This is a genomic window from Citrobacter sp. HN-141, from assembly GCF_033341895.1.
Lineage (GTDB): Bacteria > Pseudomonadota > Gammaproteobacteria > Enterobacterales > Enterobacteriaceae > Citrobacter.
On the sequence record NZ_JAWPBF010000013.1, the window covers coordinates 1 to 112,459 of the forward strand.

Genomic DNA, 112,459 nt, shown 5'->3' on the forward strand with positions numbered 1-112,459 from the left:
TCGTCCATGGCGGTGACCTCTGGCGATTAAATACACCATTATCATGCCTTCAGCCACCACAACAAGGGAAGACCCATATAAATACAGTGTAGCGACGGAGGTTATATGGAGTACGAGATAAAGCAGGTCGATAAACGCAGGATTGCCGGTTTTCATATGGTTGGACCGTGGGAGCAAACGGTAAAGCAGGGTTTTGAGCAGTTAGTCATGTGGGTGGATGACAAGCAGATAGTGCCGCTGGAATGGATCGCCGTTTATTACGACAACCCGGATGTTGTGCCTGCTGACAAACTGCGCTGCGATACTGTGGTTTCCGTCGCAGAGAATTTCGAGATCCCAGAGAACAGCGAAGGAGTGATACTGACTGAACTGGCCGGTGGTGAGTATGCTATTGCTGTTGCTCGTGTTGAAAATCATGACTTTGCGACGCCATGGTATCAATTTTTTAATCTTCTGTTACAGGACGCAACATACCAGATAGCAGCCAAACCCTGTTTTGAGATTTATATGAATAATGGCATGGAAGACGGTTACTGGGACATCGAAATGTATGTGCCAGTACAGCCGAAGTAGCTGTTTTTTGCGTAAATCAGGGTGAAAGTCCTGGTGATAACGATGATGTTTTCACTAAAAAAGCAGGTACAATTCTGTTCTTTGCTATTCCCTGACGGAGTGGATGAGTGCGTGCCGATAAGTCGCTGAGTCCTTTTGAAATTCGTTTGTATCGTCATTATCGCGTAGTGCACGGTATTCGCATTGCGCTGGCGTTTCTTCTTACTTTTCTGTTGGTTCGCCTGCTGGATATTCCTGAAGGTACGTGGCCTCTGATCACGCTGGTGGTGATTATGGGGCCCATTTCATTCTGGGGTAACGTCGTCCCAAGAGCGCTTGAACGCATTGGCGGGACGATTCTGGGCTCAGTACTTGGGCTGGTTGCTCTGCGTCTCGAACTCCTGTCACTTCCGCTTATGCTGATATGGTGCGCAGTAGCGATGTTTCTCTGCGGCTGGCTGGCATTAGGTAAAAAACCCTATCAGGCGTTGCTGATTGGCATAACGCTTGCCGTCGTCGTCGGGGCTCCCGCGGGTGACATGAATACAGCGTTGTGGCGCGGTGGCGACGTGATTCTGGGATCGTTACTGGCGATGCTGTTTACCGGTATCTGGCCGCAGCGGGCATTTATTCACTGGCGTATTCAACTGGCGCATTGTGTCACGGGGTATAACCGGGTGTATCAGGCTGCGTTGTCACCTAACTTGCTCGAACAGCCCCGACTGGAGAAGCATTTACAACAACTACTGAGTGACGTTGTCAAAATGCGTGGACTAATTGTTCCTGCCAGTAAAGAGACCCACATCCAAAAATCAATCTTTGAAGCTATTCAGACGGTTAACCGCAATCTGGTGTGCATGCTTGAGCTGCAGATCAACGCGCTGTGGGCGACGCGTACCAGCCACTTTGTGATGCTGAACGCGCATACCCTGCGTGAAACTCAGCTCAGAACGCAACAGGCGCTACTGACGATCACTCATGCGTTATATGAAGGTAATCCACAGCCGATACTCGCCAATACGGAAAAACTCAATGACACCGTGGAAGAGTTGCGCCAACTCATCGCTGAGCATAAGGGCGATAATGTTGCTGAAACACCTATTCACGGCTATGTCTGGTTGAATATGGAGATGGCGCGGCAGCTGGAATTGCTCTCACATTTAATTTGTCGCGCGCTGCGCAAATAAAGAGCAGATGAGGGGATTGGTTCTACTGCTGCTTCGATTCAGCAAAGATTAAGGGTATGATATTGAAAAAGGCTAAAACCATTGGTAACTACAATGGCTTTACCCTCGATAATTCAGGTTTCAGCCAGGCATTATCAATGCAGATGCAACTTGAAGTATGGCGGGCATGAAAGTAATGTTGACCCACTTTAGCCGTTGTTTTAACGAATCCGAATCTCACATTATCAGGGGTGTAAAAATGGAAACTACCAAGCCTTCTTTCCAGGACGTGCTGGAATTTGTTCGTCTGTTCCGTCGTAAAAACAAACTGCAACGTGAAATCCAGGACGTTGAGAAAAAGATCCGTGACAACCAGAAACGCGTCCTGTTGCTGGACAACCTGAGCGACTACATTAAGCCGGGCATGAGCGTTGATGCTATCCAGGGTATCATCGCCAGCATGAAAAGCGACTATGAAGATCGTGTAGATGATTACATCATCAAAAATGCAGAGATCTCTAAAGAACGTCGTGATATCTCTAAAAAGCTGAAAGCCATGGGTGAAGTGAAAAACGGCGAAGCGAAAGCAGAGTAACGTTTTATGGCAGTAGGGGGGCGCTGCTAAGCGGCGGTCCCTACTGTAGTTTTACCCCGCCTGTAACCATCCGCAGTAAATGCTGCTCAGGCCAGTGAGTTGTCAGTTTTTTCTGTGCCAGCATCCATTTGATGTAATCAACATCATGACGTTTTCTGTCCAGCATCAGACCCACCACGCTGCCGCTGTGCGCAACGTTCACCCCGTATAAATCACATTCTTCTACCAGCGCCAATAGCGAATCGAAATCTGGTTTTGGCAACAACATTTGGCTGGCGATTGCGCTAAGCGTGGCTGCCTCTCCCATCCGATAGGGATTTTGACTAATACAGGCTTCCTGTACTTTTTCCCATGCGCGTTTAAGCGCGGGAGCACCTGCCTGTAGCCCGGGCTGGCGCGGAATGCGGTGATAATCTGCGGTACGTAGTGTTTCCGGGCTTTCCAGAACCAACAGGTCAAGCTGGGGCTGCGCTTCACAGGGAATTTGCGTAGAGGCGTCGTTATGATCGAAAAGGGTTAACTGATGGAAAACGGTGCTGTCGGTAGGTTCAAGAGAAACGCAAAGCTGCGCCAGAGTAGGTTCATCTAGCTGATGACCCAGAAAATGAGCGGTGGCTAGCGCGGTGGCGGCAATATCCGCGGTGCTACTGGCCATTCCTTTCGCAATGGGAATCGTTGACTGGATATCTATTCGAATACCCTGACTGATATGCGCCGGGTAGTGCCAGTGCTGCAATAACCGGTCAACCATCGCTCGCGAAAGTGGGCGTTCATCCACTCGTGGTGAACCTGAACTGACCTCGACGGTGCTATACCATTCAACCGGGCAGGAGACCAGTTTCTCACTGCCCAGAATCCAGCCCTGGATAAGTTCTCCGCACGATGCGGGACATTGCGCAACAGCCACGTCTTCACCTTTGTGATCAGCAATCCTCGGCGCATAGTGTCATGGCGATCGCGCTATTACCATGATTTGCCGCAATTTGCGGTGCAGCAGGATTAAGCAGGAATGCCCAATGTCACAGTTTCTGATATCGCTATACGCATAACATCCTGCGCGATCATCAACTCTTCATTGGTATTTATAACGGCCACTTTGACCAGCGCAGTTTCAGTTTGAATGAAGGTTGCGTTGCGCCGATTTTTTTCATCATCAACAGCCAGACCTAAGAAATTCAGATTGTGGCAAATCGCAGCGCGTGCTCGGGCTGAGTTTTCACCAATTCCACCCGTAAATACCAAAGCATCCAGACCGCCCATCTGCATAATATAACTGCCTATAGTGGCGCGAATTCGTTCTGCAAACAGCGTAAGTGCGAGTGCAGCCTGTGAGTTGCCTTCGTCTGCGGCGCGTTCAACGTCACGATAGTCTGATGAGATACCGGAAACCCCAAGTAATCCCGATTCATTGTTGAGGAGTTGGTTAAGTTGCTGCGGTGTTTTGCCTTCGCGCAGGGCAATCCACGGCAAAATAGACGGGTCAATATCTCCGCTGCGCGTACCCATCATCACGCCAGACTGTGGTGTAAAGCCCATCGAGGTATTCACCGATTTTCCGCCCTTGATGGCACAGATGCTGCTGCCATTACCAAGATGACAGCATACGACGCGCAGTGCGCTGAGCGGGACGCCCAGCTTTTCAGCCAACGCGGTACTGACGTATTTGTGGCTGGTACCATGAAAACCGTAACGCCGAATTCCCAGCTCTGAGTAATAGCGCCAGGGCAGAGGATAAACAAAAGACGGCTCAGTCAGCGTTTGATGAAAAGCAGTGTCAAAAACTGCGACGGCAGGTGCCTCGGGTAATAACTGACGAAAAACTGCGATCCCCAGCGCATTAACCGGGTTATGCAGTGGCGCCAGTTCTGCAAGACGCTCGATTTCGGCCAGTGTTTCATCGTTGACGAGGGCGGAGTCTTTAAAAGACTCACCACCATGTGCGACGCGATGACCGACGCCATCGATCTCTTCCAGACTCTTGATGATGTTCAGGCTAAGCAGTTTTTCCAGCAACAGTGTTACTGCTTCACGGTGATCGGCAACGGGTAACGTCTCCTGCCATTTCTGTACGGGTGTTTTAAGCGTGACCTGCGCGTCAGACATCCCGATACGTTCAATCAGTCCCTGGCAGATCATTTCACCCTGCGGCATCGCCAGTAACTGAAACTTAAGTGAAGAGCTACCCGCGTTTATGGCCATTATTTTGTGAGACATGACGGTTCCTTTGCATTCAGAAAAATGAACATCTCATCGACCCCGGTATTCTCCAGCGCGCTGGTGATAAACACGTTCTGCGCTCCTGCCTGCACCAACCAGCTTTCTACGAGTGAAATTCTCTGGGGGTTAGCTAAATCGGCTTTGGTGACGAGGCCGATAACAGGTCTGTTCATTGGGCCAGTAAAGCCGGGGGAAAAAGGTGACCATGGGGCGTCGGCATTCAGTACCAGAGCGATAATGTCAGCTTCACAGGCGCTGGCCAGCAACGCACTGTACAGGCAGCGGTTCTCAAGATATTCACCCGGCGTGTCTATTGTCGTTGGCGACCAGACAATCGCCTGAGTTTTCTGGTAATGAAGTGCTTCTCCACGCAGACATTGTGTGAGTGAGGTTTTACCGCACTGGCTGGGGCCAATTAGCATGATGCGTTTCATGTGGTTACGTCCGGGTAATAGGGCACGCAGTAAAACGCATCATTTCGCCAAGCGTTCTGGTTACCTGTTTCAACGCGTACTCAACGGCTGAAACATCACCCGTCAGTACGACTGCACCGGTAAAACGATCGAGAAAACCAATCTCTACCGCACCAGATTTCGTGGCAATATCACAGGCGATAATCGAGGCTTCACTGGGCGTAATGGTTAAAATACCAATGGCAGAGACAGAATCCTGCAACCCCAGTTTTTTGAATAAATCTTTACCTGGATTAGCAATAAGATGCGCCAGCGTGACCTGCTTGCCGGGTACGTATTCCTGGATCATGCGATCCGTCGGCGGTTGTCTGTCCATTATCCCTCCACTATTTGCCGCCACATGCTTTCATGCGGGCGTGGTATGACGGAGCGATAAACCAGCAGACCTTTTTCCCCGGCGCTTTCGCTGGCGACTGTCACGGCGTTATTGACATCGGAAACATCGCCCGCGACAACCATGTAGCATTTACCACCAATACCGAATGCCATATGTACCCGTACCAGCGTGACATTGGACGCTTTAACTGCACGATCGGCGGCACAGATACAAGCCGCTACGCTCCAGGTTTCAACAATCCCGACGGCCTGATGCTTATCCACACTGTTAAGACCGCTAATTGCCGGGAGAACGCTGGCATGAATGTTTGGGAGCACCAGACTGTCGACGAGCATATCGCCAGCAAGAGACGTCCCTGTTGCAATGGCCTGCTGCACTGCGCCTACGTCACCCCCGAGCATCAGTAAAAACTTTCCAGGGCAGATGGTTTTGCTGACCAGCAAATTCACATTCGCGCTTTTTAGCATCGCATCACCGGCTTCCATCCCTTTGGCGATGCTGGTGAGTTCTAAAATCCCTATAGCCTGAGACATGATTAACCTCTTATTACCGTGATGGATTGCCCGGTTATCTCGCTGACAAGACCGTCAATACTGGCGTGGACAGGTGCGCCTAACGCGCCTTCGGGTACATCAGCAACACATTGTCCACGAACAACACGCTCACCTTTTTGCACGCAGGGGATAGCGCTGGCGCCAATATGCTGGCGTAACAGCAGTGTTGTTTCGTCTGTGGCGTAATCGGCTTCAGACAGGGGCGCGTCGTGGTACCAGTCGCTGAGGCCAAGTTTGGTGATGAGTCGTTTAACCGGAATCAAACGGTACTTCGCCATTTCGTCTTCGGGATTTAGTGGTCCCTCATAACGATGGTTAAGCGCCCGTAGTTCACGTTTGAGCATACGGTTGATGCGCATCGGCGAAATGCCTACCGGACAAGCCACACTTTCACAGACATTGCATTCTGAACAGGTCAGGGCAGTGAGCAGCAGCTGCGGGGTGGCTGCCTGTTGGTAGTTCACTGCGCGAACCAGCAGATGCGGTGATAGTTCATGACCGATTAAGTGTCTTGGGCATAAATCAGTGCACAGACGACATTGCTCGCAAACGGTTTTTGCAACCGCAAGCACGGTGCGTTCGTCCTGCATTCGTCGTTGAATCAGCGCATGGGACTTGGGCAATACCAGTAGCCCCCCGGTGGTCTTGCTCACGGGAGTATCGAGTGAAGTAATCAGGCCACCCATCATCGGACCGCCGTTGATAAAACCAGGATCGTCAACGGTGGCGCCACCCGCCAGTGCCAGGACTTCGCGTAAAGACATCCCGATGGGAACACTCAGCGTTAACGGTCTGGCGACCGCACCGTTGACGGTCAGCGTGCGACGGGTAACGGGGTACTGCTGTTCAACCGCTCTGGCTATATTGAGCACGGTCTGGACGTTATTGACCACCACGCCTACGCTAACGGGCAGCGCGGCTGGAGGAACCCGTCGTCCCGTTGCCATCCAGATGGTCAGCACCTCGTCACCGGCCGGATACACATCGGGTAAAATATGTAACCTGATGTTGGTCGGTAAAAGTGGTGTTAACGCATTGATGGCCTTTTGATATTTTTCTTTGAGGGCAATAATGCCTGTATTGGCCCCTGTTGCTGTCATGGCATACTGAACGCCACGTATCAGCCTCGCCGCTTGCACCGCCATTAATTGTTGATCGACTTTCAGCATTGGCTCGCATTCTGCGGCGTTCACCAGAAACGTATCAACCTGCGCCTGGAGTTTAACGTGTGCAGGAAACCCTGCACCACCGGCCCCAACCACGCCTGCTGCACGCACGCGATCGCGTATCGTTTGTGCGTCATAAAGAACATGTTCTGCCGTCATGGCTGTATTCATAATAATTCCTCAAGCAGTTCCTGAATGGCACTGGCATCGGCTACGCGGGGATTGGTTTGCAACGTGACATCAGCCAGCGCGGCCTGAACCATCGCCGGTATACGTTGCGACCAGGTATGCTTCTCGTCTTTCAGTGCATCAATAAATGCCGGTAATGCGCACTGTTTTTTGAGTTGTTCAATATGATGAATAAGTGCATTGAGTGCCGCCGTATCATTCGCACTATCCGGGCATAAATGGCAGGCTTTCGCAAAACGGGCGTAGCGCTTTGCCGCCCGTGGGTCGCGCGCATTAAACTGAATGACATAAGTGAGTAACAGTGCGTTAGCCAGTCCATGGGGTAAGTGAAACTGACCACCGAGCTGATGGGCAATGGCGTGATTGATACCCAGCCCCGCCTGGCTAAATGCCATCCCTGCCAATGTAGATGCATTGTGCATTTTCCCCCGAGTTGCCAGGCAATCGCCTTTGCTAACCGCAACAGGTAGGTACTGGAAGACAATTTGCGCGGCTTTTTCCGCCAGCGCATCCGTGAAGTCACTGGCTTTTATCGATACATAGGCTTCCAGCGCATGTGTCAGGACATCCATACCGGTATTCGCAGTAATGGCAGGAGGGACGCTGACAACCAGCGTAGGATCAAGAATGGCCATGTCAGGGTAAAGGGCGTTATTAAATAGTGGATATTTAATACCTTTCTCCGGATCGCTGATCACGCAGGCGCTGGTTACTTCCGAGCCTGTACCGCTGGTGGTGGGAATGGCCACACAGGTTTCAATTTCAATACCAAACTGACGGCTGAACCAGACGATAGCTTTGGCGGCGTCAAGTGCGGAGCCACCACCAAAGCCAATCACCACATCCGGTTGCAGGGACTGCATTTGTGCAATCCCCTGGACTACCGTACCAATGGTTGGGTCGGGGGTGATATCACTGAAAATGCTGATGCGATTATCCGCGGGCAGCGTATTTTGCAGCTTTTCAATCAGGGGAGAACGTGCGAGAAAACCGTCGCAAATAATCCAGATATGTTTATTGGAGAAACGCTTAAGCACATCCAGACTTCCCTGGCCGCTGAACAATCGTGTTTGCAGTGAAAAGCTATTCATAACGGCCTCATTAGCGAATAGAAAAACCGTTGGTGAGCACGCAACGACGAGAGCGTGCGAAAGTTCGCGCTGACGTCGTGCCTTCACCAGTAGGGGTAGCGATAGTAAAGGTGGTAAAGCCTTCACCACCGACACCAATACCGGCGTAAGAGGGGCCATTTTTCACAAAGATAGAGGTCTGAAGGGTGCGGGCAGCAAGATTCAGACGTGACACGTTTTGTGAATGCATGATGGCAGTGTGATGCAGTCCCTCTTCAACTTTCAGTGCCAACGCCAGTGCACTGTCAAAATCCTTTACGCTCACGATGGGCAGCATTGGCATCAACTGTTCGCTGGTGACCCATGGATCGTCAGCATTGACGATGCCAATCAACAGGCGAGGTGTTTTTGCCGGAACCGGTATGTCCGCAGCTTCAAGCAGGGCTGCTGGACTCTTTCCAACCAGTTTTTTATTGGCTATGCCTTCAGGCAGACAGGCGGCGCGCAGTTTGTTGATGTCTTCGTTGTGCAGAAGTAACGCGCCAAAAGACTGCATTTGTTGGACCAGTCGTTCAGCAACAGCATCGACAACAATCAGGCTTTTCTCAGCAATACAGGGCAGGTTGTAATCAAACGATGCACCGTTGATGATATCTTCAGCTGCTTTAACCAGGTCAGCAGTTTCATCCACAATACAGGGTGGGTTTCCTGCGCCAGCACCAATAACTTTCTTCCCGCTTTTCATACCCATAGCAACAATGCCAGGGCCGCCGGTAATCGCCAGAACTGCGATTTTAGGGTGAGCCATCATCTGCTGGGTAGCTTCAAAAGTAGGTTCTGTGACCGTGACGACAAGATTCCTAATCCCGCAGCAGCGGAAGGCAATATCTTCAATCATGGCAATCAGTTTCAGTGATACCACTTTTGCGCCAGGGTGCGGGCTGAAGTAAACGCTGTTTCCCGCGGCCAGCATGCTAATGCTGTTATTGATGATGGTTTCCGTGGGGTTCGTACTTGGCGCAACGGAGCCAATCACCCCAAATGGAGAGTACTCAAACAACACCATGCCACCGTCACCGGTAAGTGCAGTGGTGGTGAGGTCTTCGATGCCTGGGGTGTTATCCAGCGCAGCTTTATTTTTAAGGAACTTATCCTCTTTATTGCCCATTCCCGTTTCGGCGGCGCTCTCGGCGGCCAGTGAAGCCAGGTGAGGCGTCAGCTCTTCCCGCAGGGCGTTTATGATGGCACTGCGGGTTTTCAATGGACATTGCTGGTAACGCAAAAAAGCCTGATGAGCGGCATCGATCGCTTCGCCGACGCACGGAAAAATTCCGTTACCCTTAACGTCTGTTTTTGCCGGGGTGAGTTGCTCAGTCAAAATGTTGCGGATAAGGGTTTCAAGTTCTGAAGTATTCATTGATGTGTTCTCACGTTAATCGCCGCAATGGCCGTTTCTGCAATGTCCATATCCTGCTCAACGCTTCCTCCGCTGATGCCAAGACCCCCAAGGAGTAAACCCTCACGCCATAATGCGTAGCCGCCGCCAAAGGTGACGACTTTTCCCTGCATATGGCTTTCCAGACCGTAAAGCGCAGCGCCTGGTTGTACCACCGATGCCAGCTCATGCGTGGCGGTTTTCATCGCCACGGCGGTCCAGGCTTTTTTCGGTGCCAGTTCGCTACTGACGAGTAATGCGTCAGGCATGCGCCAGGTCACCGTTTGGGTCCCGTTCACATCGACAATGCTGATGACGACCGGAACCTGAAGTTCTTCTGCTCTCGTTACCGCAGCGCGAGTGAGTTGATGGAGCTCCTGAAAAGACAGAGACATAGCCGACTCCCTGGTCGTTGAAGTACGGATGACGGAGAGATAGCGCTCCACCACTTTCTGAATAATGTCGTTTTGATGGGCGTCATGATCTTCGGCGCGAGCAAGCGCATATAAGCAGTCGGACAGGCGGTTGATATAACGCATCAACACATGTCGGATGGAGACATTGGCCGAGAGTTCGACCAGCCGCCGTTCTGCGCGACGAGCCAGCGTGCGGGCGAAGTGTAGCCGGCTGGCGGCTTCGCTGCGGCCAGGTAAAATAAAGCTGCGCAGTGGAGGAATTCGCCCCATGGCGGTATCGATGGCGGCTTCCAGAGCCGCAATTTCTTCCGAGCTGATGTATCGCTGATCGGGTGTGGGCTGTTCGCTTTCGCTGGCCAGTTCGGCACTGAACCAAAACAACTGCAGCTGAATATTTTCAAGTAACAGGCGGTGTTGTGGGTTTTTCACTGCACAAACGCACAGGCTCAGCGTCGCATTCAGTTCGTCCAGCGTACCGTAAGCCTCGACGCGCGGGTGCGTTTTGCTCACGCGTTGCCCGGTAAAGAGGGCAGTTGTGCCGGCATCGCCAGTGCGGGTATAAATCGCCATAGTTCCTCCTAACGAGAAAGCGTGTCGACGATGCCGACGATCGCCAAATCGATGGCCTCATTGGGACCGGAAAAAACGTGTCTGGCACTGGAACCACTGCTGAGTAATACCAGTTCGCCGGTTCCTGCGCCGACAGAATCAACGGCAACTTCATCTCCACTTACCGGGGTCGCGGGAAGCTCTCCGTCAGCACTCACCCGACGTACCAGCAACAGTTTTTTCCCCACCAGTGATGGTGACTTTTGCGTAGAAACCACAACGCCTGTAACCCTTGCCAGATACATGGTTCACTCCTGCTTAATTAATTGAACATTTCGCGTACTAACCGCTTCCCGAGCCAGCGCCGTCACGACACAGCGACGACGCAACACCAGGATGCCACCGTTAAGTTGGGCAACATCGGCATAACTTAAGAGCGTTTCAGGATGCAGCATGACGATGTGCCCCAGTTCATTACTGAACTCCAGCGGCAGTCGCGCGAGCTTTTTCACGGGGAGTGCTGGTAGCAGCCGATGCTGTAGAGTGATTTTTACGCGAAGCCCGCATGCCAGCGCCTCGTGGATTGTTACCGCCGCGACACTGGCCGGAATGCAATCCGCAATTTTTTCCAGTAAAGGCAGGTCTGCCTGCAGGAGGTGCAGTGACGAGTACTGACAACATAATGTCCGGGAATCGATTTCCCGTAACTGTGCGACGCTCAGCGTGATGGTACTTTCCGCGCGTTTTTTGAGCCGGGAAACAACTTCCTCAATGATGCGTTGCAGCAGTTCGTTGTTCATCGTGGAGTCACCAATGTGGCAAATGCCTGCGGATTATCAGCGCCTGCGGCATTGGCTTCGTCTGTATCGATATGCATCTCAAGGCGCATATCCGGTGAAACGCGTACGGCGACATTATCGAAAATCAGTCGGCGTTCATCGCCATTGATTGCCACGGAGACTTTATCGCCATGAGATACGCGCAGTATCAGCGCGTCCAACGGCGACATATGGATATGTCGCTGGGCAACAATAACCCCGGAGGGTAACTCCAGTTCAGCAAAGGGGCTGATAAGACGAATGCCAGGCGTTCCCTGAATATTACCTGACATGCGCAGCGGTGCTGCGATGCCTAGTGTGCGGGCGTCGGTACGCGATATCTCCACCTGGCTAGTACTACGCAGTGGACCAAGCAAACGCACATTCTTTAACTGACCTTTCGGTCCGACCAGCGTGACGGTCTGATCTGCGGCATATTGTCCGGGCTGCAACAGGCCCTTTTTCTCGCTAATCGGCTGGTTAGGGAACAGGCGAATGTAGTCCTCGGCGCAGAGGTGGATGTGGCGGTTCGAAATCCCGAGAGGAATAGGGCGTTCACGCATTTCATCCAGTACTTTACTGACCGTTGTTTCCAGTTGCTGTTTATCCATTACGCTTCACCTCGTTTGCCCGAGTGCAGGCAGAGAGCGCGTGGCTCACCTTTCTGGCGAGGGCAAGCAGGGTCAAGACACAGATTACAGCTAATCAACCCAGCCTGTTGCGCAGCTTCAGGTAATGCAATTTCTGTAGCCATCTCTTCTTGCTCTTGCGATACATCAGGTATCGGTTCTGGCGCTGGCTGCACGGGCACACTGTGGGAAAGAATGCCTTCTCCCGGCCTGGAAATGACCCTGTGCGCGACCAGTCCATTTCGCAGCTCTGCTAAATTAACACCGGTGGATATAGCCGCCTGAACGGAGGCCACATCCCCGATGATTTTGATCACCGTCCAGCCTGAGCCGTTGGTTTTTTCGAGGCCCACCAGCGTGATGGAAGCGGCTTTCGCCATGACGTCCGCGCAACTGATGGCTAATGCCAGACCACTAACTTCAAGTAATCCCAGTGATTGCTTCACGCTGTGCTCCTTGTTTACGGCGATTTATGCGGATTTAGGTAAAATGGCTTCAACGTCGCTGTGTGGACGTGGGATAACGTGACAGGATTTCACCTCTCCAACAGCGCTCGCTGCTGCGCTTCCTGCATCTACTGCCGCTTTTACGGCACCGACATCCCCGCGGACCATCACGGTGATAAGTCCTGAGCCGATTTTTTCGTAACCAACCAACTGCACATTTGCGGATTTCACCATGGCATCAGCGGCTTCAATAGCGCCGACAAGCCCTTTTGTTTCAACCAGTCCCAGTGCGTTATTCATACTGCTTTTCTCCTGTGGATTATGAGTGGCAGTCCCGGAAGGGGATGCCTTTTACCAGTCGCGCAGCGTTATTACCGATGCTCCGGCGAGCGTGGCTATTTTGTTGATATGTCAGCGTAAAAAGTGGCGCTGAGGTGGGTAGATTCTTATAGTGCACAACCAGCTTTTCCCGGCTACATCCAATGCCGACCAGCAACGGTGACTGACTGGCGGCCAGCCATGCGTTATGGATAATGTCAGTCGAGTGAGTCTGTTGAATCACGAAGGGGATACCTTCTTCTTCAATGCCCAGCAGAACGTCATTCCAGATGTTTGCGCAGTCACCCATGGCGACTATCACGATAGCGGGTGCAGTGAGGTTACTTTCCATGAGCGAATGCCTTGTACCAGGAGAGAATTAACCCCGTCGCAACCGCGTTGCGCGGGCCTTCCGTGCCCCGAATATTGCCGCGACCCGCAACCAGGCGATAATGAGCCAGTGCATCAGTAACCAGTTGCGGAACTTCGAAGTCCAGCGAGGAACCTCCAACCAGAACGACAAAAGGAATGTCCCGAATATTCCCGGTCGGGCTAACCTGTCGCAACGCTCTCAGCGCGTTGGTAACAAAAACACGCTCTTTAGCGCTGCGGCGAATGGCACGCACTTTTTCCAGCGCCAGATCGCCGGGCAGTGGCACCAGTTCATCCGGTTTTACAACGCATACGCGAGCGAAAACGGCAGGAGGGAGAGGTGTTGGGAAGAACTGGACGCTGCCATCTTCGTGGCGCAGGTGGAATAAACTCTCCACTTTCGCCAGCGGGTACTTCTTGATTTCTTCCGCCAGATAACGGTCATCCAGACCCAGTTCGCGGGCAATAATCATCGTGACCATATCGCCTGCGCCTGCCAGGTGTGTGGCAATAATGTCGCCCTTAGGATTAATGATAGAGGCGTCAGTAGATCCGGCCCCAAGATCCAGAATAGCCAGTGGACGTGTGGTACCCGGTGTGGTTAAGGCGCCCAGAATAGCGGCTTCGGCTTCGGCGCCGCCAACCTGGACGTCAATGTTGAGTTTTTGCGTGATTTCCTGGGCAATCATCGCCATTTGCAGACGATCTGATTTCACCATAGAAGCAATACCAACGGCCTGTTCCAGTGAAAACTCGCCGGCAAGTCCCCCGGTCACGCTGACTGGAACTGAAGTATCAACTGCCAACAGATCCTGAATAAAAATTTCATGACTGGGCTTGTTGGTTAATTCAGCCATTGTCTGGCGAACGTGCTCCAGCATGCCGCCAATATTGGTTCCCGCCTCTCCGGTGACGTTATCCAGTTTCGGGCATTCGCCAACCGCTTTCATAATTGCGTCGGCACCTGCCGCGACGTCGACGCGCACGGTTCGTCCTTGCGATTGCAGTTCGAGGTTTCCGGCTGGTATTGCACGAGCCTTCACATCACCTGACGGCGTTTTCACCACTACCGCAGAACGGTTGCCAATCAGTGCGCGGGCCATGGGGACAATGTTTTTGGTCTCGTCGGCATTAAGGCCAAAGACGGTTGCAATCCCGTAGGGGTTAGAAAGGGTTTCGATAACCTTGCCTGGAACCGCGACCTCAATGGCAGCCAGCATACCCAACGGGATGCGGTCGATATGAAGGACTTCATCGACGATGGGCAGGGGATGAGTCAGACGATTACTGACCAGCACGCCATCGTCCTGCTGCAAAATAACGCCGGTTAACCGGTATCCGGCACGGACGGAGGCATTAATCATCGTAGCGACATCGGCGAAATCAAATGCCGATGATACGACCAGAATATAGGGCGTATCCGCCGGACGACTGAGGAGGTCTTCCGGCGTAATAGTGACGCCCACGCCTAACCCGACGCCGCCCGGCGTTTTAGGGTTATGGCCGATCATGGTGGATTCTGTGATGATGGTTTCGGTTATCGTTTCCATCGCCACGTCACCAATGACCGGAGTGGCTTCGTTAATACGGATGAGCGAAATATCGCTGACATTGATACCGGCGTTTTTTGCCGCCAGCGTAAGTGCCTCCTGAATGCCAAACACATTACGTAATGTGCCTTTAATCCCGGTGGTTTCCGCCAGTGCGCTGCCGGTGATGCTCAGCGCGCCAGTCTCATCCAGGGTTGCCAGTGCGACTTCCGTTGATGAGTTTCCTATATCAATGCCAGCTATATATCGCATCGTTTCACCCTGACGTTAGTCGTCGCCTTTAAGTTTCTTACGCTCTACATACAGCGCTGCTGCTTCACGAACGAACGCGGCACAGATCTTCGCCTGATAGCGACTCTCCAGATCGTCGGCGATGGCCATCAACTCGTCTTTCGTTGAGCGATAAGGCCGTAACGCGTTGTAGATCTCAAGAATGCGGTCGTCAGGTACAGCAGTCAGTTCGGCTGCACGTTCGAAGTTCATCGCCAGTCTGTCACGACCGGCGTCTTTGGCGATGTCCGCCTGAATACGCAGCGTTTCAGGCGTGATACGCATATCCTGCGCGGTCACTTTATTGCTCAGAACATTTTCGAGCGTGAAGTCATCCAACGTTTTGTTGGTCGCGGTTTTGACCCACTCAGGATGCTTATTCGCCAGGGGGTAATCCGTGACTTTTGCGGTATGTGCTGGAGCTGCCGCCGTAACGGGAGAGGTTGTTTCTCCTTGCAGGCTGTTCATCCGGCTCAACACATCCCGAACCATCGATTCAATTGCGTCGGTATTCATGGAGTTATCCTTTATCAAAGCGCCACGCGCAGTTCCTGCGGGTTTTTGCCCGTCACGACGTATTTGGTCTCTTTAATGTGCAAAATGGCTGATTTCGCCTGATACTTCGGACGCGCCATTTGGTCATTCAGCGTCGGGACCGGTTGCGGAGACTCACGCTTGGCGTAACGCGCGGCGTTCTTACCAATCTGACGATAGGTTTCCAGCGTCAGCAGCGGCGCCTGTGGGAACAACTCCAGGTTAGAAAGCGGCGGTAACCCTTGCTGGTGGATAACCGTGGTGCCTTTGGACTGAATGCCAATTGAGATCCCGGAACCACTCAGGCGGTTACCTTCCACAGCCACAAACGCAACATCGGAAGATTTAAAGCAACGGATTACGCGTGCTTTAATTCCCTCTTCTTCAATACCGGCTATCACTTCGCGCAAAATATTTTTGTGCGGAATACCGACGATATTGACGGTTTGTGAGAGTCCAAACGCCGGACCTACGGCAATAATGACTTCGTCCTGCTGCTGACCTTGTTTGGCTTCGCCAATTTCGGTCAGAAAACTGTCACCCTGTACCGTTGCAGCCTGTGGCGCGCTGGTCGCGGCCGATGCGCGAAAAGAAACAGGTTTATCGCTGGTCTGCATTTCAGCCAGCACATCCTCAATTATCTGACGCAGCAGTTTTTCATTGATTTCCATTGTTCACCCCTTAGCCAAGCTCGTTGGGATCAAGTGCGCCAGGGATGTTTTTAATTTCTTCCCAGCGTTCGCCTTGCAGGCGATAACCTGTTGCCGGACCGGCATAATCGTTGACGTCATTCACTGCGGAAAGCACTTGTCCGTCGCCGACGATAATGGCGGAGGTATGCAGATAGTCTCCGGTTAACTTGGCTTTTTGGATGTTGAGCATGTCTTGCGCCACATCGGTAAACCCACCCTGAGCAAGGGCTTTCACCACTTCCAGGCCGTTGCGGTTTTTATTGATGATCTCTTGCGCAAATTTGATGTCTTCAACGATGTTACGCTCTGGCATATCTTTTGAACCGTGGGCGTAGGTCGCGGCCTCGACTTCTTCGTCGGTGATTGGCGGTAATCCCATCCCGGCGAATACGGCCTGCAGTGCGCGAGCTGCTTTATTGCGAATGGCGATAACGTCTTCTTCACGCACCGGACGCAGACCACCGTCGACTTTCAGATCGCGCTGGATGACGTTGTAATCGTCAAAATCTTCGGCATCCTCGTTGGAACCGGCGAACATGTTGTCGTAGTTCGGAACAGCGGAATAACCAGATGAAATGAAATCTGTACCCGGTAAGAATTGCATCAGCAGACGAGCAGTACGACGCATATCGGAGTGGGTAAAGGTCTGGTCATTACTGGAGGCGCACTCCAGATCCAATGACGAGCAGATCAGGTTTTCTGCCAGCACCGCGCGAATACCTGATGGCACGGCTGAAGGTACGCCAATGCAACTTACGGAACCGTTTTGCAAACCCTGAACGCCAGCTGCCTTGGTGATGTAAATGCAGCGCGCTTCCAGATAAAGCATCGATTTGCCTTCGGCGTAGCCCATCTGAACTTCTGAACCGGAACCAGAAGTGAAGCGCATTTTCAGGCCGCGTGAGGCGTAAGAAGAGGCCAGAAAACCTTTTGACCATGGCGTGTCGTCACCGTCGGTAAAGACGGGTTCAGTACCGTAGACGGAGATGGTTTCTGCGTAACAGGTGTGGCCCAACATGCCGAGTTTCAGCTCGGTGGCTTCTTCCAGAGAACACTGAGTTAACACGCCAGGGCGTCCAACCTGCGAACCTACCAGCAGAGCAATCGCGTTAAACGGTGCGTAACGCGCAACAGCAACGGTCGTTTCCTGCTCATCAAATCCACGCCAGGCGCCTTCTGCCGCATCGGCGGCAATCTGTACCGGGTTGTCTTTGACGTTAGTCACGTGTGCTTGTTGAGACGGCGTACGGCGGGCACGCATTTTCTGCATTGCCATCATCATCTCAACGACGTTCATGTGCGAAACCACTTCCACTATTTTAGCTGGCGTCATTGCAGTGGTCAGAGGAACAATGTCCATACGCTTGACGTTGGGGTCGCAAAGCATATTGGCGAGTTTAACCGAGTCCATCGCCATCACCTCTTCAGCGCGAGCCAGGTTAATGCCGTAGCGTGCGATGAAGTGGTCAATCAGATCAAATTCACTGGCGGATTTACCGTCCAGCTCAGTGACCATTCCGTTGACGATTTTAATCGACGGCTTAGGGTCGTTCGGGCTTTCCATCGCAATGAAGCCTTCTTCGATCCACTCCTTAACGAAGCCGTCCTGATTCACAGGGCGTTTCGCCAGTGCTTCAAATCTTTTCGATCTCATGAATCAGCCTCACTGATATCAGATGTAGGACGGGCGGTCGTTTTTGGGTTCTGAGCCGAGGGTCGCCAGCACGGTTTTACCGATCTCACGGGCTGAGATAACGGCCTGACGCACAGCCCCGGAGTCACCGGAAATGACCAGAATGGCTTCGTTGCTGAAACTGGTGCCATGAGCGGGGGAACTGTAGGCCACCACTTCAACATTGGCGGATTTCAGCGCCGTATCGGCCATCAGTACACCAACGGAGGCAGGGGCACCGACGATAACGCCACAGGCACGACCAATTGGCGCACCAAAGGCTTTTTCCAGCGCGTAGCTGGCGCGCGCCGTGTATTGCATTTCGATGTGTCCGGCTTCATTGGCGTAGACATCGCCAAAGGTGCGATCCAGCTCTTTCAGCGCAACTTCAATCCCGCGCTTCACGTCAGAAACGTCGTTACCGCCTAAGATAATCAGCGAGCCGTGACCCGCGCCGCCTTTGGTATCACGAGGAAGCTCAATACTGACGACTTCAGTATTGGTGGCTTTTACCGCTTCATCGGCGGCCATGATGTGTGGGCCTGCGCCTGTGCGTGCGCCGAGGATACCGATGGAGCGATAGCGTTTTTCAAGTTTCATCGCGTCCAGTAAGGCACTGTCTACGTTGGCGATCACCAGACCGACGGTGTCACCAATCGCAGTACCGACAAATTCCGTTAAACTGCAGCTCTTCTCTGCCATAGCCGTTTCTCGTGTTGGGTGAGTATTTTCAGGGATAGCCTGCCGTTCTGGCGTTGCCACACGAGCAATCACCTGTGCCATGATCTGTTCAACCAGCTCATTGCTGCCCATTAGCTAATTCCCTTCGGTAAGATTTTTTCGACATCGGTGTGAGGGCGTGGGATCACATGTACGGCTTTCACTTCTCCCACGTTGCGTGCGGCGGCGGCACCGGCATCTGTTGCTGCTTTAACCGCGCCGACATCCCCGCGAACAATGACTGTTACCAGCCCTGAACCAATTTTTTCGTAGCCGACCAGCATCACATTGGCTGATTTCACCATTGCGTCTGCGGCCTCTATGGCTGCAGTTAAGCCTTTGGTTTCTACCATTCCTAACGCTTCTTGTTGCATAAAGACCTCGCCTGGGTTGTCCCGATTTTCATGACTATAAAAAGAAGCGAGGAAAAAGAATGGCTGACTTGAAAGTGTGAGTGAAAAAATAGTGAGGATAGGGTGATATAAAATTGCTATTATCTACCGTAATGTGTTATTTTTAAAGTGTTTATTAAATGTTGGCAATGTGACAAATTAGTTATGTTAATTCCATATTTACACTTTTGAAGGTGACAATATAAATATCATTTGCTATGCGATGAAAATGAAATTGTGATGGTTGTTTGAAAATTAACATCTGCTATAAGCAATATTTTATTATTTTATAAATATGCTTTTAATAAGGATTTGGCCCATTAGGTGGCGTGTTTTTATAAAAGTGATGACAAGAATTTGCTATCACAACACGATTTTGACGCACATACCGCCCTCAGGTTGCCAACAATTTGCCGACACCGCTTTTTATAGTAAGTCTCGAAGTATTCTACGAGCCAGCAAGGAGACCGCTGGTAAAGACACGAACTCTGCTTAGAAGGTGTCACAATGAACGATTCACTAAAAGCGCAATGCATTGCCGAGTTTTTGGGTACCGGGTTATTTTTGTTTTTTGGCATTGGATGCCTGAGCGCCCTGAAAGTAGCCGGTGCCAGTTTAGGGTTGTGGGAGATCTGCATTATATGGGGACTGGGAATCTCTCTGGTAGTTTATCTGACAGCAGGGATCTCGGGTGCGCATCTCAATCCCGCTATCACTATCGCACTGTGGCTGTTTGCCTGTTTTCCTGGCCGCAAAGTGTTGCCGTACTCCATTGCTCAGGTAGCTGGCGCCTTTGGTGGCGCTCTGCTCGCCTATTTGTTGTATGGCAGTTTGTTTATCGAGTACGAAACCGCCCACCACATGGTGCGGGGCAGCCTCGAAAGTTTGCAGCTTGCCAGCATATTTAGTACTTATCCTGCCGCTGCACTCAGCGTCTGGCAGGCTGCACTGGTGGAAGTTGTGATTACCTCCATTCTGATGGGGATGATCATGGCGCTCACCGATGATGGCAATGGGATTCCCCGGGGGCCGTTAGCACCACTACTGATCGGTATTCTGGTGGCTGTTCTTGGGGCATCGACCGGGCCGCTTACCGGATTCGCCATGAATCCGGCTCGTGATTTTGGGCCAAAATTGTTCGCATGGATGGCGGGCTGGGGCGATGTTGCGATGACCGGGGGGCGTGATATTCCTTACTTTATTGTCCCGATCGTGGCACCTATCATTGGCGCTTGTGCGGGAGCAGCAATTTATCGTTACTTTATTGGCAAAAACTTACCGTGTAATAGCTGTAAGCTGGAGGAAAATGAGCGTTAGCTTCACGGAAAATGTTTATTTTTGAAATGTAAAAACTGTTTTCGTGATCGGGTTTCCTGAACCGCTTAAAAAGTCTCCCAAGAATGGGAGACTTTTGTTATGTTCGAATACGCCTTTTATCATTGCGTTGGATCGCGAGATGAAAAGTATATGTAAATAATATGTTTTATCTATAACAATAAATTAACTGAGAGGTTTTATCATGATTTCTGCGAGTGCCCTGAACTCAGAACTCATTAATAAAATCGCACAGGATTTTGCGCAGGCCACCAGTCTGGCTGTTGTGGTTGTCAATATTCACGGTGATGAAATTTCTGAGCTTTTTAATTTCACCCCTTTTTGCCAGTTGATGCGCCAGCATCCTCAGCATAGTACGCGATGTCGTATGAGCGATCGCTGTGGGGGACTGGAAGCCTCAAAATCCGATCAACCCTGCATTTATCGCTGCCATGCCGGACTTACCGACTTCTCCATTCCGCTGGTCATTGCGGGACATCTGGTTGGGTTTGTCTTATGTGGTCAGGTGCGCCTAAGCAATGACGTGGGGCTGGTGGATATTCTGAACGTGGACGACCGTTGGCAAGCCGATCCCGAACTGGTGAGTGAATTTCGTAATGTACCGGAAATGGACTATTCGCGGGTTATTGCTTCCGCGGATTTGCTAAAGCTCATTGTGGAAAATTGTCTTAAAAAACAACTGAATTTCGTCGTAATCAAAGACAATCCGCAACAGTCAGAGCCGGTGCGGGCTAATCGTAGCCCGAACCCTCATGACAGTAAAATGAAGAAAGCCTTGCGTTATATTGATGCGCATTTATCAGACGAGCTGCGTCTGGAAGATGTTGCCTCTCACGTTTATCTCAGTCCTTACTATTTCAGCAAATTGTTCAAAAAATATCAGGGGATAGGGTTTAACGCATGGGTAAATCAACAGCGAATGGCGAGCGCCAAAGAGTTGCTTTGTCATAGCGACTGGAGCATCGCCAGTATTGCGCGAAATTTAGGCTTTTCACAAACCAGTTATTTTTGCAAAGTTTTCCGTCAAACGTACCAGGTTACGCCGCAGGCTTTCCGGCAGCAAATAAATGTCATCTCATCTGAAGAGACCGCTTAAATAGCAATAATTTGCTATTGCCGATTTTTGATATCGTACGCTATGTCAGTCATTATAAAATGAAAAATAACTACAGCAGTCAATAAATTGTCATAGCGCAACAAAATAATAGTATTTGAGGGATAAACTGCACCAGTTTTTATTTTTGTGATGAGATACAGTGTCTGTGTGAAAGACTTTCTTTATTCTTTAATGACGCTTTCATTCAAAAAATGAACATATGAATAAACGGGTTGAGGCCATAACATTGGTTGAATGTACCCGGCTAGATATTAAATTGAATTATTGTCATGAGGTCGTGAATTTGCCTCAAGACACAGAGCCAAATTAAATCGGCTCTTGAACTGACAGGTTTGCCACATTTGTGGTAGGGAAGGGGGTGAGAATCCCCCGCAGCCCCCGCTGCTGTGATGCTGACGACCCCGTATAGACCACTGATCGCAAGATTGGGAAGGACGGGCGAGGACGACGCTAAGCCAGAAGACCTGCCTGTCGGTGACTACCAACAACTTCGGTGGGAAGTGGGTTGCGCAGATGCATACAGTCGAGAGACTGGGTATCTATACACCCCTACCACCCTGAACAGGATCAGGGTATGGCGGCCAGTTTTCACGCATTTGTTCTTGCAGGTACCGGTAGCGGCTGTGGCAAAACCACGGTGACGCTGGGCTTGTTGAGCCTGATGAAAAAGCGCGGTTTACGCGTCCAGCCATGCAAAGTCGGTCCTGATTACCTTGATACTGGCTGGCACACCGCGGTGTGCGGCACGGCTTCCCGCAATCTTGATAGCTTCATGCTACCCACCTCTACACTGAATGCCTTATTTTGCGAGCAGATGCAGCACGCGGATATTGCCGTTATCGAAGGCGTTATGGGGTTGTATGACGGCTATGGCACAGACCCTGATTACTGCAGTACTGCGGCGATGGCGAAACAGTTGGGTTGCCCGGTCATCTTGCTGGTTGATGGTAAGGCGGTTTCCACTTCGATAGCCGCCACGGTGATGGGATTCCAGCATTTTGATCCGAGTCTGAACATTGCAGGCGTGATTGTTAATCGGGTCAACAGCGAAACACATTACCAGCTACTCAAAGTTGCGATTGAGCGTTACTGCTCCGTACCTGTATTAGGCTACGTTCCCCGCATGGAGGGCGTCGCGCTCCCTGAGCGTCATCTGGGTCTGGTTACCGCTCGTGAGTCAGTTATCAACCAGCAGCCGTGGCAGGATTTTGCCGCGACGCTGGAACAGACGTTGAATATCGACGCGCTGCTGGCCTTAAGCGCGTCAGACAATCTTCCTGTCGGTGAGTGGCCCGCACTGCCTGCTGCAGACGCAGGCGCAGGGTTAACGCTGGCCATTGCTGATGACGAGGCGTTCAACTTTTATTATCCGGATAACATTACGTTACTGGCGCGTACAGGCCTCAACATTGTTCGTTTTAGCCCGCTGCACGATACCTGCTTACCGGACTGCCAGATGATTTGGTTAGGCGGTGGGTATCCGGAACTGCATGCTGCGGCCCTGGCCCGTAATGTCACCATGCTGGAGCAACTGCGAGCGGCGCATCAGCGTGGCGTCGCTATTTATGCAGAGTGCGGAGGGTTGATGTATCTCGGTAGCTCACTGGAGGACAGCAACGGCGAGCGCTGGCTAATGGCGGATATCATTCCTGGACACAGCAAAATGGGCAAACGGCTGACCCGGTTTGGCTACTGCGAGGCACAAGCTACACAGCAAACATTGCTGGCAACGGCTGGTGAAGTCCTGCGCGGACATGAATTCCACTATTCCGATTTTACCCCTGAAATCCCGGCAGTGATGAATTGCCGCAAGGTGCGTGATGGCAAAACGCTGCAGGCCTGGTCAGGTGGATGGCAGGTCGGAAATACCTTCGCCAGTTATCTGCACGTTCATTTTGCCCAGCGTCCCGAAATGCTCAATCACTGGCTGGCCGCTGCGAGGAACGCGCTATGACGATACTCGCATGGTGCGTTGCCTGGCTGCTGGATTTTATCATTGGCGATCCGCAGAACTGGCCTCACCCGGTGCGCTGGATTGGCAACCTTATCTCCGCAGTCCAGCGAGTCATTCGGCGTTATTGCCATAGTGATAGCACGCTGAGAATCGGCGGTGCCGTAATGTGGATCGTGGTGGTCGGTGTGACATGGGGCGTTTCCTGGGGTGTGCTGACGCTGGCGAATTCCATTCACCCGTGGCTGGGATGGGGCGTAGAGGTGTGGATGATCTTTACCGTACTGGCGGGGCGTTGTCTGGCGAATGCTGCGCTGGATGTTGAGCGTCCATTGCGTGCCAATAATCTCGCCGAAAGTCGGGAAAAACTCTCCTGGATTGTGGGACGTGATACCTCACAGCTGCAACCAAAACAGATCAACCGCGCCGTGGTAGAAACCGTGGCGGAAAACACCGTTGACGGCATCATCGCGCCGCTGTTCTTCCTCTTACTGGGCGGTGCGCCGCTGGCGATGGCCTACAAAGCGGTGAATACCCTCGATTCAATGGTGGGGTACAAACATGAAAAATACCGTGCTATCGGCATGGTCAGCGCCCGTCTGGACGATGTCGCTAACTTTATTCCGGCAAGACTGAGCTGGTTGCTGCTGGGTGTGGCGGCGTTTTTATGCCGCCAGGATGGCACACGCGCTTTGCAGATTGGCTGGCGCGATCGTTACAACCATAGCAGCCCAAACTGCGCGTGGTCGGAAGCTGCTGTGGCCGGCGCATTAGGTATTCGCCTAGGGGGACCCAATGACTACTTCGGCGAGCGCGTTGAGAAACCGTGGATTGGCGATCAACAACGAGACATTTCTGTAGACGACATTTCCCAAACGATTCGATTGATGTGGGTAGCATCGACCCTGGCACTGGCGCTTTTTATGGCGCTGCGCTGGCTGTGGTTCGGTGTCGCCTGAGGACAACAAAATGCACTATATCCAGCAACCTCAAGCGATTGAGGCCAAAAGTTTCGACATCATTGGCGAGATTATCAGTGAAACCCGCCCGGATTATCAGTTTGCCAGTCCGTTGCATGAAGCCATCATCAAGCGGGTGATCCACACCACCGCGGATTTCGACTGGCTGGACATTCTGTGGTTTTCCAGTGATGTGCTGGAACAGTTTTGCGCTGCATTGAGTCGCCCGAGCGTGATTTATACCGATACCACGATGGCGCTTTCCGGGATAAACAAAACCCTGTTGGCAAAATTCGGTGGCGAATGCCGCTGTTACATCAGCGACCCACGTGTGGTACGGGCAGCAAAAGAACAGGGGATCACTCGTTCAATGGCTGCAGTCGACATTGCCGTGAAGGAAGAGGGCGAAAAACTGTTTGTCTTTGGCAACGCGCCAACCGCGTTGTTCCGCCTGCTGGAACATGATGCACCTGTCAGCGGTGTGGTTGGCGTACCGGTAGGATTTGTTGGCGCGGCGGAGTCGAAGGACGCACTGACACAAAGTCATCTGCCCGCCATTGCCGCATTAGGTCGCAAAGGTGGCAGTAACGTCGCTGCCGCTATCGTCAATGCCATGCTTTATCACATGCAGGGGGCGCGATGAGCGACCAGTCCTTCGATACGCCAGTGTGGCACAACGGTAAAGCGCTGCGTAAAGGGTACACCACGGGATCGTGTGCGACGGCGGCGGCAAAAGTCGCTGCGTTGATGGTGCTGCGCCAGCATCTGATCCATCAGGTTTCCATTGTGACGCCTTCCGGGGTGACTTTATGCCTGAACGTGGAGTCACCGCATATCGAAGGGCAGCAGGCGATTGCCGCCATCCGCAAAGATGGTGGTGATGATGTGGACGCCACGCATGGGATGCTGATCTTTGCCCGCGTGACGTTAGACGATAGTAAAGAGATCGTCTTACAGGGCGGTGAAGGTGTCGGTACGGTGACCCGTAAAGGGATTGGTTTGCCGGTGGGCAGTTCGGCGATTAACCGGACACCTCGTCAGACCATTGAGTCCGCAGTACGTGAAGCGATTGGACCAAATCGTGGGGCAAACATCGAGATTTTTGCGCCTGAAGGTGAAGAACGGGCGCAAAAAACCTACAACTCGCGCCTGGGGATTCTGGGCGGTATTTCGATCATTGGTACCACGGGCATTGTTACGCCGATGTCGGAAGAGAGCTGGAAACGTTCGCTATCGCTGGAGCTGGAGATCAAACGCGCGGCAGGGCTGGATCGCGTCGTACTGGTACCGGGTAATCACGGCGAACGTTTTGTGCGTGAACAGATGGGGATCGACACACAGGTTGTGGTCACTATGAGCAACTTTGTCGGTTACATGATTGAGGAAGCGGTGCGCCTGGGATTCCGCCAGATCGTGCTGGTGGGACATCCCGGCAAACTTATCAAAATCGCGGCTGGGATCTTCCATACCCACAGTCATATCGCTGATGCCCGCATGGAAACGCTGGTGGCTCACCTCGCATTACTTGGCGCGCCGTTGGAACTGCTGACGCTGGTCAGCGACTGTGACACGACCGAAGCCGCGATGGAACATATCGAAGCATACGGTTTTCAACACATTTACAACCATTTGGCGAAGCGTATTTGTATGCGCGTCCTGCAAACCCTGCGTTTTACGAAAAATCCCCCGACCTGCGACGCCATCATGTTCTCTTTTGATAATCAGGTCCTCGGCAGCAATCGTCCGGTCGCGGAGATCGCAGAGGAGATGGAATGTTAACCGTTGTAGGGATGGGGCCCGCTGGGTTGCATTTGATGACGCCGGTGGCGCGTGACGCGGTTGCAATGGCCGACGTGCTGGTCGGCGGCAAGCGACATCTGCAGCAGTTCCCGGATTTTGCCGGTGAACGGTTTGCTCTTGGCGCCAATATTCCGGAGCTATTGCACTGGATCGGCGAACATCAGGCGCGAAACGTAGTGGTACTGGCCTCAGGCGACCCGCTGTTTTACGGCATTGGCACGCGGATGGTGGCGCATTTTGGTATTGAAAATGTGCGCATTATTCCCGGTATTAGCGCCGTTCAGTATCTGTGTGCGCAAGCTGGTATTGATATGAACGACATGTGGCTCACCAGTAGCCATGGCCGCAGTGTCTGTTTTGATGAGCTGGCGCGACATAACAAGGTTGCGATGGTGACCGACGCGCTGTGTGGCCCGCGTGAAATTGCACAGCAGTTGGTGGCCAGAGGCAAAGGGCATCGCTGGATGGTGATTGGCGAAAACCTGGCGATGGACAATGAACGTATCCACTGCCTGCCTGTAAACAAAATTACAGCCGACTATGACATGAATGCAGTGGTGATCCTCGATGAAAGATGAGCTTTTTCTACGTGGAGAGAAAGTGCCGATGACCAAAGAAGCGGTACGTGCACTCGCCCTCTCAAAACTTGAATTACACCGCGCCAGCCATCTGATTGATATCGGCGCGGGAACCGGCAGCGTGTCGATTGAGGCGGCGTTGCAATATCCAGGGTTGCGTATCACGGCAATCGAGCGTAATCCGGATGCACTCAGGCTGCTGGACGAAAACCGTCAGCATTTTGCCTGTGCAAACATCGATATTTTTCCCGGTATCGCGCCGATGACGATTGCGGAAAAAGCCGATGCCATTTTCATGGGCGGTAGCGGCGGCCATCTGACCGATCTGATCGACTGGTCAATGCGTCAGTTACATCCCGCAGGGCGACTGGTGATGACGTTTATCCTTCAGGAAAACCTCAACATCGCTCTGGCTCATCTGGACCACCTTGGCATTCAGGGTGTGGATTGCCTGCAACTGCAGGTTTCCTCACTTGCCACGCTGGGTAGTGGTCACTATTTCAAACCGAATAACCCCGTATTTGTTATCGCCTGTCAGAAGGAAGGAACCCATGTCTGAGATTTTTGATCCCCGTAGTGTGTGGTTTGTTGGCGCAGGTCCTGGCGATCGCGAGCTGATTACCCTCAAAGGTTACCGGTTGCTCCAGCAGGCACAGGTGGTTATCTATGCCGGATCGCTGATTAACACTGAATTACTGGAATATTGCCCGGCCGGAGCGGAATGCCATGACAGCGCCGAACTGCATCTGGAGCAGATCCTTGATCTGATGGAAGCGGGTGTGAAAGCCGGTAAAACCGTCGTGCGTCTGCAAACCGGTGATGTTTCCTTGTATGGCTCTGTGCGCGAGCAAGGCGAAGAGCTGACCAAACGCGGGATCGACTGGCAGGTGGTGCCTGGCGTTAGCGCATTCCTGGGGGCGGCTGCGGAGTTGGGTGTCGAGTATACCGTACCGGAAGTGTCGCAGAGTCTCATCATTACCCGTCTGGAAGGTCGCACGCCGGTACCTGAACGTGAACAACTGGAGTCGTTTGCCAGTCACCAGACATCAATGGCGATTTATCTTTCCGTCCAGCGTATTCATCGGGTGGCCGAGCGTCTGATTGAAGGCGGATATCCGGCGACCACTCCCGTGGCGGTGATCTATAAAGCGACCTGGCCAGAAAGCCAGACCGTGCGCGGTACCCTGGCAGATATTGGCGACAAAGTTCGCGACGCAGGGATCCGTAAAACGGCGCTCATTCTGGTCGGTAACTTCCTGGGCTCGGAGTATCACTACTCCAAACTCTATGCGGCGGATTTTAGCCATGAATACCGTAAAGCCTGAATCACTCGCGCTATTTTGCCTGACCCCCGGCGGCGTTGTGCTTGCTAAACGTCTGGCGGCGATGCTGCCGGTAACCTGTTTCACCAGTGAAAAACTGCTGGAGGAGGGATTTATTCCTTTCGACAACGGTTTTGCTAACACCGCGCGCGATGCGTTTGCGAATTACTCAGCGCTGATTTTTATCGGTGCAACTGGCATTGCCGTGCGTGTGCTGGCTCCGCTGGTCAACGACAAATTTTGCGATCCGGCGGTGGTGGTCATTGATGAACGTGCCCAGCATGTCATTAGCCTGCTCTCCGGTCATGCGGGGGGCGCTAATGCACTGGCGCGTTATCTGGCGGGAATGCTGGGGGCCGATCCTGTCATTACCACCGCGACGGATGTCAATGATATGGCGGCGCTGGACACATTGGCGTTCCAGTTAAATGCCCGCATGAATGATTTCCGCTCGGCGGTCAAAATCGTTAACCAGATGCTGGTCAGCAACAAACGGGTTGGTCTGTGGTGGGACGACGAACTGGCACAGGACGTCAGCCATTGCGACCGCCGTGGATTTATCACGGTGACCGATCTCAATCAGCTGCCTGAACTGGATGCGCTGATTTGTATTACCTTGCGCAACAACTTGCCTGAACTGCCCGTTGTGCACTGGAAGCTGGTACCGCAGCGAGTAGTTGCCGGAATTGGCTGTCGTCGGGATACGCCGTTTCCACTGTTAGCTGCGCTGCTGGCACGCCAACTCGAAGCCCAGCGCCTCGACCCGCTGGCGTTAAAAGCAATTGGCAGCATCACGCTGAAAAAAGACGAACAGGGGCTTATCCAACTGGCCTCCTGTTGCCGCGTGCCTTTCGAAACCTTTACCGCTGACGCGCTGCGTGAGCATGAACACCGTTTTCCGGCCTCATCATTTGTTCGCAAAACGGTGGGGACAGGAAGCGTTTCCGGTCCTGCAGCCTGGCTGCTGAGCCACGGACAACTGTTAGGCGAAACCCTGCGCGAACAGGGCGTCACGATCACTTTGGGAGTTTCACACTGATGTTAAGCGTAATTGGAATTGGCCCTGGCTCGCAGGCAATGATGACCATGGAAGCCGTTGAAGCGCTCCAGGCGGCGGAAATCATTGTCGGCTATAAAACCTACACCCATCTGGTAAAAGCGTTCACTGGCGATAAGCAGGTGATCAAAACCGGGATGTGCAAAGAGATTGAACGCTGCCAGGCCGCAATCGAACTGGCGCAGGCTGGCCACAACGTGGCGCTGATTAGCAGCGGCGACGCCGGGATTTACGGTATGGCCGGGCTGGTGCTTGAGCTGGTCAGCAAGCAAAAACTGGATGTTGAGGTTCGGCTGATCCCTGGGATGACGGCAAGTATTGCCGCCGCCTCATTGCTTGGCGCACCGCTGATGCACGATTTTTGCCATATCAGCCTGAGTGACCTGTTAACGCCGTGGCAGGTAATTGAAAAACGTATTATTGCTGCCGGTGAAGCTGACTTCGTTATCTGTTTTTACAACCCGCGCAGTCGCGGTCGTGAAGGACATCTGGCGCGTGCATTTGAACTGCTTTCCGCCAGCAAGAGCGCACAAACACCAGTAGGTATCGTGAAGTCGGCCGGTCGTAAAAAACAGGAAAAATGGCTGACTACGCTCGGTGATATGGATTTTGAACCGGTGGATATGACCAGTCTGGTGATTGTCGGCAACAAAACCACCTATGTACAGGATGGGCTGATGATTACACCACGGGGCTATGTGCTGTGAATTACGGTGACGTGCTGGTTATGGGCGGCACCAGCGATGCGCGCATGCTGTGCCAGCAACTGGATGCGGCAAATGTCGCTTATACCCTGTCGGTGGCGACGCCAACAGGTAAGCAACTGGCAGGTGACATCAAAGGTCAGGTTCGCTGCGGGCGTCTGGAGCGCGAACAAATGATTGCCTGGTTGCAGGAAAACCGGACGCGCTGGGTGATCGACGCCTCGCATCCGTATGCCGAGGTGGTGAGCCGCAACATCATGAACGCCTGTGAAGCGGCCGGCGTGTTGTTGAGCCGCTATCAGCGACCTGAACAGTTGAGTGATTTAACTCACCCGCATCTGCACACCGTACAGAGCATCCAGCAAGCATGTGAAACAGCACGTCGTTTTGGCGAACGCGTGTTGCTGACGACCGGCAGTAAAGATTTGGCCATCTGGCGTGCAGGATTACCGGAGAAGACGCTGCTGGCACGCGTGCTGCCTGTGCCAGAGGTGATTCAACAGTGCGCGGAGCTGGGGTTTGGCGTGGGCGAAATCTTCGCGCTGTGTGGCCCGTTTAGCGCCGAGTTCAATGCCGCGTTTTATCGCCAGTGTCGGGCGGATGTGATGATCACCAAAGCGTCAGGCGCGGAAGGGGGTTATCAGGAAAAAGTTCAGCCCTGTCTGGATGCAGGTATTCCCTGCATCGTGATTACACGCCCGGCACCGTTGGTGACGGGAGAAGAATTACTGGAAAGTCAGGCCGCATTTGGGGCGCGTTTAACGCGCTGGCTGGCCGCTGCTTAAGGAGTAAGAGATGAAAAAGGCGCTTCTGGTGGTCAGCTTTGGCACCAGCTATCACGACACCTGTGAGAAGAATATTGTGGCTTGTGAGCGCGATCTTGCGGCCAGTTGTCCCGACCGCGATCTGTTCAGGGCATTTACCTCCGGGATGATCATCCGCAAGCTCAAACAGCGGGACGGTATTGAGATCGATACGCCGCTGCAGGCGCTGCAAAAGCTGGCGGAGCAGGGGTATCAGGATGTGGCTATTCAGTCGCTGCACATCATTAATGGTGACGAATACGAGAAAATTGTTCGTGAAGTCCAAAGTATGCGCCCGCTGTTTTCACGTCTGACTCTGGGGGTGCCGCTGTTGAGCAGTCACGATGATTACGCACAACTGATGCTGGCGCTGCAACAGCAGATGCCGCCGTTAGGTGAGCGTGAAAAAGTCGTGTTTATGGGCCACGGTGCCAGTCATCACGCGTTTGCTGCTTATGCCTGTCTCGATCACATGATGACAGCGCAGCGCTTCCCGGCTCGCGTAGGTGCAGTGGAAAGCTACCCGGAAGTAGAGGTGCTGATCGAAAGCTTAGGTCAGGAAGGTGTGACGGCGGTTCATCTTATGCCGCTAATGCTGGTTGCAGGCGATCACGCTATCAATGATATGGCCTCCGATGAAGAGGATTCGTGGAAAACGTTGTTTAACGCAGCAGGCATTCCGGCTACGCCATGGCTCAGCGGTCTGGGTGAGAATCCGGCGGTTCGTGCCATGTTCGTCGCCCATTTACAGCAAGCGCTGAACGTGGCGCTGGAGGAAGCAGCATGAGTGGCAAATTGTATGCGCTGAGCACCGGGCCCGGTGCTGCCGATCTGGTCACCGTGCGTGCAGCACGCACCCTTGGGATGCTGGATATTCTTTATGCACCAGCCGGGCGAAAAGGTGGCGATAGTCTGGCGTTGTCGATCGTACGTGAATATATCGGTGAGCAAACTGAAGTTCGCTGCTGCCATTTCCCGATGAGTGCTGATAGTGCTGAAAAAGAGGCTGTCTGGGATGAGGTCGCTGCTGCGTTGGTACAGGAAGTGGAAGCGGGTAAACAGGTTGGTTTTATTACCCTCGGCGATGCCATGTTATTCAGTACCTGGATCTTTTTACTCCAGCGTATTGGTAATCAAGATTGGTTAGAAATCGTCCCCGGCGTCACCTCGTTTGCGGCGATTGCGGCACGTTCAAAAACGCCGCTTGCTATGGAGCAACAGTCTCTGGCGGTGGTCTCCTGTACCGCGCCGGAAAGTGAAATCCAGCAGGCTTTAACACAGCATGACAGCCTGGTGCTGATGAAGGTGTACGGTCGTTTTGCGCGCATCAAAGCGCTGCTGCAACAAGAAGGCTTGCTGGACTGCGCATTGATGATGTCTGAAGCCACGCTGCCAGGTGAGCAGTGCTGGCGCCATCTGAATGAAGTGAGCGACGATCAGCCGCTACCTTATTTCTCAACCATTCTGGTTAATAAACAGTGGGAGTATGCACAATGAAGCTTGAACAACAGCTCAAACAGCTGTCTTTCAGCGGGTTAGCTGCGGCACTATTACTGATGATTGTTCCTGAGCAGGCGTTTGCGATGCACATTATGGAAGGCTTTTTGCCACCGATGTGGGCGCTGGCCTGGTGGCTGCTGTTTCTGCCTTGTCTGTGGTACGGGTTAGTGCGTCTGCGCCAGATCGTGCAGGAAGATAACCACCAGAAAGTCCTGTTAGCCCTGTGCGGAGCCTTCATTTTTGTCCTGTCGGCGCTGAAAATTCCTTCCGTTACCGGGAGCTGCTCACATCCGACAGGGGTGGGGCTGGCGGTTATCCTGTTCGGGCCGGGTGTGGTGGCTATTCTTGGGGCAATCGTCCTGCTGTTCCAGGCGCTGTTACTGGCTCACGGCGGTTTAACAACGCTTGGCGCGAACGGGATGTCGATGGCGGTAATCGGCCCGGTTGTTGGGTATATGGTGTGGAAGTTGGCCTGTCGTGCGGGGTTGCGTCGTGATGTTTGCGTCTTCCTGTGCGCTATGCTGGCAGACCTCGTTACCTATTTCGTCACCTCTGTGCAGTTGGGCGTCGCCTTCCCGGATCCCTCTGCGGGGGCGATGGGATCAATTATCAAATTCATGGGTATTTTCTGTCTGACGCAGGTTCCAATTGCGATCGCAGAGGGGCTGCTAACCGTGATGATTTATGACCAGTTAACCAAACGCCAGTTGATTACCGCACAAGGACATTAACGATGAAAAAGACGCTGATTTTATTAGGGATGGTCATTGCGCTGGTGGTCCTGCCATTTTTCATCAACCACGGCGGAGAATACGGCGGTTCGGACGGTGAAGCGGAAAGCCAGATTCAGGCTATCGCGCCACATTATGAGCCGTGGTTCCAGCCATTGTATGAACCTGCAAGCGGCGAAATTGAAAGCCTGCTGTTTACGCTACAGGGTTCGCTGGGGGCTGCCGTGATTTTCTATATCCTGGGTTATACCAAGGGCAGGCAGCGCCGTGATGACCGGGCTTGACAGACTCAGCTACCAGAGCCGCTGGTTTCATGTTTCACCGCAGCGAAAATTCTTGCTCTGGCTGGTGATGATGATTCTGGCCTTTACTCTGCCCCCATTGGGGCAGGGTATCGAGATGTTGCTGATAGCGGCACTTAGTTGCTGGCTGCTGCGGGTTTCTTTCTGGCGCTGGTGTCGTTGGATGGCGTTACCGTTTGGCTTTCTGCTGGTGGGCGTTGTGACGATTTTGTTTAGCGTCAGTCGCGACCCGCATACCTTACTGGCCAGCATGCCCGTGGGCAGTTTCTGGCTGGGGATCACCGCATCGGGCATACACACGGCCAATGAAACGTTCTGGCGCAGCCTTGCGGCGCTGGCGGCAACGTTTTGGCTGGTGCTGAATTTACCGTTTCCGCAGTTAATTATCTTGCTTAAACGTGCACATGTCCCACGGCTGATGACCGAGCTGATTCTGCTGACCTGGCGATTTATTTTTATCCTGTTAGACGAGGCACTCGCCATTCATCGCGCACAAACGCTGCGTTTTGGTTATCGTAGCTTGCCGTTGGGCTATCGCTCTTTGGCGATGCTGGTGGGATTATTGTTTACCCGCGTGTTGATCCGTTATCAGCAAATGACCACCACACTGGATATCAAACTGTATCAGGGTGATTTTCACCTGTAAGGAAAAGTATGCTTGCCACCTCAGCGCTTTGGTTTCGCTACCAGGATGACCCGATTCTCAAAGGGCTAACGCTGGACTTTTCTCAACATGCCGTCACCGGACTGGTGGGGGCCAATGGCTGCGGGAAGTCCACGCTGTTTATGAACCTGAGCGGTTTACTGCGCCCACAACAGGGGGCAGTGATGTGGCAAGGAAAACCACTGGATTACAGCAAGCGCGGCCTGCTGGCGCTACGTCAGCAGGTGGCAACGGTATTTCAGGACCCCGATCAGCAAATCTTTTATACCGATATCGACAGTGACATCGCATTTAGCCTGCGTAATCTGGGCGTGGACGAGGCTGAAATTGCCCGTCGGGTGGACGATGCCTTGACGCTGGTCAATGCTCAACATTTTCGCCATCAGCCCATTCAGTGTCTCAGCCACGGACAAAAAAAACGCGTGGCGATTGCGGGGGCGCTGGTGCTGCAAGCGCAGTATCTGTTACTGGATGAACCCACCGCCGGTCTCGACCCATCAGGGCGCACGCAGATGATTGAGATAATCAAACGCATTGTGGCGCAAGGAAATCATGTGGTTATTTCCAGCCATGATATCGATCTCATCTATGAAGTCAGCGATGCGGTGTATGTTTTACGTCGCGGAGAAGTGCTGACGCACGGTACGCCGGGTGACGTGTTCGCCCGTACCGATCTTATTGAACAAGCCGGGTTAACTCCGCCATGGCTGGTGAAATTGCACACCGAGCTGGGTTTCCCGTTGTGTAAAACAGAGGCTGAATTTTTTAGCTGTATGCGAAAGAACGCGCTGAAGGAGGCGTCATGACGCAGGCAATAATGTTGCAGGGAACGGCATCTGATGTTGGCAAAAGCGTACTCGTCGCCGGGCTGTGTCGTATTTTTTATCAGGATGGATTGCGTACCGCGCCGTTCAAATCGCAGAACATGGCGTTGAACTCTGGCATTACGCCGGAAGGAAAGGAGATGGGGCGCGCGCAAATATTTCAGGCGGAGGCGGCAGGGATAACGCCGGATGTGCGTATGAACCCTGTGCTACTTAAACCGACCAGCGATCGTAAAGCACAGGTCGTGTTGATGGGCAAAGTGGCAACCGATATGGATGCGGTCAGTTACCACGAGTACAAACCGCGGCTGCGTGAACAGATTATTTCAGTTTTTAACAGTCTGGCGCAGGAGTTTGACGTTGTCGTGCTGGAAGGGGCGGGCAGCCCGGCAGAAATCAACCTGCGCGATCGCGATATCGTCAATATGGGGATGGCGGAGATGGCGCGCTGCCCGGTCGTTCTGGTGGCGGATATCGATCGTGGTGGGGTATTCGCTTCCATTTACGGCACACTGGCGCTGCTGCACGACCATGAACGCGCCAGAGTCAAAGGGGTCATCATCAACAAGTTTCGCGGTGATGTGGCGTTGTTGCACTCCGGCATTGAACAAATTGAGGCGCTGACCGGCGTTCCGGTGTTGGGCGTGATGCCATGGCTGGACGTGGATCTCGAAGACGAGGATGGCGTCGCACTGCAAAAAGGGAAGTACGTACGCACGGATAAGCGAGATATTGAGATAGCCGTAGTCCAACTGCCGCATATCTCTAACTTTACTGACTTCAACGCGCTTGCCGCTCAACCGGATGTTCGTGTGCGCTATGTGCGCCACCCGGAGGAGCTGGCGGGAGCCGATCTGGTGATCCTGCCGGGCAGTAAAAATACGCTGGGCGATCTGGTCTGGTTACGTGAAAGCGGTATAGCCCACGGCGTGTTGCAATTACACCGTCAGCGTGTACCGGTGATCGGAATTTGCGGTGGCTACCAGATGCTCGGAGACACCATCATTGATGATGTGGAGTCAGGACTCGGCACGCTGCCGGGGCTCGGGCTGCTGAATATCGTGACCCATTTTGCCCAGCATAAAACGACGACCCAGGTGGCAGGGGTGATGTCTTCTACGCTGCCGGACTGGCTGGCGGGTGTTGCGGAGCTATCCGTACGCGGTTATGAAATTCATATGGGTGAAACGCAATTAACAGAAAACTGCCAGCCCGTCATGACGCTGCATAAAAACGGTGGCGCTATGGCTGATGGTGCGGTGAGCTCAGACGGACTGGTAATGGGTACCTATCTGCACGGTCTGTTTGACAGTGATGAATTCACCCGTGCGCTGGTCAACGGTCTGCGTGAACGCAAAGGGCTAACCGCGCTGGATTCCACCGTCCAATACGCGCAATATAAATCGCAGCAGTTTGATCTGCTGGCGGATGCGATGCGACAACACATCGATATTGAGAAAATTTATACCATCATGCAGCAGCACCAGGAGCCAGTATGATGATTCTGGTGACTGGCGGTGCCCGCAGCGGAAAAAGTCGACATGCGGAAGCGTTAATTGCCGATTCCCCCCAGGTGCTGTATATCGCCACATCGCAGATTTTTGATGAGGAGATGGCAGCACGTATTCAGCACCATCGCGATGGGCGTCCCGCACACTGGCGTACTGCTGAGCGTTGGCAACATCTTGATGAGCTGATCACGGCGGCGAACGATCCGCAGGAAGCCATTCTGCTGGAATGTATCACCACGATGGTGACCAACCAGTTGTTTGCGCTGGGCGGTGACAGCGATCCTGACAGTTGGGATTATGCGGCGATGGAGCAGTCCATCGAAGATGAAATCCGTTCGTTGATCGCAGCCTGTCAGCGCTGCCCTGCAAAGGTGGTGCTGGTCACTAACGAAGTGGGAATGGGGATCGTTCCGGAGAACCGTCTGGCACGGCATTTTCGCGATATTGCCGGACGTGTTAACCAACGCCTGGCGGCGGCAGCGGATGAGGTCTGGCTGGTGGTATCAGGAATTGGAGTCAAAATTAAATGAGTAAGTTGTTCTGGGCAATGCTCTCTTTTATCAGTCGGTTGCCCGTTCCAACGCGCTGGTCGCAAGGGCTGGATTTTGAGCATTATTCACGCGGTATCGTCATGTTCCCCCTTATAGGTGTTGTGCTGGGGGGACTGACGGGGCTGGTCTTTATGGTGCTGCAACCCTGGTGTGGTATTCCTCTGGCCGCCCTGTTTGCCGTGCTGACGCTGGCGCTGCTGACCGGTGGTTTTCACCTGGATGGACTGGCGGATACCTGTGACGGCATTTTTTCTGCACGTCGACGCGAACGGATGCTGGAAATCATGCGCGACAGTCGACTCGGGACTCATGGCGGACTGGCGCTGATCTTCGTGCTACTGGCCAAAGTGCTGGTGGTGAGCGAACTGGCGCTGCGCGGGACGCCGATGCTGGCGGCACTGGCTGCAGCCTGCGTTGCTGGACGGGGTACTGCTGTTTTGCTGATGTATCGACACCGTTATGCCCGCGAAGAAGGGCTGGGAAATGTCTTTATTGGCAAAGTGAGTGGACGACAAACCTGTGTCACGTTGGGGTTCACGGCGATTCTTGCGGCCGTCCTGCTTCCTGGCATGCGCGGTGTGGCAGCACTGGTCGTTACGTTGGTGGCGATCTTCATTCTTGGGCAGTTATTAAAACGCACGTTAGGTGGGCAAACCGGCGATACGCTGGGGGCGGCCATTGAACTTGGCGAGCTGGTTTTCCTGCTGGCTCTGCTTTGAGTCAGTCAACATACTGGAACCCTTATGCAGACTTTATCCTCTTTACTTCACGCGATCCCTTCACCCGATAGCGCTGCAATGTTGCGCGCTCAGCAACATATTGATGGCCTGCTTAAGCCGCCGGGAAGCCTTGGACGACTCGAATCTCTCGCTGTGCAACTGGCCGGTATGCCAGGCCTGAAAGGCGTGCCGCATGTCGGGGGGAAAGCGATGCTGGTGATGTGCGCCGACCACGGCGTGTGGGATGAAGGTGTTGCTGTTTCGCCTAAGATCGTGACGGCGATTCAGGCGGCCAATATGACGCGCGGAACGACCGGCGTCTGCGTGCTGGCCGCTCAGGCTGGCGCAAAAGTGCATGTGATTGATGTGGGAATTGACGCCGAACTCATTCCTGGCGTAGTGAACATGCGCGTAGCACGCGGTTGCGGCAATATTGCACAAGGGCCGGCAATGCGTCGCTCACAAGCCGAAGAGCTGCTGCTGGAAGTGATTCGGTATACCCGAGAACTGGCGGATGATGGCGTAACATTGTTTGGCGTCGGTGAGCTTGGCATGGCAAACACCACGCCCGCGGCGGCGATTGTCAGTGTGTTAACCGGTAGCGATGCAGAGGATGTGGTGGGTATTGGTGCTAACCTTCCGCTCTCAAGGGTAGGAAATAAGGTCGATGTTGTTCGCCGGGCCATTGCCATCAACCAGCCGGACAGTCGTGATGGTATTGATGTGCTGGCTAAAGTGGGTGGTTTTGATCTTGTCGGTATGGCGGGGGTGATGTTGGGTGCGGCGTCTTGTGGTCTGCCGGTCATCCTGGATGGTTTCCTGTCTTATTCAGCGGCACTGGCTGCTTGTCAGATAGCGCCGGAGATTAAACCTTATCTGATCCCGTCGCATTTCTCCGCCGAGAAGGGCGCTCGTACTGCACTGGCGCACCTGGAACTGGAGCCGTATCTCAACATGGGAATGCGTTTAGGCGAAGGCAGTGGTGCCGCGCTGGCGATGCCCATTGTTGAAGCTGCCTGCGCGATGTATAGCAATATGGGGCAGTTAGCTGCCAGTAATATTGTATTACCGGATGGCAAAGAAGCGTAGCCGCCCACGACCCCGCTTTAAGGCGGGGTTTTTTCTGTGCATTCTCGTCGTAACCCCCTAAAACAGATAAAAAAGCTATACTTAACGGATGTCTGCTGCGACGAAGGAAAGGAAAAAGATGCGTCGTGTAAAACTGCTGTGTGCTCTTGTTATGCTGCTCGCGAGTCAGGGATCGCAGGCGGTGAGCTACCCATTGCCTCCTGAGGGCAGCCGCCTGGTGGGAAGCCCTTTGACGATAACGATTCCCGCTGGTAACACTCAGCCCCTGGAGGCTTTTGCCGCACAGTATGGACAGGGATTGAGCAACATGCTCGAAGCCAATCCTGGTGTGGATGTGTTTCTGCCAAAGTCGGGTTCGACACTGGTGGTGCCACAACAATTGATATTGCCTGATACCGTACGTGAAGGCATCGTTATCAACGTCGCGGAAATGCGGCTGTACTATTACCCTGAGGGCGCCAATACGGTAGAGGTGTTACCTATTGGTATTGGGCAGGCCGGGAGGGAAACGCCGCGCAACTGGGTCACGGCGGTCGAACGTAAACAGGAAGCACCAAGCTGGACGCCCACGGCAAATACCCGGCGGGAGTATGCTGCTCGTGGGGAAAGCTTACCGGCGTTTGTGCCTGCCGGGCCAGACAATCCGATGGGACTGTACGCTATCTATATCGGCAGGTTGTACGCCATTCATGGTACTAATGCCAACTTCGGTATTGGGCTACGCGTGAGCCAGGGCTGTATCCGTCTGCGTAATGACGACATCAAATACCTGTTTGATACTGTGCCGGTTGGCACGCGTGTTCAGATTATTGACCGACCGGTAAAATTCAGCACCGAGCCAGACGGTAGCCATTGGGTTGAGGTTCATGAACCGCTGTCCCGCAATCGCTCCGAATATGAATCTGACAGAAAGGTTCCGCTGCCCGTCACCCCCGTTTTGCGTACGTTTATCAGCGGGAATGACGTGGATGTGAATCGTGGGAATCAGGCGCTGGAACGCCGTTCCGGGATGCCGGTGAATATCAGTCTGGTGCAGACGCATTAGCGATGTCACTACGCGGCTCTTTCTTAGCCCTGGCTTTGGTGGGCCGCTTTTTTAAGCTGATACTGACCCATTTTCACAAAACCGATATGGTCCGCCATCAACTGAGCTTCGTGCTCGCTGTGGGTAACCAGCAGCGCGGTCTGGCCGGCAGCCCGTAAAATATCCCGAACCTCATTACCAAGGCGTTCGCGTGTGCGCTTATCCAGGCTGGAGAAGGGCTCATCCAGCAGTAAAATTTCCGGGTGTGGCGCCAGCGCGCGGGCTAACGCGATGCGCTGCTGCTGCCCGCCAGAAAGCTCATGGGGGTAGTGGTTAGCATGGCTGTGCAATTCCACCATTTTCAACAGCTCTGTCACTCTGGCCTGTTGCGCTTCGCGTGGCATACGCCGTAAACCGAAGGCCACGTTTTGTTGCGCTGTCAGATGAGGGAATAAGGCGTATTCCTGAAAGACCATGCCGACATGACGTTTTTCCGGTGGCAAATGAACGCCGGGGCCAGCGATACGCCGCTCTGAGACATAGATCTCTCCATACTGCAGTCGTTCAAAACCGGCAACTGCACGCAACACCGTTGTTTTCCCACAGCCTGAAGCGCCAAGCAGGCAGGCAATTTCCCCTTTGCGTACCGACATTGAGAATCCGCTCAGGACCGGGTGCTGGCTGTTGCCGTAGGCAACGTGCACGTCCTGGAGTCGTAATGCGATTTCTGACATTGTTACTCTCTTAACCACGGCGAGTCATCTGGTGACGCACCAACAATATAACGGGCAGTGTACCTGCTAAAACAATCAGCAGCGCGGCGATCGCGCCTTCTTCATAGGTTCCGCGGGCAGCTTCTGCATACAGCAGAGTGGCCAGCGTTTCGAAATTTACCGGGCGCAACAGCAGCGTGGTTGGCAGTTCTTTCATCGCATCGGCAAAAACCAGCAATGCGCTGCTCACTAATGCCGGACGCAGTAACGGAAAATGAACGCGGGCAAATGTTCCGGCACCGTTTTCGCCGAGCAAGCGTGAAGCCTGTTCGAGTGACGGCGGGATGCGGCCCAGACCGGAGTCCAGCGCGCCGATGGCAATTGCCTGGAAGCGCATCGCACAGCAAATGACCAATAAAATACCGGCAGACATCAGCGGCAACCCGCGAATATCCAGTAAGTCGGCCAGCCAACGATCGACAGCCATCGCTGGGGGCAAAAAACCAATCGCCAGAATCGTTCCGGGCACCGCATAACCGAGGGAGGCCAGACGCATCACGCCACGACGAAAGCCTGGCATCGCGTTATCTGCCGCGCTATGGCGTGCGCTCCAGGCTACCAGCAAGCTGACGCAAATCACCACCAGCGTGGTGCCTGCTGCCAGCGAGAGCGTATTTTGTAATGCTGAAAGCAACGAGGCGGACAGTGGGCTTGTGTCCCCTAAGCGTTTGGCACTTTCCCACATCAAAAAGAGAACCGGGGCCACAAAGCCCAATATAACCGGTAGAGAAATGACAGCGCCGAGTAGCCAGCCACGCCAGCCGTGCACGCGAGTAGGTTGGATTTCCCGCAGACTGCGGCTGCTGAATCCTTGCTTTCTGCGTCCGTAAAATTCCAGCGTCAGAATGAAGAAGATAAACATCAGCATCATGCAGGCGATTTGAGCGGCGGCGGATAAATCAGAGCGAGAGATCCACGTGGTGTAGACGGTAACGGTTAACGTTTGTACGCCGAGGAACTCCGATGCACCAATATCGTTGAGCGTTTCCAGAAGTGCCAGGCTGATGCCGACAGCCAGTGCCGGGCGTGCCATTGGCAGGGCGACCCGGAAGAACGTCCCGGCAGCGCTGCATCCCAGCGTGCGGGCAGCCTCCAGTAAATGGGCCGGCTGACTGATAAAGGTGGCACGGGTCGTCAGATAGACGTAAGGATAGAGCACTAAACCGAGCAAAATAATCGCGCCGGAAAGCGAACGCAAATCCGGTAGCCGGAACTGTCGTGGACTGTCAAAGCCCAGCAGGAAGCGGATAAAGGTTTGCAGAGGGCCGATCGGATGCAGCAGATCGAGCCAGGCAAAGGCGACGATGTAGGTTGGCATCGCCAGCGGCAGCAGCAACGCCCAACTGAGGATCTTACGTCCAGGAAAGTCCCATGCTGTGACGGCCCAGGCGCTGCCTACGCCAATCACGCCAACCAACACGGCAACACCGGCTAACAGCAGCACGGTATTTTTTAATGCTGCAGGTAGCACAAACGTAATGAGATTGTCCCAGTGCGATAAATCCGACTGGGTAGCTTGCCAGATAAGCGCAATGATGGGAGTCAGGACGCCAAGCGCAATGCAAAGCGCCCCAAGGTGCAACGGCGTTAATAATGACTGCGGCCCGGAAACCAGGCCGCGTAACGTCGGAAACTGCAGAAGTTTATTGATCGAATCCAACTTTATCTACCAGCAGACTTGCTTGTTTACGGTATTTCACGATTTCGGTTAGCGGAATTTTATCGACGTCGATCTCACCAATTGTGGCGTTGATCACTGGGTCGAGAGTGACACCTTTCAGTACCGGGTATTCGAAGTTCGCTTTCGCGTACTGCTGCTGGGCAGGTGCGGAAACCAGATATTCCATCAGCTTAACGGCATCGGCTTTATTGGGGGCATAGCGTGCTACTGCAGCGCCGCTGATATTGACGTGCGTGCCGCCATTTTCAAAGGTTGGCTTAACGACTTTTATTGCATCGCCCCACTGACGCGCATCGCTGCCTTCTTTGGCGTTTTTCATATGGCCGACGTAATAGGAGTTCGCCAGGCCAATATCGCAAATACCCCCGAGGATATCGCGGGCAACATCACGGTCGCCGCCAGTCGCTTTACGTGCCAGATTCGCTTTTACGCCCCGCAGCCATTCTTCCGTTTTTGCTTCGCCGTGATGCGCGATCATGGCGGCAATCAATGCAGTGTTATACGGGTGTTGTCCGGAACGGATACAGACTTTACCTTTGTACTCAGGGTTGGCGAGTTGCTCGTAATGCCAGTTATCAATTGGCATTGACTTCTCGGCGTACAACACACGCGCACGCATAGACAGCGCAAACCACTGGTTATCTGCACCGCGGAGATTGGCCGGAATAGCCGCTTTCAGTGCTTCTGATTCTACGGGTTGTGTCACACCCGCTTCGACTAAATCGATAAGGTTCCCGGCGTCAACGGTCATCAGCAGGTCGGCAGGGGAGTTTTTACCTTCCGCTTTAACACGTTCTAGCATGCCGTCTTTGATATAGACCGTGCTGACTTTTATACCGCTGGTTTTCGTCCAGCTATCAAGCAGGGGCTGAATCAGGCCCGGTTCACGGGTGGTATACAGCGTTAACGCATCCTGGGCGAAAGCCGGCAGGCTGACAGAGAGGACCAGAGCAGAAGCAAGCGTGATACGGCGCAGTCCAGTGCGAGGCAGAGCATTCATCGTTTATATCCCAGCGTAATTGGAACGTACAGTGACCCGAGCAGGGGCTCATTTTTTGCCTGCGTACAATAAATGATAATCACTAGCAATTACAATCATTGCAAAGTGTAAATAATTTACATTTACATAACTTTAATCAACGGTGTGAAGCGGCCTGTCCCTGTGATGGATAAGATATTTAGCATCCATGAATACACTGGGTTGCCGGCTGCCTGGCGTTACCCGACGCAATCACTTAAGCCTGTGTAATAAACGAGACAAAGCGATTAAGCACCCGGCTGACTTCGCGGCTTTTTAGCCATATCATCATGGTGTTCACGTTACCTATCTGTGGCGTAATCGTATGACTGCGGATAGGGAAGTTATTCTCATACTGTCTGACAACACTCTCCGGCAACAGCGCAATCCCCATCCCGGCACTCACACAACCAAGGATCGCCTGAAAAGAGCCAAATTCCAGAGGATCGGCGTAATCGACCCCCTGTAGGCGCAGCCATTCTCCCAGGCGGGAGCGATAGTTACACCCTTTAACAAAGACCAGCGGTCTTGTCACCTGGAGGTCAGCACCAGTAATGACATTCTGGTGCTCTGCCGCCGTTACCAGTACCAGCGTTTCCTGACATAACACATGTGATTGCAGGGGCGAATTTTCCATATGCAGCCCCTGATGATCGGCAACGAATGCGATTTCCAGTTCATTGTTCAGAATGTGTTGCACCAACGCCTCAGTAGGGGAGGTTTTCAGGTTTAACTCAATGGAAGGCATTTCGCGGTGGAAATTCGCCAGGATCGAAGGGAGACGTACCGCTGCGGTCGTTTCCATTGCACCAATACGCAATGGCCCTGCCACTTTTGTTCCCAGCATCGACAATTCTGCTTCCTCTAGCAACGCCAGAATTTTGTTGGCGTAGCGCAGAAGCAGCTCGCCCTCAGGGGTAATGTAAAGTCGATTTTTCTCGCGCACAAACAGAGAGACATCAAGGCTGGCTTCCAGCTGTTTAAGGCGGGTTGTGACATTCGAAGACACGCAGTGCAGACTACGTGCAGCAGCGGATATGGAGCCCGTTTCCGCCACCGTTTTAAACAAGTTCAGAGAGGTACTGTTCATAGAAGCATCACTCAAAGTGAATGTTTTCGTCATTTTTATTAACTTTTTATTATCATTTCCTTGTGTAAGATAACAATCAAACTTAATTCGTCTTTTGAGGCCAAAATATGGATCTCGATCACAGTGCTGTTGGCCTCCGTCAGTTGAGGACTGCTGTATTTGGTATGATCGTCTTGACCTTAGGAATGGGCATTGGGCGCTTTTTATATACGCCTATGCTTCCGGTTATGCTGCATGAAGGACTGTTTACCTTTTCACAATTATCTATAATTGCCAGCGCCAACTACGCAGGTTACCTTGTTGGCAGTCTCCTTTTTTCTTTTGGTATTTTTAGCGCGGTCAATAAGCTAAGAGTGTCGTTACTGGTCTCAGCACTACTTACCGTCATGCTGATTTTTTTGATGGCGAAAGTGACCCAGGCAGAAATTATTTTGTTAATCAGGTTCCTCGCCGGTGTGGCAAGCGCGGGAATGATGATATTTGGTTCAATGCTGGTCCTTCAGCATACCCATAATCCTTTTGTTATCGCCTCTTTGTTTTCGGGCGTAGGAATGGGCATTTTTATCGGTAATGAATATGTCATTGCTGGCGTATCCTACACTTTAAATTCACATGTGTTGTGGATTGGCGCAGCCATCATTTCAGCGATACTTTTCGTCATACTGACGATGCTATTGCCGAAAGATAAACATATGATCCCCCCAGTAAAAGCTGCCGCAGGCGCGGAGTCGGATATCCAGTGGTGGAATTTAGCCTTACTGTATGGCCTGGCGGGGTTCGGTTATATTATTGTCGCCACGTATTTGCCGTTAATGGCCCGGGGTGTTGGCAACACTTTTTTAGCCGACCATATCTGGTCTATTGTCGGTCTTGCCGTTATTCCTGGCTGCTATGGCTGGCTATGGGCGGCTCGCAAATGGAATATATTATTCTGCCTGAGCATTAACTTAATTGTGCAAGCGAGTTGCGTAGTCATGGCCATATTTATTAACTCGCCACTGCTGTTAACCATTAGCTGCATTGGATTTGGTGGCACATTTATGGGTACAAGCTCATTAGTCATGCCGCTGGCTAGAAAAATAAGCGCGCCCCAAAAGATTAATCTCCTCGGTCTTGTTACGCTGACATATGGGGTGGGGCAGATCCTTGGCCCATTAGTCGTCAGTGTCTTTCAGAGTAATAAAAATGGCATGACTTACTCCATATTGCTGGGCGCCGTCTCGTTATTTATCGCCGCAGCGATTAGTTATTTACAATACAACAAAGGTAAATATTCTGGTTGTTTTGGAAAATAATGATATTAGTTATATTTCAGCTAATAACCTTAATAACTCTTCCGACAGAATTCGTTTTCAAAAGCAGTACGGCTCTGTTCTGCTGTTTAACGGGTTTGCGTTCTTCTATCTGTGCGCATTTCCCATAATTATCTGGTTTACAGGAGTTTTTATGCCCTACGTAAATATTAAGATCACCAAAGAAGGTGCTACCGATAAACAAAAGAAACAGCTGATGGAAGGGGTTACTCAGCTACTGGTGGATGTGCTTAACAAAAATCCTAACACCACTATTGTGGTTATCGACGAAGTCGAAACGGATAACTGGGGGATTGGAGGCGTACCGGTGACCGAATTGCGTAAAAAAGCCAGTAAAGAGTGAATCTGATGGCGGGGGGCGCTGATGTCAGCTTGTGATAGAACAATCGGCCTTAAGAGGGTGTCGATGAAAGATTGATTGCTGAAGTGTTAGATGTTGCGCCTGAAAATATCTGGCCTTTGCGCTACCGCTGATGTTCATGCGGCGCAGCCCGGATACGGAAGCTGCGCCGCATTTTGTTTATCTGATCCTTCATAATCCTTTGAACCACAAAAACAGTTTGCTATTATCGACCTTCTTACCACGAACTAAGCTCCCGCCGCGCTGAAAACGCTGGAGCTGTCGACGGACAGCGAAGTAGGTATGACCATTGATAATGGCTGCCTGATTATTGAACCCCAGAAACGACCTCGTTATTCGCTTGAGGAACTGCTGGCGCAGTGCGATCCGCACGCCGAAATGAGTGAAGAGGATCGGGAATGGATTGATGCGCCTGCGGTGGACAAGGATCTCTTGTAAATGGACAGAGGGGAAATCTGGCTCGTCTCACTGGAACCTACAGCCGGACATGAACAAAGCGGAAAGTGTCCGGTGCTTATCGTATCGAAGACATCATTTAATAAGTTCACCCGGCTACCCGTTGTCGTTCCCGTCACCAGCGGCGGAAACTTTGCCCGCGTAGCCGGTTTTACCGTCTCCCTGGACGGGGCGGGAACCAAAACAACGGGCGTTATTCGCTGCGACCAACCCAGAACGATTGATATGGGAGTCCGGAACGGTAAGTGTCTGGAACGTATACCCGACGCTGTCGTAAATGAAGTACTGGCCCGACTGGAAGCCATTCTAAGCTGAGGCTTTCGGTGTGATTAACAAACGTAGAAAAGCAAAAAGCCCGCTTAAGTTTCCTTAAGCAGGCTTCTCAAATATGGCTCCTCTGACTGGACTCGAACCAGTGACATACGGATTAACAGTCCGCCGTTCTACCGACTGAACTACAGAGGAATCGTGTGAACGGGGCGAATATTAGCGATGCCTGTCTGCATTGTCAAAGCCTGAATGGATATTTGCGATCGTTTGCTGAAATATTCTTCATTTCGTCGCTTATTCAGACGCAGACGGTTGTTTTATACACTTTTCACGTTCAGGACGAGGGTATTTCCACAGCCAACGGCCTGTGACCATTCGCCAGTAAAATAACGCGGCCCGTACTGCCCAGTCGAAGAACATCCCCATCCAGACGCCAACGACACCCCAGCCTAATACGATCCCGAGGGTGTAGCCGGCGACAACACGACAGCCCCACATCCCCAACATGGAGACCCACATAGCGAAACGGGCGTCACGTGCACCTTTAAATCCAGCAGGAAGAACCCATGATGCTGCCCATATCGGCATAAATGCCGCGTTCAGCCAAATCAGGATGACAATGACCTCTTTTACATCCTGATCGTGGGTATAAAACGAAGCCATCAACCCAGCAAACGGGGCGGTTAGCCAGGCGATGGCAGTTAATCCGATTGTGGAGAGCCAGAATACATGTCGCAACTGGATTTCCGCCTGAGCAATCTGTCCATTTCCCAGACGTCTGCCGGTAATGATGGTAGACGCGGAACCTAAAGCGTTTCCCGGCAGGTTGATCAGTGCCGCTATCGAAAAGGCAATGAAGTTACCGGCAATGACGCTGGTACCCATACCCGAAACAAACATCTGCGTAAGTAACTTGCCACCGTTAAACAGGACTGACTCTATACTGGCAGGAATACCAATCCCCATAACTTCCCAGATGATGGCAAGATTCAGCGGTTTAAAATAGCTCTTCAGGGGAATGCGCAGCGCGGGGTTAAATCCAATCATCAGCACCCCTATAATGGCGATGGCACCAATGTAACGTGAAATCGTCAACCCCAGACCTGCGCCGACGAATCCCAGCCCTTGCCAGGAAAAAATGCCATAGATCAGGATGCTACTGATGATAATGTTCAGGATATTCATACCACCGTTAATCAATAACGGTATTTTGGTATTTCCGGCACCGCGCAGTGCGCCGCTGCCAATTAACGCAATTGCCGCCGCAGGGTAGCTGAGCACGGTTAATTCCAGATAGGTTAGCGCCAGCGCTTTTACATCAGGGGTGGCTTCTCCTGCCACGACATCAATAATCTGCTCACCGAAAGAGTGAATCACCGCCGCCAGTACAACAGCAAATATCGTCATGATCACCAGTGATTGTCTGGCTGCGGCTCTGGCGCGTCGGCGATCGCGCTTTCCGAGACTAAAAGCAACCACCACCGTCGTGCCAAGGTCGATGGCGGCGAAAAATGCCATGATGACCATGTTGAAACTGTCGGCAAGCCCGACGCCTGCCATCGCTTCTTTACCCAACCAGCTTACCAGGAAGGTGCTCAGTACTCCCATCAAGAGTACACAGGTGTTTTCCAGAAAAATGGGGACAGCAAGCGGGGTAATTTCGCGCCAAAAGAGAACTTTATAACGCTTGCGTTTGGCATACCAGGGCGTGCGGGATGCGACCTGGCGTAAGGCTGCGGAGACGTTCAAAGTGGACCTTAATGAAGAAAGTTGAAACCTCATTTCAAATGATGAGGGAGAATCAAAAAAGCTGCAAAGTTTTTTCTATTTAAAATGTCTGTAAATGCAACAAACTGTCGAGAGAAGCATCAATTGCTCCTCAATGTAGGAATTGGGGTTTGACAAAAGTTTTTTCGCCGCTAAGATAAGCCTCCACAACGATTCCTCTGTAGTTCAGTCGGTAGAACGGCGGACTGTTAATCCGTATGTCACTGGTTCGAGTCCAGTCAGAGGAGCCATATTTAAGAAGCCTGCTTAAGGAAACTTGAGCAGGCTTTTTGCTTTTTAGCTTTTCGGTAAATCCACCTGACATGCAGGTGGATACTTTACAGACTGGGTATTATCAGAACTGGTAGCTGGCGGTGAGGCTGACGTTACGCGGCTCACCATAGACGATAGAGCCTTCGACATTGGTATCGTAGGTTTTATCGAACAGGTTGTTGATATTGCCCTGGATGGCGAAGTTTTTCGTTACCTGGTAGCGAGTGAATAAATCCACCAGCGCGTAGCTTCCCTGTTCTGCACGGAACGTGCCGTATGGCGTCACGGTATCGCTATATACGCGATTCTGCCAGTTAACTCCGCCCCCCACGGTCAGTGCCGGCAGGGCTGGCAGGTTATAACGGGTGAACAATTTTACCGTAGTTCGCGGCAGGTTCGGATTGACGGCATTGCCTTCGTTATCATCCGCAACGTACCGCGTTGCGCCGAAAGTCATCTGCCAGTTATCCGTGAGCGCACCGTTTACTTCGAATTCAACGCCTTTGCTGACCGTTCCATCCATCGCTTTATAGGCGGTGTCGCCATTGCTACCGGCGATTGGTACGCCGGTTGATTGCGCCACGTTATCCTGCTCAATGCGGAATACAGCGAGGGTGGTGGTTAAACGGCTGTTCATCCAGTCTGATTTCAGACCAACCTCGTAGTTGTTGCCGGTAATCGGGGCGAGATATTTACCGGAACTGTCGCGTTTGTTCTGCGGCTGGAAGATAGAGGTATAGCTGGCGTAAGTGGACCAGTTATCATCGATGTCATATACCAGACCCGCATACGGCGTAGTGTGGTTTTGTTCCATGCTGTAGGTCAGGGTATCGATACGCCAGTTGGTATAACGCGCGCCGACGATCAAATGCAATGGGTCGGCCAGCGAAATGCGTGTCGCGGCGTACAGCGATTTCATGTGCGTGGTATCGTCCTGGGCCAGTGATTGTGGATTCCAGTTGGTTTCCGGGAAGTTACCGTCGTAGGTATAGAAGCTACCTATTTCGTTAGGGAATACATTTGCCCACGAGCTTTCATAACGGTTATTTTGCTTGCTGTAACTGCCGCCCAGCATCAGGTTATGCTGACGACCAAACAGGTCGTAGCCACCATCGGCAAAGAGATCGACGGCATCGATTTTTCGCTTGCCGCTGTTCCAGCCTGTTCCACCAACATAATCATAGCCCGGTCCATAGTTGCCATAGGGACCAATCAGTGTGCCGTCAGCTTTATTAACGTAAGCGTCGACGTACATCATCTTGCTGTCGAACTTGACCTCGGAGTGTGTGGCATTCAGGGTTGTTTGCCAGGTATCCGCGAAACGCTGTTTGAGTGTCACGAAGACTTTGTTGATGTCCTTGTCATTGTAGGTCCAGTCCGGCGAGGTACTGCGCGAGCGGTCGTAGCTGTTTTTGCTGCCATCGGTATTCCAGCGCGGCAAGCCGCCCCAGGTTGGACTGTTGATATCAATACGCTGGTATTCGTAACCTGCCGACAGGCTGGTGGTGTCGCCCAGATCGGCATCGACAATCCCCGAGAAAAACATTTTTTCATTGTTGTAGCGGTCAAGCCAGGAATCGTTATTTTGATAACCCGCCACGATGCGAGCGCGTACGTTGCCATCTGCCGTCAATGGGCTTTGCAAATCAGTTACATAGCGTTGTTTATTCCAACTGCCGTATTCCGCGGAGACATTCCCCGTGAACTCGCGGCTGGTGGCATGTTTACGGATCATGTTAATCGATGCCGAAGGATTCCCCGTGCCGGTCATTAAGCCGTTTGCACCACGAACCACTTCTACACGTTCAAACAAGGCCGTGTCAGAAAGGGCATCGCCGAGGTTCCAGCGGGATTCAAAATAGGTCGGGATCCCATCAACCATATAGTTATCAATCTGAAATCCGCGCGAGTAATAGCTGCTGCGATCGGAATCCGCCTGGCTTTTGCTTATCCCCAACGTGTTGTCCATCACATCGCCCAGCGTCTGGAGCTGCTGATCTTCCATACGCTGCTGGCTGACGATGCTGACAGATTGCGGGATATCTCGCTGTGTCATCTGCATTTTTGTGCCTGCGGATGTCGATTTAACGCTGTAATCCTGTTCATCACTGGATATGGCGGAGGCTGAACCATCAACGATCACCGTCTCTTCTGCCGAGGCGGCGAGGCTGGTACAAGGCAATAACGCAGCCGCGATGCAGGCAGCCAGGAGGGATGGGACAATGGCAGAACGATGCTGTTCGTCCCGATAGTGTGTTGTGAAAGACATCGGAAAGTCCTTGATAATTATTAATATTAAGTTCGAACTACGTGAGTGCGTAATGAACTCTTTGGCTGTTAATTATTTGTCTTGCATGAGAATGCAAATGCGAAATATACGCATTCATATTCAATGTGTAAACAAATGCTACGCATAAATGAAATATTGTTTCAGTACTATGTCTGAGCGATAGCGCCGGGAAATGGTTATAAGAACAGCACTGGCAGGGCTTTTTGCTTAAAAAATCGAGGGTTAAAGTTGAAAGAGCGTGAGTAACTCGCTCATACTCTATACTCGCAGAGTCACCCGGCGTAGCATGGCACAACGCATGGGCTCTAAATGAAAAAGGAAAACGTCGTGGCAGAAGAAACTATATTCAGCAAAATTATTCGTCGTGAAATACCCTCGGACATCGTATACCAGGATGAGCTGGTCACTGCGTTTCGTGATATTTCGCCTCAGGCACCAACGCATATTCTGATCATCCCGAACGTTTTAATCCCAACCGTCAACGATGTGACGGCAGAGCATGAGCAGGCGCTGGGACGAATGATCACCGTGGCGGCGAAAATCGCTGAGCAGGAAGGCATTGCCGAAGATGGATACCGTTTGATTATGAATACCAACCGTCACGGCGGTCAGGAGGTGTATCACATTCATATGCATCTGCTGGGTGGACGTGCGCTTGGTCCAATGCTCGCGCATAAAGGTCTTTAATAATGACCAGAGGATGCATTGCGCTTACGTTGGGTCTGCTGTTGCTGGCTGGCTGCCGTTCACACCCGGAAATTCCGGTCAGTGATGAACAGTCTCTGGTGATGGAATCAACAATACTGGCGGCGGGTATCACCGCAGAGCCGCCTGAGTTAACAACGTCTGATATTCAGGCCTCTGCATCCTCACGACTCTATAACGAAAGACAAGAACCTGTCACCGTTCATTATCGGTTTTACTGGTATGACGCCAGAGGGCTGGAGATGCACCCTCTGGAAGCGCCACGCAGCATCACTATTCCGGCTCGTTCGTCGGTAACGCTGTACGGCAGCGCCAATTATCTGGGGGCGCACAAGGTTAGGCTTTATCTTTATTTGTAAGGGGTGAATCTTGAAGATCAAAATGAATCGCTACGCATTGATTGCCGCGCTGGCGATGTTTCTCTCTGGTTGTGTGGCTCAACGTGAGCCAGCGCCGGTAGAGGAAGTGAAGCCGGTGCCGGAACAGCCTGCGCAGCCGCAACAGCCAGTTCCGGTGGTACCAACGGTGCCAACCATACCGCAGCAGCCGGGGCCGATTGAACACGAGGACCAAACGGCGCAGCCAACTCCACGTCAGCGTCATTATGACTGGAACGGGGCAATGCAGCCGATGGTCGGCAAAATGCTGCAGGCTGAGGGTGTGAAAGCTGGGGGCGTACTGCTGGTTGATAGCGTAAATAACCGTACCAACGGCTCGTTAAACGCGGGTGAAGCCACCGAGACTTTGCGAAATGCGCTGGCGAATAATGGTAAATTTACCCTGGTTTCTGCGCAGCAGTTGGCAGTAGCCAAGCAGCGGTTAGGTTTGTCGCCGAACGACAGCCTGGGAACACGCAGCAAAGCGATTGGTATTGCCCGTAACGTTGGCGCTCAGTATGTGCTCTATTCCAGCGCTTCCGGTAACGTCAATTCACCTGCGCTGCAAATGCAATTAATGCTGGTACAAACTGGCGAGATAATCTGGTCAGGTAAAGGTGCCGTTCAGCAACAATAACAGACTGACGCGCGATGAAGTTCTGTCGCGCTATTTCCCGCAGTATCATCCCGTCGTAACCAGCCAAAGCGGTTTGAGCGGCGGGAGCTGCATCATCGAACATCAAGCCCACCGTTTAGTGTTGCGCTGCCATCACGATCCTAACGCGCCAGAATCGCATTTTCTACGCCAGTATCACGCGTTAAAACATCTGCCTGAGAATCTTGCCCCCAGACCCCGTTTTTATACGCGGGGGTGGATGGCAGTCGATTTTTTTCACGGTAAGGTAGAATCCAGATTACCGGAAGCCGACGAACTCGCAGGCTTACTGTATTATTTGCATCAGCAACCCCGTCTGGGCTGGCGAATCAATCTGTTGCCACTGCTTGAGCAGTACTGGCAGTGTAGCGATCCGGCGCGCCGAACGCCGCGCTGGTTGCAACTGCTAAAGCGGCTAAGAACTAAAGGTGAGCCGCGTCCCTTACGTTTGGGACCATTGCATATGGATGTTCACGGCGACAATATTGTACGCACGGCGTCAGGACTGCGGTTAATCGACTGGGAATACGCCGGAGACGGTGATATTGCTCTGGAACTCGCAGCAGTGTGGGCCGTGGATGAATCCCAGCGCCGACAGCTGGTAAATGCCTATGCCAAACATGCGCATATTGAACCCGATGTCCTGTGGCGGCAGGTTAGACGTTGGCAGTTGTGGGTGATGATGCTGAAGGTGGGATGGTTTGAGTATCGCTGGCAACAAACCGGCGATCGACAATTTATCAGGCTGGCCGATGAAACCTGGCGGCAGCTAACAATAAAAGGATAAGGAGAGCAGTGTGGGCCCAGTAATGTTGGATGTCGAAGGGTATGAGCTGGACGCTGAAGAGCGTGAGATTCTGGCGCATCCACTGGTAGGCGGGTTAATCCTCTTTACCCGAAATTATCATGACCCGGAGCAGCTACGTGAGCTGGTTCGCCAGATTCGTGCCGCGTCGCGCAATCATCTGGTGGTGGCAGTGGATCAGGAAGGGGGGCGCGTCCAGCGCTTTCGTGAAGGTTTCACCCGTCTACCTGCGGCGCAATCTTTTGCTGCACTGCATGGGCTGGAAGAGGGAGGCAAACTGGCTCAGGAAGCGGGATGGCTGATGGCCAGTGAAATGATCGCGATGGATATTGATATTAGCTTCGCGCCCGTTCTGGATGTGGGGCATATCAGTGCTGCGATTGGTGAACGTTCTTATCATGCCGAACCCGCGAAAGCGTTGGCGATGGCAACCCGCTTTATTGATGGCATGCATGCGGCCGGAATGAAAACGACCGGTAAACACTTCCCCGGACATGGTGCAGTGACGGCGGATTCGCATAAAGAAACGCCAACCGATCCGCGTTCTGAAGCCGAGATCCGTGCGAAAGATATGTCGGTATTCCAGACGTTAATCACTGAAAACAAACTGGATGCAATTATGCCAGCGCACGTCATTTACAGTGATGTCGACCCGCGACCCGCGAGCGGTTCACCCCACTGGCTGAAAACCGTGCTGCGCCAGGAGCTCGGTTTCGACGGCGTGATTTTCTCCGACGATTTGTCGATGGAAGGCGCAGCAATTATGGGGAGCTACGCAGAGCGCGGGCAGGCATCGCTGGATGCAGGTTGCGATATGATCCTGGTCTGCAATAATCGTAAGGGTGCGGTCAGCGTTTTAGATAATCTGTCGCCGATCAATGCAGAACGTGTTACACGTTTGTATCATAAAGGTTCATTTTCACGTCAGGAACTGATGGACTCGGCTCGCTGGAAGACAGTAAGCGCCCAGCTCAACCAGCTTCATGAGCGTTGGCAGGAAGAGAAAGCAGGTCATTAACGCAAGTTTGGCGAGGATGCGATGATTATCTATTTACACGGTTTTGACTCTAACAGTCCGGGCAACCACGAGAAAGTATTGCAACTGCAATTTATTGACCCGGATGTCAGGCTGATTAGCTACAGTACGCGGCATCCTAAACATGATATGCAGCATCTGCTGAAAGAAGTGGACAAAATGTTGCAGCTTAATGTGGATGATCGACCGTTGATTTGCGGCGTTGGGCTGGGGGGGTATTGGGCTGAACGGATTGGTTTCCTGTGTGATATTCGTCAGGTGGTGTTTAACCCTAACCTGTTCCCGTATGAGAATATGGAAGGGAAAATCGACAGGCCGGAAGAGTATGCGGATATCGCCACAAAATGTGTGACCAACTTCCGTGAGAAAAATCGCGATCGCTGCCTGGTTATTCTGTCGCGCCATGATGAAGCCTTGAACAGCCAGCGTTCGTCGCAGGAGCTGCATCATTACTATGAAATTGTATGGGATGAAGAACAAACCCATAAATTCAAAAACATCTCCCCGCATTTGCAGCGCATCAAAGCGTTCAAGACGTTAGGTTAATCTTTACCGAGCGTTTAGAAAACCAGCCTTCGGGCTGGTTTTTTTATCCTAAAAGTCTGGGTTGTCTATCTTTTCAGCATCAAAACTTGATACACATCAATTTTGGTATGACCAATGCACCGTTCGTGTTATTCTCAGTCTCGAAGAACATTTTCATTGTCGTAACTTGTTGTTAATTAAAGGCTATGCGTATAACTTTTAGTTAACAATTGGTTAATAAATTTGAGGGGGTCACGTTGACTACACCATTGAAAAGGATCGTGATTGTCGGCGGCGGTGCTGGCGGACTGGAAATGGCGACGCAGTTGGGTAAAAAACTGGGTCGTAAGAAAAAGGCAAAAATTACGCTGGTAGACAGAAACCACAGCCACCTGTGGAAACCGTTGCTGCACGAAGTGGCAACAGGATCGCTGGATGAAGGTGTTGATGCGCTGAGCTATCTGGCACATGCCCGTAACCACGGGTTCCAGTTCCAGCTGGGTTCGGTGATGGATATCGATCGTGAAGCGAAGACCATCACGATTGCTGAGCTGCGAGACGAGAAAGGCGATCTGCTGGTCCCTGAGCGTAAAGTGCCATATGACACGCTGGTGATGGCGCTGGGCAGTACGTCCAATGATTTCAACACGCCGGGCGTCAAAGAAAACTGTATTTTCCTCGATAACCCGCACCAGGCGCGTCGCTTCCACCAGGAAATGCTGAATCTGTTCCTGAAATATTCCGCAAACCTGGGCGCGAACGGCAAAGTGAATATCGCTATCGTCGGTGGTGGTGCAACGGGGGTAGAACTCTCTGCTGAGCTGCACAATGCGGTAAAACAGTTGCACAGCTATGGTTATAAAGGGCTGACCAACGAAGCGCTGAACGTCACACTGGTGGAAGCCGGGGAACGTATTCTGCCAGCGTTGCCGCCACGGATCTCCAGTGCTGCGCATAACGAGCTAACTAAACTGGGCGTACGTGTCCTGACTCAGACGATGGTAACCAGCGCTGACGAAGGTGGGTTGCACACCAAAGATAGCGAGTACATCAAAGCCGATCTGATGGTGTGGGCAGCAGGTATCAAAGCGCCAGACTTTATGAAAGAGATTGGTGGTCTGGAAACCAACCGTATCAACCAGCTGGTGGTTGAACCGACCCTGCAGACGTCGCGCGATCCGGACATCTATGCGATTGGTGACTGTGCTTCCTGTGCGCGTCCGGAAGGGGGTTTTGTGCCACCGCGTGCCCAGGCTGCGCACCAGATGGCATCCTGCGCGATGAACAACATTCTGGCACAGATGAACGGTAAACCGCTGAAAGCGTATCAGTATAAAGATCACGGTTCTCTGGTTTCTCTCTCCAACTTCTCTACCGTGGGTAGCCTGATGGGGAACCTGACGCGTGGCTCAATGATGGTGGAAGGGCGTATTGCGCGCTTTGTCTATATTTCACTGTACCGTATGCACCAGATTGCGCTGCATGGTTACTTCAAAACCGGCCTGATGATGTTGGTTGGCAGCATTAACCGTGTGATTCGTCCGCGTCTTAAACTGCACTAATACTGGCTTGTAATGCCGGATGAAATGCTTCATCCGGCACTTTCTTTCAGAGTTCTCTGAATCATGCTGCTTTCCCCCCTATCCCCGCGATTTTCATCCGTAATCTGATTGGCATTATTTACCTTCTGTTGCAAAGTTGTTGCTAATAGCAAAAAAGGAGGAAGTCCCGTGAATAAATCAATGTTGGCGGGTATAGGGATTGGCGTAGCTGCTGCGCTGGGTGTGGCAGCGGTGGCCAGTCTAAACGTTTTTGAGCGTGGCCCACAGTTTGCACAAGTCGTCTCTGCAACACCGATTAAAGAAACGGTAAAAACACCGCGCCAGGAGTGTCGTAACGTGACGGTTACTCACCGTAAACCTGTACAGGATGAAAACCGTATTGCCGGTTCCGTGCTGGGTGCGGTTGCCGGGGGCGTAATTGGTCATCAGTTTGGTGGTGGACGCGGCAAAGACATTGCGACCGTTGCCGGTGCGTTAGGTGGCGGTTATGCAGGTAACCAGATTCAGGGTTCAATGCAGGAAAACGATACGTACACGACTACACAACAACGTTGTAAAACGGTGTATGACAAATCAGAAAAAATGCTGGGCTACGACGTAACGTATAAAATTGGCGATCAGCAGGGCAAAATCCGTATGGATAAAGATCCCGGTTCGCAAATTCCGCTGGATAACCACGGCCAGTTGGTTCTGAATAACAAGGCGTAAAATAGCGTTATCCTGAACATTAGCCCCCCATCGCTCAGGCTGGGGGGCTTTTTTTATTAGAAGGTTAAGGCATAGTTCAAACCAAAGGTGCGTCCCCGGCCTTTGTATTCATACAATGATGGACTGCCATAAGTCGGGCTGTAGAGTAACGGTGCACGCTGTCCCCAGAGGGTGGTGTACTCTTCATTCAGCAGGTTCTCAACGCTAAAGGTCAGTTTACCCAGCGGGAGCTGATAGCTGCCGATAAAGTCCATCGTATTGTACCCATCCAGCTTGTTGCCGCTGGCGTCGCTAAGGTCAAATGTCTGCTGACTCTGCACACGCAGCGACCACGGTTCCGGTGCCCAGCCAACCCATGCGGTGGCTTTAGATGGCGAAGCCAGAGTGACATCCCATTTTTGCCATTTACCGTTTTGCTTCACTTCCGATTTAATGATGTTGAAGTTACTTCCCAGACTCCAGTCCGTATCAGCAATGAAATAATCCACCGCGCCTTCAAGGCCATAAATCCGGCGATCGTCGGGCTTTACGTTAATGGTCATATCGTCGCGGTTAACGGCGATCGATTTATCAGACGTGGAATAGTAAGCGGCGAGCTGTGTACGCAGATTATCGCCGGTGTAGCGCCACCCCAGTTCATAAGAGTTAACTTTAATGCCTTCCAGGCGTGAATCCGCTACGTTAACGCTGCGCTGGAGCTGATAATGATCGCCAACCAGCGAGTAGGTACCGTTGCCATAGTATTTTCCAGGGTCGGGAAGTTCCACACCTTGAGAGAAGTTGAACCAGGTCTGCTGGCGATCGGTCAGGTGTGCGAGGATGCCCGCGTTAAACAGGAAGTTATCATAGTCTGCTTTGCCACCTGGGATACTATCAGCAGAGTTCGCCAGGCCCGTTGCGATGCCTTGTTGCTGCGTATAGCCGACAAAATCATCAACGCGGTTTTCAGTCCACTGGTAGCGGATACCGCCGCTGAGCGTAAAGATGTCATTAATGTCGTAGCTGTTTTGCAGGAAAGGCGCAAAGTTGGTGATGCTGTAACCGGGATAGCGCCCGGTGGTGTAGGCCGTTCGGTTATCCATACCGCCAGAGGGGAGGGAATAAGCCAGATCGAAGAATTCTTGATTGGAATCGAATGTTTCGTGATCGGCGTCGATACCCCATGTCAGCTCCCAGTTTTCCATCAGCTGGCTGTTGAGGGTGATTTTGGCACCAAACTGGTCAGTATCCTGTTGTGATGCGGAGAAACTGGTGACCTTACCTTTGCTCAGCGTAGGGAAGGGATAGAATTTAAGTGATTCGTCACGGTAATAGATCTGGCTGACCAGATTCTGGCCGAAGAAATTGGCATCGGAATATTGCAGACTGATCAGATGCCGTTCCGTGCCGGGGATTCGGTCGGAATTGAGACCGCTGCTGGTAGTAGCGTTACCGGTTCCCGTCACGGCGGACATGTTCTCGCCGAGATCCAGTCCGTAGTCGTCATCGCCCTGGCTTTTGTAGTACTGCGTAACCAGCTGCAACTGGCGGTTGTCATCAAGCTCAATCGTCCCGGTACCCATCAGGTCCAGGCGGTCGGAATGCTGCAAACCGGTTTGGGTATTATCGAGCATTAAGGCGTCGTGGTTGGCATCATACCACCCCCCAAACCGTTGATAAGCGACAGACATGCGTCCGGAAGCGCGGTCGGTTCCTCCGCTAACTGCGGCGGCAACCCGTTCGTCATGATCGTTACTGTTGTTGAATCCGCTTTTGCTGCCCAGCTCGAGTTCAACTTCACGCTCAGGCTGACCTTTTTTGGTGACGATGTTGATCAAACCACCGGTACTTCCGCCGCCATACAGCGATGTTGCCCCGGAGATAACTTCGATGTGGGCAATATTAAACGGATCAATGGCGTCGAGCTGACGGCTGTCGGTGCGGGAAGAGTTGAGACGAACACCGTCAATAAGCACAACGATGGCGCGACCACGCATGTTCATCCCGTAGTTGGTCCGTCCCTGGCTGCTGACGTCGATTCCGGGGATCAACTGAGCAAGAACATCCTTAAACTCTTTCCCCCCCTGAACCTGCTGTTCAATCTCTCTGCCTTCGATAACCCATGTAGTTTGTGCCATTTGAGACACAGTACGTTGGCTACGGTTGGCGCTGACGATGAGATCTTCTTCTTCTGCCGCCATTGCCGGTAGGGTTAAAGACAGTAACAGAGGATTGAGCACCCAGAGATGCTTATTCATTTGCATTCCTTATAAAATTTGTTGGTCTGTTTTTATTTTTACGGCATGGAAACCGATCGTTACATTATGAAACAGGTATTAAGGCGAATGCGAATATTGCTGATAATGATTGATATTATCAATGCATTTTACAAAAGAAATGCATTAACCTAATGAAAACAATAAAGAATGTAGGGATTAAGAAGTGCCGTTTCTACCGGGAGCAGCGTAAGCTCCCGGTGATGACATTAGGACGTGGGTCGTGTTGAAAGGGTTAATCTTTAATCAGTTCAGGCCACAATCGTAACGTGGTGTGCGCGATTTGCATCAGTTTTTCGAATGTGGCTCCTTCGCGGGCGCTGATCGACATACCCTGCAAAATACAGTTCAGATATTCAGCCAACTTTTGTACATCGCAGTGTGCCGGTATTTCGCCCTTTTCTTGTCGTTGATGCAGAAACTGAGCCAGCGTCTGCTCCTGCATGGCGTGACGGGATTTAACCGTGTGCGCAATGTCCCGGGAGGAGGCGGCCAGCGTGGCGGATGTGTTAATCATAAAGCATCCCGCAGGCGTGTCTTTACTGGTGAAGCAGGTCGCTATGGCGGTGAAATAGTCCTCGAGTGCGGATTCGAGGTTTTTTTCTTCACAAAACAGTTGGGCTTCGTGTTTTGCCGCGAAGCGACTGATATAGCGGTCCAGCACGGCACGAAACAGTCCTTCCTTATTGGTAAATTCTGCATACAGCGTCGGCGCTTTTGCCCCGGTTGCTTCTACGAGATCGGCGAGCGATGTCGCTTCATATCCGTGCTGCCAGAAGAGTGTCATGGCCTTATCAAGCGCGGCTTCCCTGTCGAACACTTTTGGTCGGCCACGGCTTTTTTTTGCACAACTTGTCGTTTCAGTTGTCATGGTGCCGTTGTACCTGGTTGGGTTTATTGAATAACCATTATAAAAATAATCGCGCAGACACTCCAGTGCATTCACGATAAAAATAATTCAATGCTATTGATATGAAAAATAAGACCTTTATGTTTTATATAACAATCGTTATAAAAAAATATTGACGTGTGACCTGGATCACATCTATGATTTACCTATCGATCGTTAAGTTAATCGCTTACGGCACACATTCATCTGCTAAAGGTAACTATCATGAAAAACGTAAAAACTCTTTTTGTCGCTGCTGTCCTGAGCTCACTCTCATTTGCAAGCTTTGCCGCTGTTGAGGTTCAGGCTACACCTGCAGGCCAACAGAAAGTTGGTACTATCTCTGCCAACGCCGGGACTAACTTAGGTTCTCTGGAAGATCAACTGGCACAGAAAGCAGATGAAATGGGGGCGAAGTCATTCCGTATTACTTCTGTTACCGGTCCTAACACCCTTCACGGGACTGCAGTTATCTACAAATAAGTTGTAAACCCTCGCAATGCCACTGCGAATTCAATAAAAAACCCCCGCGGGAACAAACCGGCGGGGTTTTTTTTATGACCTGAGTTTACAGCGTTTGTGCGGGAACATCGTGGTGGCGCGTCACGTCTACCGGCATGCCTGAACGTAGCTCCATTGCATGCTCCATCACAGCGGCGTCTGTCTGTGCCGCATTTTTAAAGCTCTGCATTGATGAATTCAACACGATTGGCAGTAACTGCGGATCGTCATTAATCTTTTCTGACAGCGGTTGGTGTACTTCAACCAGGCGCATACCGTTAGGTTCAACGGAGGCTTTAATCGGCGTGTTGATGATGTTCACTTTGGTTCCCGGCGTAACCTGACGGAATAAGGTTTCAATATCACCGTCACGCAGGCGAATACACCCAGAACTGACACGCATGCCGATGCCAAAATCCGCGTTGGTTCCATGCAGCAAATACACACCGCCGTAAGCCGCTAAGCGGATAGCATGATGCCCCATCGGGTTATCTGGCCCGGCAGGTACTACAGCAGGGAGGTCGATACCATTGGCTTTATACCGTGCGCGGATATTCGCCGTTGGTGTCCAGGTCGGGTTGGCACGCTTATCAGAGATGGTGGTGACCATTGTTGGCGTCAGGGTGTCGCCGCCTAACTGGCCAATGCCAATAGGATACACGGTCACCGATTTTGTCCCTGGCGGGTAATAGTAAAGACGCAGTTCGGCGAGGTTAATGACAATCCCTTCGCGTGGGGCATCCGGCAGCAGAGTTTGCAATGGGATGGTTAAAACACTGCCCGGGCGAGGTACGTATGGATCGACGCCGGGGTTAGCCTGTAGCAGCGCTAAAAAGCCGACGTTGTATTTTTTCGCAATGGCTTCCAGCGATCCGCCGTTGTTTTCGACAACGTGAGTGGCATTTTCACCCACCAGTTTGCTGCCTGGCGGCGGGAGCGGCCAGGCATTCGCTTGAGCCGGCAGCGCTAACGCGACGGTCGCCGCGAGCGTAAAAAGCGTTAGCCAGCGAGAGAGTTGTTTATTGTTTAACATCACCATAAATCCATTGTTTTTACGTGGTTTTTATAATGTAAAAGTAAACAGGAATTATGGCGGTTTGCTGTGTCGGGAAGTGCAGGGAAGTGCAAAGAGTTTGTAAATTCATCGGCCGGGCAAGCACCATGCTCACCCGGCCGGAACGCTACGCTATGGCGTTTTCTTCAAGTTGACGCATAAACTGACGTACCCAGTCGATACGGGTTTTACGCTCGCTCAAATCTTGCATGAACTTCAGCCGGGTAGGGCCATCCAGACGGAAGTGTTGGGGTTGCTTTTGCAGTAAGCCAATCAGCCACACCGGGTTGACGTGGTTCTTCTCGGCAAACTCAATCGTCCCGCCTTTTTCATTGCCTTCCAGCTTTCTGATACCCAGTTTTTGCGCTTGCTGGCGCAAACGGGCAATATCCAGCAGCGTACGGGCCGGGTCAGGCAATAAACCAAAACGGTCAATCAGTTCAACTTTAATCTCTTCCAGCTCGTTTTCGCCTTTCGCACTGGCAATCCGCTTGTAGAACGACAGTCGCGTATTCACATCGGGGATGTAGTCATCTGGCAGTAGCGAAGGCATGCGCAGCTCGACTTCAGTTTGCTGGTTGGTGAGATCTTCGAGCGACGGTTCGCGTCCCTCTTTTAGCGCATCAACCGCGTTCTCCAGCAGTTCCATGTACAGTGAGAAGCCGATGGTTTCCATCGAGCCGCTCTGATCTTCCCCCAGCAATTCCCCGGCGCCGCGAATTTCGAGGTCGTGGGTCGCCAGCGCAAAACCTGCGCCCAAATCTTCCAGTGAGGCGATGGCTTCCAGGCGTTTTTGCGCGTCGGTGGTCATCGCTTTCGGATGCGGCGTCAGCAGCCAGGCGTACGCCTGGTGGTGAGAACGTCCCACGCGACCGCGCAGCTGGTGCAATTGCGCTAAACCGAAGTGATCCGCACGTTCGATGATGATGGTGTTAGCGGTGGGAATGTCGATCCCGGTTTCGATAATGGTGGTACACACCAGCACGTTGAAGCGCTGATGGTGGAAATCGTTCATCACACGTTCCAGCTCGCGTTCGCGCATTTGCCCGTGTCCAATCCCGATACGCGCTTCCGGTACCAGCTCTGCCAGTCTGTCAGCGGTTTTCTGGATGTTTTCCACATCGTTGAACAGATAGTAGACCTGACCGCCGCGCAGCACTTCACGCAGGATAGCCTCGCGCACCACCAGATTGTCATACTCGCGCACAAAGGTTTTGACGGCCAGACGACGCGCTGGCGGTGTGGCGATAATGGACAGATCGCGCATGCCGCTCATCGCCATATTGAGCGTACGCGGGATCGGGGTTGCGGTCAGCGTCAGAATATCGACATCGGCGCGCATCGCTTTAATACGCTCTTTGTGACGGACACCGAAGCGGTGCTCTTCATCGACAATCAGCAGCCCCAAATCTTTGAGTTTCACATCGCTTTGCAGCAGTTTGTGCGTGCCGATGAGAATATCGATTTTACCTTCGGCAACCTGCTCCAGAATCTGCGCTTGCTCTTTGGCGCTACGAAAACGGGACAGCATCTCAATGCGCACGGGCCAGTTGGCAAAGCGGTCGCGGAAGTTGTCGAAATGCTGCTGAGCGAGCAGGGTAGTCGGCACTAAAACGGCCACCTGTTTGTGGTTCTCGACGGCGAGAAATGCAGCGCGCATCGCCACTTCGGTTTTGCCGAAGCCGACGTCACCACACACCAGACGGTCCATTGCCAGCGGCTGGCACATATCGCTGAGTACCGCGTTAATCGCCTGTGCCTGATCGGGTGTGGTTTCAAACGGGAAGCTGTCACAAAACAGCTGATACTGTTCGCGGTCGTGCTTAAAGGCAAAACCTTCTTTTGCCGCACGCTGGGCGTAAATATCCAGCAACTCCGCCGCGACGTCACGCACCTTCTCGGCGGCTTTCTGCCGGGCGCGGGACCAGGCATCTCCACCAAGTTTATGCAGCGGGGCATTCTCTTCCGCGCCTCCGGCATAGCGGCTTATCAAATGCAACGATGACACCGGGACATACAATTTGGCGTCGTTGGCATAGGTGAGCATCAGGTATTCGCCAGTAATGCCGCCTGCTTCCAGCGTGGTCATACCGGCATAGCGACCCACGCCGTGCTCAAGGTGCACGACGGGCTGCCCCGGATGCAGCTCAGCGAGGTTTCGGATCAATGTATCCGGGTTAATCGTGCGGCGGGAATCCTGACGGCGACGTGCCACACGCTCACCAAGGAGATCGCTTTCGCAAATCAGGGCCAGGTTGCGTTTGGTATCAATGAAACCATGTTCTGCCGCACCAATCATCAGATAACGACCGCTGTCGGCGGCTTCATCAAGGCGTAAAATACGTTTTGGCGCGACTTTGATGCGAGCCAGAAGTTCGCCGAGTGCTTCACGGCGACCTTCACTCTCTACCGAGAAAATGACCGGGCCGTTGAAGGTTTCCAGGAATTTACGCAGCGCATCCAGCGGTGATTTCTGTTGCGCTTGTACGGCGATGTCCGGCAGCTTCTGGAATCCCAGATTAGTGTTTGCCGCTTTGTTTGCCAGACTTTCGGTTTTGAGCTGGACGCGAGGCCAGCGTTTAAGCTCGGAAAACAGTTCATCAACCCGCAGCCACAGCGATTCAGGCGGCAGCAGTGGACGCATTGGATCAACACCGCGATTCTCAAAGCGTGACTGCGTATCAGCCTGAAAGCGCTCGGCGCTGGTCTCTAAATCGCCGGTATTCACCAGCAGCGTATTGGCAGGGAAGTAGCTGAACAGCGGTGGCAGGGGCTCACTGAAAAACAGCGGTTGCCAGTATTCAATCCCGGCAGGTAACGTGCCTTTACTGACCTGCTGATAAATATGTTCGGCGTCACGTTTAACTTCAAAGGTGTCGCGCCACTGACTGCGGAACAGCTCGATGGCTGTCTTATCCGTTGGAAATTCGTGGGCAGGCAGCAAATTAATGGCGTCGACTTCTTCCAGCGTGCGCTGGGTGTCGGTATCAAACAGACGCAGACTGTCGATTTCGTCATCAAAGAAATCAAGGCGATAAGGCAGTTCACTGCCCATTGGGAACAAGTCCAACAACGCACCGCGTGTGGCGTATTCACCGTGCTCCATAACCTGATCAACATGGCGATAACCGGCGCTGTCCAGTTGCTCACGCAGGGCATCACGCGACAGGCGCTGACCCTTTTTCATCACCAGCGCATGACCGTGTAGATAGCTGTGCGGGCAGACGCGCTGCATCAACGTGTTGACCGGGACGATCAGCACACCGCGTTGCATCGCAGGCAGTTGATACAACGTGGAGAGTCGCGAGGAGATAATTTCCTGATGCGGGGAAAAACTGTCATAGGGCAGTGTTTCCCAGTCAGCCAGATTCATCACCATCTGGTCGGTAAACTGACGAATTTCATCATGCAGTCGCAAAGCATTTTGCATGTCCGGCGCGATAAGCACCACGGGTCCCGGATGGTGTTCGGCGATTTCTGCAACCAGCGTCGCGCAGGCGGCACCGGTAAGTTCACCCAACTGGCGCTGATCGCCAGCTTTTGCTGGAAGCGTGTAACGATGTTGTTCAGGCATTCGGTTGTCAGGATCTCGTTTGGATATACGTCTGATAAGCAATGTTTCTTTATTATCCGTGATCGTCCCTCATAAGCAAATTGATTCGCCCCCGGATGGGGGCAAAAAGCGCGTAAGGTTTAGCGGGAAACGGTGGAGAAAGACGGCGGGGAGAAAAGCAGGTCGGCAACGGTTTTTTGTGAAATTTTTCGTACCATTAGTCCGACCAGCGTACACAACAGTAAGCAGGCGAACGGGTACACCAGTAGCAGGGCCAGCTCTACGTTTGCGGACCAGACGGTATGATTGAGTTTAGGAAGCAGCGTTAAACTTATCAGTTCCACCAGAATTCGGTGGGTGGTGTAGATGGCGATAGTATTGGAACCTATCACGCTTAATGGACTGGATGCACTCATGCCAAAACGTTGTTCAAATTGATAAAACAACTTCATGATGAGTACGATGGAAACAAATGAGAGTAATAGCGAAATATTTGCCCGCCAGGCGATGACAGCCACCAGTGCACTCACTGTCACGATGACCGCGTGACGGCGCAGGGGAACGTCTTTGATCCACATCATCAGCGTTGCGCCAAACCAGGCGCCGAGACTATACCAGGGCAAATTACGTATTACGCTGTTCAGCCCCCACCATGGGGTCGGGAAAAAGTTGATGGCCACACTCAGCAACGCAAACAGCATCAGTAGCGGCAATGCCCAGTGGCTGAAGATCTTACACAGGATAAAATAGACAATCAGCGCATACAGATACCACAGACTGGTACTGGCTGTGAGCATTCCCTGGGTAAAGTCTCCCAGCGAACCGGCATAGGCTGCATTGGCCGCATGGCTCAGGTCGCGTTGCGGGGCCAGCCAGCTATTGAGCGCGGTTAACGTCAGCCATTGCACGATTCCCCACAGCACCAGTACCCAGGCAATACTCCAGATGCGTTTGTCTACACAGGTTGTCCACGGGACGTTTGCAATGTAGCGGCGGATCAGATAGCCCGAAATAAAGAAAAAGACAGGCATGCGAAACGGTGCCAGATACAGATTGAGGTAGATCCAGCATTTGGTTAGCACCTGTGAGAGTGGATGTTGAAAGGCGGTAAGGTGGGGATAAAAGGTAATGACCGAGTGGTAAATGACCACCAGGCAGATACATAACCCTTTGATTTGATTAATCCATAACTCTTTTTTATTCATTGCGGTGGCGTATCCATATTGTGTGAGATAGCCTGCCATCCTGCAAAACCCTGCCTCCGCTGTAATGCGTAACCGTCTGCTTTTTATTTTTTTAGGATAAAGATCAGGAACAAAGGATGAGGGGAAAGTGGAAACTTTAGCGAATTGATTTGGTTATACTTTTCAGAACAATGCTGACGAACACTTACGGTTCAGTCATTTACCCATCCCGCTTTCGCTTATATACTCGTGACTTTGCTAACAGCAACCAGACGGATTTCATGTACCAACCTGTCGCTCTATTCATTGGCCTGCGTTATATGCGTGGGCGTGCAGCAGATCGCTTCGGTCGTTTCGTTTCCTGGCTCTCTACCATTGGCATTACTCTTGGGGTAATGGCGCTGGTCACGGTATTGTCGGTGATGAACGGTTTCGAACGCGAGCTGCAAAATAACATCCTTGGTCTGATGCCTCAGGCTATTCTCTCGGCTGAGCAAGGCTCTCTTAACCCACAGCAGTTGCCGGAAAAAGCCGTGGTATTGAACGGCGTCAACCGCGTTGCGCCGCTGACAACGGGCGATGTGGTCCTGCAGAGTGCGCGTAGCGTGGCGGTCGGGGTGATGCTGGGCATCGACCCGGCGCAAAAAGATCCGTTAACGCCGTATCTGGTCAATGTGAAGCAAACAGATCTCGAACCGGGTAAGTATAATGTCATCCTCGGTGAGCAGCTTGCCGGACAGTTAGGTGTGAACCGCGGCGATCAAATTCGCGTGATGGTGCCTTCTGCCAGTCAGTTTACGCCAATGGGACGCCTGCCGAGCCAGCGTCTGTTTACGGTGATTGGCACCTTTGCCGCCAATAGTGAAGTCGATGGTTATCAGATGTTGACCAACATCCAGGATGCGTCACGTCTGATGCGTTATCCGGCAGGCAATATCACCGGCTGGCGTCTGTGGCTGAATGAACCGCTCAAGGTTGATACGCTGAGTCAACAAACGTTGCCGCAAGGCACCAAATGGCAGGACTGGCGCGAGCGTAAAGGCGAGCTGTTCCAGGCTGTGCGGATGGAAAAAAACATGATGGGGCTGTTGCTGAGCCTGATCGTGGCGGTAGCGGCGTTTAATATTATTACCTCGCTGGGTCTGATGGTAATGGAGAAGCAGGGGGAAGTGGCGATTTTACAAACGCAGGGGCTCACGCCGCGGCAAATAATGATGGTGTTTATGGTTCAGGGGGCCAGTGCCGGGATTATCGGCGCGCTGCTGGGGGCCGTGCTGGGCGCGTTGCTTGCCAGCCAACTGAACAACCTGATGCCGATTATCGGCGTGCTGCTGGACGGCGCCGCGTTGCCTGTCGCTATTGAGCCGTTGCAGGTGATCGTCATTGCGCTGGTGGCGATGGCCATCGCGCTGCTATCTACGCTTTATCCTTCCTGGCGCGCTGCCGCCACCCAACCCGCTGAGGCTTTACGTTATGAATAAGATCCTGTTGCAATGCGACAACCTGTGCAAACGCTATCAGGAAGGCACGGTGCAGACTGATGTGCTGCACGATGTCAGTTTTTGCGTCGGCGAGGGTGAGATGATGGCGATTGTCGGCAGCTCAGGCTCCGGCAAAAGTACATTGCTTCATCTGCTCGGCGGGCTGGATACACCGACTTCCGGCGACGTCATTTTTAGCGGTCAGCCGATGAGCAAACTCTCATCAGCGGCAAAAGCGGAACTGCGTAATCAGAAGCTCGGGTTTATTTACCAGTTCCACCATTTGTTGCCAGACTTTACTGCGCTGGAAAACGTGGCGATGCCGCTACTAATTGGCAAGAAGAAGCCGGCTGAAATTACCGAGCGCGCACGTGACATGCTGAAAGCGGTTGGGCTGGATCACCGTGCCAGCCACCGCCCGTCTGAACTCTCAGGCGGCGAGCGTCAACGTGTAGCGATTGCCCGTGCGCTGGTGAATAACCCGCGTCTGGTGTTGGCGGATGAGCCAACAGGTAACCTTGATGCGCGTAACGCGGACAGTATTTTTGAGCTTCTGGGTGAGCTGAATCGTTCTCAGGGCACAGCATTTCTGGTTGTGACGCACGATCTGCAACTGGCGAAGCGCATGAGCCGCCAGCTTGAAATGCGCGATGGTCGCCTGACGGCCGAACTGAGCCTGATGGGAGCAGAGTAATGGCTTCGCCTTTATCGTTATTGATTGGGTTACGTTTTAGCCGTGGTCGGCGGCGCGGCGGGATGGTTTCGCTGATTTCCGTCATCTCCACCATCGGTATTGCATTAGGTGTGGCGGTATTGATTGTCGGTTTGAGCGCCATGAACGGTTTTGAGCGCGAGTTGAACAACCGCATTCTGGCGGTCGTGCCGCACGGTGAGATAGAAGCGGTGAACCAGCCGTGGAATAACTGGCAGGACGCGCTGGCCAGCGTGCAGAAGGTACCGGGTATTGTCGCGGCAGCGCCGTATATCAATTTCACCGGGCTGGTGGAGAGTGGGGCGAACTTGCGCGCTGTGCAGGTAAAAGGCGTGGATCCGCAGCAGGAGCAGCGTTTAAGCGCGCTACCGTCATTTGTGCAAAACCATGCCTGGGATAATTTCAAAGCCGGTGAGCAGCAGATAATCATTGGCAAAGGGATTGCTGACGCGCTGAAGGTGAAGCAGGGGGACTGGGTGTCGATTATGATCCCCAATGCCAGCGCCGATCACAAGCTACAGCAGCCTAAACGTGTGCGTTTGCACGTTACCGGTATTTTGCAACTGAGCGGTCAGCTCGATCACAGCTTCGCCATGATCCCAATGGAAGACGCGCAGCAGTACCTGGATATGGGCTCCAGCGTTTCCGGGATTGCCCTGAAGGTCAATGATGTCTTTAACGCCAATAAGTTGGTCAGAGACGCCGGTGAAGTGACCAACAACTATGTCTATATTAAGAGCTGGATCGGTACGTACGGCTATATGTATCGCGATATCCAGATGATTCGCGCCATTATGTATCTGGCCATGGTGCTGGTGATTGGCGTTGCCTGTTTCAATATCGTTTCAACGTTAGTGATGGCGGTAAAAGACAAGAGCGGTGATATTGCGGTATTAAGAACGCTGGGGGCAAAAGATGGTTTGATCCGCGCTATCTTCGTCTGGTATGGACTGCTGGCGGGTCTGTTCGGTAGCCTGATAGGTGTGGTTATTGGTGTTGTTGTTTCTCTGCAACTCACACCGATCATCAATGGTATTGAGGCGCTTATCGGCCATCAATTCCTTTCGGGCGATATTTATTTTATTGACTTCCTGCCATCTGAATTGCACTGGCTGGATGTGATTTATGTGTTGGTGACAGCATTGTTGCTGAGTCTTTTGGCAAGTTGGTATCCGGCGCGTCGCGCCAGCAATATTGACCCTGCGAGAGTACTTAGCGGCCAATAACAACAAGATATACACTAAGGCATTCATGCTGTCTCAAGGCGGCAAGCCCGAAAATCACCAGACGCATAAACAACGATGTGACGGGGTGTAAGGGTGCAGCCAACGCAGAGGCAGCCTGAAGGAAGACGTGTATCAAGGAGCGGTGATGTATTACGGGTTTGACATTGGCGGAACAAAAATTGCGTTAGGCGTCTTCGATAATCATCGTCGTTTGCAGTGGGAGAAACGTGTCCCTACGCCACGCGACAGCTATGACGCTTTCCTTGATGCGGTGTGCGCTCTGGTGACAGAGGCGGACCAGCGCTTTGGCGTTAAGGGTTCAGTAGGGATTGGTATTCCGGGCATGCCCGAGACCGAAGACGGCACGCTGTATGCGGCTAACGTTCCTGCCGCCAGTGGCAAACCGCTGCGGGCCGATCTCAGCGTACGATTGGATCGCGATGTGCGTCTGGATAATGATGCCAACTGTTTTGCACTCTCCGAAGCCTGGGACGATGAGTTCACCCAGTATCCGTTAGTGATGGGCTTAATCCTCGGCACCGGTGTCGGCGGCGGTCTGGTGCTTAACGGAAAGTCTATCACCGGACGTAGCTATATTACCGGCGAGTTCGGTCATATCCGTTTGCCTGTTGATGCGTTGACGCTGATGGGATTTGATTTCCCACTGCGTCGCTGCGGATGTGGCCAACTGGGTTGCATCGAAAGCTATCTTTCCGGTGGCGGATTTGCATGGTTGTACCAGCATTACTACCATCAACCTCTGGATGCCCGTGAAATAATCACTCTCTGGGAGCAAGGCGATGAGCATGCGCGTGCGCATGTAGAGCGTTATCTGGATTTGCTGGCCGTTTGCCTGGGGAATATCCTGACTATCGTCGATCCAGATTTAGTGGTGATTGGCGGTGGCTTGTCGAACTTTACCGCTATTACGACGCAACTGGCGGATCGACTGCCACGTCATTTGCTGCCCGTTGCCCGTGTGCCGCGTATTGAGCAGGCACGACACGGTGATGCGGGTGGGATGCGCGGAGCCGCTTTCCTACATCTTACCGATTAATACAAAGAGGTTGTTATGCTGTCGCGTCGGGGTCATCGATTAAGCCGTTTTCGTAAAAATAAACGCCATTTGCGCGATCGCCTGCGTCAACGGATCTTTTTCAGAGACAGAGTGGTGCCTGAACTGGTGGAAAAACCAAGGGTGTTAGTCCTGACTGGCGCGGGGATTTCCGCTGAATCAGGGATTCGTACTTTCCGTGCAGCGGATGGTCTTTGGGAAGAACATCGGGTTGAGGATGTGGCAACGCCGGAAGGATTTAGCCGTAATCCTGGACTGGTTCAGTCGTTTTATAACGCCCGTCGTCACCAGTTGCAGCAGCCCGAAATTCAGCCAAACGCGGCGCATATTGCGTTGGCAAAGCTCGAAGCCGAGCTGGGTGATCGCTTTCTACTGGTAACGCAAAATATCGATAATCTGCACGAACGTGCGGGAAGTCAGAACGTTATCCATATGCACGGTGAGCTCCTTAAGGTTCGCTGTTCGCAAAGCGGGCAGATTTTAGACTGGACAGGGGACGTCACGCCGGAAGACAAATGCCATTGCTGCCAGTTCCCAGCGCCGCTGCGACCGCACGTTGTCTGGTTTGGTGAAATGCCTCTGGGCATGGATGAAATTTATATGGCACTGGCGATGGCAGATGTTTTCATTGCCATTGGCACGTCAGGACATGTTTATCCGGCTGCGGGTTTTGTCCACGAAGCGCGTCTGCATGGAGCGCATACGGTGGAGTTAAATCTTGAGCCAAGCCAGGTAGGTAGCGAGTTCGAAGAGAAGTATTACGGCCCGGCAAGCCAGGTGGTGCCTGAGTTTGTTGAGAAGTTATTGAAAGGGCTGTAAGCACGGATGGCGTAGGCCCGATAAGCGCAGCGCCATCGGGCAGTGATGATGCGCCGGATACGACGCGGACGCGTCCTATCCGGCCTACGAGGAGGGCAATTAGCGTCCTGCTTTCAGCTTCTGATAATACTCTTCATAGATAGCGCTGGCGGAACCAACATCGTTCTGCCACTCCCCTTTATTGATGATTTCTGCATCCGGGTAGAGCGTTTTATCGTTAGCCACTTCCGGGCTTAACAGCTTACGTGCCGCCAGGTTTGGCGTCGGGTAACCAATGGTTTCCGCGACTTCTTTCGCGACATCCGGGCGCAGCAGGAAGTTAATTAGCTTCAGCGCACCTTCTTTGTTTTTAGCATTTGCCGGAATAGACAGGCTATCCATCCAGAAAATACCTCCTTCTTTCGGCCAGACGACTTCCAGCGGTGTACCCGCCTGACGGGCCACGAACGCAGAACCGTTCCACACCATCCCCAGATTAACTTCGCCTTCCATATATGGGTTAGCCGGGTTATCGGAGTTGAATGCCGCAACGTTAGGCATTAGCTTCTTGAGCTCGTTATATGCGGCTTCAATCTCTTTCGGGTCGGTGGTATTCCCGGAGTATCCCAGCTTGCGCAGCGCCATCTGGAATACTTCGCGGGCATCATCCGTTAACAGCAGGCTGCCTTTGTATTCCGGTTTCCACAGGTCAGCCCAGCTGGTCACGGTTTTGGGATCAATGGCATCACTGTTAATACCAATGGCCGTCGCCCCCCAGATATACGGGATTGAGTAGTCGTTGTTCGGGTCAAACGGCTTATTGAGCATTTCCGGATCGAGATTGTGGAAGTTGGTTAACGTCGACTTATCGATCTTTTGGATCATGCCTTCTTTGCGCATTTTGTCGACGTAATAGGTGGAAGGCACCACCAGATCGTACGCACCGTCTTTGTAGGTTTTGAGCTTGGCGTACATGGTCTCATTCGACTCGTAGGTCGAATAGATAACCTTGATCCCGGTCTCTTTAGTGAACTGTTCCAGTAGCCCTGGCGGAACGTACTCGGTCCAGTTATAGAAATACAGCGTGTTGTTATCATCAGCGTGAGCGGCGCTCATGCCCAGTGCCAGAGCACCCGCCGCGAGCAGGTGGCGTGACCATTTTTTCATTTAACGTCCCCTGAATGAAGGGCCTCAACGGCCCTTGGTTTTATCACGAGCAATAAGCTGGCTGGCGATCACCATAACCAGCGACAGAACCAACAAAATGGTGGCCAGTGCGTTCACTTCTGGTGATACGCCGACTTTAACCATTGAGTAGATTTTTAAGGGCAGAATTTCATAGCCGGGTCCGGTGACGAAGGACGAAACCACGACATCATCCATCGACAGCGTAAAGCTCAGCAACCAACCCGCAGCTACCGCAGGCATGGCCAGTGGCAGAATGATTTTGCGCAGAATAGTCACTTCACTGGCACCCAGGTCTTTTGCTGCCTCAAGCATACGTACGTCGAAGCCTTTCAAACGTGAGTAGACCGTCACCACCACAAAAGGCAGACAGAAGGTAATATGCGAAAACAGCAGCGACCAGAAGCCCAACTGAATGCCAATCAGCATAAACAGCACCAGCAGCGAAATTGCCATCACGATATCCGGCGACATCATCACCACAAACAACATGCCGCTGACAAACGGTTTACCGCGAAAACGGTAGCGATACAGAGCGACCGCAGTCAGTGAACCGATCAGTGTGGCAAAGGTCGCGGAGAGCACGGCCATCGTCAGTGAGTGCTGTGCCGCCTGCAGCAAACTGTCGTTGTTCATCAGCAGGCCGTACCATTTGGTGGTAAAGCCTTGCCAGTTAATGCCGAAGCGCGAGCTGTTAAAGGAGTTCACAATCAAAATGATGATTGGAATGTACAGGTACGCGTAGATAGCGGTCATAAAACCGCCGCGAAGCAGTCGACCGATCATTCGAGTTCCACCTTCTTGTTCAGCAAGCGGGAAGCGCGCCAGTAGATCAGCAGCATCAGCCCCATCACGATGGTCAGGGTAATACTGGTGGCGGCGCCAAACGGCCAGTCGCGGATGTTCAGGAACTGCACTTTAATCACATTACCAATCAGCAGGTTTTTCGCGCCGCCCATCAGGTCGGATACGTAAAACAGCCCCATGGCTGGCAGCATAACCAGCAAACATCCGGCGATAATTCCCGGCATTGTCAGCGGGATAATAATGCGGGTAAAGGTCTGAAGTTTGCTGGCACCCAGATCGCGCGCAGCTTCGAGTAACGGTTTATCCAGTTTCTCAATGCTGGAGTAGAGCGGCATCACCATAAATGGCAGCAGGATATACACCAGGCCAATAATGACCGCGCTGGGGGTAAACATAATGCGAATGGGCGTATCAATCACGCCGAGCCAGAGTAGAAACTCGTTGAGATAGCCTTTGGTACTGAGGAAAATTTTGAGTCCGTAGATGCGAATAAGTGAGTTGGTCCAGAACGGAACAATCAGGAGGAAGAGCAGCAGTGGACGCACTTTCTCCGGCAGCTTTACCAAAAACCAGGCAAACGGATAGCCGAGTACCAGGCAGGCGAGTGTGGCAATCAGCGCCATATTGAGGGAGTGAACCAGCACCTCAAAATAGAGCGGATCGAGCAGGCGAGCATAGTTTTCCAGCGTAAAGACCATTTTGACGAAATTAGCGTCGTCACGGGTCAAAAAGCTGGTGCCGATGATCATCAGGTTGGGCAGAAAGACAAACAACACAAGCCAACCGACAATGGTGACGATCACCACACTCTGGAATTTACTTGTGTTCTTCATCAGCCAGTACGACCTCCCAGCTTTCTACCCAGTTAATCGCCATTTTCTGGTCGAGCGAGTGGTCGAAGTCAGGATCGTCTTCGTTGAAGAATTCGCTGACCATTACCATCTTGCCGTTTTCCAGTTCAACAACTGACTCCAGCGTCATGCCTTTATAGTTACGTTCACGCACGTAACCGATAAGACCTTCAATATGATTATCGTCGTTGATCTCGTCAACACGCAGATCTTCCGGACGTAACAGTACGTGTAGCTTCTGTCCGGGAACTACCGCGAAGTTCACGTAAATATTACACTCGCGACCTTCAACGTTAGCACGAACACGCTGTTCGTCCAGACGTTCAATGACCGTCGCGTTAAACATATTGATTTCACCAATGAATCCGGCGACGAACAGATTCTTCGGTTCTTCGTAGATTTCTCGCGGTGTGCCATCCTGCTCAATTTTGCCATCACGCATGACCACAATACGGTCTGACATGGTCAGCGCTTCTTCTTGATCGTGGGTGACAAAAACAAAAGTGATACCGAGTTTACGCTGTAGCGCCTTCAGTTCGTTCTGCATCTGCTTACGCAGTTTATAGTCCAGCGCAGAGAGAGACTCATCCAGCAGAAGCAAACGCGGTTTATTGACCACCGCACGGGCAATCGCCACGCGCTGCTGTTGGCCACCGGAGAGTTGATGCGGTTTTCGCTGAGCGAACTCTTCCAGTTGCACCATGCGCAGGGCTTCGGTGACGCGCGGAGGAATATCGGCTGCGGGGGTTTTTTGCATGCGTAAACCAAAGGCCACATTTTCAAACACGGTCATGTGGGGGAATAGGGCATAGCTTTGGAATACGGTATTCACGTAGCGGTTTTCCGCAGGAACGTGAGTGATGTCCTGGTTGTCCAGCATAATATGACCGGAATCAACCGTTTCCAGACCGGCAATCAGGCGAAGAACGGTTGTTTTACCGCAGCCAGAGGGGCCAAGTAGCGTGAGAAATTCGCCATTATTGATGGTCAAATCCAGGTTGGAAATCACCTCTTTGCCATCGAAACTCTTGCGAATTCCCGCTAGTTGCACCAGTGGAGAAAGCGAACGCGGTTGTTTATTCAATTTTTTACTCTGTCCCATGTAAACGCAACGGATGGCTGACCGATGCGGGGTTTGTGGTTAACCACCTTGATGACTCTTAATGAGGGCCGTTATTCTACGGCAAAGCGTGGTAATCGCCAATCCTTGTTGCGAATTACTGACTTAGCTTTATATTCAGAAGGGTGTCATGGCGAAATATTCTCACTTGCGGGGATAAAAGTGACCTGACGCAATATTTGTCTTTTGTTGCTTATTGATAATGTTGTCACAAAAAGTGAGGGTGACTGCATGGATAAACTACTTGAGCGTTTTTTACACTACGTGTCGCTGGACACCCAATCAAAATCGGGCGTGCGGCAGGTACCCAGCACTGAAGGACAGTGGAAGTTATTGCAGTTGCTTAAGCAGCAACTCGAAGAGATGGGGCTGGTCAATATTACCTTGAGCGACAAGGGGACGTTGATGGCAACGTTGCCCGCAAACGTTGCCGGTGATATTCCCGCTATCGGTTTTATTTCCCATGTGGATACCTCACCGGATTTCAGTGGCAAAAATGTCAATCCGCAAATCGTTGAAAATTACCGTGGCGGTGATATTGCGCTCGGTATTGGCGATGAGGTTCTGTCGCCGGTGATGTTCCCGGTGCTACATCAACTTCTGGGTCAGACGCTGATCACCACAGACGGCAAAACGTTGCTGGGTGCGGATGATAAAGCCGGTATTGCCGAAATTATGACCGCTCTGGCCGTATTGATACAAAAAGATATTCCGCACGGCGATATTCGTGTGGCCTTCACGCCAGATGAAGAAGTCGGTAAAGGCGCGAAACATTTCGACGTTGCAGCATTTGACGCGAAGTGGGCCTACACCGTTGACGGTGGCGGCGTGGGCGAACTGGAGTTTGAAAACTTCAACGCGGCGTCGGTCAATATCAAGATCGTCGGTAACAATGTGCATCCGGGTACGGCAAAAGGGGTGATGGTGAACGCGCTGTCGCTGGCGGCTCGCATCCATGCCGAAGTTCCTGCCGATGAAAGTCCGGAAGCGACGGAAGGCTATGAAGGTTTTTACCATCTGGCAAGCATGAAAGGTACGGTTGATCGGGCTGATATGCACTACATTATCCGCGATTTTGACCGTAAGCAGTTTGAAGCGCGTAAACGCAAAATCATGGATATCGCCAAAAAGGTCGGAAAAGGGTTACATCCGGACTGCTATATCGAGCTGGTGATTGAAGACAGCTACTACAATATGCGCGAGAAAGTGATCGAGCATCCGCATGTGCTGGATATTGCCCAGCAGGCAATGCGTGATTGTGACATTGAGCCGGATCTTAAACCCATTCGTGGTGGCACCGACGGTGCGCAACTGTCGTTTATGGGATTACCTTGCCCAAATCTGTTCACCGGTGGCTATAACTATCATGGTAAGCATGAGTTTGTGACACTGGAAGGCATGGAAAAAGCCGTGCAGGTGATTGTGCGTATTGCGGAACTGACGGCGAAACAGTAGCCGCTTTTGCCGGTAGATGCCGGATGGCGATTCGCTTATCCGGCGCACTCTCAATAAGTTACCCCTCGAAGAACCAGTATCCGCTATTCACCAGTGCGGCAAGCATGGCGAGGAAAGACGGATCTTCCAGCGCATCCTCAAAGTTTTCCGCTGTCAGCACAATATGACTGGCGAGCGCGTCCAGCGCCGGACGGTGCGGGGAGTCAATTCTCTCACCATTTACATAAACGTCATCGCCAATGCGCAGTACGCGCAACCCGCCCAGACGGACCAGGACATCGCCTTGCTTCAGGGCATCATAGATTTCGTCAGGCTGATAAGGTGGCTCAGGCGGAGCAACGTCCAGTTCATGACGCGACTGAGAAATAAACTCGCCAAACCACTGTTTAAAATGCTCCGGCTGGTTAATGAGTCCCAGCATCATTTCGCGCAGCTTGTCCATTTCCTGTGGCAGCACGTCTGCCGGGTGGTCGCGCGGCGGCAGATCGGGATCGCTGTAGTACGTGCTACCCAGTTCGCGTTGCAGAACGTAATCAGCAAATCCGCTGATCAGCTCCCGGGTATTCGGTGCGCGGAAACCTACCGAGTAATTCATCGCGTTTTCCAGCGCGTAGCCTTCGTGCGGGAATCCAGGTGGAATATACAGAATATCGCCTGGCTCCAGCTCTTCATCAATGATGGCTTCAAACGGATCGACCTGGAGCAGGTCAGGGTGCGGACAATGCTGCTTCAACGGCAGTTTTTCACCCACACGCCAGCGACGGCGACCGGTTCCCTGGATGATGAACACATCATATTGATCCAGATGCGGGCCAACGCCGCCGCCGGGTACAGAAAATGAGATCATCAAATCGTCAATACGCCAGTCCGGCAATTCACGGAATGGTCGCATCAGCGCTGCGGTAGGTTCGTGCCAGTGGTTTACGGCCTGGACCAGCAGTGACCAGTTGCTTTCACCAAGATGGTCATAGCTTTCGAAAGGACCGTGGCTAACCTGCCATTTGCCATCCTGGTGGCTGACCAACCGGCTGTCGACTTCGCTTTCCATTGCCAGCCCAGCCAGTTCGTCAGGGGAGAGTGGATCAATAAAGTTGTTAAAGCCGCGTTTTAAGACCACCGGGCGTTTTTGCCAGTGGCGTTCAAGAAAATCGGGCCAGTTAAGAGTGAGTTGGTATTCCATAATGAGCATCCCGCAGGCTGGTATCTGCAACCGATTATAACGGATACTTAACCGCAAGCGTGAAGTCAGTACATATTTATTACATATAAAGATTACTCGTCTTTTTGTCCCGGATGTTGGCGGCCGAAAATAACTTCCATGCGCGCCCCGCCCAGCAGACTGTCGCCAGCGATAATCTGCCCGTCATATTGCTCGGTGATCTCACGCGCGACGGCCAGGCCCACACCTTGCCCGGGGCGTAAGGTATCCACGCGCTGACCACGGTCGAACACCACTTCACGTTTACTGCGTGGAATACCGGGGCCGTCATCCTCTACCACAATGTGCAGATGATCTTCCGTTAATTGCGCTGAGATCTCGACAAATTCCAGACAATATTTACAGGCGTTATCCAGGACGTTGCCCAGCACTTCGACGAAATCGTTCTGTTCACCCACAAAGCTTGTCTCAGGTGAAATGTCGAGATTAATGTTAACCCCTTTACGCTGGTACACCTTGTTTAATGCAGAGGTCAGTTTATCCAGCAACGGTGCAACCGGATGCAGTTCCCGGCTGAGAAGGGCGCTACTGCCGCGCATGCTGGCACGATGCAGATAATAGCCAATTTGCTGTGAAATACGGCTAATTTGCTCCAGCATGACGGGTTCAGCATCGCTCACGCTCATTTTCTCATTACGCATCGAGCGTAGCGTGCTTTGCAATACAGCCAACGGTGTTTTCAGGCTGTGGGTGAGATCCGTTAACGTGGTGCGGTATTTATCGTAGCGCTCACGTTCGCTCTTTAATAAGCGGTTGAGGTTGCGCACCAGGCTGGTGAGTTCGCGCGTGGTGGCAGGATTAAGCATCTCGCGATGATGCTCCTCAAGCTCACGGACTTCGCGCGCCAGTGATTCGATAGGCCGCAGGCTCCACCAGGCTGCAACCCACAGCAGCGGGATAACCAACAGCAAATTGGCAACCAGCACATAAATAAACCAGCTCCAGACCATATATGAGCGTTTGAGCTCAATAGGAATGGTATCAACAACCACAATGGTCAGTTGTGGCATTCTGGCGGTGGCAGGGTAGATGTTTACGGCCACGGAGTGGGTCATTTCAGCGTTATCGTCATCTTCTCTGACTTCTCTTAGCTTCTGTTGCGCCGAATGATCTTCGCGTAGCAATGTGCTGGTGGCGTCGACATTGGCTTCAATCTCATGAAAACCATTTGTCTTTAGCCAGTCTGGTTCAATACGTTGTACCAGCCAGGGGACGTCGCGTTGGGCCCAGAGCAGTTTGCCGTTTTCATTATAAATCAGCGACATTGTGGGGCTTTGCATATCGAGATTTTCAGGTAGCTCGACATTGATTTTGCCATTTTCCCATTTGGCCAGTGTATAGAACAGATTACTTTCGCCACGCAGTAGACGAAATGTTGTTTTATCAAAGCTGACGCTGTAGCCAACCAAAGCCACCATGCCGTAAGCCAGCGAGAGGACCAGTACAACGCCTGCGGTTGCCAGCAGAAAGCGCAGCCGCAGTGATAACGGGAAAAAATGACGCAGTAATTTATTCATCAGCGCAGTTCAAAAAGATAACCTTGTCCACGTACCGTGGTGATCACATCATCCGGATATTGCGCCTGAATTTTTTTGCGCAGACGTCCCATTAAGACATCAATGGTGTGACTTTCTCGCAGTTCAGCATCCGGGTAGAGCTGTAACATAAGCGAATCTTTACTAACGACTTTGCCGCTATTACGGATCAGCGTTTCCATAATGGTGTATTCGAACGCCGTGAGTTTGATCACTTCATCGTTCACGGACAGTTCGCGGCGAGAAAGATCCACCTGAAATGGCGGCAGCGAGATTATCTGCGAGGCCAGACCACTATTGCGGCGCATCAGTGCCTGCATTCTTGCTGCCACTTCTTCAATGTGAAACGGTTTTGTGACGTAATCATCTGCACCGGCGCTGAGCACTTCCACTTTGTCCTGCCAGCCTTCACGGGCGGTTAATACCAGAATGGGCAATGAAACGTCATTACTGCGCCAGCGACGGATCAGTGACAGTCCGTCTTCATCGGGGAGCCCTAAATCGACGATCGCAATATCCGGCAGGTGTTCATTAAGAAAATAGTCTGCTTCCTTTGCATCTTCTGCATCATCCACCTGGTGGCCTAAATCCTGTAGCTGAACCTTAAGATGGTGGCGTAATAATGCATTATCCTCAACAACCAGTACGCGCATCATTGTTTCTCCCTAAATTCTTGGTACGAATAGTTTAACGCTGATTATGTGGCTGTGGGGATAAACATTTAATAAACCGGGGGGAATCGTTAAGGCGATAAAATTAACAAGCCGGATAGCGTTCGTGCGTATCCGGCCTGGGTATGACATCAGCGGCGGGTCGAATGAGGCGAAATCGCTATCCGGCACCTGTCCTGGTTACTTCAGTTCATCAACCATGGTGATGGCGCGGCCAATATAGTTAGCCGGTGTCATCGCTTTCAGGCGGGTTTTCTCGTCTTCCGGCAGGGCCAGACCGTCGATAAACTGCTTCATGCCCTCAGCGTCAACGCGCTTGCCACGGGTCAATTCTTTCAGCTTCTCGTACGGTTTTTCAATGCCATAGCGACGCATTACGGTTTGAATCGGCTCAGCCAGAACTTCCCAGTTGTGATCCAGTTCATCCAGCAGGTGATCGCGGTTTACTTCCAGTTTGCTCACCCCCTTCAACGTAGACTGATAGGCGATCAGCGCATAGCCGATACCCACACCCAGGTTACGCAGCACGGTAGAGTCTGTCAGGTCACGCTGCCAGCGGGAAACCGGCAGTTTGCTTGCCAGGTGCTGCAGAACCGCATTGGACAGACCCAGATTACCTTCGGAGTTTTCGAAGTCGATCGGGTTAACTTTATGCGGCATGGTGGAAGAACCAATTTCACCGGCGATGGTTTTCTGTTTGAAGTGATTCAGTGCTACATAACCCCAGACATCACGGTCGAAATCGATAAGGATTGTGTTGAAACGGGCAACACAATCAAACAGTTCGGCAATGTAGTCATGCGGTTCAATCTGTGTGGTGTACGGGTTCCACTGAATGCCCAGCGAGGTGACAAACTCTTCACTGAACTGGTGCCAGTCAACTTCTGGGTAAGCGGCGATGTGGGCATTATAGTTACCGACGGCACCGTTGATTTTACCGAGAATTTCGACCTGATTGAGCTGGCGATACTGGCGCTCCATACGGTAAGCCACGTTAGCCATTTCTTTGCCCAGTGTTGATGGGGTGGCCGGCTGACCGTGGGTACGGGAGAGCAGGGGAATGTCGCGATACTGCACGGACAAGTCTTTCACCGCATCGATCAGTTGGCGCCAGTATGGCAGGATCACTTCATCGCGCGCCGTTTTCAGCATCAGCGCGTGAGACAGGTTGTTGATGTCTTCAGAGGTGCAAGCGAAATGGATGAACTCGGAAACGGCGTGCAGCTCCGGGATATCCGCCACTTTCTCTTTCAGGAAATACTCTACTGCCTTCACATCATGGTTGGTCGTACGCTCGATGGTTTTGATACGCGCAGCATCTTCTTCATTGAAGTTAGCGACGATCGCATCAAGGAAACCGATTGCGTCGGCAGCAAAAGCAGGAACTTCCTTGATCGCTGCGTGCGCGGCCAGTTTTTGCAGCCAGCGTACTTCAACCTGTACACGGAATTTCAGCAAACCATATTCGCTGAAAATCCCGCGCAGCGCGCTGACTTTATCGCCGTAGCGTCCATCGACAGGGGAAACGGCGGTCAGTGAGGATAATTCCATAGATCACAACTCCGGGGTTAAATGAGCAAGAATTTGTTTTGCCTGAGTCGTCAGGCGATTACGAGAAAACATGAGTTGCAGACGGCCTCCACCAACCTGATGCCAGAGCACGGCAGCGCGAATGCCAGCCAGAAGTGATGCGCGTACCTTAGCCTGAACCTGCGGGCTCTGGAGGATGGCCGGAGAACCCGTAACCTGAATACGCGGGCCGAGTGGGCTGATGACGTCAACATAGATACCAGCCATCGCACTCATCAACGTTTCTGACTGCAAATCAAAATGGTCCAACTGGCGCTGCAAGCCGTTGATACGGTCTCCCAGCGTGTCCATAGCGCCTTTGGCTGCTGATAGCTTACGCTCCAGCACCATCAGGCTTAACGTGTAGCGGGTGAGTTCTGCATTCAGTCCCTGACGACTGCTGGCATTAAGCACGCCGAGCAGTGTTTCAAGGCCAAGGCGCAGATTGGCTTCACTGCCGCCGAACACGCCCAGCGTAGAGCTGGGGTTCATATCGATGACACTGTTCAGTGAAACGTGTAGTGCATCGGCATCACAATGCCCCTGGTGCGCCAGTTCTTGTACCAGGCGTGCCGACTGGCAAATACCTGCCAGGGCGAGGGTGATGTCATAATAATTCTTTGCCACGTTCACTGCTTCCTTGTATCAAATGTGTAAATAATTATACCGGCAGAGGCAGGCGCTGCTCGATAATGCCGCCGCCGAGGCACATTTCACCGTTGTAAAAGACCGCCGACTGACCCGGTGTTACCGCCGCGACGGGTTCGTCAAAAATCACTTCAATACGTTCAGCATCCAGTGCTTTAACGGTGCACGGAATGTCGGTTTGACGATAGCGGGTTTTCACTGTGCAGCGCAGGGTGCCGGTGAACGGTTGACGGTCGACCCAATGTAATTGCTGTGCAATCAGGCCAACGGACATCAGGCGCGGGTGTTCATGACCCTGAGCCACAACCAGAATATTGTTCTCAACGTCTTTATCCACGACATACCATGGATCTTCGGTACCTTCTTTTGTTCCGCCAATACCCAGACCTTTACGCTGGCCCAGGGTGTGATACATCAGCCCCTGGTGCTGGCCAATTTCTTCACCGTCAACGGTAATGATCTTGCCGGGTTGTGCCGGCAGGTAACGACCGAGGAACTCGCGGAATTTACGCTCGCCGATAAAGCAAATACCGGTGGAGTCTTTTTTCTTCGCAGTAACCAGACCCAGATCTTCGGCAATTTTACGCACCTGCGGTTTTTCAAGTTCACCCACCGGGAACAGGCTTTGCGCGATTTGCTCATGGCCGAGCGTATAGAGGAAATAACTCTGGTCTTTATTGCCATCGAGCCCACGCAGCAGGCGGCTCTTGCCGTCGACATCCGCGCGACGCACGTAGTGACCGGTGGCGATGTAATCGGCACCTAAATCTTCGGCGGCAAACTCAAGGAAGGCTTTAAACTTAATTTCTTTATTGCACAGAATATCCGGGTTCGGCGTACGGCCCGCTTTGTACTCTTCAAGGAACAGTTCAAAGACGTTGTCCCAGTATTCTGCGGCAAAGTTGACGGTATGCAGTTCAATGTCGAGTTTGTCACAAACAGCCTGCGCATCCGCAAGATCGGCGGCCGCTGTACAGTATTCCTCACCATCGTCCTCTTCCCAGTTCTTCATGAACAGGCCTTCTACCTGATAACCCTGTTGTTGCAACAGCCAGGCAGAAACGGAGGAATCGACACCGCCGGACATGCCGACGATCACTTTTTTTTGGCTTTCAGACATAGGAATACTCACGACATTGAACTTCAAGGCGGCATATTCTAGCACGCAGCCCTTTACTTGACACCCTCTGTAAACGGCCAGTTAAATTCGCCGATCATTGCGAGTGGATAACGCTGTCCGCTTTGATAACAACGAATACTCTCGGCAACCAGCGGCGAACGCAGGTTTGGCGCAGAGAAGATCTCTTGCGCACTGACCCAACGACAGCAATCTATATCGTCGTCATGAGGTTCAGTAGCGCACATATTGGCAAGCTCAATAGAAAACAGAAAACGTAAAAAGGGTGTTCTGTCTGGGGCAATCCATTGATGCATTCGGATGAAGTGTTGTGGTTGCGCTTTGATCCCGGTTTCTTCCCACAGCTCGCGTGCCGCGGCTTGTATCAGGGTTTCATCGGCTTCCAGGTGTCCGGCGGGTTGATTCCACAACGCTTTGCCGTTGATGGTTTCCTCAACGACTAAAAACTTATCTTCTGCATGCACAATGCAGGCAACGGTGACGTGCGGTTTAAACATACCTGTTCCTTATACAGTTGCATCCCGCCATTGACCATTAGCGAGATTATCCAGCGTGTAATTCCCCATTGCATAACGAATTAACCGCAGCGTAGGAAATCCAACATGTGCTGTCATACGACGAACCTGGCGATTGCGGCCTTCATATAAGGTCACTTTTAACCAACGGGTAGGGATATTTTTCCGTTCCCGAATAGGCGGGTTTCTCGGCCATAGCCATGCGGGTTCTTCTACCACTTCGATACCAGCAGGCAGTGTGGGGCCATCGTTCAGCGTTACGCCAGTGCGCAGAGCGTCCAGCGCTTCGGGGGTTGGCTCACCTTCCACCTGGACATAATAGATTTTCCCCGTACGTTTGCCGGGTTGCGTCAACCGCGCCTGCAGCGCGCCGTCATTGGTCAGCACCAGAAGTCCTTCGCTGTCGCGGTCAAGACGACCAGCAGCATAGACACCCTGAACAGGAATAAAATCTTTTAACGTTTTGCGTCCTGCTTCGTCAGTAAATTGTGGCAAAACATCGTATGGTTTATTGAACAAAACCACCCGTTTTGGCTGGTTTTCTTTACGCTGTTTAGTGACTTGTCGTGAGCTGAATCGCTCAACCCGGTGATTTTTAAAAGAAGTTTTTTGCATGGTATTTTCAGATTATATCAATTGCCGCATTATAGCCTAAGAACGAGTGTCTTTCATGGCGGCGAACAATAGGGTAGTATTGACACGCTCATTACAAATCATTAACAAAAAGTTGCTCTAACGCATCCGTGTAGCAGGACGCAAATGCACATGCAGCGTGATGACAGACGAGCAGAACCAGAAGCGCTCGAAGGAGAGGTGAATGGAAAGCAAAGTAGTTGTTCCGGCGGAAGGTAAGAAGATCACCCTGCAAAACGGCAAACTCAACGTTCCTGAAAATCCGATTATCCCGTTCATTGAAGGCGACGGTATCGGCGTTGATGTAACCCCACCGATGATCAAAGTTGTCGATGCTGCTGTCGAGAAAGCCTATAAAGGCGAGCGTAAAATCTCCTGGATGGAAATCTACACCGGTGAGAAATCCACTCAGGTTTATGGCCAGGACGTCTGGCTGCCTGCTGAAACCCTGGATCTTATTCGTGAATATCGTGTTGCCATCAAAGGCCCACTGACCACCCCAGTTGGCGGCGGTATTCGCTCTCTGAACGTTGCGCTGCGTCAGGAACTTGACCTGTACGTTTGCCTGCGTCCGGTTCGTTATTACCAGGGCACCCCAAGCCCGGTTAAACATCCTGAACTGACCGATATGGTCATCTTCCGTGAAAACTCAGAAGATATCTATGCAGGTATTGAGTGGAAAGCGGACTCCGCTGATGCTGAGAAAGTGATTAAATTCCTGCGCGAAGAGATGGGCGTGAAGAAAATCCGCTTCCCGGAACATTGCGGTATCGGTATCAAGCCGTGTTCCGAAGAAGGGACCAAGCGTCTGGTTCGTGCAGCAATTGAGTACGCCATCGCTAACGATCGTGATTCTGTTACCCTGGTTCATAAAGGTAACATTATGAAATTCACCGAAGGCGCGTTCAAAGACTGGGGTTATCAGTTGGCGCGTGAAGAATTCGGTGGTGAACTGATCGATGGCGGTCCGTGGGTTAAAATCAAGAACCCGAAAACCGGTAAAGAGATCGTGGTTAAGGACGTTATCGCCGATGCGTTCCTGCAACAGATCCTGCTGCGTCCCGCTGAGTACGACGTTATCGCTTGTATGAACCTGAACGGTGACTACATCTCCGATGCGCTGGCTGCACAGGTTGGTGGTATTGGTATCGCACCGGGAGCCAACATTGGTGACGAATGTGCACTGTTCGAAGCCACCCACGGTACGGCACCGAAGTACGCAGGTCAGGATAAAGTGAACCCAGGTTCCATCATCTTGTCTGCAGAAATGATGCTGCGCCACATGGGTTGGGTTGAAGCGGCTGACCTGATTGTTAAAGGTATGGAAGGCGCGATTAACACGAAAACCGTAACCTATGACTTCGAACGTCTGATGAACGGCGCTAAGCTGCTGAAATGTTCAGAGTTTGGTGACGTGATCATCGAAAACATGTAATCCAGATTCTGGGTTGTATGAGAACGGGAGCCGGGTGGTTCCCGTTTCTTTAATGGAACTCGACGGCGATTAAAACCGCTTTAAACCTGCTGTGGCTCGGGGCGAATATAGGGGGCACTGCGCCAGATTTGTGTTTTGTACCCTCATGGTATTTGTGATGAGTGTTGGCGAACACAAATTGATACTTACGTCTGGCCTGTGCTGTAAGTTCAATGGGGCGGTTCTTGCCAGGTTATCTCGACCCGACACGCCATCGTATTTTTTATGGATAATCAGCAAAACCAGACCCTGGTGATTCATTGCCCCGCACTCATTCGATGAGGGGGGCGAAACCCTCGGTTGTAAAAACAATATCCTGCCGTTGCCTGAAAAAATAGACCTTTATATTTGTGCGTGTTTATTTTTACCGCCTAAACAGGTGGCTTATTTTTTGTACGGTGATGACGAAATTTACTGTGTCTCAAATAACAGCAATGGCTTTTTTAAACAATATCAAAAAATAAATTTAGATTAACTCCTTGATTTTAAAGGGGTAAAATGTGGATGGGTTTACAGTATCAATAATCGCTGGGTAGCATGTGTAAATAGCATAATAACTAAATTATAATTCTCTTACATTCGATAGATTGGTGAGGTTAGAATGCGGTTAATTGTCATGTTGTTAAGCTTTGTCGTCACTACCCAGGTCTGGGCTGGTGAACTTTCCAAACCTGTCGGTAAAGTCCTTTTAACCGTGTCCGGTAATATAGAAAATACCAATGAAGACGGGAAAGCCGTTTTTGATATCGCCAGTCTCGAGAAACTGGGCTCGGTAAGTTTCCAGACCACCTCTCCCTGGTATAATGGACGCACTACCTTTACGGGTATCTCGCTGCAAAAGCTCATGGATTATGTCGGGGCAAACGGTTCTGTTGTTAAGGTTACTGCGCTCAATGACTACACCACCGTTATCCCACTCAGTGATTTCAAAAAATATAATGTTATTCTTGCGCTAAAAATCAACGGAGAATATATGCGCATCCGTGATAAAGGCCCGCTATTCATCGTGTATCCCTATGACAGTATTCCTGAACTGAATAATCAGATCTTTTATTCAAGGTCAGCATGGCAGGTCAGCTCAATGAAAATTGAGTAGGGGTTCAGAGGACCATCATGAACAGAATACTGGCTGGCATTATATTCTTCCTTTTTATATCTACCGGATATATATCTTTCCTTGTGCACGAAAGACAACAAGAGCTACAGAAACTGACCCACTACGCCGACTCATGGTCTGCTGTTCAAATGGTATCAGAATATTACCGATTTGAATCGTGGCTTGGTCTCTACATTAGTGATGATACGATGACGCTTGATGCTGTACGCCTGCGTCTCGACATTATGCTCAGCCAGAGCGATTTAATAAAAGAAGGTGATTTAGGACATTATATAGAAAGTAATCCAGCGCATTATGAACTGGCTATACAGCTTGAGAAAATGCTTAATTATCTGGATGTTCATCTTGAGAAAATGAACCGTTCAGAACTCAAGACATATTTGAAAGAAATGCATGCGCTTGATGCACCGCTAGCCCATCTTTCATCCGGTGCATTAGATAAAGATGTTAGCTCGATTAATAATACAAATACGAATATTCAAACCCTGTATTATATATATTCGGCGACTTCAGTGTTGCTTATAATATTGAGTGCGATACTGGGGATTCTGATTTTTTTCCAGAACAGAAATATTTTGAGAGCACATCTCCAGGTTAAGTGCCTTGCTGAGGAACTTCAGGAATCTAAAGAAAAACTGCAGATCCAGAATGCAAAACTGGAGTATGACGTCTATCACGACTCGCTCACCGAAATGAATAATCGCCAGTTGTTCTGGGGGGATTTAAGTAAAACCATCGCGATGGCAGAAAAAAACAATGACTCTGTGACGGTGATGTTGTTTGATTTAGATCGATTCAAAGAGGTAAATGATACGTATGGCCATGACGCCGGCGATATGTTGTTACGTCAGATATCCCATCGTTTGATTTCTATGAGCCAGGGTTCAGATACGCTATATCGCTTAGGCGGCGATGAGTTTGCGTTTCTTTCGAGCGGTCTGACAGAGAGTCGTGCCGTTTCCCGAGCCCAAAAAATATGTGATTTTATCAACCAGCCCTACACTATTTATAACGCAATTATAAATATAACCACTTGTGTTGGTATTGTTATCTCAGAAACTGAACGCCGTTCCGACTATCTTTATAAATTTGCCGACCTGGCGCTTTATGAAGCGAAAAATGAAGGCTCGGGTAAAATAAAAGTCTTCCGGCAGCGGATGTTAGAAAAGCTGCAAGAAAGCAGAACGCTTGAGCATGATATGGCAATGGCCATAGTGAATAAAGAATTCGTGGTTTATTATCAGCCTATTGTCGATTCTTTCAGCCAGGAAATTTACAGCTATGAAGCTCTTATTCGTTGGATACATCCGCTAAAAGGACTTCTGTCGCCGGATAGTTTTATTCCTGTTGCTGAAAAAACAGGCATGATTAACGAGATGGGAAAATCTGTGCTTGAAATTGCTTGCCGGGAAGCTGCTTCCTGGGTGATACCGGTTAAAATTTCAGTCAATGTTTCACCTGTCCAGCTAAGCAGCAAGGCCTTTGCCGGAATTGTGCTGTCCATTCTGAAAGAAACCGGACTTCCGGCAGACCGTCTCGAACTGGAAGTGACGGAATCCTCTCTCTTTACCGAGAGCAATACGCCGATGAATACACTTAACAAGCTCAGAGCCCTGGGGGTAAAAATTTCCATCGATGATTTTGGTACCGGCTACTCTTCTCTTTCGCGACTGAGCCGGCTTGCCTTCGATAAAATCAAAATAGACAAGTCGTTTGTGCATTCGATATCTACCCAGGAAGACGCCCTTAATATCATCAGGCTTATTACGGGTATGGCGAAATCGCTGAATATGAAAGCTGTTGCAGAAGGTGTCGAAACAGAGGAACAGCTGGCGAGTCTTCAGGCTCTGGGCTGCGATTTTGCGCAAGGGTATCTGTTTGGTAAACCGCAGCCGGGTATCAATGGGAAAATCAGAAACGGTTAAATCGCGCCCGTTCCTCGTGCCCTGGTGATACGCTAAATCAGCGTAACGACGACGCACTTGCCAGCGCTAAGACGTTGGCAATTGCCGCTTTCGCTTGCGGGCTGTTTTTCCAGCACGTCGAGCCGACCATAGACGCCGCTTGCTGGGTAATCTCGTCGACAGTAGAGTTGTTGAGATCGGCAAGCGAGTGGAAACCAAGTTGCTCAAGCCGCTCGATGACTTTGGGGCCAACGCCTTTTAATGACAGAAGTGCCTGACGCTCAGTGCCTGAAAAGGGCATTGTCTCTCCTTACGTATGCGCAATACTGACAATCCGCTTACGAAAATACGCTGATAGCGGCCAGGCTATCAGTTATAGCCTGGCCAACAGAGGTAAGCAAAACTAGAACTGGTAGTTTAACGATACCCAGTAGTTACGGCCCGGGTTGACGTATCCGGTCGTGGATTGTGCCGTCTGATAGTAGTCGCCGGCATAAGTACTATTGCGGCCAACCTGATACAGTGTGACATCACTAAAGTCTTTATCCAGCACGTTGTTCACCGCCGTATTCAGCGTCAGTTCTTTGGTCAGCTTATAAGACATCCCCATGTCCAGAACGGTCCAGGCTTTTAAATCTGCGCCTTTATCGTCATACACCGCCTTCTGGACGGCGCTGAGGTTGTCGTAATTCTCCGTATAGCGTGGAGCCTTACCGCGGTAGCGAGCGCTCAGCCAGGCGTTCATATCTTCCGTTGCCTGCCAGTTCAGACGGGCGTTCGCCATGTGTTTCGGGGTATAACTCAGCGGCGCGCCTTTATTCTCGCCATCTTTTTGCTTGCTCTGGGTATAGGTGTAGTTGAGAGATAAACTCAGCGAGTCCGACCACAGCGGGAATGTACTGGCAAACTCGATACCATCGGTTCTTGCTTTACCGCTATTGGTGTAGCTGTTGGTATTATCATCGATAGAATACGAAACGATTTTATTTTTGTATTCAGTATAGAAACCCGTGACGTTGGCGTTCAGCCCAGCGTCATTCTCATAGTAAAGCCCGGTTTCGTAACTGGTACTTTCTTCAGGTTTAAGGTTCGGGTTCCCGACGGTATTGACCGTTCCCTGTGCCGTCACGCCGCTGATGCCGTTATGAAGCTGGCTGAGCGATGGCGCTTTATAGCCCGTTGTGACACCGCCTTTGAGGGTCCACTCGTCGGATACGTCCCAGACCATGTAGGCGCGTGGGCTGAGGTGCCCGCCAAAGACGTCGTTATGTTCATAGCGTGTCCCCACGGTTAAGGCCAGAGAATCGAGGATATGCCATTCATCTTCAGCATAGGCCGACCATGTTTTCTGGTGGAATGTCTCGCCGGTATTGGCCAGCACGACACCGTCTTTCATGCGGGCATCCCAGTATTCCCCCCCGAGAGTCAACAGGTGCGAGTCACCTAACGGCGTCAGCAGCATGGAATCCAGAATAACGTTGGTGTTCTTCAGTTCACGCGCGTCGCCAACCCGGTTCGCGTTCTCTGGTGTCAGTGCCGAGGAGACCAGCTGGCGGCCTTTGTTCTCCGTTTCATTCCAGCCCACAGAGGACTTCCAGGTCCCAAATGTTAATGCGGTATCGTGGCCGAGCGTCACTTTGTTACGTTCATAACGCAGCGTCTTATCATATCCGCCGGTCAGATTGCCAAGCTGTCCATCATCGTTATCGTAGCGTTGTCTGGCAGAATCGAGATCCAGCCACAAGGTATTGCTGTCGCTGGTTTTCCAGTCCAGACGAGTACCGATATTGTAATTCTCGGATTCCGTAGGATACGGCACGCGGGTGGAAGAGGTATCACTCAGCGAAGTGACACTGGAGCCTTGACGCTGCGTGGTGCTGCCGCGAACCTGCATATCCAGTACACCTGCGATCAATGGGCCGCTTGACCAGAAGTTGGCGACTGTGCTGTTACCCCATTTATTACTTTCTTGCAGGTTAACGCCGGTATTAATGGACGTGCTCCATTTATCGGTGCTCTTTTTGGTGATGATATTGACGACGCCGCCAATGGCATCGGAACCGTATAACGTCGACATCGGGCCGCGGATCACTTCAATATGGTCGATTGCCGCCAGTGGAGGCATAAAGCTGGTGTTCATGGCCGAAAAGCCGTTCGGTGTCACGTCGCTGCTACCATTTTGACGGATACCGTCAATCAGGAGCAGGGTATAGCTGGCGGGCATGCCACGGATGCTAATTTCCAGACCGCCGGTTTTACCCGTGCTGCTTTCGACATCCACACCTTCCACAGAACGCAGCGCTTCACCTAAATCGTTATATTTATTGGTTTGTAACTCTTGCTGTGAAATAACGGAAACGCTGGCAGCCGCGTTGGTGATCTTTTTTTCGTAACCCGAAGCGGTTACTACCATCACGTCTTCAGCGAAGACAAAGGGGCTGGTAAACCCTATACAGGACAGAACGACAGAGGCAACAGGTTTTAAACGCATAGTCAAACTTCCTTTGTTAAAAATTCAAAGGCAGTAAGATAATTGATGGAAATGATAATACAAATAATTATCATTATATATTTACATAACTTGTCACTTACTGTGTCTTTCTTTAATAAATATACATAAATTGTCATGAATTTGAGGTAGGTAAAAACCGAAACTGGTGAATAGTTTTCCCTGCAACTATTGCTTCTTATTTAATATAAAGCCGAATAAATACGGTGATTTTGCTTAGCCGCTTCAGCGAAGTGAAAGGTGAAAGCGCAGGGTATTAGAAAGTCGTATGATGTTTTTTAAAAATCGTCATACTTTTCTGCGCTGTATCATTTTTTTCGGTATGACTGTCCGCCATAATCCCTTCCCCAGGAGACCGTCTAACGTAAATTGTTCGTTAAACGAGATAAAAATAACGTAAATCTGGATAAGAGAATGATTAAAGGCAAGCTGGCACTGCTGACGTGCGTACTGACTCTCGCATTAACCTCGCCACTCCTCGCTGCGCAAAATGCAGACGAAGGCCAGACGTTAAAACTGGCCATTGGACCCGAGCCGACGGAGGGATTTGACCCAATGTTGGGCTGGAGCCATGGCAGCTATCTGCTGTTGCATGCGCCTGTGTTAAAGCAAAATGCGGATATGAGCTGGGGAAACCTGCTGACGGAAAAAGTGGTGACCAGTGCCGACGGCAAAACCTGGACGCTGACGCTTAAGCCCGATCTCAAATTCTCTGATGGTTCACCGTTAACGGCTGAAGATGTGGTCTTCACCTATAACAAAGCCGCAAAAAGTGGTGGAAAAATTGACATGGGGAATTTCACCCATGCCCGCGTGATAGACAACCGCACGGCAGAAATTACGCTTAGCCATCCGCAGAGCACTTTTGTGAACGTGCTCGGTTCGTTAGGTATTGTTCCGGCAAAACAGTATGACGAAAAAACATTTGCCAAAAATCCGATTGGCGCAGGTCCTTACCGCCTGGTGAGCTTTCAACCGGGGCAGCAACTGATCGTGGAAGCAAACCCGTGGTATGCCGGAAAGAAGAATGATTTCAACCGGTTAGTATTTGTATTCCTCGATGAGGATAACGCATACGCTGCAGCGCGTAGTGGTCAACTGGGACTGGTACGTATTGCGCCGTCGATGGCGGTAGCACCGGCACAACAGAATTTAAAACTGTGGGTTCGCGACAGTGTAGAAAACCGCGGTATTGTTTTCCCAATGGTTCCGGCTGGGAAGAAAGATGCTAATGGTTATCCGGTTGGGAACGATATTACAGCTGATATTGCTATCAGGCGTGCGATCAATTACGCCATTGACCGTAAGCAACTTGCCGGGCAGGTTATGGAAGGTCATGCAATCCCCGCGTATAGCGCGGTTCAGGGATTGCCATGGCAGGGGACTTCGGTGGCATTCAAAGATGGTGACGCTGAAAAAGCCCGCACGATTCTGGATCAGGCAGGCTGGAAAGTGGGCAAAGACGGTGTACGGGTGAAAGACGGTAAAGAGGCGCGTCTGACGTTGTGGTATGCCAGCGGCGACAGTACCCGTCGTGATTTAGCCGAGGCCGTGCGCGCCATGCTGGAGCCGGTAGGCATTGCAGTGTCGCTACAGTCGGGTAGCTGGGAAACCGTTGAACGCCATATGCATGCGAATCCTACGCTGTTCGGCTGGGGGAGTCTGGACCCGATGGAGCTTTTCCATCACTACAGCGGGCAGGCGGCAGGTGTGGAGTATTACAACCCGGGCTACTACAGCAATCCGGTGGTCGAGCAACATCTCAAGCAGGCCATTGATGCACCAGACTGGCAAAAAGCGTTGCCTTTCTGGCAACAGGTTGAGTGGGATGGTAAACAAGGCGCAGGCGTACAAGGAGATGCCGCATGGGCATGGCTGCTGAATATTCAGCACACCTATCTGGCGAATCCGTGCATTGATCTGGGCAAAGGTGCACCGGAAATTCACGGTAGCTGGTCATTGCTCAACAATCTTGATGAATGGACCTGGACCTGCCGTTGATGAAGTCTGTTTTAGGCCATGTATTCCGGCTGATAGTGTTGTTAGTGCTGGTCGCGGCTGGCACTTTCATCTTGCTCAGCTTTTCGCCGGTCGATCCAATTCGGGCCTATATTGGCAACGATTTGCTGCATGTTCCGCCGGAGCAATATGCACGTATTGCTGCGCGTTGGGGCCTGGATCAACCACTGTGGGAGCGTTTTTTCCACTGGTTCTTACGCGTACTACAGGGCGATCTTGGTTACTCAATGTTGTTTAATGCCCCGGTTGCCAGCGTGATTAAGGAGCGGTTTGCGACCTCGTTTGCGCTGCTGAGCGGTGCGTGGTTGGTTTCCGGTTTATTGGGCACGACAATGGGGTTTGTTGCCGGTCGCTACCTGAACCGTTGGCCGGATAAAGCCATCTGCCGACTTAGCTATCTGCTTTCTTCCTTACCGACCTTTTGGATAGGCATGCTGCTGTTGGCGGTATTTGCCGTGCGCTGGCCGCTGTTCCCGGTCTGTTGTGCGTGGGAACCGGGAAATAGCAGCGATATGGCAACGCTGACAGAACGTCTGCGCCATCTGGTTCTCCCTGTTTGCGCACTCAGCCTGCTGGGGCTGGGGCAAATTACGCTGCACACGCGGGAAAGTATCGCCAGCGTGATGAAAAGCGAATTTGTCCGCTTTGCGCGTTCGCAGGGTGACAAGGGGTGGTCGCTGTTGCGTCACCAGGTTCTGCGACACGCCATTACGCCAGCGCTATGTCTACAGTTTGCCTCGTTGGGCGAACTGTTGGGCGGTGCGTTGCTGGCTGAAAAGGTTTTTGCCTATCCGGGGCTGGGGCAGGCTACCATCGATGCCGGATTACGTGGCGACCTGCCGTTACTGATGGGGATTGTCTTGTTCAGTACCGTACTGGTGTTTATGGGTAACTCTCTCTCTGCTTGGTTTGTCCATGTTCTGAATCGTGCGCTGGAGCGACCCGATGCTCTATAATCCGACGCCGACGCTTGTTCGTCTTCTGCTGTCCGTGAGCGGCCTGTTATTTATTGCAGTATATGGCGCGGCCACGCTGGATAATCCGTTGAACGTGAATCTTCTTGCCCGTCATCTCCCGCCTGATGCGCTGTACTGGTTCGGTACCGACAATCTGGGGCGCGACCTGTGGGTTCGTTGCTTTCAGGGGGCGCTAACCAGCCTGCAAATCGGTATTGGCGCGGCCCTGTGCAGCGGATTCATTGCGTTACTGATGGCGGCGATTTCTCGTTTGCATCCACGCCTGGATGTCGTTATGCGTCTGATCACTGATGCGATGCTGTCCATGCCGCACCTGCTGCTGCTGATTTTGATCTGTTTTACGTTAGGCGGCGGGAAAAGCGGGGTGATTATGGCCGTTGCGCTCACACACTGGCCGCGGCTGGCATTGATTTTACGTGCTGAAGCAGAACGCGTGGCCCACAGTGATTATCTGACACTCACCTGGCGACTGGGACATGGCCACTTTTACTGCTGGCGGCATCACTATTTACCCGCACTATTGCCCCAGTGGCTGACAGGAACGTTGCTGATGTTCCCTCATGCGGTATTGCACAGTGCCGCGTTAAGTTTTCTTGGCTTCGGGCTGGCACCCCACGAACCTTCGCTGGGACTGTTGCTGGCAGATGCGCTGCGGTTTATCAGTCATGGCGACTGGTGGCTGGTGCTGTTTCCAGGGCTGATGCTATTTCTCCTTGTGATGCTATTTGATCAACTTGCCCGGGCGGTACAGCGTTTATGGTTGAGAGGTGATACATGTTGAGTTTGCGGCAGATTTCGCTGGAAGTGGCGCGTTATCGCTGGTACGGCGCAAAAAAATGGTCCTCGTTGCTGCAGGATGTCACCTTTGATGTTGCGCCGGGCCAGATGGTGGCGTTAGTGGGGGGCAGCGGTGAAGGTAAGAGCCTGCTGCTGCAATGCCTACTCGATCTGTTGCCGGAAAATTTGCGCTTTCATGGTAACATCACCCTTGATGGAAAAATGCTGGATAACAATGACATCAGGGCATGCCGTGGCAATACGTTTAGTTATGTTCCGCAGGGTGTGCAGGCGCTGAATCCGCTGCTGTCTATTGAAAAGCATTTACGAAGAGCCAGCCAGCTTTCCGGTCAGGCGTGGAATGTAGGGCAAATTGAACGCTTGCTTGAACGTCATCATCTGGAAACCACCGTGTTAGAGGCTTTCCCGCGTCAGCTTTCGGGAGGGATGGCCAAACGCATTCTGGCGTGTCATGCCGCGCTCAGCCAGGCGCGTTATATTCTTGCCGATGAGATTACCGCCTGGCTTGATGCGCCTCTGGCAAATCAACTGCTGGAACAGCTACGCGGCCTGTGCGAGCAGGGCGCGGGCGTTTTATGGGTGACACATGATCTCACTCTGGCTGCACGTCACGCAGATCGCATTGTCGCGCTACATCACGGAACGGTGTCGGATAATGTCAGCCGGGAACAGCTTTTGCGCGGTGAAATTAGTGAACATCTGCAACGGCAATGGCAAGCGCTGCCCGAAAGAAATCAACTTTTTGGAGAGCGGTATGCTGTGCTGTCGTAATGTGTTCATTCGCCAGGGAGGTAAAATACTGTGGCAAAATCTCTCGTTCTCGCTTTCCCCAGGGGAACGTATTGGGATTTGCGCACCCAGTGGAACCGGAAAAACAACGCTGGGACGTGTGCTTGCGGGGTGGCAAAAGCCGACATCCGGCGAGGTTCTGGTTGATGACCAACCGTTGCCGCGCCATCAATATTGCCCGGTACAGCTCGTGCCGCAGCATCCGGAATTAACCTTTAACCCCAGACGGAGTACCGGTGATGCGGTTCATGATGCCTGGTGGCCAGATGCAGAAACGCTTGCCCGACTGCATATTAAGCCGGAATGGCTAACGCGTCGTCCCGGACAACTTTCGGGCGGTGAGCTGGCGCGAATTGCCATACTGCGGGCGCTCGACCCGCGAACGCGTTTTCTGATTGCCGATGAAATAACTGCGCAGCTCGATCCCTCTATCCAACGGGATATCTGGGCGCTGCTGCTTGAAGAGTGTCAGCGCCGTCCGTTAGGTATGCTGATTATCAGCCATCAACAGGCATTGCTTGATCAGATTTGCCCGCGAACGCTACTCTGTCCGGATAACTCCTCAGATTAAACCACTCACTGGTCAATAACATGAAGATAAAATCGATGGTTATGGTCGCGACCCTGTTGTGGGCCGCGGTGCCGATAGCAAATGCCTCTGTTCAGGTAGGTTTTTCACCGGAAGGTTCGGCGCGGGGCTTAGTTCTCGATACCATTCATCATGCGCGGCACACCATCGACGTGATGGCGTATTCCTTTCAGTCTGCGGATATTGTTCAGGCGCTGGTAGATGCAGAAAAAAGAGGCGTTGTTGTCCGGGCAGTGATCGATAAAAAACGTAATCAGGGGAAAGTCAGTCAGCAAGCGATCGCGTTTGCGACGGCCAACGGTATCGCTATCGAGTTGGATGATCACTATCACATACAGCACGACAAGACCATGATTGTTGATGGCGACACGCTGGAGACCGGTTCGTTTAATTTTGCCAAATCCGCCGAATTTGCGAATTCTGAAAACGTGTTGGTAATCCGTGGAGAGCCTGACGTTGTGGCGCAGTACCAGGCCCATTTTGACAGCCGTTGGAAAATTGCCCGCCAGCATGGTTGAGTGACGCAAAACAATATTGATTAAACCGTAATGTTATATTATAACATTTCACTCGCAAATGATTTGAGGGTGAAATTTTGGCTATGCATGTGGAAAAATTGGCAGTCGCTCTGGGGATGCTTTTTGTTAGTAGTCAGGTACTGGCGCATGGTCACCATTCCCATGGTGCACCAATGACCGAAATAGAACAAAAGGCGGCTGAAGGCGTTTTTGATGACAAAAATGTGCAGAACCGTACGCTAGCCGACTGGGATGGCATGTGGCAGTCTGTCTATCCGTATCTGGTGAGTGGCGAACTGGAGCCGGTATTCAAAAAGAAAGCGGAGAAAGACAAGAGCAAAACGGCAGAGCAGATTAAAGCCTATTACCGTAAGGGTTACGCGACCGATGTTGACACTATTGGTATTGAAAACGGCGTAATGGAGTTTCATACCGGTAAAAAGGTGGCAGCGTGTAAGTATGACTATGCCGGATATAAAATTTTGAACTATACGTCAGGTAAGAAAGGTGTGCGTTACCTGTTCGAGTGTAAAGACGCTGGCAGCGACGCGCCGAAATACGTGCAATTCAGCGATCACATTATTGCGCCACGTAAGTCGAGCCACTTCCATATCTTTATGGGGAATACCTCGCAGGCTGCCCTGCTTGAAGAGATGGATAACTGGCCAACCTATTACCCGTATCAGCTTAAGGGCGAAGAGGTGGTGGATGAAATGTTGCACCACTAATCCCGACTGAAACTGTTCAATGAAACCCGCCGATGTTGGCGGGTTTCTGTGTATTACACTGACAGGAACATTATTTCCCGGATGTCAGCGTGTTGTAGCTGGTCATCAGGTTGCGATAGTCAGGAATATGGTTGGAGAACAACGTTCCCAGCCCTTCAATATCGTTGCGCCAGTCACGGTGTAACTCACAGGCCAGACCGAACCACGTCATTAATTGTACGCCGGCAGATGACATACGATTCCACGCGGAATCACGGGTCAGCGGATTAAACGTACCGGATGCATCGGTGACCACAAACACGTCGAAACCGGCTTCAATGGCAGAAAGCGCAGGGGATGCGACGCAGACTTCGGTTACCACCCCGGCGATAATTAGCTGCTTTTTGCCTGTTGCTTTGATCGCGTTAACAAAATCTTCGTTATCCCAGGCATTAATCTGGCCAGGACGTGCGATGTAAGGGGCATCCGGGAACAGTTCTTTCAGCTCAGGAACCAATGGACCGTTAGGACCGGTTTCAAAGCTGGTGGTCAGAATCGTCGGGAGTTTGAAATACTTCGCCAGATCGCCTAATGCCAGAACGTTGTTTTTAAACTTGTCTGGATCGATATCACGGACCAGTGAAAGCAAACCCGTTTGGTGATCGACCAGTAGTACGGCAGCCTGATCTTTATCAAGACGTTTATAAGCAATAGTCATTTTTCTTTCTCCATGTGATGAGAGGGTGCCTTGCGGGCTGAATCTACTGATAAACATTAGTGGCTAAACGGGGCATTGGGTAGGCGCAAAAGTGGGTTTCATCGTTGCAAATCTGGAACGAATAATGCTGTTGCAACCGGACTGAAACAGAATGCTATATTCTAAAGCTTCTCTTTCCATCCCCTGGCGCATTCGTTAGCATATTGTCTCGCAGCAAGTGCATGTGTTTTTTCAGGAAGAGGTTAACGTGTTCGCAGAGTATGGAGTTCTGAATTACTGGACGTATCTGGTGGGGGCTATTTTTATCGTGCTGGTTCCGGGGCCAAATACGATATTTGTGCTGAAGAACAGCGTCGGTCGTGGAGTGAAGGGTGGTTATCTGGCAGCAAGCGGTGTGTTTATCGGTGATGCCGTATTGATGTTTCTGGCCTATGCCGGCGTAGCTGCGCTTATCAAAACGACGCCCGTATTGTTCAATATCGTTCGTTATCTCGGCGCGTTTTATCTGCTGTATCTCGGTGCGAAGATCCTGTATGCCACACTGAAATCGAAGGCCAGCGATGCGGCGCCAGACGAAGTTCCGTTTGGCGCGATTTTCAAACGTGCATTAATTCTGAGTCTGACGAATCCTAAAGCCATTCTGTTTTATGTTTCGTTTTTCGTACAGTTTATTGATGTCAACGCGACTCACTCAGGGTTGTCGTTCTTTATTTTGGCGATGACGCTTGAAATAGTGAGCTTTTTCTATCTGAGCTTCCTTATTTTCTCCGGTGCGTTTGTGACACAGTATATTCGTACGAAGAAAAAACTGGCTAAAGTTGGGAATTCCCTCATTGGCTTGATCTTTGTCGGTTTTGCCGCGCGTCTGGCGACGCTTCAGTCGTAACGCTATTGGCCCGCTGTTGACGGCGGGCTTTCAGTATTAAGCTGTTTCCTTCATCGAAAGATGGGATGGTTATAACCAATAAATGGTATTTTAAATATATATTTTGAGGCGTACCCTGTTCATAGCAGCGATTCAGTAAGACTCGCTGGTTGTCGACTGGAAAAGGGAAGAAAAATGCTTCAAATTCCACAAAATCATATTCATACACGCTCAACGCCGTTCTGGAACAAAGAAACTGCACCTGCCGGAATTTTCGAACGCCACCTTGATAAGGGTACCCGTGCCGGGGTTTATCCTCGACTTTCTGTGATGCAGGGGGCGGTCAAATATCTCGGATTTGCAGATGAACACAGCCCGGAACCTGAAGAGGTGATGATTATTGAAGCCGGTCAGTTCGGCGTTTTTCCACCGGAGAAATGGCATAACATCGAAGTGATGACCGACGACACCTATTTTAATATCGACTTTTTCGTGGCGCCCGAAGTGTTGATGGAGAGCGCAAATCAACGAAAAGTTGTGCGTACCGGCAAGGAGTAAATCATGGGTAAAGCAACCTACACCGTTACAGTCACCAATAATAGCAATGGCGTGTCTGTCGATTATGAAACTGAAGCGCCGATGACGCTGTTGATTCCGGATGTGGCCGCTGAAGTGGTTAAAGACCTGGTCAATACGGTTCGTTCATACGATACCGAGAATGAGCACGAAGTCTGCGGCTGGTAGGGTTTTCATCTCTGCTATTGCTTGATTGCATTCATTTTAAAATTAAAACCGCATCGCGCCGTCAACGCGCGATGCGGTTTTTTTATTCATGAAGCATAGTTTTTGCGTTCATTTTCTGTAAAAAAGTTTTCTTAAGAAAACCTTAAGAAGATCGCATAGATTGCTAATGGCGTAAAATTCGCTGGGGTTATGATCGGCTGTCTTTCATTTAACAGAACATCGTGCTTATGAAACTTGATACCCGATTAACATTCCCAACACTCCTGCTGGGGCTGGTCACTGCGGTGATCCCGTTTACTGCCAACTTGAATCTCCCCTTGTTAAACGGCGGCGTCGTCAGATGGATTGAAAATGGTCAGGCGCTTTGGTTGTTTTTTGGTGCCGTGTTTACTTTCTGCTACATCCGGCCTTTTTCGCGTCCTGATGGCGAGAAGCAATTTTGGCTGTGGGCCGCGCTGTGGTGGTTAGTTTTGCTGGGACGAAGCACCAGTTGGGGGCGCGATTATTTTCCCGATCAGCCCAGGTTGTTATTCAGGGCTATCTCTGTTGTATTAATTGCCATGATTATCTTGCCGGTAGTGATTTCAGCGAACCTGCGCCGGGAGATCGTCAATCGCTTGCGCAATGAGCCGATACCGCTCTGGTTGTTGGCGATCACCAGCTGTGCATTTTTGATCTCCGACACGGTCGAGCACCATCGTCTGCTGGCTCCCGTCTTTCTTCACAACGCACAATATGGCGATCTGATTGAAGAACTGTACGAATTGCCGTTTATGGTTGGGCTATTTCTGATGAGTTTTAACTTTATGGCGCGGGATAAGCAGGCAGAAGATATGGCTATTGGGTTTAACGATCCGCAGTTGGCGAAGTAACGCAATGGCATTTGCCTGAGCCTGGAGGTACGACTCAGGCAAATGTGCAGGTTACTTACGCGATAGCCTCACACAGACGTGATTTCATCTCGCTGTAAGATTTCGCGGCATAGTTCTCCGCCCAACCTTGATCGGTGATGTGCTCAACATTGACGGCGCAATATTTGGTTTCCGGGGTTTTCGAGATGGGGTCCAGATTATCCTGGGTCAACTCATTACAGGCGCCAATCCACCATTGATAGGTCATGTACACGGTTCCGGGATTGATGCGTTCAGAGACATCAGCCCGACTGATAACCTTGCCACGACGCGAGCTCACCCAAACCAGATCGCGATGACGGATACCGAGGTTTTCCGCATCACGCGTACTGATCTGAACATAGCCCGGCTCATCGGCCAGGGCCTGCAATGCTGCACAGTTGCCGGTCATCGAGCGGCACGAATAGTGGCCGACTTCGCGCACGGTGCATAACACCATTGGGTACTTTTCATCAGGTACTTCTGCAGGAGCATGCCACTGTGCGGCAAACAATTTACCTTTGCCATTGGCGGTATCAAACTGGCTGTGTGCATACAGATAGGGCGTGCCTGGGTGATCAAGCTCCGGACATGGCCACTGAATGTGGCCCATATCACCCATTTTTTCGTAAGTCACGCCGTAGAAGAGCGGGCATAGCTCGCGCATCTCATCCCAGATTTGCTGGTTATTTTGATACTGCATCGGATAGCCCATTGCGGTGGCCAGCAGACTGATGATTTCCCAGTCGCGTTTGACATCCCCTGTAGGTTCAATCGCCTGTTCAAACCGCTGGAATCCGCGGTCGGCGCAGGTAAAGACGCCGCCGTGTTCGCCCCACGATGTTGCGGGCAGGAGAACGTCGGCCATTTCTGCCGTCTTGGTCATGAAGATGTCTTGTACCACGATAAAATCGAGCGCGTTAAAGCCTTCACGGACCAGGCCCAGATCGGCCTCGGTTTGCAGCGGATCTTCACCCATGATGTAGTAGGCTTTGACTTTACCTTCGATGGCCAGATGGGGGACTTCGGTGATCCGGGTGCCGACCTTATCATCCATCAGATTGACGTCAATACCCCAGGCGTTGGCAAACTTCTCTCTCACGGCGAAATCGGTAACGTCCTGATAGCCCGGGAACTGGTTCGGCAGTACGCCCATATCACACGCGCCCTGCACGTTATTTTGACCGCGCACCGGGCCAACGCCGACATTAGGACGCCCCAGGTTTCCGGTCAGCAATGCCAGGCTCGACAGACCACGAACCACGTCAACCGCCTGGCCAAACTGGGTCACGCCCATTCCCCACATCACGGTTGCCGAGGGGGCGGAAGCGAAAGTACGCATCGCCTGACGAACCTGCTGTGCAGGCACACCCGTTAAATGTTCAACGGCTTCGGGCGCGTAATCCTTGACGGTTTCCCAGTAAGTTTCGAGGCCTTCGGCATGTTTTTGCACATACTCGCGATCATAAAGCTGCTCTTCGATAAGCACATGGCCAAACGCGTTGACCAGCGCCATGTTACACCCGTTTTTCAACTGCAGATGCTGGTCTGCAATTCGGGCCGTTTCAATGCGGCGGGGATCGCAGACAATGATTTTTGCCCCGTTCTGGCGAGCTTTGATCACCCGGCGTGCCACAATCGGGTGGGAATCGGCGCAATTATAGCCAAAGATGAGCAGGCATTTTGAGTTTTCAATGTCGCTAATTGAGTTACTCATCGCACCATTGCCCAGCGTTTCCTGCAGCCCGGCGACGGATGGACCGTGGCAGACGCGGGCGCAGCAATCGACATTGTTGGTGTTGAGTACGCCACGTGCGAATTTTTGCATCACGTAGTTGGTCTCATTCCCGGTTCCACGAGATGAACCCGTCGTCATGATGGCGCGAGGGCCATAGGCATTTTTGATCTCGGATAAGCGTTTTGCGGTGTAGCGGATGGCTTCATCCCAACTGACGGGAGTGAATTTCCCACCTTTTTCATAGCGGATCATTGGTCGGGTCAGACGGGGAGTCAAAAGGCGAGTGTCGTTCAGAAAGTCCCAGCCATAGTAGCCTTTCAGACATAGCTGGTTTTGGTTCGTTACACCCTCAGCGGCTTCAGCGCGGATGATTTTGTTATTTTCAACAACAAGCTTGAGCTTGCACCCGGCCCCACAGTATGGGCAAACACTGGTGATTTTTTTCATCAATAACAGACCTGTTAAATGCTGAAATAGCGCGAATTGTAGACGGAGTCTCGCGAGAGTGCTCGCGGACTACGATTTGTCGTAGCGACGGGCTGTTAAAGCATAAACTGTGCCAGAATTGAAAATTCAGCAATGGCGGGGAGCGAAAGCAAAAATAGCAGAATAATGACTGACGATTTGACACTAATGACGATAAACGTCAGTAAATATCACCGTTTTTGCGAGGTTTAACCTCATGAAACATCAGATAAAGATGAAAAATCAAAGTGACACTGATCACAAATTTTAATTTTTCGGCGCTATGCTATGCTTTTATACAACGAGTAAATCGTTCACGTAAAAACATAAGCGAGGAAAATAATGGGTATTATTTCATGGGTGATTTTTGGTCTTATCGCGGGGATTTTGGCAAAATGGATCATGCCGGGGAAAGATGGCGGCGGTTTCTTTATGACCATTATCTTAGGGGTAGTTGGTGCCGTCGTGGGCGGGTGGATCAGTACATTCTTTGGGTTTGGTAAAGTTGATGGTTTCAACTTCGGCAGCTTTGTCGTGGCAATTATCGGCGCGATTGTGGTGTTGTTTATCTACAGAAAAATCAAAAGCTAAGTAACGAATCAGCCAATAAAGGCCACATTTATGTGGCCTTTATTTTGGGTTACCACCAGCCCAGCTCCGTTCCCAGCACGACAATAATGGCCACGCCAATCATAATAAGCGTTGTTTTTTTCATCGTTATGCTCCTGGTGAGGCGTAGCCGCCAATAAAGAACCAGGACAGGAAAACGACAGCGGAAATGAAAATAATAACGGGGAAAATAATACCGAGTCGCATACGCTTATCTGCCAGAATAATTTTAAGACGATTAAGCATAACAGGGCTTAATGTACGACAAAAGCGGTTTTATCCTGACGTTTCTTATCCTGATACATCGCACTGTCTGCAAGATGAAGCGCACAGTTGACGTCTGTCTCCAGCGGGTCTATTTCCACAACGCCCAGACTGGCTCCCGGATAATACAAACAGATTCCACCCAGGTCATAGTCACCGCAAATTAGCTGCTGTAAGTGGTTTTTCACGCTTTGCAAACGAATACACGGCGACATTTCGTTTTCCACTGACAGGTTGGCGACTAAAAATTCATCACCGCCCAGGCGGCCAAGAATATCATTCTCACTGCATCCACGGCGTAAACGCTGGCCAATTTGGATCAAAAACTGGTCACCGACTTCGTGCCCAAAACGATCGTTGATCAGTTTGAAGTCATCTAAATCAATATAGGCGACAATAATTTTGTGTCTGAGGTGGCGAGCCAGCGAGAAGAGGGTTTCGATATTTTCAAATATTGCCCGACGGTTAGGTAGCCCGGTCAGAACGTCAGTGTAGGAGTGGGCTATCAGCGCAGCATTCGCTTCACGTAATTGAGCAACCAGCGATTCTTTCTGAATAGACTGCGCAATCAGGCCCGCGAACAAATGCAATACCTGCTCACCTCGTTCGCTTAGCGGCTGTTGCTGACGACTGGTGGCGCAGAGGGTGCCATAGAACGTGCCATCGGGCAGGTGGACTGGAGTACTCAGAAAGGTTGTGATCTCCAGTGCGCGTGCGGCGCTACATTCTGGCCAACGCGCGGGAACGTTATCGCTATACAGACAGTTTGCGTCTATTGCGCGCTTGCAGAGAGTCTCATCCCACGGCACCGACAGCCCTTCGGGGATCTGCATTTGCTTACTATTACGCGCATACAGAATATGCTGCAGACGCGCATCTAAATCGACCTTAGTAAGGTAGGTCGACTCCATCTCAGTCACGACCTCCAGCATCTCCAGAAGTTGCCGAACCAGACTCTCAACAGACTGCTCCGTGGCTAATGATTGTGAGACTCGGGCGAGGATCATGTCTGACATGAGAGGCAAATACTCCAGAATGCTGATAAGTCCTGTATTGCCGGCATAATAGAACATCGGAGGGAAAGATGAAACACGCTATCCGGGTCAAAATGTAGACATGAGATTGAAACACGTCAGTAAAACATGGAGATAGATGGGGAGTCGGGGTACTCTTCCAGAGTAACGTTTTTAACAGGAGTGAATATGAAACTGGCCTCTATCGTTGTGCCCGGCATTTTGGCGCTGGCGGGGTGTTCCACATCACCTGAAGCACCCGTACCACCGAAAATTGGCATGGCGAACCCGGCATCCGTATATTGTGAGCAAAAGGGCGGCGTGCTGATTGCGGTGCAGACACCGCAAGGCGTAAGGTCGGATTGCAAGCTACCCGGTGGTGAAGTTATTGATGAATGGGCGCTTTGGCGCAGAGATCATCCGGCAACGGGCAAATAGCCAGCTGTCACAATTGGCGTAGCCACTCAGCCAGAACCTGCGCATGGTTTTGCTGCGTATCCTTCGCCGCATACAGCAGCGTTAACGGCTGTTGGCGGGCAATGTCCGCGAGTCGCTTGCCTTCCTGCTGTTGCTGGGCAAGTTCTGCGCGGTATTGCTCGGAAAAATGGGCAAAATCGATGACATCAGCGTGGAATGCCTTACGTAAATCAGACGAGGGCGTCAGCGCTTTATCCCACTCATTGAAAACAAGATCGTTTTTTTTCACTCCGCGTGGCCACAGTCTGTCGACCAGAACACGATAGCCATCACTTTTTTCTGCCGGGTCATACACGCGTTTACACTGAATATTCATCTCTTAATCCGCTCCGTTAAGCCACTGAACTCGTCTTCATTACGGTTAAATAAGATCGTAAAACGTGACCATTATAGCATTTTGGTCACATAGACTCTCAATTTAAGGGATTGTGATAACAACAAAAAATCGGTAGGCTGAGGCTCCTTATGTTGTCCCTCATTGTCTGGACATAAGGAAAGTTAATGGAAATTTCCCCTGTTAAAGATACGCTTCGCATTGCGCTGGTGGGTGATTACAGCCCCGATATTGTGGCGCACCAGGCTATTCCCCTTGCCATCGATGATGCTGCCGCCGTTCTGGAATTAGTGGCTGATTATGACTGGCTCACCACATCTGATATTAGTAGTGGCGAAGATTTAGTCGGCTATGACGCCATCTGGGTGGTGCCCGGCAGTCCTTACCAGCACCCGGAAGGCGCGCTGACGGCAATACGTTATGCACGCGAAAACAGTATCCCATTTTTGGGCACTTGCGGCGGCTTTCAGCATGCCATTCTTGAGTATGCCCGCAATGTGCTGGGCTGGCGTGATGCCGCGCATGCGGAAACAGAGACCACGGGTCGTATGGTGATTGCACCGCTGACCTGCTCGTTGGTCGAAAAGACGGATGATATTGAACTGCGTGCGAATACGCTGATCGCCAGAGCCTACGGACGGGATGTCATTACAGAGGGGTATCACTGTAACTATGGCGTGTCGGAAGGTTTTGCCGCTGAGCTTGAAAGCGGCGATCTGCGAGTGACGGGCTGGGATGACGCGGGTGACGTTCGCGCTATTGAACTGGTGACTCATCCGTTTTATGTCGGGACGCTTTTTCAGCACGAACGAGGGGCGCTGGCAGGAAAGCCTGTACCGCTCGTCCAGGCACTGCTGCGCGCGGCCAGAGGATAACAACTGGGCAGGTTGGTTTTCCGCCTGCCCGGTGTATTACGCGCTGGCGATCTCTTTCTCGCGTCCTGCACAGACGCCAAACACGGCCATGATGAGAGCGAGCAGCGCGACGCCAACCAGCGGGAGCTGCCAGCTATTGTTAAGATCGTGAATTTTCCCCATCATCGGCGGCCCACACGCGGCCAGTAAATACCCGACAGATTGCGCCATGCCTGATAGCGCGGCGGCCTGGTGCGCAGAGCTTGCACGTAGCCCGATGAAAGTGAGGCCGAGGATCATCGTGGCACCGGAGCCAAAGCCAAACAGCACGGTCCACAGGGCCGCCTGCTCGGGCATGACAGCAAACCCGGCAGCGCCAATAGCACACATTAACGAGACCAGTGCGGCGATAGTGCGCTGATCTTTAAACCGATACAGGACGAGGGGGATCAGTAGCCCGGGGGCTGCGGTCGCCAGTTGCAGCAAACCGTGCAGCGACCCCGCCTGTGCCTCGCTGTAGCCGTGACTGATCATAATGGCGGGTAGCCAGCCGATAATGACGTAATAAATAAGCGAGTTGATGCCCAAAAACAGCGTGACCTGCCAGGCGAGACTGGAGCGCCAGATTGCGCGGGAGTGCAACGCTCGCGAATTGCTGAGGCTGGCATTGGCCGTCTGGCGCCACTGAGGTAACCAGATCAATAACGCCAGCAGCGGAAAGACCATTAACATCATCAGCGCGCCGCGCCAGCCAAAGCCATGTAACGCCAGCGGCACGACCATTGCCGACCCCAGCGCTGCCGCAGCACCCATCGTTAACGAATACGCCCCGGTGAGCTTTGCCACATGCTGTGAAAAATCACGCTTAATGAGGCCCGGCAAAAGGACATTTCCCAGTGCGATGCCACAGCCAATGACTGCTGTTCCGCCAAACAGGGCTCCGGATGAAGGAAGGGAACGTATAGCAATACCCATACAGATCAGCAACATGGCGGCTAACAGGCTGCGCTCAATGCCCCAACGGCGAGCGACGGTTGCCGCCAGAGGCGACACCAGCGCAAAAGCAAGCAGTGGTAGCGTGGTCAGGAGGCCCGTCTGGGCGGTGGTCAGACCGTAGTCAGTGCGAATCGCGTCCAGTAAAGGGGCTGCGCCGGTAAACGTAACGCGTAGCGTGGTTGCGATCATCAGGATACCCGCAATTAACAGCGCACCGTTTTTACCGCGGGAAGAAGGGGAGTTAGTCATTTTTTTCTCATATCGTCAGGCGAGGCGTTACCTTAGCGTTTTTACTCTGTGGATGAATCAAGCTAAAATGACAGTTTATCGCTAAAATCGGACATTCTTATGTTTGGACTGAGGCTGGACGGGTATCAACCCGATCTTTATCACGATGCCGCCGTGGCTTTTTGTATTCAGGCTCAGGAAGACGAACTTTTCAGCCCACTGCATCAACACCGCAAAGGCCAGTTAATCCTGGCGATGCATGGCGCAATTACCTGCGAAGTGGAGAACGCCATGTGGATGGTGCCGCCGCAATATGCGGTGTGGATACCTGGTGAGATTCCGCACAGCAACCATGTTACCGTTGGCGCGCAATTGTGCTTTTTATTCATTGAACCTCATGCAGTGGTGATGCCGGATCGCTGTTGTACGCTGAAAATAGCGCCATTATGCCGGGAGCTTATTCTTGCGCTGGCGAGCAAAACGGATGCCCAGCTCTGTGAACCTGCCACTCAGCGGTTAACGCAGGTGTTGTTTGACGAACTTCCGCAGCAGCCGCAGGAGCAAATGCAGTTACCGGTATCCGATCATCCGAAAATTCGCAAGATGGTGGCGACAATGGCGCGGGAGCCTGCACAATGGCAAACGCTGGGGCAGTGGGCCGACGTGTTTGCCATGAGTGAGCGTAACCTTGCCCGTCTGGTCGTCAAAGAAACGGGGCTCAGTTTTCGCCGCTGGCGCCATCAGCTGCAACTGATCCTGGCGCTGCAGGCACTGATCGACGGGCACAATGTACAGCAGGTTGCTCAAATGCTCGGCTATGATTCTACGACCGCGTTTATCACCATGTTCAAGAAAGGCCTAGGTCAAACGCCAGGCCGCTATCTGGCAGGGTTGACTACTGCTTCCCAACAATCAGCGACACCAGACCGGCCGCAATAAGCGGACCCACCGGCACGCCGCGAAAAAGGGCAACGCCCAATACAGTGCCCACCAGTAAACCGGCGACGAGTTGAGGTTGGCTACCCATCAGCGTGACGCCGCGTCCGCCAAGCCAGGAGACCACAACGCCGACGGCGATAGCGACCAGCGACTTCCAGTTTACAAAGGAGTGAATAAGCGTGGAGGGGGGCAGCGTGCCGCTGGCGATGGGCGCCATGACGCCGATCGTCAGAATAATAATCCCAACGGTAAGCCCCTGCTTTTCAATCCATGGGAAGAATGTATTCAGCGGAGTAACACGGACGATTATCAGCACCAGAATTGAAACGGCGACAGTGGTGTTGTGGCTGACAAAGCCCAGAGCTGCCAGTCCAAGCAGGATCAGCAGTGTGACATCAAACATCGTAGTTTCCTTGCCAAAAGAAAAAATAAGCCTGCTTACTGTACGCGTAAATGCGTGACGGAACAGGCTTTTTTATTGATTATTATTATTTTTGGGCGAACGCATAATATCGCGTTTTGATACTGATGTTACGGGCTTGCTATTGTGCGCGATGGAATGGAATTAATTCAGGTTGCGCAATGCGCAAATAATCCTGGGTGTCCATTATCACGGATTTTTCCAGCAGTCCGGCATTGAACGCAATTTCATTAAAGCGCTCAAACAACAGCGGATCGGCAACCAGCTTGAGTTTCGGATGGAAACTAAACGGCGGGATAGCGCCAAACACGCAGCCGGTCAGTTCATCCACTTCCGCCGGGCTGGCAAGTGATGCGCGTAAACCGCCGATATGTCCGGCAAGCTGGTTCAGGTCAGCCTGTTGGTCAGCCGGGAGAATTGCCAACACATGCTGATTAACGCCGTTGCCTTTAACTTTACAGACAAGGGCTTTTGCCCCCTGACCGAGCGCTGTACCGCGAATTTCCGAGACAGCTTCACACTTGCCAACGGCTTCATGGCTGACCACACGATACGTTGCGCCTTGTTCTGACAACAGTGAAATTAAACGCTGGTGCGTCACGTCGCCTTTATTTACTTCTGTCATTTCTTACTCCTGGTACTACGATGAACATCCTGACGAATACACTATCACTCACGGTGGTGTTTTTTCTGTTTGTTCCTATAGAGCTGCACATCTGATGCCTTATAGGCGTCATCAATGGTGTCGTTTGGCTGCATGTTATAAATCCCCGCGGAAAAACTGACAGAGGTATCCGGAGCTATAGTGTGTAATTTTTCGCGAATACGATCCAGTAGTTGGGCGGTGAATTCAGGGGCATAATCGACAAGGATAATACAAAACTCATCTCCGCCGAGACGGATGGCATAGTCGCTTTTGCGAATAGAGGCCTGAATAGCGTTGGCCAGAATGGTGATAATGCGGTCGCCTTCCTGGTGCCCGAGCGTGTCATTAATTGTCTTTAACTTGTCGCAATCAATAGCAATAAAAGTTACGCAGGTTCCGGCGTTGACCAACTGCTGCAAACGCTGCTCAAGCGTGGGCGTTAATATTTTGCGGTTATAAAGCCCGGTCATCGCGTCACTGATATTTTCGCGTGTGACGTTGTGATACAAACGAAAATGCATCCTGACCATGTTCAGTAACAGTGCCGTTGCCAGTAAATAGAAGGCAAATAACTTCCAGGAAGACACAATAAAGTACATAAAATCAAGCGATAATGTGATGCGCATTCCGCCAGGAAGGTCATTAATATAATGAACATACTGAAACAAATCGCTCTCACTTTGGTGAATGATAATCTCTTTACCTGAGTTGATATCAGATAAGGTCACATTGAGATAATGCCAGACGAGGGGGCGGTCGTTGGTATAAAATATGTTCTTTAAATTGTCTTTGTTAACATCCACCATGACGACGCCTTTTAGCTTGCCGGTATAGTAGACCGGGGTCAAAAAGCACATCACTTTCTCCTGGGTGAGATCGTCCTGATAAATACTGGAAATGACGGTTCGACCAGTAAAAACATCATCAATATCGTTCTGGTTTATTCCCAGCGTACCTTTCTGCAAAAAGGACCAGTGATTCATGGTAAATTGATATGAATTTACCAGGTTATAGAAATAGATGTAGTCGTTTTTCAGGTCAATGTAATAGCGAAACTTGTATTCCATGGTGCCTAATCCCTGACCGTAATCTACCCGTTCACGATTTGCGTTTACGGCCTGATCGAAGGCGGGGAGCAGGAAGATATCGTCAAGTTGTTCAATACAACTCGGAGAGTGGGTCTGTAACGTACCGCGTAACGGAAGATAATCATGGGTAGTGAGATTGAATCCATGGATGCCGTTAACGGTTTCGAAAGCGGTGCACAGCGCTTTTCGTTGTTCGATTGTGATGGGCTTTTTCGGCGATGAAAACTGGCGCATCATATGGGCAGCAATACTCTGATTGGTATATTTATCATAGAGAAAGGATGAATCTGCTTTCTCTATGATGTAGCGCATATACGCGCTCATTGCCCGATCGCTGGCAACAAGTTCATAAACCAA

General features: G+C 51.8%; 117 protein-coding genes, 2 tRNA genes, 3 pseudogenes and 1 riboswitch (1 of these 123 cut by a window edge). Of the genes and pseudogenes, 65 read left to right on the forward strand and 57 right to left on the reverse strand.

The genetic code is table 11. The features are described from left to right. The first annotated feature begins 105 nt into the window (after positions 1-105). The 3 genes from sbmC to RYZ59_RS16125 all read left to right on the forward strand — a co-directional run bounded on the left by sbmC (position 106) and on the right by RYZ59_RS16125 (position 2,313). On the forward strand, positions 106-573 hold the full coding sequence (gene sbmC, locus RYZ59_RS16115; protein WP_005128054.1) for a DNA gyrase inhibitor SbmC: 468 nt from the start codon (positions 106-108) through the stop codon (positions 571-573). Positions 574-680: 107 nt separating this feature from the next. Continuing rightward, complete coding sequence (locus RYZ59_RS16120) at positions 681-1,739, forward strand: FUSC family protein (protein ID WP_137382382.1); 1,059 nt, start codon at positions 681-683, stop codon at positions 1,737-1,739. A gap of 238 nt (positions 1,740-1,977) precedes the next feature. Then, positions 1,978-2,313: a DUF496 family protein gene (locus RYZ59_RS16125; protein WP_005128046.1), complete on the forward strand. Its 336-nt coding sequence runs from the start codon at positions 1,978-1,980 to the stop codon at positions 2,311-2,313. A 40-nt stretch (positions 2,314-2,353) separates the two neighbouring features. Here RYZ59_RS16125 and RYZ59_RS16130 read toward each other — a convergent pair whose 3' ends face one another. The 21 genes from RYZ59_RS16130 to pduA all read right to left on the reverse strand — a co-directional run bounded on the left by RYZ59_RS16130 (position 2,354) and on the right by pduA (position 19,114). Further along, positions 2,354-3,220, reverse strand: a complete 867-nt coding sequence (locus RYZ59_RS16130) for an L-threonine kinase (RefSeq protein WP_202038934.1) — start codon at positions 3,218-3,220, stop codon at positions 2,354-2,356. Between the two features lie 92 nt (positions 3,221-3,312). Then, positions 3,313-4,527, reverse strand: a complete 1,215-nt coding sequence (locus RYZ59_RS16135) for an acetate/propionate family kinase (RefSeq protein WP_137382380.1) — start codon at positions 4,525-4,527, stop codon at positions 3,313-3,315. Further along, complete coding sequence (gene pduV, locus RYZ59_RS16140; RefSeq protein ID WP_005128040.1) at positions 4,512-4,964, reverse strand: propanediol utilization protein PduV; 453 nt, start codon at positions 4,962-4,964, stop codon at positions 4,512-4,514. The genes RYZ59_RS16135 and pduV overlap by 16 nt, the downstream gene beginning before the upstream one ends. A gap of 4 nt (positions 4,965-4,968) precedes the next feature. Beyond that, complete coding sequence (pduU, locus tag RYZ59_RS16145; protein WP_048212006.1) at positions 4,969-5,319, reverse strand: propanediol utilization microcompartment protein PduU; 351 nt, start codon at positions 5,317-5,319, stop codon at positions 4,969-4,971. Continuing rightward, the gene (pduT, locus tag RYZ59_RS16150; RefSeq protein ID WP_040231922.1) at positions 5,319-5,873 is read right to left on the reverse strand and encodes a propanediol utilization microcompartment protein PduT; all 555 of its coding nucleotides are present in this window, start codon (positions 5,871-5,873) and stop codon (positions 5,319-5,321) included. Before pduT ends, pduU begins: the two co-directional genes overlap by 1 nt. A gap of 2 nt (positions 5,874-5,875) precedes the next feature. Then, positions 5,876-7,231 (reverse strand): cobalamin reductase PduS, encoded by a 1,356-nt coding sequence (gene pduS, locus RYZ59_RS16155; RefSeq protein WP_318049604.1) that lies wholly within the window; start codon positions 7,229-7,231, stop codon positions 5,876-5,878. Beyond that, positions 7,228-8,340 carry a 1-propanol dehydrogenase PduQ gene (locus RYZ59_RS16160; protein WP_318049602.1) on the reverse strand — a complete coding sequence of 371 codons (1,113 nt, stop codon included), beginning with the start codon at positions 8,338-8,340 and terminating at the stop codon, positions 7,228-7,230. Before RYZ59_RS16160 ends, pduS begins: the two co-directional genes overlap by 4 nt. A gap of 10 nt (positions 8,341-8,350) precedes the next feature. After that, entirely contained in the window at positions 8,351-9,736 is a 1,386-nt protein-coding gene (gene pduP / locus RYZ59_RS16165) for a CoA-acylating propionaldehyde dehydrogenase PduP (protein ID WP_318049600.1), read from the reverse strand. Then, positions 9,733-10,740, reverse strand: coding sequence for a two-domain cob(I)yrinic acid a,c-diamide adenosyltransferase PduO (pduO, locus tag RYZ59_RS16170; RefSeq protein ID WP_318049597.1), 1,008 nt, complete (start codon positions 10,738-10,740; stop codon positions 9,733-9,735). Before pduO ends, pduP begins: the two co-directional genes overlap by 4 nt. Positions 10,741-10,748: 8 nt before the next feature. Further along, positions 10,749-11,024 carry a EutN/CcmL family microcompartment protein gene (locus RYZ59_RS16175; protein WP_318049595.1) on the reverse strand — a complete coding sequence of 92 codons (276 nt, stop codon included), beginning with the start codon at positions 11,022-11,024 and terminating at the stop codon, positions 10,749-10,751. A 3-nt stretch (positions 11,025-11,027) separates the two neighbouring features. Further along, entirely contained in the window at positions 11,028-11,519 is a 492-nt protein-coding gene (pduM, locus tag RYZ59_RS16180; protein ID WP_318049593.1) for a microcompartment protein PduM, read from the reverse strand. Further along, positions 11,516-12,148 (reverse strand): phosphate propanoyltransferase, encoded by a 633-nt coding sequence (locus RYZ59_RS16185; protein ID WP_271442443.1) that lies wholly within the window; start codon positions 12,146-12,148, stop codon positions 11,516-11,518. The genes pduM and RYZ59_RS16185 overlap by 4 nt, the downstream gene beginning before the upstream one ends. Continuing rightward, positions 12,148-12,612 carry a BMC domain-containing protein gene (locus tag RYZ59_RS16190; protein ID WP_318049590.1) on the reverse strand — a complete coding sequence of 155 codons (465 nt, stop codon included), beginning with the start codon at positions 12,610-12,612 and terminating at the stop codon, positions 12,148-12,150. Before RYZ59_RS16190 ends, RYZ59_RS16185 begins: the two co-directional genes overlap by 1 nt. A 24-nt stretch (positions 12,613-12,636) precedes the next feature. Then, entirely contained in the window at positions 12,637-12,912 is a 276-nt protein-coding gene (pduJ, locus tag RYZ59_RS16195; RefSeq protein WP_001057752.1) for a propanediol utilization microcompartment protein PduJ, read from the reverse strand. 19 nt (positions 12,913-12,931) lie between these two features. Further along, positions 12,932-13,282, reverse strand: coding sequence for a glycerol dehydratase reactivase beta/small subunit family protein (locus tag RYZ59_RS16200; RefSeq protein ID WP_318049588.1), 351 nt, complete (start codon positions 13,280-13,282; stop codon positions 12,932-12,934). Further along, positions 13,272-15,104, reverse strand: a complete 1,833-nt coding sequence (locus RYZ59_RS16205; RefSeq protein WP_318049586.1) for a diol dehydratase reactivase subunit alpha — start codon at positions 15,102-15,104, stop codon at positions 13,272-13,274. Before RYZ59_RS16205 ends, RYZ59_RS16200 begins: the two co-directional genes overlap by 11 nt. A gap of 15 nt (positions 15,105-15,119) precedes the next feature. Next, positions 15,120-15,638 carry a propanediol dehydratase small subunit PduE gene (gene pduE, locus RYZ59_RS16210; protein ID WP_137382368.1) on the reverse strand — a complete coding sequence of 173 codons (519 nt, stop codon included), beginning with the start codon at positions 15,636-15,638 and terminating at the stop codon, positions 15,120-15,122. 14 nt (positions 15,639-15,652) lie between these two features. Then, positions 15,653-16,327 (reverse strand): propanediol dehydratase medium subunit PduD, encoded by a 675-nt coding sequence (pduD, locus tag RYZ59_RS16215; protein WP_202038925.1) that lies wholly within the window; start codon positions 16,325-16,327, stop codon positions 15,653-15,655. A gap of 10 nt (positions 16,328-16,337) precedes the next feature. Further along, on the reverse strand, positions 16,338-18,002 hold the full coding sequence (gene pduC / locus RYZ59_RS16220; protein ID WP_005128020.1) for a propanediol dehydratase large subunit PduC: 1,665 nt from the start codon (positions 18,000-18,002) through the stop codon (positions 16,338-16,340). A gap of 18 nt (positions 18,003-18,020) precedes the next feature. Continuing rightward, the gene (pduB, locus tag RYZ59_RS16225; RefSeq protein ID WP_318049584.1) at positions 18,021-18,833 is read right to left on the reverse strand and encodes a propanediol utilization microcompartment protein PduB; all 813 of its coding nucleotides are present in this window, start codon (positions 18,831-18,833) and stop codon (positions 18,021-18,023) included. Beyond that, a complete protein-coding gene (gene pduA / locus RYZ59_RS16230) occupies positions 18,833-19,114 on the reverse strand; it encodes a propanediol utilization microcompartment protein PduA (protein WP_003030255.1) in 282 nt (93 codons plus the stop codon). Before pduA ends, pduB begins: the two co-directional genes overlap by 1 nt. 525 nt (positions 19,115-19,639) lie before the next feature. On the opposite strand from pduA, the gene pduF reads away from it, so the two are divergent. The 23 genes from pduF to ldtA all read left to right on the forward strand — a co-directional run bounded on the left by pduF (position 19,640) and on the right by ldtA (position 39,694). Continuing rightward, positions 19,640-20,449 (forward strand): propanediol diffusion facilitator PduF, encoded by an 810-nt coding sequence (gene pduF, locus RYZ59_RS16235; protein WP_318049582.1) that lies wholly within the window; start codon positions 19,640-19,642, stop codon positions 20,447-20,449. A gap of 202 nt (positions 20,450-20,651) precedes the next feature. Continuing rightward, entirely contained in the window at positions 20,652-21,563 is a 912-nt protein-coding gene (gene pocR, locus RYZ59_RS16240) for a transcriptional regulator PocR (protein WP_005123057.1), read from the forward strand. Positions 21,564-21,895: 332 nt separating this feature from the next. Next, a riboswitch (cobalamin riboswitch) is annotated at positions 21,896-22,071 on the forward strand. Positions 22,072-22,158: 87 nt separating this feature from the next. Then, positions 22,159-23,538 carry a cobyrinate a,c-diamide synthase gene (locus RYZ59_RS16245; protein WP_318049580.1) on the forward strand — a complete coding sequence of 460 codons (1,380 nt, stop codon included), beginning with the start codon at positions 22,159-22,161 and terminating at the stop codon, positions 23,536-23,538. Then, on the forward strand, positions 23,535-24,494 hold the full coding sequence (cbiB, locus tag RYZ59_RS16250) for an adenosylcobinamide-phosphate synthase CbiB (protein ID WP_318049578.1): 960 nt from the start codon (positions 23,535-23,537) through the stop codon (positions 24,492-24,494). Before RYZ59_RS16245 ends, cbiB begins: the two co-directional genes overlap by 4 nt. A 10-nt stretch (positions 24,495-24,504) precedes the next feature. Then, complete coding sequence (locus tag RYZ59_RS16255) at positions 24,505-25,137, forward strand: cobalt-precorrin-8 methylmutase (protein ID WP_040231934.1); 633 nt, start codon at positions 24,505-24,507, stop codon at positions 25,135-25,137. Next, entirely contained in the window at positions 25,134-26,273 is a 1,140-nt protein-coding gene (cbiD, locus tag RYZ59_RS16260; RefSeq protein ID WP_137382362.1) for a cobalt-precorrin-5B (C(1))-methyltransferase CbiD, read from the forward strand. Before RYZ59_RS16255 ends, cbiD begins: the two co-directional genes overlap by 4 nt. Continuing rightward, positions 26,267-26,872 (forward strand): cobalt-precorrin-7 (C(5))-methyltransferase, encoded by a 606-nt coding sequence (locus RYZ59_RS16265; RefSeq protein ID WP_318049575.1) that lies wholly within the window; start codon positions 26,267-26,269, stop codon positions 26,870-26,872. Before cbiD ends, RYZ59_RS16265 begins: the two co-directional genes overlap by 7 nt. Further along, positions 26,862-27,431 carry a decarboxylating cobalt-precorrin-6B (C(15))-methyltransferase gene (locus RYZ59_RS16270; protein WP_318049574.1) on the forward strand — a complete coding sequence of 190 codons (570 nt, stop codon included), beginning with the start codon at positions 26,862-26,864 and terminating at the stop codon, positions 27,429-27,431. The genes RYZ59_RS16265 and RYZ59_RS16270 overlap by 11 nt, the downstream gene beginning before the upstream one ends. Then, positions 27,424-28,197 (forward strand): cobalt-precorrin-4 methyltransferase, encoded by a 774-nt coding sequence (locus RYZ59_RS16275; RefSeq protein ID WP_003030275.1) that lies wholly within the window; start codon positions 27,424-27,426, stop codon positions 28,195-28,197. Before RYZ59_RS16270 ends, RYZ59_RS16275 begins: the two co-directional genes overlap by 8 nt. Next, positions 28,178-29,233 carry a cobalt-precorrin 5A hydrolase gene (gene cbiG / locus RYZ59_RS16280; RefSeq protein WP_318049572.1) on the forward strand — a complete coding sequence of 352 codons (1,056 nt, stop codon included), beginning with the start codon at positions 28,178-28,180 and terminating at the stop codon, positions 29,231-29,233. Before RYZ59_RS16275 ends, cbiG begins: the two co-directional genes overlap by 20 nt. Continuing rightward, the gene (locus tag RYZ59_RS16285; protein WP_318049570.1) at positions 29,233-29,958 is read left to right on the forward strand and encodes a precorrin-3B C(17)-methyltransferase; all 726 of its coding nucleotides are present in this window, start codon (positions 29,233-29,235) and stop codon (positions 29,956-29,958) included. The genes cbiG and RYZ59_RS16285 overlap by 1 nt, the downstream gene beginning before the upstream one ends. Beyond that, positions 29,955-30,740 (forward strand): cobalt-precorrin-6A reductase, encoded by a 786-nt coding sequence (locus RYZ59_RS16290; RefSeq protein WP_318049568.1) that lies wholly within the window; start codon positions 29,955-29,957, stop codon positions 30,738-30,740. The genes RYZ59_RS16285 and RYZ59_RS16290 overlap by 4 nt, the downstream gene beginning before the upstream one ends. A gap of 10 nt (positions 30,741-30,750) precedes the next feature. Beyond that, the gene (cbiK, locus tag RYZ59_RS16295; protein ID WP_202038917.1) at positions 30,751-31,545 is read left to right on the forward strand and encodes a sirohydrochlorin cobaltochelatase; all 795 of its coding nucleotides are present in this window, start codon (positions 30,751-30,753) and stop codon (positions 31,543-31,545) included. Beyond that, on the forward strand, positions 31,542-32,255 hold the full coding sequence (locus tag RYZ59_RS16300; RefSeq protein ID WP_202038916.1) for a cobalt-factor II C(20)-methyltransferase: 714 nt from the start codon (positions 31,542-31,544) through the stop codon (positions 32,253-32,255). The genes cbiK and RYZ59_RS16300 overlap by 4 nt, the downstream gene beginning before the upstream one ends. Further along, entirely contained in the window at positions 32,252-32,989 is a 738-nt protein-coding gene (gene cbiM, locus RYZ59_RS16305; RefSeq protein ID WP_202038915.1) for a cobalt ECF transporter S component CbiM, read from the forward strand. The genes RYZ59_RS16300 and cbiM overlap by 4 nt, the downstream gene beginning before the upstream one ends. A gap of 2 nt (positions 32,990-32,991) precedes the next feature. Next, positions 32,992-33,273: an energy-coupling factor ABC transporter substrate-binding protein gene (locus tag RYZ59_RS16310; protein ID WP_202038914.1), complete on the forward strand. Its 282-nt coding sequence runs from the start codon at positions 32,992-32,994 to the stop codon at positions 33,271-33,273. After that, positions 33,260-33,937, forward strand: coding sequence for an energy-coupling factor ABC transporter transmembrane protein (locus RYZ59_RS16315; protein ID WP_202038913.1), 678 nt, complete (start codon positions 33,260-33,262; stop codon positions 33,935-33,937). Before RYZ59_RS16310 ends, RYZ59_RS16315 begins: the two co-directional genes overlap by 14 nt. 8 nt (positions 33,938-33,945) lie before the next feature. After that, positions 33,946-34,761, forward strand: coding sequence for an energy-coupling factor ABC transporter ATP-binding protein (locus RYZ59_RS16320; protein ID WP_137382352.1), 816 nt, complete (start codon positions 33,946-33,948; stop codon positions 34,759-34,761). Next, positions 34,758-36,278: a cobyric acid synthase gene (locus tag RYZ59_RS16325; protein WP_318049560.1), complete on the forward strand. Its 1,521-nt coding sequence runs from the start codon at positions 34,758-34,760 to the stop codon at positions 36,276-36,278. Before RYZ59_RS16320 ends, RYZ59_RS16325 begins: the two co-directional genes overlap by 4 nt. Continuing rightward, positions 36,275-36,820: a bifunctional adenosylcobinamide kinase/adenosylcobinamide-phosphate guanylyltransferase gene (gene cobU / locus RYZ59_RS16330; RefSeq protein ID WP_318049558.1), complete on the forward strand. Its 546-nt coding sequence runs from the start codon at positions 36,275-36,277 to the stop codon at positions 36,818-36,820. Before RYZ59_RS16325 ends, cobU begins: the two co-directional genes overlap by 4 nt. Beyond that, positions 36,817-37,560 (forward strand): adenosylcobinamide-GDP ribazoletransferase, encoded by a 744-nt coding sequence (gene cobS / locus RYZ59_RS16335; RefSeq protein WP_318049555.1) that lies wholly within the window; start codon positions 36,817-36,819, stop codon positions 37,558-37,560. The genes cobU and cobS overlap by 4 nt, the downstream gene beginning before the upstream one ends. A 24-nt stretch (positions 37,561-37,584) precedes the next feature. Further along, complete coding sequence (cobT, locus tag RYZ59_RS16340; protein ID WP_137382348.1) at positions 37,585-38,649, forward strand: nicotinate-nucleotide--dimethylbenzimidazole phosphoribosyltransferase; 1,065 nt, start codon at positions 37,585-37,587, stop codon at positions 38,647-38,649. A gap of 118 nt (positions 38,650-38,767) precedes the next feature. After that, complete coding sequence (ldtA, locus tag RYZ59_RS16345) at positions 38,768-39,694, forward strand: L,D-transpeptidase (protein WP_137382347.1); 927 nt, start codon at positions 38,768-38,770, stop codon at positions 39,692-39,694. Positions 39,695-39,717: 23 nt separating this feature from the next. Here the strand turns inward: ldtA and RYZ59_RS16350 are convergent, their stop codons facing one another. From RYZ59_RS16350 to RYZ59_RS16365, 4 genes are all read right to left on the reverse strand, one after another. Then, positions 39,718-40,407 (reverse strand): ABC transporter ATP-binding protein, encoded by a 690-nt coding sequence (locus tag RYZ59_RS16350; RefSeq protein ID WP_137382346.1) that lies wholly within the window; start codon positions 40,405-40,407, stop codon positions 39,718-39,720. A 10-nt stretch (positions 40,408-40,417) separates the two neighbouring features. Next, positions 40,418-42,106 (reverse strand): iron ABC transporter permease, encoded by a 1,689-nt coding sequence (locus RYZ59_RS16355; protein ID WP_318049550.1) that lies wholly within the window; start codon positions 42,104-42,106, stop codon positions 40,418-40,420. After that, positions 42,090-43,127 carry an extracellular solute-binding protein gene (locus RYZ59_RS16360; protein ID WP_271455287.1) on the reverse strand — a complete coding sequence of 346 codons (1,038 nt, stop codon included), beginning with the start codon at positions 43,125-43,127 and terminating at the stop codon, positions 42,090-42,092. The genes RYZ59_RS16355 and RYZ59_RS16360 overlap by 17 nt, the downstream gene beginning before the upstream one ends. Before the next feature lie 235 nt (positions 43,128-43,362). Next, positions 43,363-44,235 carry a LysR family transcriptional regulator gene (locus RYZ59_RS16365; protein ID WP_318049544.1) on the reverse strand — a complete coding sequence of 291 codons (873 nt, stop codon included), beginning with the start codon at positions 44,233-44,235 and terminating at the stop codon, positions 43,363-43,365. Between the two features lie 107 nt (positions 44,236-44,342). Here RYZ59_RS16365 and RYZ59_RS16370 point away from each other — a divergent pair, with 107 nt between their 5' ends. The 5 genes and pseudogenes from RYZ59_RS16370 (at position 44,343) to RYZ59_RS16385 (ending at position 46,680) form a co-directional block, all read left to right on the forward strand. Beyond that, positions 44,343-45,530 carry an MFS transporter gene (locus tag RYZ59_RS16370; protein ID WP_318049543.1) on the forward strand — a complete coding sequence of 396 codons (1,188 nt, stop codon included), beginning with the start codon at positions 44,343-44,345 and terminating at the stop codon, positions 45,528-45,530. A gap of 151 nt (positions 45,531-45,681) precedes the next feature. Further along, positions 45,682-45,891, forward strand: coding sequence for a 2-hydroxymuconate tautomerase family protein (locus tag RYZ59_RS16375; protein WP_137382341.1), 210 nt, complete (start codon positions 45,682-45,684; stop codon positions 45,889-45,891). 68 nt (positions 45,892-45,959) lie between these two features. Continuing rightward, positions 45,960-46,022, forward strand: a pseudogene (locus RYZ59_RS24800) (helix-turn-helix domain-containing protein); the annotation flags it as partial. Positions 46,023-46,143: 121 nt separating this feature from the next. Then, a pseudogene (locus RYZ59_RS16380) lies at positions 46,144-46,347 on the forward strand (PbsX family transcriptional regulator); the annotation flags it as partial. After that, positions 46,348-46,680 carry a type II toxin-antitoxin system PemK/MazF family toxin gene (locus RYZ59_RS16385; RefSeq protein ID WP_318049540.1) on the forward strand — a complete coding sequence of 111 codons (333 nt, stop codon included), beginning with the start codon at positions 46,348-46,350 and terminating at the stop codon, positions 46,678-46,680. 74 nt (positions 46,681-46,754) lie between these two features. On the opposite strand, the gene RYZ59_RS16390 is transcribed toward RYZ59_RS16385, so the two are convergent. Beyond that, a tRNA-Asn gene (locus RYZ59_RS16390) sits at positions 46,755-46,830 on the reverse strand. A 99-nt stretch (positions 46,831-46,929) separates the two neighbouring features. Then, a complete protein-coding gene (locus RYZ59_RS16395) occupies positions 46,930-48,417 on the reverse strand; it encodes an EmmdR/YeeO family multidrug/toxin efflux MATE transporter (RefSeq protein WP_318049538.1) in 1,488 nt (495 codons plus the stop codon). 160 nt (positions 48,418-48,577) lie between these two features. Between RYZ59_RS16395 and RYZ59_RS16400 the strand changes: the two genes are divergently transcribed. Beyond that, positions 48,578-48,653: transfer RNA gene (locus tag RYZ59_RS16400), tRNA-Asn, on the forward strand. Positions 48,654-48,757: 104 nt separating this feature from the next. Here the strand turns inward: RYZ59_RS16400 and fhuE are convergent. Next, a complete protein-coding gene (fhuE, locus tag RYZ59_RS16405; RefSeq protein ID WP_318049536.1) occupies positions 48,758-50,944 on the reverse strand; it encodes a ferric-rhodotorulic acid/ferric-coprogen receptor FhuE in 2,187 nt (728 codons plus the stop codon). Positions 50,945-51,292: 348 nt separating this feature from the next. On the opposite strand from fhuE, the gene hinT reads away from it, so the two are divergent. The 8 genes from hinT to RYZ59_RS16445 all read left to right on the forward strand — a co-directional run bounded on the left by hinT (position 51,293) and on the right by RYZ59_RS16445 (position 57,338). Continuing rightward, positions 51,293-51,652, forward strand: a complete 360-nt coding sequence (gene hinT / locus RYZ59_RS16410; RefSeq protein WP_005121105.1) for a purine nucleoside phosphoramidase — start codon at positions 51,293-51,295, stop codon at positions 51,650-51,652. Between the two features lie 2 nt (positions 51,653-51,654). Then, positions 51,655-52,029 carry a YcfL family protein gene (locus tag RYZ59_RS16415; protein WP_137382959.1) on the forward strand — a complete coding sequence of 125 codons (375 nt, stop codon included), beginning with the start codon at positions 51,655-51,657 and terminating at the stop codon, positions 52,027-52,029. Positions 52,030-52,051: 22 nt separating this feature from the next. Continuing rightward, positions 52,052-52,684 carry a penicillin-binding protein activator LpoB gene (gene lpoB, locus RYZ59_RS16420; protein WP_318049624.1) on the forward strand — a complete coding sequence of 211 codons (633 nt, stop codon included), beginning with the start codon at positions 52,052-52,054 and terminating at the stop codon, positions 52,682-52,684. Then, on the forward strand, positions 52,665-53,489 hold the full coding sequence (thiK, locus tag RYZ59_RS16425) for a thiamine kinase (protein WP_318049534.1): 825 nt from the start codon (positions 52,665-52,667) through the stop codon (positions 53,487-53,489). Before lpoB ends, thiK begins: the two co-directional genes overlap by 20 nt. Before the next feature lie 10 nt (positions 53,490-53,499). Further along, the gene (nagZ, locus tag RYZ59_RS16430; RefSeq protein WP_202038895.1) at positions 53,500-54,525 is read left to right on the forward strand and encodes a beta-N-acetylhexosaminidase; all 1,026 of its coding nucleotides are present in this window, start codon (positions 53,500-53,502) and stop codon (positions 54,523-54,525) included. A 21-nt stretch (positions 54,526-54,546) separates the two neighbouring features. Then, a complete protein-coding gene (ycfP, locus tag RYZ59_RS16435) occupies positions 54,547-55,089 on the forward strand; it encodes an alpha/beta hydrolase YcfP (protein WP_137382956.1) in 543 nt (180 codons plus the stop codon). 236 nt (positions 55,090-55,325) lie between these two features. Then, positions 55,326-56,630, forward strand: coding sequence for an NADH-quinone dehydrogenase (ndh, locus tag RYZ59_RS16440; RefSeq protein ID WP_318049529.1), 1,305 nt, complete (start codon positions 55,326-55,328; stop codon positions 56,628-56,630). 168 nt (positions 56,631-56,798) lie between these two features. Beyond that, the gene (locus RYZ59_RS16445) at positions 56,799-57,338 is read left to right on the forward strand and encodes a glycine zipper 2TM domain-containing protein (RefSeq protein WP_318049525.1); all 540 of its coding nucleotides are present in this window, start codon (positions 56,799-56,801) and stop codon (positions 57,336-57,338) included. Between the two features lie 56 nt (positions 57,339-57,394). On the opposite strand, the gene RYZ59_RS16450 is transcribed toward RYZ59_RS16445, so the two are convergent. Together RYZ59_RS16450 and comR are read right to left on the reverse strand one after the other, a co-directional pair. After that, positions 57,395-59,575 carry a TonB-dependent siderophore receptor gene (locus RYZ59_RS16450; protein ID WP_318049524.1) on the reverse strand — a complete coding sequence of 727 codons (2,181 nt, stop codon included), beginning with the start codon at positions 59,573-59,575 and terminating at the stop codon, positions 57,395-57,397. 253 nt (positions 59,576-59,828) lie between these two features. Further along, entirely contained in the window at positions 59,829-60,464 is a 636-nt protein-coding gene (gene comR / locus RYZ59_RS16455) for a TetR family copper-responsive transcriptional repressor ComR (RefSeq protein WP_137382954.1), read from the reverse strand. Positions 60,465-60,707: 243 nt separating this feature from the next. On the opposite strand from comR, the gene bhsA reads away from it, so the two are divergent. Beyond that, on the forward strand, positions 60,708-60,965 hold the full coding sequence (bhsA, locus tag RYZ59_RS16460; RefSeq protein ID WP_029139491.1) for a multiple stress resistance protein BhsA: 258 nt from the start codon (positions 60,708-60,710) through the stop codon (positions 60,963-60,965). 85 nt (positions 60,966-61,050) lie between these two features. Here the strand turns inward: bhsA and RYZ59_RS16465 are convergent, their stop codons facing one another. The 3 genes from RYZ59_RS16465 to RYZ59_RS16475 all read right to left on the reverse strand — a co-directional run bounded on the left by RYZ59_RS16465 (position 61,051) and on the right by RYZ59_RS16475 (position 66,795). Then, positions 61,051-62,016 (reverse strand): L,D-transpeptidase family protein, encoded by a 966-nt coding sequence (locus RYZ59_RS16465; protein WP_318049522.1) that lies wholly within the window; start codon positions 62,014-62,016, stop codon positions 61,051-61,053. A 148-nt stretch (positions 62,017-62,164) separates the two neighbouring features. Further along, entirely contained in the window at positions 62,165-65,611 is a 3,447-nt protein-coding gene (gene mfd, locus RYZ59_RS16470) for a transcription-repair coupling factor (protein ID WP_318049517.1), read from the reverse strand. 119 nt (positions 65,612-65,730) lie between these two features. Continuing rightward, positions 65,731-66,795: an acyltransferase family protein gene (locus RYZ59_RS16475; RefSeq protein ID WP_318049514.1), complete on the reverse strand. Its 1,065-nt coding sequence runs from the start codon at positions 66,793-66,795 to the stop codon at positions 65,731-65,733. Positions 66,796-67,055: 260 nt separating this feature from the next. Between RYZ59_RS16475 and lolC the strand changes: the two genes are divergently transcribed. The 5 genes from lolC (at position 67,056) to cobB (ending at position 72,087) form a co-directional block, all read left to right on the forward strand. Further along, on the forward strand, positions 67,056-68,255 hold the full coding sequence (gene lolC, locus RYZ59_RS16480) for a lipoprotein-releasing ABC transporter permease subunit LolC (protein WP_137382949.1): 1,200 nt from the start codon (positions 67,056-67,058) through the stop codon (positions 68,253-68,255). Continuing rightward, positions 68,248-68,949, forward strand: coding sequence for a lipoprotein-releasing ABC transporter ATP-binding protein LolD (gene lolD / locus RYZ59_RS16485; protein ID WP_003832278.1), 702 nt, complete (start codon positions 68,248-68,250; stop codon positions 68,947-68,949). The genes lolC and lolD overlap by 8 nt, the downstream gene beginning before the upstream one ends. Continuing rightward, positions 68,949-70,193 carry a lipoprotein-releasing ABC transporter permease subunit LolE gene (lolE, locus tag RYZ59_RS16490; RefSeq protein ID WP_137382947.1) on the forward strand — a complete coding sequence of 415 codons (1,245 nt, stop codon included), beginning with the start codon at positions 68,949-68,951 and terminating at the stop codon, positions 70,191-70,193. Before lolD ends, lolE begins: the two co-directional genes overlap by 1 nt. Before the next feature lie 145 nt (positions 70,194-70,338). Further along, on the forward strand, positions 70,339-71,250 hold the full coding sequence (gene nagK, locus RYZ59_RS16495) for an N-acetylglucosamine kinase (protein WP_202038888.1): 912 nt from the start codon (positions 70,339-70,341) through the stop codon (positions 71,248-71,250). Between the two features lie 15 nt (positions 71,251-71,265). Continuing rightward, positions 71,266-72,087, forward strand: a complete 822-nt coding sequence (cobB, locus tag RYZ59_RS16500) for a Sir2 family NAD+-dependent deacetylase (protein WP_040231971.1) — start codon at positions 71,266-71,268, stop codon at positions 72,085-72,087. Positions 72,088-72,186: 99 nt separating this feature from the next. On the opposite strand, the gene potD is transcribed toward cobB, so the two are convergent. From potD to potA, 4 genes are read right to left on the reverse strand one after another with little or no spacing between them, the layout of a single operon-like run. After that, complete coding sequence (gene potD, locus RYZ59_RS16505) at positions 72,187-73,233, reverse strand: spermidine/putrescine ABC transporter substrate-binding protein PotD (protein ID WP_202038887.1); 1,047 nt, start codon at positions 73,231-73,233, stop codon at positions 72,187-72,189. A 24-nt stretch (positions 73,234-73,257) separates the two neighbouring features. Next, entirely contained in the window at positions 73,258-74,037 is a 780-nt protein-coding gene (gene potC, locus RYZ59_RS16510; RefSeq protein WP_003030794.1) for a spermidine/putrescine ABC transporter permease PotC, read from the reverse strand. Then, on the reverse strand, positions 74,034-74,891 hold the full coding sequence (gene potB, locus RYZ59_RS16515) for a spermidine/putrescine ABC transporter permease PotB (RefSeq protein WP_137382944.1): 858 nt from the start codon (positions 74,889-74,891) through the stop codon (positions 74,034-74,036). Before potB ends, potC begins: the two co-directional genes overlap by 4 nt. After that, complete coding sequence (potA, locus tag RYZ59_RS16520) at positions 74,875-76,011, reverse strand: spermidine/putrescine ABC transporter ATP-binding protein PotA (RefSeq protein WP_202038886.1); 1,137 nt, start codon at positions 76,009-76,011, stop codon at positions 74,875-74,877. The genes potB and potA overlap by 17 nt, the downstream gene beginning before the upstream one ends. A 249-nt stretch (positions 76,012-76,260) precedes the next feature. Between potA and pepT the strand changes: the two genes are divergently transcribed. After that, a complete protein-coding gene (pepT, locus tag RYZ59_RS16525; RefSeq protein WP_318049503.1) occupies positions 76,261-77,484 on the forward strand; it encodes a peptidase T in 1,224 nt (407 codons plus the stop codon). Between the two features lie 58 nt (positions 77,485-77,542). Here pepT and roxA read toward each other — a convergent pair whose 3' ends face one another. The 8 genes from roxA to rluE all read right to left on the reverse strand — a co-directional run bounded on the left by roxA (position 77,543) and on the right by rluE (position 85,394). Beyond that, positions 77,543-78,664 carry a [50S ribosomal protein L16]-arginine 3-hydroxylase gene (roxA, locus tag RYZ59_RS16530; protein WP_318049502.1) on the reverse strand — a complete coding sequence of 374 codons (1,122 nt, stop codon included), beginning with the start codon at positions 78,662-78,664 and terminating at the stop codon, positions 77,543-77,545. A gap of 92 nt (positions 78,665-78,756) precedes the next feature. Further along, positions 78,757-80,220, reverse strand: a complete 1,464-nt coding sequence (phoQ, locus tag RYZ59_RS16535; RefSeq protein ID WP_318049499.1) for a two-component system sensor histidine kinase PhoQ — start codon at positions 80,218-80,220, stop codon at positions 78,757-78,759. Beyond that, a complete protein-coding gene (gene phoP, locus RYZ59_RS16540; protein ID WP_137382962.1) occupies positions 80,220-80,891 on the reverse strand; it encodes a two-component system response regulator PhoP in 672 nt (223 codons plus the stop codon). The genes phoQ and phoP overlap by 1 nt, the downstream gene beginning before the upstream one ends. A gap of 198 nt (positions 80,892-81,089) precedes the next feature. Further along, positions 81,090-82,460, reverse strand: coding sequence for an adenylosuccinate lyase (purB, locus tag RYZ59_RS16545; RefSeq protein ID WP_137382939.1), 1,371 nt, complete (start codon positions 82,458-82,460; stop codon positions 81,090-81,092). A gap of 3 nt (positions 82,461-82,463) precedes the next feature. Beyond that, positions 82,464-83,105, reverse strand: a complete 642-nt coding sequence (hflD, locus tag RYZ59_RS16550) for a high frequency lysogenization protein HflD (protein ID WP_005120991.1) — start codon at positions 83,103-83,105, stop codon at positions 82,464-82,466. Positions 83,106-83,139: 34 nt separating this feature from the next. Beyond that, the gene (mnmA, locus tag RYZ59_RS16555) at positions 83,140-84,246 is read right to left on the reverse strand and encodes a tRNA 2-thiouridine(34) synthase MnmA (protein WP_318049496.1); all 1,107 of its coding nucleotides are present in this window, start codon (positions 84,244-84,246) and stop codon (positions 83,140-83,142) included. A 53-nt stretch (positions 84,247-84,299) separates the two neighbouring features. Then, entirely contained in the window at positions 84,300-84,761 is a 462-nt protein-coding gene (locus tag RYZ59_RS16560; RefSeq protein WP_137382937.1) for an NUDIX hydrolase, read from the reverse strand. Between the two features lie 9 nt (positions 84,762-84,770). Further along, entirely contained in the window at positions 84,771-85,394 is a 624-nt protein-coding gene (rluE, locus tag RYZ59_RS16565) for a 23S rRNA pseudouridine(2457) synthase RluE (RefSeq protein WP_318049492.1), read from the reverse strand. 202 nt (positions 85,395-85,596) lie between these two features. On the opposite strand from rluE, the gene icd reads away from it, so the two are divergent. From icd to RYZ59_RS16580, 3 genes are all read left to right on the forward strand, one after another. After that, positions 85,597-86,847: an NADP-dependent isocitrate dehydrogenase gene (gene icd, locus RYZ59_RS16570; RefSeq protein ID WP_318049490.1), complete on the forward strand. Its 1,251-nt coding sequence runs from the start codon at positions 85,597-85,599 to the stop codon at positions 86,845-86,847. Positions 86,848-87,487: 640 nt separating this feature from the next. Next, positions 87,488-87,982, forward strand: coding sequence for a molybdopterin-dependent oxidoreductase (locus RYZ59_RS16575; protein WP_318049488.1), 495 nt, complete (start codon positions 87,488-87,490; stop codon positions 87,980-87,982). 17 nt (positions 87,983-87,999) lie between these two features. Next, a complete protein-coding gene (locus RYZ59_RS16580; RefSeq protein ID WP_318049486.1) occupies positions 88,000-89,928 on the forward strand; it encodes a putative bifunctional diguanylate cyclase/phosphodiesterase in 1,929 nt (642 codons plus the stop codon). A gap of 37 nt (positions 89,929-89,965) precedes the next feature. Here the strand turns inward: RYZ59_RS16580 and RYZ59_RS16585 are convergent, their stop codons facing one another. Together RYZ59_RS16585 and RYZ59_RS16590 are read right to left on the reverse strand one after the other, a co-directional pair. Further along, complete coding sequence (locus RYZ59_RS16585; RefSeq protein ID WP_318049484.1) at positions 89,966-90,208, reverse strand: helix-hairpin-helix domain-containing protein; 243 nt, start codon at positions 90,206-90,208, stop codon at positions 89,966-89,968. Positions 90,209-90,310: 102 nt separating this feature from the next. Beyond that, positions 90,311-92,398, reverse strand: coding sequence for a TonB-dependent receptor (locus RYZ59_RS16590; protein ID WP_318049482.1), 2,088 nt, complete (start codon positions 92,396-92,398; stop codon positions 90,311-90,313). Between the two features lie 432 nt (positions 92,399-92,830). On the opposite strand from RYZ59_RS16590, the gene RYZ59_RS16595 reads away from it, so the two are divergent. The 7 genes from RYZ59_RS16595 to zinT all read left to right on the forward strand — a co-directional run bounded on the left by RYZ59_RS16595 (position 92,831) and on the right by zinT (position 98,834). Beyond that, positions 92,831-94,417, forward strand: a complete 1,587-nt coding sequence (locus RYZ59_RS16595) for an ABC transporter substrate-binding protein (RefSeq protein ID WP_318049480.1) — start codon at positions 92,831-92,833, stop codon at positions 94,415-94,417. After that, positions 94,417-95,391, forward strand: coding sequence for an ABC transporter permease (locus RYZ59_RS16600; protein WP_202038870.1), 975 nt, complete (start codon positions 94,417-94,419; stop codon positions 95,389-95,391). Before RYZ59_RS16595 ends, RYZ59_RS16600 begins: the two co-directional genes overlap by 1 nt. Next, positions 95,381-96,193 carry an ABC transporter permease gene (locus RYZ59_RS16605; RefSeq protein WP_202038869.1) on the forward strand — a complete coding sequence of 271 codons (813 nt, stop codon included), beginning with the start codon at positions 95,381-95,383 and terminating at the stop codon, positions 96,191-96,193. Before RYZ59_RS16600 ends, RYZ59_RS16605 begins: the two co-directional genes overlap by 11 nt. Continuing rightward, positions 96,187-96,981, forward strand: a complete 795-nt coding sequence (locus RYZ59_RS16610) for an ATP-binding cassette domain-containing protein (RefSeq protein WP_318049476.1) — start codon at positions 96,187-96,189, stop codon at positions 96,979-96,981. The genes RYZ59_RS16605 and RYZ59_RS16610 overlap by 7 nt, the downstream gene beginning before the upstream one ends. After that, the gene (locus tag RYZ59_RS16615; protein WP_318049474.1) at positions 96,965-97,570 is read left to right on the forward strand and encodes an ABC transporter ATP-binding protein; all 606 of its coding nucleotides are present in this window, start codon (positions 96,965-96,967) and stop codon (positions 97,568-97,570) included. Before RYZ59_RS16610 ends, RYZ59_RS16615 begins: the two co-directional genes overlap by 17 nt. Before the next feature lie 20 nt (positions 97,571-97,590). Then, complete coding sequence (locus tag RYZ59_RS16620; RefSeq protein ID WP_318049472.1) at positions 97,591-98,106, forward strand: phospholipase D family protein; 516 nt, start codon at positions 97,591-97,593, stop codon at positions 98,104-98,106. A gap of 83 nt (positions 98,107-98,189) precedes the next feature. After that, positions 98,190-98,834: a metal-binding protein ZinT gene (zinT, locus tag RYZ59_RS16625; RefSeq protein ID WP_170974371.1), complete on the forward strand. Its 645-nt coding sequence runs from the start codon at positions 98,190-98,192 to the stop codon at positions 98,832-98,834. 70 nt (positions 98,835-98,904) lie between these two features. Here the strand turns inward: zinT and ycaC are convergent, their stop codons facing one another. Then, entirely contained in the window at positions 98,905-99,531 is a 627-nt protein-coding gene (ycaC, locus tag RYZ59_RS16630; RefSeq protein ID WP_318049470.1) for an isochorismate family cysteine hydrolase YcaC, read from the reverse strand. Positions 99,532-99,778: 247 nt separating this feature from the next. Here ycaC and leuE point away from each other — a divergent pair, with 247 nt between their 5' ends. The 4 genes from leuE to RYZ59_RS16650 all read left to right on the forward strand — a co-directional run bounded on the left by leuE (position 99,779) and on the right by RYZ59_RS16650 (position 102,012). Continuing rightward, positions 99,779-100,417 carry a leucine efflux protein LeuE gene (gene leuE, locus RYZ59_RS16635; protein WP_137382924.1) on the forward strand — a complete coding sequence of 213 codons (639 nt, stop codon included), beginning with the start codon at positions 99,779-99,781 and terminating at the stop codon, positions 100,415-100,417. A 174-nt stretch (positions 100,418-100,591) separates the two neighbouring features. Then, positions 100,592-100,954, forward strand: a complete 363-nt coding sequence (yeaR, locus tag RYZ59_RS16640) for a DUF1971 domain-containing protein YeaR (protein WP_045441926.1) — start codon at positions 100,592-100,594, stop codon at positions 100,952-100,954. Between the two features lie 3 nt (positions 100,955-100,957). After that, positions 100,958-101,140: a DUF1869 domain-containing protein gene (locus RYZ59_RS16645; RefSeq protein ID WP_003030733.1), complete on the forward strand. Its 183-nt coding sequence runs from the start codon at positions 100,958-100,960 to the stop codon at positions 101,138-101,140. A 227-nt stretch (positions 101,141-101,367) separates the two neighbouring features. Beyond that, positions 101,368-102,012 (forward strand): hypothetical protein, encoded by a 645-nt coding sequence (locus tag RYZ59_RS16650; RefSeq protein WP_318049462.1) that lies wholly within the window; start codon positions 101,368-101,370, stop codon positions 102,010-102,012. A 55-nt stretch (positions 102,013-102,067) separates the two neighbouring features. Here the strand turns inward: RYZ59_RS16650 and fdhF are convergent, their stop codons facing one another. Further along, the gene (gene fdhF / locus RYZ59_RS16655) at positions 102,068-104,215 is read right to left on the reverse strand and encodes a formate dehydrogenase subunit alpha (protein WP_318049460.1); all 2,148 of its coding nucleotides are present in this window, start codon (positions 104,213-104,215) and stop codon (positions 102,068-102,070) included. 360 nt (positions 104,216-104,575) lie between these two features. On the opposite strand from fdhF, the gene RYZ59_RS16660 reads away from it, so the two are divergent. Beyond that, complete coding sequence (locus RYZ59_RS16660) at positions 104,576-104,824, forward strand: GlsB/YeaQ/YmgE family stress response membrane protein (RefSeq protein ID WP_137382921.1); 249 nt, start codon at positions 104,576-104,578, stop codon at positions 104,822-104,824. Positions 104,825-104,873: 49 nt separating this feature from the next. On the opposite strand, the gene yoaJ is transcribed toward RYZ59_RS16660, so the two are convergent. From yoaJ to RYZ59_RS16675, 3 genes are read right to left on the reverse strand one after another with little or no spacing between them, the layout of a single operon-like run. Beyond that, the gene (gene yoaJ, locus RYZ59_RS16665) at positions 104,874-104,948 is read right to left on the reverse strand and encodes a protein YoaJ (protein WP_099530266.1); all 75 of its coding nucleotides are present in this window, start codon (positions 104,946-104,948) and stop codon (positions 104,874-104,876) included. Between the two features lie 2 nt (positions 104,949-104,950). After that, positions 104,951-105,049 carry a YoaK family small membrane protein gene (locus RYZ59_RS16670; RefSeq protein ID WP_086523648.1) on the reverse strand — a complete coding sequence of 33 codons (99 nt, stop codon included), beginning with the start codon at positions 105,047-105,049 and terminating at the stop codon, positions 104,951-104,953. Between the two features lie 47 nt (positions 105,050-105,096). After that, positions 105,097-106,122 (reverse strand): sensor domain-containing diguanylate cyclase, encoded by a 1,026-nt coding sequence (locus RYZ59_RS16675; protein WP_318049455.1) that lies wholly within the window; start codon positions 106,120-106,122, stop codon positions 105,097-105,099. Between the two features lie 186 nt (positions 106,123-106,308). Between RYZ59_RS16675 and RYZ59_RS16680 the strand changes: the two genes are divergently transcribed. Further along, the gene (locus RYZ59_RS16680) at positions 106,309-106,557 is read left to right on the forward strand and encodes a DUF333 domain-containing protein (RefSeq protein WP_137382919.1); all 249 of its coding nucleotides are present in this window, start codon (positions 106,309-106,311) and stop codon (positions 106,555-106,557) included. Between the two features lie 7 nt (positions 106,558-106,564). Here RYZ59_RS16680 and RYZ59_RS16685 read toward each other — a convergent pair whose 3' ends face one another. Then, positions 106,565-106,912 carry a DUF488 domain-containing protein gene (locus RYZ59_RS16685; RefSeq protein WP_318049452.1) on the reverse strand — a complete coding sequence of 116 codons (348 nt, stop codon included), beginning with the start codon at positions 106,910-106,912 and terminating at the stop codon, positions 106,565-106,567. Positions 106,913-107,097: 185 nt separating this feature from the next. Here RYZ59_RS16685 and RYZ59_RS16690 point away from each other — a divergent pair, with 185 nt between their 5' ends. Then, positions 107,098-107,805 carry a CTP synthase gene (locus RYZ59_RS16690; protein ID WP_271441163.1) on the forward strand — a complete coding sequence of 236 codons (708 nt, stop codon included), beginning with the start codon at positions 107,098-107,100 and terminating at the stop codon, positions 107,803-107,805. A 36-nt stretch (positions 107,806-107,841) separates the two neighbouring features. Here RYZ59_RS16690 and RYZ59_RS16695 read toward each other — a convergent pair whose 3' ends face one another. Beyond that, positions 107,842-109,029 carry a CynX/NimT family MFS transporter gene (locus RYZ59_RS16695; RefSeq protein ID WP_318049449.1) on the reverse strand — a complete coding sequence of 396 codons (1,188 nt, stop codon included), beginning with the start codon at positions 109,027-109,029 and terminating at the stop codon, positions 107,842-107,844. Between the two features lie 99 nt (positions 109,030-109,128). Between RYZ59_RS16695 and RYZ59_RS16700 the strand changes: the two are divergent. After that, a pseudogene (locus RYZ59_RS16700) lies at positions 109,129-109,921 on the forward strand (AraC family transcriptional regulator); the annotation flags it as partial. Here the strand turns inward: RYZ59_RS16700 and RYZ59_RS16705 are convergent. The 3 genes from RYZ59_RS16705 to dgcJ form a co-directional block, all read right to left on the reverse strand. Next, a complete protein-coding gene (locus tag RYZ59_RS16705) occupies positions 109,904-110,350 on the reverse strand; it encodes a DUF441 domain-containing protein (protein ID WP_042308914.1) in 447 nt (148 codons plus the stop codon). The pseudogene RYZ59_RS16700 and the gene RYZ59_RS16705 overlap by 18 nt on opposite strands. Before the next feature lie 139 nt (positions 110,351-110,489). Next, positions 110,490-110,993 carry a YbaK/prolyl-tRNA synthetase associated domain-containing protein gene (locus RYZ59_RS16710; protein WP_137383445.1) on the reverse strand — a complete coding sequence of 168 codons (504 nt, stop codon included), beginning with the start codon at positions 110,991-110,993 and terminating at the stop codon, positions 110,490-110,492. 44 nt (positions 110,994-111,037) lie between these two features. Beyond that, positions 111,038-112,459 carry the 3' portion of a diguanylate cyclase DgcJ gene (dgcJ, locus tag RYZ59_RS16715; protein WP_318049440.1) on the reverse strand. It continues 69 nt past the right edge of the window, so 1,422 of the gene's 1,491 nt are visible here — the last part of the coding sequence; its start codon lies off the right edge, out of view — the gene reads right to left on this strand; its stop codon occupies positions 111,038-111,040.

What these genes read in the sequence shown, in the direction of transcription:
- sbmC (WP_005128054.1), top strand. Translation starts at nt 106, where the DNA reads ATGGAGTACGAGATAAAGCAGGTCGATAAACGCAGGATTGCCGGTTTT.
- RYZ59_RS16125 (WP_005128046.1), top strand. Translation starts at nt 1,978, where the DNA reads ATGGAAACTACCAAGCCTTCTTTCCAGGACGTGCTGGAATTTGTTCGT.
- RYZ59_RS16135 (WP_137382380.1), bottom strand. Translation starts at nt 4,527, where the DNA reads ATGTCTCACAAAATAATGGCCATAAACGCGGGTAGCTCTTCACTTAAG.
- pduV (WP_005128040.1), bottom strand. Translation starts at nt 4,964, where the DNA reads ATGAAACGCATCATGCTAATTGGCCCCAGCCAGTGCGGTAAAACCTCA.
- pduU (WP_048212006.1), bottom strand. Translation starts at nt 5,319, where the DNA reads ATGGACAGACAACCGCCGACGGATCGCATGATCCAGGAATACGTACCC.
- pduT (WP_040231922.1), bottom strand. Translation starts at nt 5,873, where the DNA reads ATGTCTCAGGCTATAGGGATTTTAGAACTCACCAGCATCGCCAAAGGG.
- pduS (WP_318049604.1), bottom strand. Translation starts at nt 7,231, where the DNA reads ATGAATACAGCCATGACGGCAGAACATGTTCTTTATGACGCACAAACG.
- RYZ59_RS16160 (WP_318049602.1), bottom strand. Translation starts at nt 8,340, where the DNA reads ATGAATAGCTTTTCACTGCAAACACGATTGTTCAGCGGCCAGGGAAGT.
- pduP (WP_318049600.1), bottom strand. Translation starts at nt 9,736, where the DNA reads ATGAATACTTCAGAACTTGAAACCCTTATCCGCAACATTTTGACTGAG.
- pduO (WP_318049597.1), bottom strand. Translation starts at nt 10,740, where the DNA reads ATGGCGATTTATACCCGCACTGGCGATGCCGGCACAACTGCCCTCTTT.
- RYZ59_RS16175 (WP_318049595.1), bottom strand. Translation starts at nt 11,024, where the DNA reads ATGTATCTGGCAAGGGTTACAGGCGTTGTGGTTTCTACGCAAAAGTCA.
- pduM (WP_318049593.1), bottom strand. Translation starts at nt 11,519, where the DNA reads ATGAACAACGAACTGCTGCAACGCATCATTGAGGAAGTTGTTTCCCGG.
- RYZ59_RS16185 (WP_271442443.1), bottom strand. Translation starts at nt 12,148, where the DNA reads ATGGATAAACAGCAACTGGAAACAACGGTCAGTAAAGTACTGGATGAA.
- pduJ (WP_001057752.1), bottom strand. Translation starts at nt 12,912, where the DNA reads ATGAATAACGCACTGGGACTGGTTGAAACAAAAGGGCTTGTCGGCGCT.
- RYZ59_RS16200 (WP_318049588.1), bottom strand. Translation starts at nt 13,282, where the DNA reads ATGGAAAGTAACCTCACTGCACCCGCTATCGTGATAGTCGCCATGGGT.
- RYZ59_RS16205 (WP_318049586.1), bottom strand. Translation starts at nt 15,104, where the DNA reads ATGCGATATATAGCTGGCATTGATATAGGAAACTCATCAACGGAAGTC.
- pduE (WP_137382368.1), bottom strand. Translation starts at nt 15,638, where the DNA reads ATGAATACCGACGCAATTGAATCGATGGTTCGGGATGTGTTGAGCCGG.
- pduD (WP_202038925.1), bottom strand. Translation starts at nt 16,327, where the DNA reads ATGGAAATCAATGAAAAACTGCTGCGTCAGATAATTGAGGATGTGCTG.
- pduC (WP_005128020.1), bottom strand. Translation starts at nt 18,002, where the DNA reads ATGAGATCGAAAAGATTTGAAGCACTGGCGAAACGCCCTGTGAATCAG.
- pduB (WP_318049584.1), bottom strand. Translation starts at nt 18,833, where the DNA reads ATGGGCAGCAATGAGCTGGTTGAACAGATCATGGCACAGGTGATTGCT.
- pduA (WP_003030255.1), bottom strand. Translation starts at nt 19,114, where the DNA reads ATGCAACAAGAAGCGTTAGGAATGGTAGAAACCAAAGGCTTAACTGCA.
- pduF (WP_318049582.1), top strand. Translation starts at nt 19,640, where the DNA reads ATGAACGATTCACTAAAAGCGCAATGCATTGCCGAGTTTTTGGGTACC.
- pocR (WP_005123057.1), top strand. Translation starts at nt 20,652, where the DNA reads ATGATTTCTGCGAGTGCCCTGAACTCAGAACTCATTAATAAAATCGCA.
- RYZ59_RS16245 (WP_318049580.1), top strand. Translation starts at nt 22,159, where the DNA reads ATGGCGGCCAGTTTTCACGCATTTGTTCTTGCAGGTACCGGTAGCGGC.
- cbiB (WP_318049578.1), top strand. Translation starts at nt 23,535, where the DNA reads ATGACGATACTCGCATGGTGCGTTGCCTGGCTGCTGGATTTTATCATT.
- RYZ59_RS16255 (WP_040231934.1), top strand. Translation starts at nt 24,505, where the DNA reads ATGCACTATATCCAGCAACCTCAAGCGATTGAGGCCAAAAGTTTCGAC.
- cbiD (WP_137382362.1), top strand. Translation starts at nt 25,134, where the DNA reads ATGAGCGACCAGTCCTTCGATACGCCAGTGTGGCACAACGGTAAAGCG.
- RYZ59_RS16265 (WP_318049575.1), top strand. Translation starts at nt 26,267, where the DNA reads ATGTTAACCGTTGTAGGGATGGGGCCCGCTGGGTTGCATTTGATGACG.
- RYZ59_RS16270 (WP_318049574.1), top strand. Translation starts at nt 26,862, where the DNA reads ATGAAAGATGAGCTTTTTCTACGTGGAGAGAAAGTGCCGATGACCAAA.
- RYZ59_RS16275 (WP_003030275.1), top strand. Translation starts at nt 27,424, where the DNA reads ATGTCTGAGATTTTTGATCCCCGTAGTGTGTGGTTTGTTGGCGCAGGT.
- cbiG (WP_318049572.1), top strand. Translation starts at nt 28,178, where the DNA reads ATGAATACCGTAAAGCCTGAATCACTCGCGCTATTTTGCCTGACCCCC.
- RYZ59_RS16285 (WP_318049570.1), top strand. Translation starts at nt 29,233, where the DNA reads ATGTTAAGCGTAATTGGAATTGGCCCTGGCTCGCAGGCAATGATGACC.
- cbiK (WP_202038917.1), top strand. Translation starts at nt 30,751, where the DNA reads ATGAAAAAGGCGCTTCTGGTGGTCAGCTTTGGCACCAGCTATCACGAC.
- RYZ59_RS16300 (WP_202038916.1), top strand. Translation starts at nt 31,542, where the DNA reads ATGAGTGGCAAATTGTATGCGCTGAGCACCGGGCCCGGTGCTGCCGAT.
- cbiM (WP_202038915.1), top strand. Translation starts at nt 32,252, where the DNA reads ATGAAGCTTGAACAACAGCTCAAACAGCTGTCTTTCAGCGGGTTAGCT.
- RYZ59_RS16310 (WP_202038914.1), top strand. Translation starts at nt 32,992, where the DNA reads ATGAAAAAGACGCTGATTTTATTAGGGATGGTCATTGCGCTGGTGGTC.
- RYZ59_RS16315 (WP_202038913.1), top strand. Translation starts at nt 33,260, where the DNA reads ATGACCGGGCTTGACAGACTCAGCTACCAGAGCCGCTGGTTTCATGTT.
- RYZ59_RS16320 (WP_137382352.1), top strand. Translation starts at nt 33,946, where the DNA reads ATGCTTGCCACCTCAGCGCTTTGGTTTCGCTACCAGGATGACCCGATT.
- RYZ59_RS16325 (WP_318049560.1), top strand. Translation starts at nt 34,758, where the DNA reads ATGACGCAGGCAATAATGTTGCAGGGAACGGCATCTGATGTTGGCAAA.
- cobU (WP_318049558.1), top strand. Translation starts at nt 36,275, where the DNA reads ATGATGATTCTGGTGACTGGCGGTGCCCGCAGCGGAAAAAGTCGACAT.
- cobS (WP_318049555.1), top strand. Translation starts at nt 36,817, where the DNA reads ATGAGTAAGTTGTTCTGGGCAATGCTCTCTTTTATCAGTCGGTTGCCC.
- cobT (WP_137382348.1), top strand. Translation starts at nt 37,585, where the DNA reads ATGCAGACTTTATCCTCTTTACTTCACGCGATCCCTTCACCCGATAGC.
- ldtA (WP_137382347.1), top strand. Translation starts at nt 38,768, where the DNA reads ATGCGTCGTGTAAAACTGCTGTGTGCTCTTGTTATGCTGCTCGCGAGT.
- RYZ59_RS16350 (WP_137382346.1), bottom strand. Translation starts at nt 40,407, where the DNA reads ATGTCAGAAATCGCATTACGACTCCAGGACGTGCACGTTGCCTACGGC.
- RYZ59_RS16360 (WP_271455287.1), bottom strand. Translation starts at nt 43,127, where the DNA reads ATGAATGCTCTGCCTCGCACTGGACTGCGCCGTATCACGCTTGCTTCT.
- RYZ59_RS16365 (WP_318049544.1), bottom strand. Translation starts at nt 44,235, where the DNA reads ATGAACAGTACCTCTCTGAACTTGTTTAAAACGGTGGCGGAAACGGGC.
- RYZ59_RS16370 (WP_318049543.1), top strand. Translation starts at nt 44,343, where the DNA reads ATGGATCTCGATCACAGTGCTGTTGGCCTCCGTCAGTTGAGGACTGCT.
- RYZ59_RS16375 (WP_137382341.1), top strand. Translation starts at nt 45,682, where the DNA reads ATGCCCTACGTAAATATTAAGATCACCAAAGAAGGTGCTACCGATAAA.
- RYZ59_RS16385 (WP_318049540.1), top strand. Translation starts at nt 46,348, where the DNA reads ATGGACAGAGGGGAAATCTGGCTCGTCTCACTGGAACCTACAGCCGGA.
- RYZ59_RS16395 (WP_318049538.1), bottom strand. Translation starts at nt 48,417, where the DNA reads ATGAGGTTTCAACTTTCTTCATTAAGGTCCACTTTGAACGTCTCCGCA.
- fhuE (WP_318049536.1), bottom strand. Translation starts at nt 50,944, where the DNA reads ATGTCTTTCACAACACACTATCGGGACGAACAGCATCGTTCTGCCATT.
- RYZ59_RS16415 (WP_137382959.1), top strand. Translation starts at nt 51,655, where the DNA reads ATGACCAGAGGATGCATTGCGCTTACGTTGGGTCTGCTGTTGCTGGCT.
- lpoB (WP_318049624.1), top strand. Translation starts at nt 52,052, where the DNA reads ATGAATCGCTACGCATTGATTGCCGCGCTGGCGATGTTTCTCTCTGGT.
- ycfP (WP_137382956.1), top strand. Translation starts at nt 54,547, where the DNA reads ATGATTATCTATTTACACGGTTTTGACTCTAACAGTCCGGGCAACCAC.
- RYZ59_RS16450 (WP_318049524.1), bottom strand. Translation starts at nt 59,575, where the DNA reads ATGAATAAGCATCTCTGGGTGCTCAATCCTCTGTTACTGTCTTTAACC.
- comR (WP_137382954.1), bottom strand. Translation starts at nt 60,464, where the DNA reads ATGACAACTGAAACGACAAGTTGTGCAAAAAAAAGCCGTGGCCGACCA.
- bhsA (WP_029139491.1), top strand. Translation starts at nt 60,708, where the DNA reads ATGAAAAACGTAAAAACTCTTTTTGTCGCTGCTGTCCTGAGCTCACTC.
- RYZ59_RS16465 (WP_318049522.1), bottom strand. Translation starts at nt 62,016, where the DNA reads ATGTTAAACAATAAACAACTCTCTCGCTGGCTAACGCTTTTTACGCTC.
- mfd (WP_318049517.1), bottom strand. Translation starts at nt 65,611, where the DNA reads ATGCCTGAACAACATCGTTACACGCTTCCAGCAAAAGCTGGCGATCAG.
- RYZ59_RS16475 (WP_318049514.1), bottom strand. Translation starts at nt 66,795, where the DNA reads ATGAATAAAAAAGAGTTATGGATTAATCAAATCAAAGGGTTATGTATC.
- lolC (WP_137382949.1), top strand. Translation starts at nt 67,056, where the DNA reads ATGTACCAACCTGTCGCTCTATTCATTGGCCTGCGTTATATGCGTGGG.
- lolD (WP_003832278.1), top strand. Translation starts at nt 68,248, where the DNA reads ATGAATAAGATCCTGTTGCAATGCGACAACCTGTGCAAACGCTATCAG.
- lolE (WP_137382947.1), top strand. Translation starts at nt 68,949, where the DNA reads ATGGCTTCGCCTTTATCGTTATTGATTGGGTTACGTTTTAGCCGTGGT.
- nagK (WP_202038888.1), top strand. Translation starts at nt 70,339, where the DNA reads ATGTATTACGGGTTTGACATTGGCGGAACAAAAATTGCGTTAGGCGTC.
- cobB (WP_040231971.1), top strand. Translation starts at nt 71,266, where the DNA reads ATGCTGTCGCGTCGGGGTCATCGATTAAGCCGTTTTCGTAAAAATAAA.
- potD (WP_202038887.1), bottom strand. Translation starts at nt 73,233, where the DNA reads ATGAAAAAATGGTCACGCCACCTGCTCGCGGCGGGTGCTCTGGCACTG.
- potC (WP_003030794.1), bottom strand. Translation starts at nt 74,037, where the DNA reads ATGATCGGTCGACTGCTTCGCGGCGGTTTTATGACCGCTATCTACGCG.
- potB (WP_137382944.1), bottom strand. Translation starts at nt 74,891, where the DNA reads ATGAAGAACACAAGTAAATTCCAGAGTGTGGTGATCGTCACCATTGTC.
- potA (WP_202038886.1), bottom strand. Translation starts at nt 76,011, where the DNA reads ATGGGACAGAGTAAAAAATTGAATAAACAACCGCGTTCGCTTTCTCCA.
- pepT (WP_318049503.1), top strand. Translation starts at nt 76,261, where the DNA reads ATGGATAAACTACTTGAGCGTTTTTTACACTACGTGTCGCTGGACACC.
- roxA (WP_318049502.1), bottom strand. Translation starts at nt 78,664, where the DNA reads ATGGAATACCAACTCACTCTTAACTGGCCCGATTTTCTTGAACGCCAC.
- phoQ (WP_318049499.1), bottom strand. Translation starts at nt 80,220, where the DNA reads ATGAATAAATTACTGCGTCATTTTTTCCCGTTATCACTGCGGCTGCGC.
- phoP (WP_137382962.1), bottom strand. Translation starts at nt 80,891, where the DNA reads ATGCGCGTACTGGTTGTTGAGGATAATGCATTATTACGCCACCATCTT.
- purB (WP_137382939.1), bottom strand. Translation starts at nt 82,460, where the DNA reads ATGGAATTATCCTCACTGACCGCCGTTTCCCCTGTCGATGGACGCTAC.
- mnmA (WP_318049496.1), bottom strand. Translation starts at nt 84,246, where the DNA reads ATGTCTGAAAGCCAAAAAAAAGTGATCGTCGGCATGTCCGGCGGTGTC.
- RYZ59_RS16560 (WP_137382937.1), bottom strand. Translation starts at nt 84,761, where the DNA reads ATGTTTAAACCGCACGTCACCGTTGCCTGCATTGTGCATGCAGAAGAT.
- rluE (WP_318049492.1), bottom strand. Translation starts at nt 85,394, where the DNA reads ATGCAAAAAACTTCTTTTAAAAATCACCGGGTTGAGCGATTCAGCTCA.
- icd (WP_318049490.1), top strand. Translation starts at nt 85,597, where the DNA reads ATGGAAAGCAAAGTAGTTGTTCCGGCGGAAGGTAAGAAGATCACCCTG.
- RYZ59_RS16575 (WP_318049488.1), top strand. Translation starts at nt 87,488, where the DNA reads ATGCGGTTAATTGTCATGTTGTTAAGCTTTGTCGTCACTACCCAGGTC.
- RYZ59_RS16580 (WP_318049486.1), top strand. Translation starts at nt 88,000, where the DNA reads ATGAACAGAATACTGGCTGGCATTATATTCTTCCTTTTTATATCTACC.
- RYZ59_RS16585 (WP_318049484.1), bottom strand. Translation starts at nt 90,208, where the DNA reads ATGCCCTTTTCAGGCACTGAGCGTCAGGCACTTCTGTCATTAAAAGGC.
- RYZ59_RS16590 (WP_318049482.1), bottom strand. Translation starts at nt 92,398, where the DNA reads ATGCGTTTAAAACCTGTTGCCTCTGTCGTTCTGTCCTGTATAGGGTTT.
- RYZ59_RS16595 (WP_318049480.1), top strand. Translation starts at nt 92,831, where the DNA reads ATGATTAAAGGCAAGCTGGCACTGCTGACGTGCGTACTGACTCTCGCA.
- RYZ59_RS16600 (WP_202038870.1), top strand. Translation starts at nt 94,417, where the DNA reads ATGAAGTCTGTTTTAGGCCATGTATTCCGGCTGATAGTGTTGTTAGTG.
- RYZ59_RS16605 (WP_202038869.1), top strand. Translation starts at nt 95,381, where the DNA reads ATGCTCTATAATCCGACGCCGACGCTTGTTCGTCTTCTGCTGTCCGTG.
- RYZ59_RS16610 (WP_318049476.1), top strand. Translation starts at nt 96,187, where the DNA reads ATGTTGAGTTTGCGGCAGATTTCGCTGGAAGTGGCGCGTTATCGCTGG.
- RYZ59_RS16615 (WP_318049474.1), top strand. Translation starts at nt 96,965, where the DNA reads ATGCTGTGCTGTCGTAATGTGTTCATTCGCCAGGGAGGTAAAATACTG.
- RYZ59_RS16620 (WP_318049472.1), top strand. Translation starts at nt 97,591, where the DNA reads ATGAAGATAAAATCGATGGTTATGGTCGCGACCCTGTTGTGGGCCGCG.
- zinT (WP_170974371.1), top strand. Translation starts at nt 98,190, where the DNA reads ATGCATGTGGAAAAATTGGCAGTCGCTCTGGGGATGCTTTTTGTTAGT.
- ycaC (WP_318049470.1), bottom strand. Translation starts at nt 99,531, where the DNA reads ATGACTATTGCTTATAAACGTCTTGATAAAGATCAGGCTGCCGTACTA.
- yeaR (WP_045441926.1), top strand. Translation starts at nt 100,592, where the DNA reads ATGCTTCAAATTCCACAAAATCATATTCATACACGCTCAACGCCGTTC.
- RYZ59_RS16645 (WP_003030733.1), top strand. Translation starts at nt 100,958, where the DNA reads ATGGGTAAAGCAACCTACACCGTTACAGTCACCAATAATAGCAATGGC.
- RYZ59_RS16650 (WP_318049462.1), top strand. Translation starts at nt 101,368, where the DNA reads ATGAAACTTGATACCCGATTAACATTCCCAACACTCCTGCTGGGGCTG.
- fdhF (WP_318049460.1), bottom strand. Translation starts at nt 104,215, where the DNA reads ATGAAAAAAATCACCAGTGTTTGCCCATACTGTGGGGCCGGGTGCAAG.
- RYZ59_RS16660 (WP_137382921.1), top strand. Translation starts at nt 104,576, where the DNA reads ATGGGTATTATTTCATGGGTGATTTTTGGTCTTATCGCGGGGATTTTG.
- RYZ59_RS16670 (WP_086523648.1), bottom strand. Translation starts at nt 105,049, where the DNA reads ATGCGACTCGGTATTATTTTCCCCGTTATTATTTTCATTTCCGCTGTC.
- RYZ59_RS16675 (WP_318049455.1), bottom strand. Translation starts at nt 106,122, where the DNA reads ATGTCAGACATGATCCTCGCCCGAGTCTCACAATCATTAGCCACGGAG.
- RYZ59_RS16680 (WP_137382919.1), top strand. Translation starts at nt 106,309, where the DNA reads ATGAAACTGGCCTCTATCGTTGTGCCCGGCATTTTGGCGCTGGCGGGG.
- RYZ59_RS16685 (WP_318049452.1), bottom strand. Translation starts at nt 106,912, where the DNA reads ATGAATATTCAGTGTAAACGCGTGTATGACCCGGCAGAAAAAAGTGAT.
- RYZ59_RS16690 (WP_271441163.1), top strand. Translation starts at nt 107,098, where the DNA reads ATGGAAATTTCCCCTGTTAAAGATACGCTTCGCATTGCGCTGGTGGGT.
- RYZ59_RS16695 (WP_318049449.1), bottom strand. Translation starts at nt 109,029, where the DNA reads ATGACTAACTCCCCTTCTTCCCGCGGTAAAAACGGTGCGCTGTTAATT.
- RYZ59_RS16705 (WP_042308914.1), bottom strand. Translation starts at nt 110,350, where the DNA reads ATGTTTGATGTCACACTGCTGATCCTGCTTGGACTGGCAGCTCTGGGC.
- RYZ59_RS16710 (WP_137383445.1), bottom strand. Translation starts at nt 110,993, where the DNA reads ATGACAGAAGTAAATAAAGGCGACGTGACGCACCAGCGTTTAATTTCA.